A 111,779-nucleotide genomic window follows, 5' to 3' on the forward strand; every position below is an offset into this window, starting at 1 on the left:
CGAAGCCCGAATTCCCGGCGTGCCGGAGATACGGGGAGTGAGAGCGCGCGGGTCGGGTAGGGGCTCTGGGGCTCGGCCCGTGTAGGGCGCGGGGGGGGCGGGAGGTGGACACCTGCGCGGGGGGGGGGGGGGGGCCGCACCCCGCCCACCACGCTCCGCCACCGATGCCAACCGCCCTGGCGTACCTGGAGCGACCACAGGGCGAGTACGACCACGAACTGGCCGCCTTGGCCCGTGGCTTCGGCGTCGACATCGTCGGCTGACCTCTCACCCACCCTCCGCCGTGCAGTGCCCGGCGCGACGTGGTGCCCACCGTGCCCAGATCCTGCGGGATGACGGGGCCTGCGGCATCGACCCCCGCCCCGTCGTCCCGCGCACCCTGCCCACCACTGTGCGGCGAGCGCACAGGCGCCAGTGTCCTGTCGTTGGTGTCGGCGACCAGCCGCCAGGCCGGTGGTGTCGATTCGACCGAGCCGAGCGCTTCGGCCTGGTCCCGCAGCACCGCCAAATCTGTGATGGCCTCGCCGCCGTCGGCGAGCATCAGCGCCAGGTGGGTGGCGATCCGTCCCGGATCATGTCCGGTCCCGCGCGGCCGCAGCGGCCTGGGAGCGGTGGAGTACGCGGCCGTCAGCCCCGTGGCATCGGCAAGATTTGCCGCAACCGTGCCCCGGCATGAGCGATCGCCCCCGAACCATCGGCGCTGACCTGAACCTGGGGACGCAACCCGATGGCCTGCACGTAGAAAGTGCCCTCCACCTGGACCGACGGAATCCCTCAGCGAGGTTCGTCGTCCCAGGTGAGGAAGGCACTTTCGTATGTTCGCCCCAGGGCCTGCCATCCCCAAGTGAAACGGGGAGGTTATGAGGTGAGGAAGTCCAGGAGAGTCCGGTTGACCTCATCGGGGGCTTCCCACTGCGGCCAGTGGCCTGGTCCGTCGAGCCGTTCGTAGCGCCAGGGAGCGGCGATGAACTCGTGGGAGGCGGCCATTCGTTCGTCGCCCGCGTTGAAGTCGGCTGAACCCCATATCCCCATCGTGGGCACGGTGATCTTGGGCAACTCCGGCGGCGACTCGACGAGGACCCTGGGGTGGAAGTTGGCCCGGTACCAGTTGATGGCCGGGGTCAGGGACCCGCTGGCTTCCAGATCGGCGATCACGGCGTCGGCGTCGGGGTGTTGGAACAAGTTCCGGAAGTTCGTCCATTCGTTGTCGGACAGCCAGCGCTCAGCGATCTCCTCGAAATGGAAGAGCAGCATGTACCACGTCCTCTGCCGCTCCAGGATGTTGCCAGGCCGACGCACCGACGGGTGGCCGACCGAAAGCACTGCCAGCCGGTCAACCCGCTGCGGGGCGAACGTGGCCATGCTCCACGCCACGTTCGCGCCCCAGTCGTGCCCAACGACCGCCGCCTTCTCCAGGCCCAGCTGGTCGAGGATGGCAACCGGGTCGGCGGCGAGACTGGCAATCTTGTACGCCTCGATGTCGCTCGGCTTGCCCGAACGGCCGTAGCCTCGCTGGTCAGGGACGATCAGCCGGAGGCCTGCCTCTGTGAGTGGCGCTGTCTGCTTGGACCACACGCGGCCGGTGTCCGGGAAACCGTGCAACAGCAAGACCGGTTTCCCTTCTTCTGGCCCGTAAAGTTCGACGGTCAGCTTGATGCCACCGCTGTCGACCTGCATGGTTCTTCCCTCGTGGTGTGCGCTGACTGCGGAATTGGGGGTTCTACCGGCCTTCAAGGGACCAAGACGATCTTGCCCCGGACATGGCCGCCCTCAAGCTGATCGAAAGCCTTGCGGACCTCGTCCAGCGGGTAGGTCGCGGCGATCGGGATCTCCAGGTCGCCGACGGCGATCAGGCCGGCCAGCTCCGCGAGCACCGCGGCGCCGGAGCTGACGCCGGCCTCGTACCCCTCGAACTTGACGCCGTGCGTCTGCACCGCGTCGAACCGTACGATCGTGTTGAACCGCCCGGGTGCGACGCCCAGATCGTCGAGCGCGATCTCGACGTAGTCCGCGCCCTGAGTGTCGATGAACGCGTCGACCCTGCCGTACACCGCCGCTGCCCGGATCCGGTCGGCCACGCCCGGTCCGTAGGCCACCGGGGTCACGCCGTGCGCAGTCAGCCAGTCGTGGTGGTACTCGCTCGCCAGGCCGATCACAGTCGCCCCGGCCCGCACGGCGAGCTGGACCGCGATCGAGCCGACCCCGCCGGCCGCCCCCGCCACGACCACCGTGTCCCCTGCGGCCGGCTCCACGGCACGGACGGCCGCCCAAGCGGTGAACCCCGCGGACGCGAGCGCGCCTGCGGCCTCCCACGTCACGCCGGCGGGCTTCGGGATCAGGTGGTCCGCCTCCGCGACCACGTACTGCGCCTGGCTCGACAGCGGATCCACCCAGCCGATCACCTCATCGCCGGCGGCGACCTCGGTAACGCCCTCGCCCACCGACACCACCGTCCCGGCCAGGTCGTGGCCCTGCCCCGCCGGGAACGTCACGGAATACACCGCCTGCATGTGGCCTTCCCGGGTGTGAGCCTCGCCGGGGTTGAGGCCTGCCGTCTTGACTCGCACCAGCGCCTGGCCGGGGCCGGGTGATGGGGACGGGACGTCCTCCACCTGCAGGACGTCAACGCCGCCGTACTGGTTGTACCGCACTGCCTTCATATCCGTGGTCTCCTCACGTTTGCCTAGGTCAGACGCTAGAGACCAGCCGTGTGAGCGGGTGTCACCTGATTGGTGTGATTGATCGCCCGGCACGCGCCGAGAGGCAATCAGCCGGCCGCGCGGCGAAGCCACCGGCGCGATCCGCTTGACCCCGGGCTGCCCGCTGCGGGAATCACATCGCACGTGCGAAAGGGGCAAGCCGTCATTGGCCATCCGAACGGGTTCGCGCCCCACCGGGTCACGTCCCCCATCTGCATCCTCCTTGCCCGCCCCGCCGCCGAACCCGCTGGGCAGACCGGATCTGCCCGGAGTATCTCGTTGACGAGATACTCCGGAACCGGAGCTCGCCCGGGCGGTGGCGACAGTGGTGCGGCTCGCTGCTGACCGCGCCGGCGATGCTGAAGGCAGCGATCCGGACTGGTCGGTGCCGCTGCTGGGTGAGCAGGGACTGTCTGTCAGGTGTGAATGCGTCGCCAGCCTGACCAAGGCGCCGTGAAATGATTCCGGGTGTGGGAACTGGCGAGGGAGCAGACACCGGGCCGGTGCGGGCCGCTCGTCTTGGTGCGGGAGGGGTTGTGGCCCGTCCAGAGCTGTTGGGGCGGCTGAGCGGGCCGGCCCGGGTGACGCTGGTGTCGGCGCCGCCTGGCAGCGGCAAGACCGTGTTGCTGCGTTCCTGGATCAGCCAGACGGGCCTGGAAGAGTGCGCTGCGTGGGTGGCAGCGGGGCGGGATGAGCGGGATCCGCAGGGATTCTGGCTGTCAGTGCTCGGCGCGCTTCGCCGGACACGCCCAGGAGCGGCGCTGGTGCGGGCGTTGACGGCGGCGCCGGACCTGGAGGGGTGGGCGATCACGGAGCGGCTGCTGAAGGACCTGGCGTCGCTGGAGGAGCAGTTGTGGCTGGTGGTTGATGACGTGCATGAGCTGGGTCCGGACACGCTGCGGCAACTGGAGCTGCTGATGATGCGCGCCCCGCGGCGGCTGCGGTTCGTGCTCGCCGCGCGGCATGACGTGCGGCTGGGGCTGCACCGGCTGCGGCTGGAGGGGGAGTTGGCCGAGATCCGAGCGGGTGATCTGCGGTTCAGCCTGACCGAAACGGAGGAACTGCTCGCCGCGGCCGGGGTCGAGCTGCCCGAGTCGGCGGTGGCGGTGCTGCACGATCGGACCGAAGGGTGGGCGGCGGGGCTGCGGCTGGCCGCGTTGGCGGCGGCCGGGCACCCCGATCCGTCGCGGTTCGCCGCGGAGTTTTCCGGCACCGAGCGGACGGTGGCGGAGTACCTGATGGCCGAGGTGCTGGACCGGCAGCCCGATCCGGTGCGGTGGCTGCTGCTACGGACTTCCATCCTGGAGCGAGTCAACGGGGAGCTGGCCGACCTGCTGGCCGGGGGCGAGGGCGGGGAGCGGGTGCTGCAGGACCTGGAACAGGCGAACGTGTTCGTCGTGTCACTGGACGCTGCCCGTTCGGAGTTCCGCTATCACCAGATGTTCGCCGGGCTGTTGCGGATGGAGTTGCGGCGCGCAGCGCCGGGCGAGGTCCCCGATCTGCACCGGGCCGCCGCCGGATGGCTTGCCGGGCACGGATACCCGGCGGAGGCCGTCCGGCATGCCCAGGCGGCGCGGGACTGGTCCCTGGCCGCCCGGCTGCTTGCCGAGCACTGGTCCGGCCTCTACCTGGACGGGCGGGCCGGTGCCGTGCACGAGCTGCTCGCCGGGTTCCCGACCGGCCTGCTTACGGCGGATGCCGGGCTGGCGGCGGTGGCCGCAGGTGATGAGCTGGCCCGGGGGTCGCTGGAGGCGGCCGAGCGGTTTCTGCGCCTGGCCGAGCGGCGTACGGAGACGGTACCGGACCCCCAGCGCGGCCAGCTGGAGCTCTTGTCAGGGGTCGTCGGGCTGCTGGCAGCCCGCCAGCGCGGGAACCCGCCGGCTGAGGCCGAGGCGGCGCAGCGGCTGCAGGCCATGGCCGAGGTTTTGGGGGCGGCGCAGCCTTACTTGGGTGAGGACTTGCGCGCGCTGGCGCTCATCAGCCTTGGCTATGCCCAGGGTTGGACCGGCCACCACGACCAGGCCGAGTACCTGGCGGAGGGGATCGCTCTGGCGCGCCGGATCGGTCGGCCATATCTTGAGTTCACGGGCCTGGCCCACCAGGCGGCGATCGAGGCTTCACGGTCGTTGGCGCGGGCGGCCGAGTTCAGCAGGCAGGCGATCGAGCTGGCCGATCGGCACGGTTGGTCGGACGAGTCGGCGGCAGGTATCGCATGCATGATACTCAGCGCAGTGCTCGCCTGGCAGGGAAGGCCCGGGGAGGCTGAGCCCTGGGTCCAGCGCGCTGAACACATCGTCAGCGCGGAGGCCGACCCCGCGGCCGGGCTGGGGGTCCGTTATGCCCGGGGGTTCTTGGAGCTGGTGCGAGGTCAGGACGGCGACGCGCTGACCGCTTTGCGGGACGCCGAACGGCTGGCCGGGCTTCTGGCCGCGCCGCACCTGCTGGCTCCGCGGGCGCGGGCATTGCTGCTGCTCGCGCTGGTGCGCCTCGGCGAAACCCAGCGCGCCGAGGAGACCCTGGCCGACCTCGAAGAACGAGAGCGAGAGCACGGGGAGGTGCGCATCGCCACAGCCGAACTGCGGCTCGCCCAGGCCGACCCGCACGGGGCGACCGTCGCGCTCGCGCCGGTCCTGGACAGCTCCGCCCGCGTGAACCCGGCCCGGGCCTTCCTCACCCTGGCCTTCACGCTGGAGGCGGCTGCCCGGGACGCTCTCGGCGACCCGGATGCCGCCGACCGCGCACTGGAGCGAGCGCTCGACCTCGCCGAGCCCGACACTGCGCTCTCAGCCTTCGTGCTGCATCCGGTTCCCGCCCTCCTGGAGCGCCATGCCCGGAGCGGCACCACGCATGCGGCCCTCATCGGCGAGATCCGGGGCCTGCTCGCCGGGCACGCGCCCGCGCCGCCTGGAGGGAGCCCGTCGCCGCTCGAGCCGCTGAGCGACAGCGAACTGCGCGTGCTGCGCTATCTGCCGACCAACCTGACCGCGCCGGAAATCGCGGGCGAATTGCATGTCTCGGTTAACACTGTCAAGACTCACATGCGCAACCTGTACGCCAAGCTCGCCACCCACCGCCGGGGCGAGACCGTCGCCCGCGCTCGCGACCTGGGCCTGCTCGCACCTCACGCCTTCCGGTCCTGACCTCGGACGTCTCGGTTGGGGTGATCAGTGGTCGCTGAGGGGCAACGGCTGTAGGGGCCGACGCGATTTTCGGCGCTCGGGCATGGCGGTTGGTGTCGAGGCGACCGAGCCGGGCACTTCCTGCACGTACAAGTTGCCCTTCGCCTGGACCGACATAATCCCTCAGCGAGGTTCGTCGTCCCAGGTCAGGAAGGCACTTTCGTATGTTCGCCCCAGGGCCTGCCATCCCCAAGTGAAGCCTCCAGGGGACTCGTGCCGTACATGTGTGCGTCCAGGCGATTCGGTGGTACGTCCTGCGGGCATGATTGCCGTCTGCTCGGGGCAACTATCAAGGCGGGGGCACCAGATGGCGTTCGGAAGCAGCATCGTCATGGATCAGCCGAGAACGATGCTCGCCCACCTGCTGAGCGCGCGGGGGGTCGCGGTGGTGGTCACCAACCACCGGGTCCAGATCTACGTCTGTCCGACCTCTCCCGAGCATCCGCACACCGACCTGATCCAATGAGCCATCGGGTCTGTCACACACCCTCCGCAGTCGGTGGCAGAAGTGCCGCCGCGTCAGGGTGTGTGACAAGCCGTTTGCCTCACTGATGCCAGCCGGACTGCTTCGACCAGTCCCCATCACCACGTCATCCGGCTATGCCGGTGACCACTACCGAGCCTCCGCACAACGGCGGCGGGACCCGCAACGCACGAGGCTCCTGTGTCGTTGGGGGAGATGTTCGAAGTCCCAACCCGTGGGCACAGGAGCCTCGTTGGTTCCTCACTCTGCCGAACTCGCCCTGCCGCACTCGACCTGCCGCACGCGCTGGTTGAGTAGGTCACCATGCTCATCGTCACCCGTGAGGGTGACCGCCGCTGCAAGCTCCCACCGCACCAGCGCGCGCTGGTCGCCTTGGTATACCTGCGCAAGCATGACACCCTCGCACAGATCGCCGCCGGCTTCGGCATCTCGGTGGGCACCGCCCACGCCTACACCCACACCGTGGTCGACCTGCTCGCGGTACGGGCACCTGGCCTGCTCAAAGTCCTGCGTGAAGCCGACCCGGACTTCATCCTGCTCGACGGCACCCTCGCCGCATGCGACCGCCTCGGCGTCGGCCGGGCGGACTACTCCACCAAGCACCGCCGCCACGGCGTGAACGTCCAAGTGGTCACCGATCTGGCCGGACGCCTGCTGTGGATCTCGCCCGCCCTGCCGGGCCGGATCCATGACCTGACCGCGGCCCGCACCCACCGGATCATCCGGCTCTGCGAAGGCCAAGGCGTCCCGATCCTTGCCGACCGCGCCTACATCGGCGCCGGACCGTGGGTCACCACACCGGGCAGACGCCCACCCGGTCGCGACCTGTCACCAACCCAGCGCACCGTCAACCGCGCGCTCTCGGCAGTATGGGCACCGGTCGAGCGGGGCGTGGCCCGCCTGAAGTCCTGTCGGATCTTCCACCACGCGCGCTGTAGCCCGAATCGAATGTCGTCAATCGCGGCTGCGGTCCTCACGCTAGAGCGGCAACGTTGAAAGAGCTCACTGCGCGCGTACCTGTTCGATCAGCTCGTCCAGGTCTTGATCTGAGCGGCGACCTCCCGCACCGGGAGCCCGTCGCGGGCGGCGCGGGCCAGGGGGAGAACAGTCTCCAGACCGGGGCTGACCGGAAGGCCGCACGCCGACAGGTAGGCCGCGGTCACCGTGGCGGCGAACAGCAGGTTCCTCGCCTCCAGGCTTGGGTTCCTCGCCAGTTCACACAGCAAAGCCGCGGCCTTGTGATGGGGTTCGGGGTAGACCTCGTGGTCCAGGACCTCCGCCCGATGACGTGCTTCCGCTGCGACCGGCACGCCGTAATCGACGACCTGGGGATCTCCCGGGATCTGCTGTGCCACTGCCAGGATCCAGGCGAGATCGATGCGGAGATTCACGCGGCGTCCCTGGGTGCGGTCTTTGCGAGTCCTTCGGGGAGACCGGGGTACCGGTCTTCGCCGATCTCCGTCTCGAACGCCTCCGTGTACCCGGCCAGGAACGCTGCTGCGCCGGCCATGAAGGCGGCACGCGACTGGTTGACGTCAGCCTCGATCAAGTCGGCCACGTATCCCTGGAGGCTCAGACCGCGGCGCTTGGCCCGGTCCTCGGCGGCGGCCTTGACGGCGTCGTCCAGTCGGATATTCATCTGCTTTCCCATGCGCATCACCATAGCTAGGTCCTGGTACCGGGGGCTAGCAAACTGGCGAACGGACGCGCTGCGAGGCTTTGGCGACCGCCTTTGCGGCGGACGGCCCGCAACCCGCCACGGGTGAGAGCCAGCGGGGTGGGACGTCCCCTCGGGGACCGCCCAAGGGGGGATGAGCACGCAGGGAGGGAAGCATGATCGACCTTGGAGAGGACGTTCCCTGGACCGGGGGAGCCGTGCCGCTGTTGTTCCCGTTCTTCGAGTCGCACCGACCGGGTCCTCGCAGGCGATCAGGGGGACATGCTGAGCCGTCGGCAGGTCCTGGAACCGGACGGGCGGGGCGGTAGCCGCAGCAGCACCACCGAAGAACCAGTGATCAGGAGGAAGATGGCGGGCTGGTCGGTGTGGCCAGTCGGAGAATCTCGCGGACTCCCACAGGTACGTGCCGCCGGTCGTAGAGGAGCAGCGTACGGAGTGGGTCCTCGTGCGCCAACTGAACGAAGGCCACCTCGGCGGGTGCGTACCGGGACATGCTTGACGGCAGCACTCCCACGCTCAGGCCGGTCGCGATCATCGCGAGTTGCAGGGTGACGTCGTGGACCTCGGCGAACTTGAGTGCCTGGAATCCGGTGCGTTGGCACAGGCCGTGGATCCCGAAGGGTTGCCCTCGCACGGCGTCCCGAGTGATCACGCTGAAACGCTCGTCCGCGAGGTCCGCCAAGTGCAGTACCGCCCGCCCGGCGAGAGGGTGGTCGCGGTGCAGCGCGACGGCAAGGGCTTCTTCCGCAAGTTGTATCGCCTCGATCTGCGGGGGTCGCGATGGTGGGGCGAGTCCGCTCGCCAGCGCGAGTTGGATCGTCCCTTGCGCCAGTTGGGCGAGAGTGTCTTCGAGACGGGTCTCCCGGATCTGGAGTCGGATGCGGGGCCGGTCGGTGGCGAACCGTCGCAGCAGATCGGCCAGGTGCGCAGGTGGAACCGCGGGGGCCAGTCCGATCGTGAGCATGCCCCCCTGTCCCCGGGTTGCCGCTTTCCCCGCTTGGACGGCGAGTTGACCGGACTCCAGGGCGTCGCGTGCGTGCGAGAGGAAGGCCGCTCCGGCCTCGGTGAGCAGAACTGTGCGGCCGTCCCGGTGCACGAGCTTCATGTCCAGCGTCGCTTCGAGCCGCTGCAGTTGCTGGGTCACCGCGGGCTGGGCGATCCCCAGCCGTTCGGCGGCATGACCGAAATGCCTTTCCTCGGCGACCGCGACAAAGCAGCGTAGCCCTTTCATCGAGATGTCCATAACAAAATGTTATCACGGCAATATCAAAAGATAATTGGACAACAAGGAGGGTTCGCTCATAGTTTTCTTTCTGGGTCCGACGACGTCGGAAACCGATACGAAGCATGGAAATTAAAAGGAGAGGCCTGTGGGTCTGAATCAAAGCGTGGCGCTCGTCACGGCTTCTTCGCGGGGAATCGGCCGGGCCATTGCGTCGCGTCTGGGGCGGGACGGCGCAAATGTAGTGGTCAATTACCACTCGAATGAGGCCGCCGCGCGGGATGTCGTCAGGGAGATCGAGGAAGGGGGCAGCAAGGCCGTGGCTGTGCAGGCCGACCTCGCCGTGCCGGGCGATGTCACCCGCCTGTTCGAAGAATCGGCCGCCGCATTCGGCGGTCTCGATATCGTCGTGAACAACGCCGGCATGCGGGCCTTCGGGTCCATATCCACCTTCTCTGTCGAGGACCTCGACCGACTGCTGGCCGTCAATGTCAAGGGGAACTTCCTGGCGCTGCAGCAGGCGGCGAATCTCGTTCGCGACGGGGGTCGTATCGTCAACATCTCCACGGGGCACACCAAGGGACCCAGCCAACGCGTCGCCGCGTATGGCGGCAGCAAAGCCGCGATGGAGTATTTCGGGCACGTGCTGGCCAAGGAACTGGGGAACAGGAAGATCACGGTCAACGTCGTGCTTCCGGGCTTGACCGACACCGACGGCCTGTCACCGGAATTCCGGGCGAACGCCGACGCGTTCATCGCCCGGACCCCTCTCGGACGGCTCGGGCGCCCCGAGGACATCGCCGATGTCGTCGCCTTCCTCGCGAGTGACGACGCGCGCTGGGTCACCGGTCAGACGATCGCGGCCGCCGGCGGCCTCATCTGAGAGGGCGGGTCGTGAGGTCACCGCGCGGGTGACGGCCGTAGGCGGACGCCGTCTGCCTACGGCCGGCTGTGATGGCGGCCGAAGCGTCCGTGGTCGCAGCGAAGGGGGACGCCCTGTCGGACGGGGCGTCCTCCTTTACCGGCAACATTCGATATGAAACGGCCGTTGATGACCTGGCGGTCTGTCAGATGGCGGCGAGTTCCATGCCGACGTAGCCACCGCCCACGGGACAGGTCCGGCCTCGGCGCCACCCCGATGCGGCGAACAGCGAGTCGAACTCGCCGAGTTCGCGTTCCATTCCGTTGGTCATGGCGAGCATGCTCATGTCCGACAGGGTGGCGAAGTCGGGCCTGCCGATCTCGCCGACTACCGTCTCGACGACCAGCGCACGGCCCCCGATGTGCGTCGCGGAACGGCAGTTGCGCAGAATGGTCTCGCACTGGGAGTCGTCCCAGTCGTGCAGCACGGTTTTCAGGAGATAGAGATCCGCACCGGGAACCTCGACGAAGAAGTCGCCGGCCACCGCGGAGAACCGGTCCGACAGACCCAGCCGCTCGGCCTCTGCAGCAGCACGCGCGGTTGCGTGGGGCAGATCGAGCACCTGGCCGAGCAGTCCAGGGGCTTGAGCCAGCAGAGTCAGGACGAACTGGCCGTCCGCGCCACCGACGTCCACCACGGTCGACACGTCTGCGGTGTCGATCGCGGCCACCGCGGTCTGGACCACCAGACCGGACAGGTCGGCCATCGCCTCGGAGAAGAGCGCCGCCTCCTGAAGGTTCTCCGGCCGCGCGTAGTAGGCGAAGATGTCGGCGCCCAGTGCCTTCTTGGCCTGGCTGGCTCCCTCACGCACCGCATCCGGGAACAGCTCCCAGGACTTCCAGTGCGCATGCCCGGTCAGTGCCAGCGTGAGGGATCGCAGGGAGCCGGGGACGCCCGTGCGCAGCATGGTGCCGCGCCGGGTCAGGGCGAAGGAGTGTCCTCCCTCGTGGCTCAGCAGGCCCAGCGAGGCGGCCGCACGCATCAGCCGGTAGGTGGCTCGCGGATGACTGCCTTCGGTCGCGGCCACCTCCTCGGCGGTCAGCGGGCCGTCGGCGAGATGGTCGGCGATGTGCAAGGCGGCGATCGCGTGCAGGACCTGGGCGATCGCGCCGCCGCCGATCATGTTCATCAGGGCGGCGATGTCTGCTGACAGATCATCGGACGCCGTCGCGGCGCCGTGTGTCGTATCGGTCATGGAGTTCTGGAGCACCTTTGCTGCATGGGAACGGTGAGGTCTCTGATTCTTGTGACGGGTGACCCGCCCGCCTTGCACATCAGCGCCACACTCGGTGGAACACCCGTGCCAGGCAGGCCCGGACCCGGATCTGTCCGACCCGCCCCGCCCTGCGCGCGTGCGGTGCCACGTGACCAGGAGGCATGGATGAGAGCGAGATCTGCCGCCGACCGGCCAGGCCGGACGTTCGTCGCGGACGTCACGGCTCCGACCGTGCGACGGAACGGCTTCGACGCTTTTCGGCGGGCATGGGACGTGCAGATGCACGAGAGGTTTCCGCTGCCGCTGCTCGACGTCGAGGAGACCGGAGACTTCCGGATCAACGTTCAAGCGGTCACGGCCCACGACGTGGTGATCGCGGAGGTCGGCGTCAAGGCGTTCGCAGGCCGCACCACGGGCGCCGGGGACGGCGACGACCGCGTGCTCATCCACATGATGCGGCAGGGCGCCTGGCACTTCACCCGCCCGGACGGCAGGGACAGGCCGATCACCGCTTTCGCCGGGTCCTTCCTAGCTCGTCGCAACAACCCGTCGTCATCGTTCGATGTCGACGCGGGCGCGGTGGCCGACGTGCTGATCCTGCCCACCTCGTCTCTCGGTTCCCTGATCAGCGCCCGGCCGATCCTCGGCTCGGCCCGCTCAGCCGAGGTGCGGCTCCTCACCGCCCATGCGCGTATGGTCGTCGAGACGGTGCGCGATCTGACCCCGGCGGGTGTGCGCAGCGCCCGCGACGCCCTGCTCGAACTCGCGAGAGGGGCGCTCAGGGGCGAGTTCGACGATGTCGAGCCGCTCCTGGCTCCCACGCTGGCGCGTGCCGCCATGCTGCTGGTGGACGACCGTCTCACCGATCCCGGCCTCGGTCCTTCGGTACTGGCACGCGAGCTGCACGTCTCCGTGCGCACGATGCACCGGGCGTTCGCGGCGGCCGGGGAATCAGTCGCGGGCTACGTCCGCAGGCGGCGGCTGGAACGGGCCAGGCTCGACCTGGCCGTACCGCATGGGCGGCCGACGGTCTCGGACGTCGCCGCTCGCTGGCACTTCGCGGACAGCAGCCACTTCATTCGCGCGTTCAGGAAACGGTACGGGCAGACGCCCGGTCAGTTCGTCGCCGGTATCACCGACGCCGGCTCCTGCGTAACCCGAGGTCACATTTGCCGGTCGACTTGCGGTTCGGGGACGCCGGCGGAGGGCCCATGACGCCGGTGGACCCGCTCGGCCGGACCGCGAAGCGAGCGGCAGCCCCGATGAGGGCGGGTGTGACGGAGCGAGACAGATTGCGAGGGGAGCACGCCAACCTGCGAGTCGTACGGCCATCGCACTTCGCAGTACCGGTCGCTGGGCGGCCGCTGGAAACCCGCCATGGAAGGTCCGTGCGGAAGTTGGGCTCCGCTCATGTCCGAGTCCGTCCCCGATCCTCGTCTGCAGTCTCTGATCAACAAGCTCCGACCGGGTCCCGTGAGGAGCGTGACGGTCGCAGGGTTCGACGGAGCAGACGTCCTTGTCCTCCTTGGGGGGTCGGGCGAGGAGGGCAGCGAAGTCGGCCGCATTCCCCAACATGAGGTGTCGATCCGTCGCACCGACCACCCATCTGAGGTCTTCAAGGTGGGCCAGCAGATCGAAGCCGAGGAGATCGGACGCCGGCGAGGGCAGCTGAACCTCTCGGCCCGTGCCTGCGAGAACCCAGAGCTACGGGCCTTCCTGGTAGCCGTTCAGCCTGGACATATCGTCTCCGGGACCGTGTCGGGGGTTCACAACTTCGGGGTCTTCGTCCATCTCGACGGCGAGCCCGACGGGCTCTGCACGGGGTTCATCCGCGTGCCCGACCTGACGTGGTCCCGGAACAATCACTCCTCAGATGCGGTCGAGGCCGGCCAGCGGATCACCGTCCGATGCCGAGCTGCTTCATTCCGTCTCTCGTTCGAGGAGAGCTCGGAATGTGCGCGCGGGTCGACCCGTGAGGCGCTGGACGGTGTCGGTGATGCGGTCCTCCGCCCCCTCGGCGACGGCACGGTCCATGCCGGCCAGCATCGAGGCGAACTCCAGCGGCACTTGCGCCGTGAGGCGGTCGCGCATCTGTTCGTAGGACAGGCGGTGATGGTCCACGGGTCGGCCGGTGACCTGGGTGATGGTGGTGGCGATGTCGTCGTAGCTGAGCGCCTCCGGCCCGGTGAGGACGAGATCGGTGTTGGGGGCATGTTCGTCGGTCAGAGCATGGACAGCGACGGCCGCGATGTCCTCAACGTCGACGAAGCCGACCCGGCCACTCCCGGCCGCGGTCCAGATGGTGCCTTCTTCACGGATGCTCACGGCGTGCGCGTGTGTGCCGGTGAAGTTCTGCATGAACCACGAGGGCCGCAGCACCGCCCACTGTTCGAACAGATCGGGCAGGGCCTGGTGCACTGTTCCCACCGCCGGGCCGCCCTCGGGGATGGCCGAGGAACTGAGGAGCACCGCACGGTGCACGCCGGCGGTGTGGGCCTGCCGGAGAAATGGCAGCATGACCGCCGCCGGGTCGGCGTCGCCTACGGGCGGTATCAGGTAGACGCGGTCGGCTCCGTCGAGGGCGGCGGCGTGGCTGGCGGGTTCGTACCAGTCGAATGCGACCGGCTCCGCGCCCGGGACGTTGACGGCGCGACGGCTGGCGGCTTTGACGCAGTGGCCGACGGCTGACAGCTGCGCCGCGGTGCGGCTGCCGGTGGTGCCGGTGGCCCCGATGACCAAGGTGGTGCCGGTGGTTGTCATCGGCTGCTCCTGGTGAAATCGGTGCCGGGTTCGAGGACTGCGAGGGGGTTCCAGTAGTCGCGGTAGGAGGCGATGTGCCCGTCCCGGACTGTTACGACGGCGATGTAGGTCATGTCGAAGGGTCGGTCGGACTCCACCAGGCGGCCGACGCCACGCATCTCGACCACGATGGTCTCAGGATCGGTGGTCTGGTGGATCCGCAACTCGGGGAAGCCATGCAGATCGATGTGATCCGGGTAATGGCGCATGTACGCGGCGATGGCCTCCCTGCTCTCCAGGCACTTCGGCCAGCCGTCGGGGGCGAAGGGGAACTCCATGAAGCCGTCCTCGGCCCACAAGGCGACCCACGCGGGAATGTCCTTGTCCAGCAACAGCCGCAGGCTCTGGCGGTAGAGGTCCGCCGGAGAAGTCGGTGCAGGCATGGGTATCCTCCATCTCATAGAATATGGACCACGGGTCCGCTTTAACGATACGGACCCGTGGTCCGCTTTGCAAACGGAGGTGCAGCATGCCCGAGCGCAAACCCCGCAAGGATGCCGCCCGTAACCGGCAGGCCGTCCTCGCGGCCGCCGACGCTCTCTTCGCCCGCTGCGAGAGCCCGGAGGGCGTCACCTTGGCCGCCATCGCAGCGGCGGCCGGCGTCGGCAAAGGCACGCTCTTCCGGGCCTTTGGCGACCGCCCCGGACTGCTGCGCGCGCTGTACGAAGCGCGGCTGGAACCAGTCAGGGAGGCCGTTGAGGCCGGACCTCCACCCTTGGGCCCCGCGACTCCGCCGCAGCAGCGCGTACCTGCCCTGCTCGACACCCTCCTGTGCTTCAAGCTCGACAACCGCCGCCTCATGCTGGCCCTGGAGGAAAGCGGGAGCAGCAGCCCGTACCAGGCGGATCATTACGAGCGTTGGCACGGCCTGCTGGACACCATGCTGGGGCAGATCCCCGGCCTGACCGACAGCGACTTCACCGCTCACGCCCTGCTCGCAGCCACCCGAGCCGATCTTGTCGAGCATCTGGCCGGGCATGAGTGTGTGCCGCGCGCAAGGATGCGGGCGCAATTGGCGAACTTCGCTGCCAGAGTCCTGGACTCCGGCCCTGTGCGGGGCCTGGCGAACGAGGGCTGATCGAGGGCCGGGGAACCGAGAGCGGTGCGGGTGAGCACGAGCAGCGCCCGCAGCAGCGTGGTCGCGTAGCGGGGCGACAGCCGCAGCTTGGCGAGGATGCGCCAGTTCTTCAAGTGCGCGAAGGCGTGTTCGCAGACCGCGCGGACGGATGCGATCAGCTTGTTGACCTGCTTGTTCGCCGGCGGGAAGGGCTTGGTGCGGGCAGCCTTGTAACCGGTGATGACCACCGGGTTGTCCACGTCGTGGTCCAGGCCGGTGAAGCCGAGGTCGCCGATGAACCTGGAACGACCTCGGGCCCCGAAGCCATTGAAGATCGACCAACTTCGAATCCGCAGGTCACCAGGGCTGGTATGAGTCGCCGTTCTTGCACTCGCACTGGTCGTGGGTGGTTGTCTGCTCCCATGATCGTCTGTCAGGGGGCAACTGGCGGCGTTACGCGGTGGCGGCATCGAGCCGCTGGTGGGACGAGGAGGACGGGCGCTGGCTGCCCGGCGGCGAAGTGCACGCCTCACGCGCGGCCGGCCTGCACACCGCCGGAGGCCTGGGCGACTCCGTCCGACACCGGGCCGAACTCCAGCAGACTGCCCAACGGGCGGCAGCAGACCGCGCAGGACACGCGGGCCGGCGTGACGCCCCGGCAGTGACGTGACGCGCACCCGCGAGTCCGTGCCGAGGACGGTGTACTGCTCCCAGGTGCGCAGTCCCACGGCCCGATGGAAGCCGTGCAGGCCCTGGAGCCGGCGGGAGGCGTGCGGGGTGGTGATCACCGGCAGGGAGCGGGCGAGATGCCGTCGGGCGTGCCGGTCCCAGTGGTCTCCGTGCAGATGGGACAGGAATACGGCGTCGAGGTCCGGCAACTGGCCGGTGCTCAGGGCCTGTTCGGTCAGGCGGCGACTCACCAGCCCGTAGCCGAGGTAGGCGCGCTGACCGCGGTGGAGGAAGTTGGGGTCGGTGAGGAGGGTCAGCTCGCGGTCCGAAGCAGCACGGTCGCGTTGCCGATGAAGTGGATGCGGCGAACGTCGTCGTCGGAGTGGGCCATGCGGTCCTTCCTGTCCGGCGGTGGCCTCCACCCGTGACCCTTCCGCCTGTCGATCCGCACGAGTCCGGTCAAGCCGTCCGGGCTTCCGCCCGTCGGACGGAACCGGGCGGGCCGGGTGCCGGAACCGGTCACGGCGGTGTCGGATGCCGGCGGGCTCCGTGCCGTGCCGAGCCCGGCGATGAAGCGCCGGGTACCCATGGCGCGAACCGGCCAACGCCTCGGTGCCCGAGCGGGCCGGCCCGGACCGCGGTCGAAACCCGCCCGCACGGTCACCCGGGCAGCATGGACGACACCAGGCCTCTGGCCCTGATCACCGGCGCTTCCAGCGGTTCGGGTTCGAGCCGGCCAGGCAGTTCGCGGAGCACGGCTACGACCTGGTGATCAACGCGGAGGACGACCGCCTCGAACACTCCGCGCAGCGGCTGCGGACGACGGGCGCCGACGTACGGGCCGTACAGACCGGTCTGCCTGATCCCCGGGGCGGGGACCGGCTGTGCGCGGCCACCGCCGGGCTCACCGTCGACGTGGCCGTCCTGAACGCGGGAGTGGGACAGGGCGGTGCTTTCGTGGACACGGATCTCACCGACGACCAAGCCGTGATCGACCTCAACGTGACCTCCACCGTGCGGCTGGCCAAGCCGCTGCTGCGGGAGATGACGGCACGGGGCGAAGGACGCCTCGTGTTCACCTCCTCCGTCGCGTCGACGATGCCGAGGCCCTTCCATGGGCGCCATGTTCTTCGCCGTCCTCGCCGTCGCCGGACAGATCGAACGCAACCACATCCGGGAGAAGACCCTCGAAGGCCAGGTCATCGCCGCGTCTAAGGGCAACCACCGTGGGCGGCCGACGGTCATCGACGACGACATGCTCACCTTCGCCGTCGCGCTCAAGGACAAGAGAGTCCCCGTCCCCGAGATCGCCAAGAAGCTCACCATCAAGGCCGGGAAGAACGCGGGCACGTCCCCGTCGGTCGCCTCGCTGTACCGGGCACTCGCGGAAGCCGAGAGCGCCGCGGCGGACGACGGCCTGCCCATGAAGCACAAGCCCGTCCGCATCCGCCGACCCGACTACCCGCTCACCCCCGAGGAGATCAGCCTCCGCCAGCGCCTCCAGGCCCAAGTGGTCGAGGACGCTGAGACCGAGCAGCGCCAGCAAGATCATTCTCGCCGTTAACCGCTGTACCGCTGCTACTCAGCCCCGCGGTACTGCAGCAGGGCCCGGACCGCGCGTCGCGGTCCGGGCCCTGCCCCATGCGGTGCCTCCCTGCGGCGGCGGTGCGTCAGCTCTGTGCGGTGTCGTCGTTCGTCTGCCCGGCGCCCTCGGCTGCGCCTGCCTTCTCGCGCATCTTGCGCACCAGCTCCGCCTTCTGGTCGGCTGCGCCCTGGCGGTCGAGGTTGCGGTGCGGACCGTTGTTCTGCCGTTCGGCGCGGGACAGTTTCTTGCGCTGGCCGCCGCCCATGCCCACGGGGTTGTTGATGTTCTTGCTCACGGTCACGGGTTCTCCCGGTAATGATGTGAAGTGATCTACGGATTCATCGGTGGGGGACGGGCGGCGACGTCGAAGGACGTCAGCAGGGGCCCATCACGCTCTCACTCGTAAATCGGCGTCTGGAAGAACATGACAAAGACGTTACCTGGTTCCGTCGGCCCCGCACACCAACTTTTTCGCCGCCCCGGTGTCGGCCGGGCCTTCGGCGAGCGCCCGGGGCCAGCCGTTTCCTTCTGGGAATCTCAGCACCGCCAGCACCCGCCGGAGGCCGCCGCCCGCCCGGGGCCGTCGTCCGCGGCACTGTGCGCGGTCAGCCCACCCGAGTGCGACCTTCGACTCCGTGACACAGCTGGGAACTGATCACCGGGCTAACCTCGCGCTTTCATGAAGCGGGCTGTCCGGCGGGCGGTCAGGAAAGCAGAAAGTGCCCCTGACCAGCAAGAATGATGATTGTCGAGGTCCTTGTTCCTGCCACCTCCGGAGGCACTTCCCAGGTGAAGCACTCTATCGGGTCCTACCCTCGTGTCCGTGTCCAGGACGACGGCCGCCAGGTCGTCTCCCAGGCCGGGTCGGTCCTGCTCGTCGAAACGGTCCGCAAGACCGGTCTCGACCAGGCCATATCCCAGGCCCTGGCTCCGTGGCGCAAACCGCGGGCCGTTCACGATCCCGGCAAGGCCCTCCTGGACGTCGCCCTGGCGGTCGCACTGGGCGGGGACTGCCTCGCGGACGTGGCGATGCTGCGGTGCGAGCCAGCCGTCTTCGGCCCGGTCGCCTCCGACCCGACCATCTCCCGTCTGATCGACACCCTCGCCGCCTCCGGCGACAAAGCCCTGCATGCCATCCGGTCCGCACGGTCCGAAGTCCGCCATCGCGCCTGGTCCTTGGCTGGCAAGAACGCCCCGGACGCCGACGGCCAGGTCGTCATCGATCTCGACGGCGTCCTCGTGATCGCCCACTCCGACAAGGAGGACGCGGCCGCGACCTGGAAGAAGACCTACGGCCATCACCCGCTGACGGCCTTCGTCGACCACGGACCGGGCGGAACCGGTGAGCCCCTCGCCGCCCTCCTCAGGCCGGGAAACGCGGGCTCCAACACCGCAGCCGACCACATCACCACCGCCCAACTCGCCCTGGCTCAATCCAGGGCCAGTGGCGGGCCAGGCGGAGCCGTAGCGGCGGCGTGCGGTCGTGACGAGCTGGGCGGCGGCAGAGAACAGCCGCAGCCGCAGACGCTTGGGCTCCCAACGCGGGAACTCGCCCGTGAGGGCGAGCATCGGCATCCAGGCCAGCAGGTCGAGGGCGAGCTGGACGATCTCCAGCCAGATGCGGTTTGGGACACGGGACAAGGCAGGACGGGCACGACGGCGATCCTCGGGGCACTGTCGAGTAAACCTTGGGGCACTGACGCGTGGCCTTCCGGCCCACCCCACCACGCCGTGCCGCGGCAGTAACGCCTCCGCCGGCCCGTCCGTGAATCTCGCGCCGGGCGCCGGACCCGACGACGTAGCCATAGGCGTTCCAGGACTGCGGCGCGCCGCTTCCGCCGCACTTGACGGCGGCTTTCGGACCCGGCGCACTGACCGGTCGGTCGCCGCGATCTGTCCGTTCCGGCAGACTTTTCCGATGAGCGACAACGATGGGCGTGGCCGATGCGAATGCCTGTCCGAACGGAAGTATGCTCGCCCTCTTGACTTACCCGCTCCGTGCAACAGCCAGTAGCCAAGGGGCCGTTGGACGGCACCCCGGCCGGAGGGGTCCCGTGGCGCCGCCAACCGGATCGGCTCCGCAGCAGCCGAAAGGAAACCACGGTGTCCGACGAAGGACGGCTGATCGCCGGCCGGTACCGCCTCCTCGACAGGATCGGCCGGGGAGGCATGGGCACCGTCTGGCGCGCCCACGACGATGTTCTCGCCCGCGAGGTAGCCGTCAAGAAGCTCCATCCGCAGCCGCAGCTCGACGACGACGAACTGGCCACCCTCTTCGAGCGCACCCGGCGCGAGGCCCGAAGCGCCGCGCGGATCAGCCACCCCAATGTCATCGTCGTCCACGACGTCGTGGACGACGAGGGCCTGCCCGCCATCGTCATGGAGTACGTGCCTTCCACCACCCTCGGTGATCTGACCGAGGCGCACGGCCCGGTCCCGCCCGAAGAGGCCGCCAGGATCGGCCGCGGGGTGATCGCGGCGTTGCGGGCGGCGCACCGGGCCGGGATCCTGCACCGGGACGTGAAGCCGGCGAATGTGCTACTGGCCGACGACGGCCGGGTGATACTCACCGACTTCGGCATCGCCCAGGCCTCCGAGACCTCGGCTCTCACCCGTACCGGCCAGCTGGTGGGGTCGGTCGACTTCATCGCCCCCGAGCGCCTCGTCGGCGCCCCTCCGGGCCCCGAGGCCGATCTGTGGGGGCTGGGCGCCACGCTCTTCCAGGCGGTGGACGGCCGATCACCGTTCCTGCGGAACTCGGTGACGGAGACCATGTACGCCATCGCCATGGAACCCGTCCCTCAGCTCCGGTCCGCCGGCCCGCTCGCCCCACTGATCCAGGGCCTGCTCGCCAGTAAGCCATCGGAGCGACTGTCGGCCGAGGACGCCGAGCGCTTGCTGCGCATGCCGACCACCGGCCGTGCGGCGGCCGACGACGCCGCGACTCCGACTCCGATTCCGACGCCGGAATCGAAGCGAGAGCCGGACGCCTCTTCCTCACGTGGGTCCACGACCGCGGACGCACCCTCGCCCACGTGAGCGGAGAGGACCTCGACGCCTACCACCACAAGCTCGCCCAACAGCGGTTGTCCCTCACCTCCACCTACCGCTACCGCCGCGCGGTGCGGATGCTGTGGGTTTACCGCAGCCGGATCCCCGACGCCCTGGCGAGTGACCCGTTGCGGCGCCCGGCCTGGCAGGCATGGGCGCGCGCGAACCCTCGGCGGTTCGGCGAGAACCTCACCGAACGGATCCCCGAGCAGGCTATGTGCCCTCTGCTCACGTGGGCGCTGCGCTGGATCGACGACTTCGCTGAGGACGTCCTCGTAGCCCGTGACGAGCGTGCCGTCCTCGACGCCCGGATCCCGACCAGCTCCGACGCGGTGCCGGCCCTGGCTGTGCTGCTGGACGGATACCGCCGTCGGCGCCAGCCCCTGCCCGCTCTTCCCGCTGGCCGGTTGCGCCGCATGCGGCAGCCGGCGCCGTGCCTGAGCCACCTGGCCCGGCTGCTGGGCCATGACCGCGACCGGCTGGAGCGGCTCGATGCCGAACGGATGATCGCCGAAGCCACGCGCGACGTCGGCGTGGACTCCGACTGCCCTCTCACCCACCGCGTCCAAGGGCAGTTGGACGGCCGTCCGTGGCTCGCGGCGATCTCGTACTACGACGTGCCGCGGTACGAGCGGCTGCTCCAGGGGGCGTGCTGGATCGTGATCGCCTACCTCTCCGGGATGCGCGACTCCGAGGCCAAGCACCTCCAGCGGGGTTGCCTGAGCGTCCAGCGCGATCCCGCAGGCCGCGTCTACCGGCACCGCCTGCACAGCCTCGCCTTCAAGGGCGAGGACGCCCACGGCGCGCAGGCCACCTGGATCGTCACCGCTCCGGTCGCCCGGGCCGTCGCCGTCCTCGAACGCTTCCAACCGGCCGACCAGCCCTACCTGTTCGCCCCGCCTCTGACCTCCCGCAGCTACCGTCAACGCAGCAGCCCCTACGGCGTGCTGGACAGCAACGCCACCAATACGGACATCACCGACCTGATCAAGTGGATCAACGACTACTGCACCGCACACCAACGCCCGGACGGCATCCCACCGGAGCGCGGGCGAGTGCCGCACCTGACCACACGTCGCTTCAGACGGACCCTGGCCTGGTTCATCGCCCGCCGCCCCGGCGGCACCATCGCCGGGGCCCTGCCATACCGCCACCAGGGAATCCAGATGTTCGAGGGCTACGCCGGCACCAGCGACTCCGGGTTCCGCGACGAGGTCGAGGCCGAAGAGGCCCTCGCCCGGGGCCAGTTCCTCGCCGCGATGGGCGCCGACAGCGACCGCCCGTCGCTGGCCGGCCCGGCCGGTGACGAGGCCGAGGGCCGGCTCGCCGAGTTCGCCCGCCACACGGTCTTCGACGGCCAGGTCGTCACCGACGAAGCCCGCCTGCGGCGCATCGTGGCCCGCCACGACCCGCACATGTACCCGGGGACCTTCGTCACCTGTGTCTACAACCCCGACCGCGCCCTGTGCCGCACGTCCTCCGATCCCGGCGACCAGCCGGTCCTGGCCGACTGCCAGCCCCTGGCCTGCCGCAACAACGCCCTCACGCCCGCCAACCACCAGGCTCTCGCCGGTCACCTCACCCAGTTGGAAGAAGCCCTGAGCGACAGCGATCGCCTCGCCCCCTACGTGCGCCACCGCCTTCAGGAACAGCACCGTGCTACGGCCGCGTTCCTCACCCGCCACGCCCCGGAGCCCGCCGAGTGAAACGTGCCCTGCCCGACACCGACACCGTCAAGACCGCCATAGATACCGTCCTGGAAGAGGCGTTCGCCAGCGGACGGCGGCCGACCGTGACCGCCATCGAGCGACGCCTCGGCATTCCCCACGCCACTTTCCACCGCCACTACGCCGACCTGATCGACACCCACTTCCGGCCCCGGATCCCCGCGGCCCGCGCCGAGACGCACACGGACCGGCCGAAGGCCGACGAGACGAAGGAGGAGAACCTGCACCGACTGCGGAAGGAGAACACCGACCTGCGCCTGACCCTCGCCCTGTACGAGGAGGCCATCCGCCAGCTCACCCTCGAAAACCACGCCCTGCGCAGCGGCGCCACCGTCGTCCCCCTCCCCACCCGCAGCCGGACCTCCCCACCATCACCGACCTGACTGGGCCCATCCGGATCCGCCCAGCGCGCGAGGCGGGAGGACCCGCGTAGATGTGATGGTGTGGCCCTACTCGGCTCGCGAGTCTGTGTGCTCCCGGAACGGCGGGTCGCCTGGAGCCAGGCGAAGAACGACCCTCGCTGACTCCGGCGCTGGCGGCACGAGGCCGGACAGCAGTTCTCCGGTGCGCGGTTGGCGGGCGGTGAGGTCCATCGCGGCGAACGACCCGTCGTGGATGCGCAGGGCGAGACGGTCGCGGTGGAACCCTGGAGATGCCCTGCTTTCCTGCGCTGATTCGTGTCCTGAGCACAACAGTCAGCGCAGGTAGCAGGGCATCTCCAGGGTGGATCCAGGCTCAGTGGGCCATTACGGGCTCGCCCTCCGACGGCTCCAGAGCCCGATTCGGAATCAGGAACGCCGCGATCACCGCACCGACCAGGAAGAACCCGGAGCCCCACGCGAAGGTGGCTGTGTAGCTCTCAACCCCGGCCTGCGCCGCGGCCAGTGCGCTGGGCTTGTGCGAAGTCAGGTAGTCGGTCGCGGCCGATGAGGCGACGGTGGTCAGCAGCGCCGTACTGATCGAGCCGCCCACCTGCTGACCTGTGTTGATCAGCGCCGAGGCGACGCCCGAGTCCTCGTGATGCAGGCCTGAGGTCGCCCCCTGGAACGCGGTGGTCATCACCGTGCCGATGCCGAGACCCATCAGGATCATGCCGGGCATGATGTGGGTGGCGTAGGTGCTGTCCAGCTCGAGCCGGGTCAGCAGGGCCATACCGGCTGCGGCGACCAGGAAGCCGGCGCTGACGACGATCTTCGGGCCGACCTTGGGCAGCACCAGCGTAGGCATCATGGTCGACGAAGCGACGACGCCCGCGACCATCGGCAGGTACACCAGACCGGTCTTGATCGGCGAGTAGCCGAGGCTGGCCGCGAAGTAGTAGGTCAGGAACAGGAAGATCGAGAACATTCCCATGCCGATGACGAACACCGCCATGAACGAACCACCGCGGGTCCGGTCCAGCACGACTCGCAGCGGCAGCAGCGGATGCGCGACCCTGGACTCCAGCCAGACGAACACCGCGAGCAGCACCGCGCCGACGATCATGGAGCCGAGGGCGACCGGGTTGGTCCAGCCGGTGGACTCGACGTGCGCGAACCCGTAGACGATGGCGAACAGCGCGGCGCTCACCACGACAATGCCCGGAATGTCGAGTTTGGGCTTCTTGGTGATCACGGGCTTGGCCAGCAGCAGCAATGCACCGATCAGGGCGGGGACCGCGAAGACGACGTTCACGTACATCACCCAGCGCCAGGAGGCCCATTCGGTGAGCATGCCGCCGACCAGCAGCCCGATCGCGCCGCCCGCACCACCCAGCGCACTGAAGATACCGAAGGCCTTCGCCCTTTCGGACGGTTCGGTGAAGGTCACGCTGAGCAGTGAGAGTGCCGCGGGCGCGAGCAGTGCGGCGAAGAGGCCTTGGGCCACGCGTGCCGCGACGAGGATCTCGAAGCTGCCGGCCGCGCCGCCGACGACGGACGCGGCCCCGAAACCTGCCAAGCCGATCACGAAGAGGGTACGTCGGCCCAACAGGTCACCGAGTCGGCCGCCGAGCAGCAGCAGGCTGCCGAATGCCAGGGCGTAACCCGTGATGACCCACTGCCGGCTGCCGTCGCTGAAGCCGAGGTCTTGCTGCGCCTCGGGCAGCGCGATGTTCACGACGGTCGCATCGAGCATGACCATGAGCTGTGCCAGGCCTATGACGGCCAGCACCCACCAGCGCACGGCATGTGAGCCGCGAAGGCCCGACTCTTTCTTTCCGGAGGCGGGCGCCCCGCGGTCGATGCTGGTACTCATTTTTTCCCTTGCTTGCTGGGCATGGCTGAAAGCCGTCTGGAATCTGATGGGTTTCCTCACCGATGAAGGTGAGGTGAGTGGGTGACGGGCTGAGATCTCAGGGCTTCGAGATCATCGTGTGGCCGCTTCGGGGCTTGCTTCGGCGATCCCCTGGAGGGCCGCGTCGGTGTCCGCGGTGGCCAGCATCCTGTTGATGTCGGCGCCGGCCAGTGCGCCGGCCGCTGCGGAGGCCCCGACCTGGGCGACCAGATCGGTGGCGTTGCCGGCCACCCACACACCCGGCACCTCGGTGGCGCCGGCCGTGCCGGAGGCGAAGCCGCGGCCCATGTTCGGCAGGTCCCGCACCGGCAGGCCCAGACCTTCCAGGCCCTGGGTGCGGGCCTGCATCGGCGCGGCGACCGCGAGGACGCGGCGGGCCACGACCTGGCCGTCGGCCAGGCGCACCCCGGCGAGGGCACCGTCCTCGTCGTTGACGACCTCGGTGACCGGGGTGTCGATGACGCGGATGCCGCGGGCGGCGAAGCGGGCGCGGCTGTCCTCGTCCAGGTCGGTGCCGTGGGTGAAGTAGGTCAGGTCCTCGGTCAGCTGGCGGAACAAAAACGCGTGGCCGATGGAGGCCGGGCCGGTGGCGAGGATGCCGATGGGCTCATCGCGCACCTCCCAGCCGTGGCAGTACGGGCAGTGCACCACACTGTGTCCCCAGTGCTCGGCGAGCCCGGGCACCTCCGGCAGCACATCCGTGAGGCCGGTGGCCACCAGGATGCGGCGAGCGATGATGCGGCGGCCGTCGGCCAGGATGACCGTGAACCGCAGGTCCCCGTCCGCCGACGGGGCGGCGGACTCGGCCGAGACCACCTCGCCGAACACGACGCGTCCGCCGTACTGGCGCACCTGCTCCCGGCCCCGTCGAAGGATCTCGGGCGGCGGGGTGCCGTCCAAGACGATGAAGCCGTGCACGGCCTCCGCGGGCGCGTTGCGCGGGGAGCCGCTGTCGATCACGACGACCGAGCGGCGGGAGCGGGCGAGGATCAGTGCACCGTTCAGCCCCGCGGCGCCCCCGCCGATCACCACCGCGTCGACGGTCCCCTCGGCCAGTGCGTCGCTCGCGTACGGAGGAGCCGCCACAGCCATGGCCTCCTGCGTTTCCTTGTCAGTCATGGTTGGGTCAACCCTTCGAGTTCCGGTTGGTTGGAGGGGGGTCAGCTGTTCAGGAAGCCCACGATGTGGTCGGCGACCGTCTTGGGCTGTTCGAGGTGCAGGAAGTGCCCTGCGCCGGGTACGACGACGCGTTCGAGGCCGTTCGTGTACAGGTCGTCCATGCCGTCGCTCAACTGCACGGACATGCAGTTGTCGTCGGCCCCGTGCAGGTAGAGCGAGGGGACGGTGAGGGCGCCGAAGACCCTGGCTTGCAGGGCTTGGGTCGCCTCGTCCGCGGGGGGCGTGAACAACTGGCGGTAGTAGCCCAGGATCTCGGTCAGGACTCCTGGAGCACCCAGGGTTTCCTTGAGCGCGGCACGCTCCGCGTCCGGCAGCTCGTAGCCGGGCGACCATTCCCGCCAGAGCCGGTCGATGAAGGCGAAGTCGTCGAGTGCGACGGCCGCCTCGGCCATGGCTGTCTGGAAGAAGAACATGTACCAGCTGAGTCGCTGCTGGTCACCGTCGGTGACCAATGCGTTCATCAGTTGACGGCCAGGGGGGCCCGCCATGGTGACAAGCTTGCGGACGCGTCTCGGGTCGAGGCTCGTAGCCGCGTACGCCGCCGCGGCGCCGAAGTCGTGGCCGATGAGATCCGCCTGCTCGCGCCCGAGGGCTTCGATGAGGGCGAGGACGTCCTGGCCGGTCGTGGCAATGCGGTAGGAGCCGTCGGGGGCCGCGCCGCCGGGCCAGTATCCGCGCTGTGCGGGCGCGACCGCCCAGTACCCTTCCTGCGCAAGGCGGTCGAGGATCCCTGTCCAGCTGGCGGCATGGTCGGGAAACCCGTGGAGGCACACAACGAGCGGCCCGCTGCCGGCCTCAAGGATCGGGACCTCCAGTCCGCCCGCCTGAACCGTCCGATGACGGACGCGGTCGGTCGCCTGGGACCCCCTGGCCGGGGAGTCCTCGCCAAAGGGCGGTCGCTGGGTCATCTGTGTCATGAGTTTGACCTCCAAGCCGCCTTCGCGGCGTCGCGGTCCGGCAAGCCCGGACCAAGTAGCAAGTACGGCTGTCTGAAGCCGGGGTCAGTGCCGGTGAGCGGTCACGACGGTGGCTGTTCACCGAGTGGAGAGTCCGGCTCCGGGTTCGCTTGGGACGTTCGTGATGGACAGATCCAGTACGGCGATGAAGCACGCCGTCGCCGGGATCGTGAGGATCAGACCGGGCCTTGCCGGCCTGGAAGACGTCGCAACGCCGGGCGGCGCGGAGGAGTTCAAAGGCATGGGTTGCCCTCGATCGCGCCAGGCGTGCACGCAGCCTGTCCGGTGAGCTCAGAACCGTTGTGTACTGAACAGTCGGAAACCTAGATAGTTCTGTACTGAGTTGTCAAGCGCGGCGGGTCGGCTTTACCTTCGATGCATGGCGAGACCACGAAGCTTCGACCGCGACCACGTCCTGCATGCCGCCGAGCGGCAGTTCCGCGCCTCGGGCTACAACGGCACGAGCGTCGACGACATCAGCGCCGCCACCGGTCTGGGCCGCGGCAGCCTCTATGCCGCGTTCGACGGCAAGCACGGCGTGCTGCTTCAGGCGATGACCGGCTACTTCGCCCGGCTGGGGCAGGGTCCGCCGAAGGCGCTCGCCGGACCGGACGAGGGCGCCCTGGAACGACTGCACGCCTACTTGCTCCGCGCCGTCCACGGGGTGCCACTCGCCCCCGACGTACCCCCCGCTCCCGACCGGACGGCGGCGGCCTGCTTCGCCGCCAAGATGGCCCTGGAGATCGGAACCTCCGATCCCGAGGTGAAACGCCTGGCCAACGACTGCTTCTCCGTAGTCCGGACGGCGGTGGCCGAGTGTGTGCGAGCGGCGCAGCGCAACGGCGACATCGACCCCGACGCGGATCCCGACGACCTCGCGTACCTTCTGCTGACCATCATCCGCGGGAGCGATGTCGTAGGTGCGTACGGCCACAGCCCCGACCGCCTGACCGCGATCGCGGAGAGCGCGTTCGCCTTGCTGCCTCGCCCGCGCCACCGCTGAGAAGGGCACGGCCGGCCTCGTTGCACAGGCATCTGCTGCGGCCGGCCCGCTTCGACGCCGCGCAGACACGGCCCGCAGGTTCACCAGCCGCCGGGCGGTCGCCTGGGCGGTTGGTGAAGAACTGCGCCCGCATCCAGTCGAGTTGCTCCACCGCATGCGCGGTGTCGCCGGGCTTGAACTGTACGGTCAGTCGCCGAACGCCTCGCCGCAGCAGACGGTGGCACTTCGGCCGCCGCTCCGCTTCGTGCCAGTGCTCCGCCTCGATGCCCTCGTAGAGCTGGGTGCCGTCCCGCGGATGCGGGCAGCGGTACGGACTTCCCGCTGGGCGTCGACGAGTCGGCGACTGGCCCGATGGTCGCCATTCTGCGCGGCGGTCAGTCTGACGTCCTGCTCACCCACGTGGCGAACGACCCCGTACAACCGGGACCGCAACCAGGCACAGGTCTGCGAGGTTCACCCCCGACCTGCTGCTGGACATCACACCCGTGTTCGACGTCGAGACCAAGGCGATGGGCTGCATGACCGCGCAGGCCCACATGGTCCGTCCGAGCTGACGGCAATGGGCTTCCCTGTCGTGCCGGCGACCACGGCGGGCGCGTTCACCGGGCCACCGTCCGACGCGGTGACGTGATCGTGGCCGACGACGACGGAGTGCTGTGCGTTCCCCTGCTGCGCCGCTCGCACACACTCGGCCACCGTCGTCGCGACCACGGAGAAAGGTGAAGCCGACCACCGTACTTGACAACTCAGTACAGAACTAAGTAGGTTTCTGACTGTTCAGTACACAACCATCCTGAGCTTGCCGGACAGGTTTGGTCCGGGCTTGCAGGACTGGCGACCGCGCACAGCGCACGACGAAGTCATGCCCACAACCGAAGGAACCGCCATGCAGACAGCTCACCCAGTGGCCCTCGTGACGGGCGCCTCCTCCGGGATCGGGCGGGCGGCGGCGCTCGCCCTCGTGGGCGCCGGCTTCGCGGTGGTCGGCACGAGCCGCAATGCGGCGAACGCCGAGCCGCTCGCCGGGGTGACGTTCCTCGATCTCGACGTGGCCAGCGATGAGTCGGTCCGCTCCCTGGTCGAGGAGGTGATCGAGCGGTTCGGCCGGATCGACGTCCTGGTCAACAACGCAGGCGTGGGCGCGGTCGGCGCCGGCGAGGAGAGCTCGATCAACCAGGCCAAGGAGGTCTTCGACATCAACGTCTTCGGCCTGATGCGGATGACAAACGCAGTGCTGCCCCAGATGCGCGTCCAGGGCAGTGGCCGCGTGGTCAACGTCTCCTCGATGCTCGGTCGGATCCCAGCGCCCTTCATGGCCGTCTACGCCGCCACCAAGCATGCGGTCGAGGGCTACGCCGAGTCCGTCGACCACGAGCTTCGCGAGCACGGCGTCCGGATGCTACTGGTCGAGCCGACCTACACACGCACGAGTTTCGAGGCGAGCAGCATGGCACCCGACTCGCCCCTGCCGATCTACGCCGCACAGCGGGAGGTCTCCCGAGACGTGCTGGCCACGGCCTTGCGCAACGCCGACCACCCGGACGTTGTCGCGAAGGTGATCGTCGCGGCCTCCACCGATTCCCAGCCCAAGCTCCGGTACACCGCCGGCTCGATGGCCGCACGCGTCAGCGTCCTGCGCCGGATCGTGCCCTCGCGCGCCTTCGACAGACAAATCCGCAAGCTCAACCGACTGGCCGGCTGACCCCGCAGTACACCCGGCGCCTGAGGAGACGCACATGTCCGAACCAGAGACACCGAAGCCCCTCGCGGCGAGACCACCGGGATGGGCGGCGCGGGGCCGATCGGCAGGCCGAGGTCGACCGGCTGCCGGCCCTCGGGGCGCGGCACGCGGACATCGGCCAGGGAGAGCAGTCCTGGACCACACGGGTGGACCCGGAGGGCGACGAGTTCTGGGTGCTCGGCTCGCGGCGGAGCTGACCGGAGCGAAGCAGGGCGACGAACATACGATGGCTGAAAGGCGGCGCGGCACCGAGCCGGCGCCGACCGGTGATCCGATCACTCGGGGTGGGAGACGTATGGCACAGGCCGCGGACGCTGCGCGGACCGTCATCATGACGGTGGACGACGATCCCGGGGTGTCCCGGGCCGTCGCCCGTGACCTGCGACGGCGCTACGGCGAGTCGTACCGGATCGTGCGCGCGGAGTCCGGCGAGTCCGCGCTGGAGGCGCTGCGGGAGCTGAAGCTGCGCGGTGATCTGGTGGCGGTGATCCTGGCCGACTACCGCATGCCGCAGATGAACGGCATCGAGTTCCTCGAACACGCCATGGACGTCTATCCCGGCGCCCGCCGCGTACTGCTCACCGCCTACGCGGACACCGACGCGGCGATCGACGCGATCAACGTCGTCGACCTCGACCACTACCTCCTCAAGCCCTGGGATCCCCCGGAGGAGAAGCTCTACCCGGTCCTCGACGACCTCCTGGAGGTCTGGCGGTGCAGCGACTACCGCCCGGTGCCCGCCACCAAGGTCGTCGGTCACCGCTGGTCGGCGCGCTCGTCGGAGGTACGGGAGTTCCTGGCCCGCAACCATGTGCCGTACCGCTGGTACTCCGCCGAGGAACCCGAAGGGCAGCGGCTGCTGGCGGCGGCCGGGCTGGACGCACAGCGGCTGCCAGTGGTGATCACGGCGGACGGTACGGCGCTCGTCGAGCCGGAGGTGCCCGAACTGGCCGCGCACGTGGGCCTGGCGACGACTCCCACGGCCGACTTCTACGACCTGGTCGTCATCGGCGGCGGGCCGGCCGGGCTGGGCGCGGCCGTGTACGGGGCCTCGGAAGGCCTGCGCACGGTGCTGGTGGAGCGGTCGGCGACCGGTGGGCAGGCGGGGCAGAGTTCGCGGATCGAGAACTACCTGGGCTTCCCGGACGGGGTGTCCGGCGGCCAGCTCACCGACCCCAGGCCACGAAGTTCGGCGCCGAGATCCTCACCGCGCGGGAGGTGACCAGTCTGGAGAGCAGCGGGGCGGCCCGGCTCGTACGCTTCGCGGACGGGTCGACGATCGCGGCGCACAGCGTGATCCTCGCGACCGGTGTGTCCTACCGGCGGCTGGAGGCGCCGGGTGCCGACGAGCTGGCGGGCCGCGGGGTGTTCTACGGGTCGGCGCTCACCGAGGCCGCCGCCTGCCAGGGCCACGACGTGTACATCGTCGGCGGCGCCAACTCGGCCGGCCAGGCGGCGATGTACCTGTCCCGGGGCACCAAGTCGGTCACCCTGCTGGTGCGCGGAGCGGACCTCACCGCGTCGATGTCGCACTACCTGATCCAGCAGATCGCCGAGTCGCCGAACATCTTTGTACGGGCCCACACGGCCGTCGAGGCCGCGCACGGCGACAATCATCTGGAACAGCTGACGCTGCGCGACACAACGAGCGGACAGAGCGAACTCGTCGACGCGCAGTGGCTGTTCGTGTTCATCGGCGCGGCCCCGCTGACCGACTGGCTGGAGGGTACGGTGCTGCGCGACGAGCGCGGGTTCATCCTGGCCGGCCCCGATCTGACCGCGGATGGGCGGCCACCGGCGGACTGGGCGCTGGACCGGCCGCCGTACCACCTGGAGACCAACATCCCCGGCGTGTTCGTCGCCGGGGACGCGCGCGCGGAGTCCGCGAAGCGGGTCGCGTCCGCCGTCGGAGAGGGAGCCATGGCCGTGATGCTCGTACACCGGTATCTGGAGCAGTCGTGAGCGGGCAGGTGATGCCGTGCAGCGCGGCGGAGATCAGCCCGCTGTTCCTCTTCGAGAAGCTGAACCCCGAGCAGCTCGGAAGGCTGTGCAGCGAGGGACGGATCGAACTGTTCGACCCCGGGACGGTGTTCACCGAGGGTGACCCGGCGACCGACTTCTACGTGATGATCGAGGGCACGGTCGTCATGTCCCGCCGGGTCGGCGCCGACGACATCGAGGTGAGCCGCACGTCCCAGCCAGGGGTGTACGCGGGTGCCGTGATGGCGTACCTCTGGGACGGGAAACCGCAGCGGTACATGAACTCGTTGCGGGTGTCGGAGCCGACGCGGTTCTTCGTCCTGCCCGCCGAATCGTTCGCGAACTTCATCCACGAGTGGTTTCCGATGGCGGTCCATCTCCTGGAGGGGATCACCCTCGGTTCGCAGACCTTTCAGCGGGCCGTCGGGCAGCGCGAACGGCTGCTGGCGCTGGGCTCGTTGTCCGCGGGTCTCACCCATGAGCTCAACAACCCGGCCGCGGCGGCCGTACGGGCCACCTCGTCGCTCAGGGACCGGGTCGCGCACATGCGCAACACGCTCGGCGTCATCGCCTCGGGCCCCCACCACGGCGACGCCCTGAAGGCCCTGGTCGACCTCCAGGAGCGTACGGCCGAGCGGGTCTCCAAGGCTCCGGCACTGAGCCCGCTCGAAGCGTCCGACCGGGAGGACGAACTCGCCGACTGGCTCGACGACCACGGTGTCCAGAACGGCTGGCAGATCGCGCCGACCTTCGTGCAGGGCGGTCTCGACGTCGACTGGCTGGAGCAGATCGCGGCGGCCGTCGACGAGCCGGGAATCCTGCAGAGTGCCATCGAGTGCCTCAACTACACGGTCGAGGCCGAGCTGTTGATGTCCGAGATCGAGGACTCCACCACCCGTATCTCGCATCTCGTCGACGCTGCCAAGCAGTACTCGCAGCTGGACCGCGCGCCGTACCAGGTCGCCGATGTGCACAAACTCCTCGACAGCACGCTGCTGATGCTGTCGGGCAAGATCGGTCCCCAGGTCAAGGTTGTGAAGGAGTACGACCGTTCGGTGCCGAGGATTCCCGCCTACTCGGCCGAACTGAACCAGGTGTGGACCAACCTGATCGACAACGCGGTCTCCGCCATCAAGGGCGCGGGCGGCGAAGGGACGTTGACCGTACGCACCGCTCTGGTGCACGACCGGCTGCTGGTGGAGTTCCGCGACACGGGCCCGGGAGTGCCGGCCGAGATCCGCGGCCGGATCTTCGACCCGTTCTTCACCACCAAGCCGGTGGGCGAGGGGACGGGGCTGGGGCTCGACATCTCCTGGCGGATCGTCGTCAACAAGCACCACGGTGACCTGAAAGTCGAGTCCGTACCCGGCGACACCCGCTTCCAGGTGCTGCTCCCTCTCACCGCCACCGACCCTGACGCCGGGCCCGATGCCGTCCCCGACCCGGCCCGGGAGCCCTCATGACCAAGGACACCGGCATCGACCCGGGCGTCCCGCCCAGCGGTGCCGGCTGCGTGGAGTGCGACGCCGACGGCGGCTGGTGGTTCCATCTGCGGCGCTGCGCCCAGTGCGGTCACATCGGCTGCTGCGACGACTCACCCGCCAAGCACGCCACTGGCCACTTCCGGGCCACCGGCCATCCGGTGATCCGCAGTTACGGACTGTCCTCGTAGTGGCGTACATGGCCCCGATCAACGAGGCGCACGTGAGTGAGCCCGGCCTCCTGGTCGTCGACGTCGCGGCCGCTGACGACGCCACCGCGCTCGCCGTCCAGCAGCTGCTCGTCGGATGGGGGCAATGGCGAAAGCGGAACGGACGACGCTGGATGCGGGGGTCGGCCGCGCCAAGGACAGCGGGCAGCCGCGCGAGGACCTCACCAGCCGCGATCTCGTGCTGCTGCTGATGGCTAACGCCGGAGTCCTCGGCGCCACGGCCGATGCCGCCCGGACGCCTGGCGCCGGCTGGTCGCCTGGATGATCCAGTCCTTCCAGGCCCCGCCCCCGGCCTGCTGCCGAACCCGCCGGAAGATGCGGCGCTGTACGAGGCCATGCGCCGCGTCAGCCAGAGCGCCACCGCCCCCGAGCCCGGAAAGCGACGCTGAACCAGCGACCGGTGAGATAGGGCGACCGAGGTGAGGCCGCCGTCGTTTTCAGGACTATCAAGCAGGGCCTGAGTCTGGACATCGGACAGGCTGAAACCCTGTCCATAACTTCTGCTCGAACAGCAAGGTCCTTGCCCCGGGAGGCGGCAAAGCCGTCACGGAGCGGGCCAGCACATGGCCGGAGTTGGAGGGCCTCGCGGAGATTGCCACCGGCCTGAACCGGGCCCGAGTGTACGTACGTGACCTTGGCGGCACCGAGCCGGACCGGCGTCTCGTGCTGTGCCTGCGCGGCACTCCCGGAGCTGTACAGGTCCAGGGCCCGATGGCCCTCGTCGCCGAGGTGCTGGCCGCCCGGACCCGTGCTGCGACGCTGCGCGTCGCAGCAGTGCACCGTGAGGCTGGCCGGGGCCAAGAGGCGCAGGCGTGGCGCGCGCGGGCCCGCCGGATGCTCAAGGACGGCCGTACCGCCCGTCGCGGCCGGAGTGTGCGGGCCGTCTCGGCCGGGCTGCCCCCCTTGGTGGACGCGCCTGAACAGTTCCGGAGTTGCAGTGATGTCAGGCGGGTCGGTCGTGTCCGGACCGACCAGGCGCCGTTGAGTGACCGGCTCCATGATTTCGGCGGGGGCTGGACGGCGGCTCGCTCTCCGGCGGTTCCCGCCTGAGCGGTAGCGGCCTCGGGAACGGCGGGATGGGCTGGGGACCGGGGCCCAAAGGGCGGCGGGGGCGCTCACTGCCTCATCCAGCGAGGTCGGTGATCCCGCGGCCGGTGTATGCGCTGCATGGGCGGGTCGCGGGCGGACTTCACGGCCGTTCTTTCTGATCGGCGTCGTACCGCTCCGGCGCGCGAAGCCGAGCGACCGAGGCGACCGGCAGCGAGGCGGCCGTCTTGGCGGCGGGCACCGATCCGAAGCGGAGGTCGTGGCCGACGCGGTGTGCGACGCGGCTGCAGCCTTTCGACGCGGGGTGGAGCAGCTCGGTAGCTCGCTGGGCTCATAACCCGGAGGTCGCAGGTTCAAATCCTGTCCCCGATACCGACTCCGGCCCCCTTGACACGATGTCACGGGGGCCAGATGCGTTATGCGCTGTGAAGATGCCGCGCGCAGGGTCACTCGCGGCCGCCCTGCAGGAGTCGGTGCGCAAGGCGTAGACCTGCCACGGCGAGGCCGCCTTCGCAGTCCGGGCCGGGACGGCGGCCCGCCGCTCGAGCCGGCCGGCACTCCTCGGGGCCGGCGCGCGCAGCCGCGGCCCCGCTGCCCGTACGGTCAGCGCGGACACGGCCCTGCAGCTCCTCAGGGAGGCGCACGGTGAGCTGGACACCGGCCCCAGGCCGTCCGCGGCCTTCCTGGACGCCTCCGGCATGGTGGCCCCGACCGCGGCGTACACCGCCGCCGAGGCCCATATGCCCTCTGCCGCCGAGCAGTTCGCAGCCCTGGCCGAACAGACCGCAGCCCGCCTTGTCCGCGGCCGCGGGCGGGGCGCTGTCGCCGGCGCAGTGCGTGCTGTACGCGGGCGTTGCCGGGCCCTGCGCTAGAAGGTCAGGTTCCAGGAGTCGATCTTGCCGGTGTCGGAGGCGGCGTTGTCGTTGACGCGCAGCTTCCAGGTGCCGTTCGCGAGCTCCGAGGAGGCGTTCACGGTGTAGGTCTGGGCGATGTTGTCGGCGCTGCCGCCGGCGTGGTTGTGCAGCGTGTAGACGGTGCCGTCCGGCGCCACCAGGTCGACCTTCAGGTCACCGATGTAGGTGTGCTTGATGTCCACACCCACCTTGAGGGTGGCCGGGGCGTTGCCGGTCACGCCGGTCACGGCGATCGGGCTCTCCACGGTCGCGTTGTCGTTGATGGCGAAGTCCGCGAGGTTCTCGAAGTACTTGCCGGGCGGCGGGGTGGTCCCGACGGCCTTGAGGGCGTCGACCTGTCCTTCGCCGAAGAACGAGTTGTTGGCCGTCGTGCCCGTGCAGCGGCTGTCCGAGGGGCAGGCGATGTCGTTGGCCTGGGCGGCCAGCTTGGCGCGGATCTGCGCCGGGGTGATGCCCGGGTCGGCGCTGGCGATGAGTGCCGCCACGCCGACCACGTGCGGGGTGGCCATCGAGGTGCCGCTCTTGCTGCCGTAGCCGCCGCCGGGGACGGTGGAGTACACGTTGCTGCCCGGCGCCGCGACGTCGATGACGCCCTGCCCGTAGTTGGAGAACGAGGCCTTGGTGACGCCCGTGCCGTTGGCCGCGACCGTGACCACGCCCGGCAGCTCGGTCGGGATGTCGAGGCAGGCGTTGGTGATGGTGCGGGTGACCGGCGTCGAGTCGTTCGGGCTCGCGGAGTCGGTCGTCTTGTGGGCGAGGTCGTAGTTCTCGTTGCCCGCAGCGGCGATCTGGAGGGAGCCCTTGCCCTCGGCGTACTCCTGGGCGCGCTTGACGCCCTCGATGATGGCGGCCTGGTCGATGTTGTCCGGGCAGTTGAACTGCCACGGGTCCGTGTAATAGCTGTTATTGGTGACCTTGAAGCCGTGATCACCGGCCCAGACGAAGCCGCAGATGGTGTTCTCGGCGAAGAAGAAGGAGTTGCCCGGCTCGGCGACCCGGACCGCGGAGATCTTCACCCCGGGGGCCACGCCGACGACGCCCTTGCCGTTCTTGGCCGCGGCGATGGTGCCCGCTACGTGGGTGCCGTGCGTGTCGACGTCCCGCCAGGCACCGGCACGGGTGTCGGGCTTGCCGTAGGCGCAGGAGACCGAGTCGGCCGCGTTGAAGTTGGGCGCCAGGTCCTGGTGCTGGTCGTCCACACCGGTGTCCAGGATGCCGACCGTGACGGAGGCGGAGCCTGGGTTCACGGCCCAGGCCTGGTCGGCCTTGATCTGGCTCATGTCGGCCCGGACCGGTTCTCCGGCCGGGGTCGAGGCCTGGGCCGGATTTGTCGGGAGCGCCGGGCTGTAGGCGTCGGCCGGGACGTCCGAGGTGCGCGTGGCGCCGACCTGCTGCACGCCGGCGACGCCGCGCATGGTGGCGGCGAATCCGCTGGACGCCGAGTGGGCGACGATCACGCCGATGGCGTCGAAGTTCGAGAAGACGGTGCCGCCGTTGGCCGCGATCGCGGAGCGGACCGCCGAACTGTCACCGGGGGCGCTGATCACGAGGTAGGCACGCGTGCCGGCCACCCAGGTCGCAGTCTGGGAAGCCGGCACGGCGGCCGGAGCGTGGGCCTTGGCGGCCGGCGCGGTGGAGGAGGCGACGGGGAGCGTGCCCGCGAGGGCACCCGGGGCGCCGAACGCGAGGGCGGCGCCGAGCGTGGCCGCCAGCACCAGCGTGCGTCTAGGTCGGCTGGATATGTGGGGTATCAATGCGTCCTCCGGAGACGGCCCGGCCGTGCTGAGGGCACCGGCCGGGCCGTACGAAACGAGTGGTGGATGCAAGATGTCAGGTGCATGCTCCTGTACGGAAGTACCTTTCCGCGCAGGGACGTCATACGGGCATGGCTGAAAAGAGACGCACTCCGGGCATCGAGGGGTCGAGACCCCTCGGGAGCTCGGCGACGCCGACCGCGCCCTGGCATACGCCGCCGACCTGGCGCCGGCCGTGCTGCCCGCACCAGAGCCGGACCCGACCCGAGGCGCTCCCTGGCCATCGCCGCCTCGAGGCCGTTCTGTACGAAGGGCCTGCGGCCCGCATCCACATCACCTACGACGGTCCCACCACCATCACCGATCCCCTCATCCCGGCGCCCGAGAGCAGTACGCCACCGGCGTCCTCGCCTGGATCAACGCCGGCACCTGGCCCCAGCCCGCACCGAGCGGACCCGCCCCGAACTCCCATCACTGGGGAAGTCCGGTGGCGTGGAGGAAGCGCTGCTGGTTGCCGTGAATGTGCTGGGCAGCCTGTTCGGGCGTCAGCGCCCAGCGGGTGGCGAGGCGGGCGACCACGCCAGAGAGGTCTGCGGGTCGGGCGGGGCGCCTATTGTGACGGGCAAACGGGCCGTCGGTCTCGAGGAGGACACGGTCGGGCGGGAGGAGGTCGAGGAGGGCGCGGCCTTTCACCGAGGTGGTCATGATCGGGTTGACGGAGAACCACAGTCCCGCGGCCAAGGCCTCGTCGACCAGAGCCAGTGGGCCTGTGTACCAGTGCAGGATTGCGGCGGTGGCGCCGGACTGGGCGAGCCGGGAAATGGGCGATCCACGCGTGCTGGGCGAGGAGCCAGGCCAGGGCGATCTGTCCGGGGGTGGCATTCCTGGCGCGGGCGAGCGTGGTGACGTGGTCGACCAGGGCCTGGTTGGAGGCGAGGTTGTCCTCGTTGAACCGCGGGATGGTGGTACGGATGTCGCCTTCGGTGAACGCGGTCGTGGTGTCGACGGTGCCGGTGAGGAAGCCCTTGCCGAGCGGGCTGAACGGCACGAACCCGATGCCGAGTTCGGCGAGTGTGGGCAGTACCTCGGATTCGGGGTCGCGGGTCCACAGGGAGTACTCGCTCTGCACGGCGGTCACGGGGTGGACGGCGTGGGCCCTGCGGATCGTCGCCGCGGCGGCTTCGGACAAGCCGAAGTGGTGTACCTTGCCCGCCTGTACGAGTTCTGCGACCGCGCCCGCGACGTCCTCGACGGGGACGTCGGGGTCGACCCGGTGCTGATAGAAGAGGTCGATCGTGTCCGTGCGCAGCCGGCGCAGCGAGGCGTCGGCGACCTTCTTGATCTGTTCGGGCCGACTGTCGAGCCCCACCGACGTGCCGCCCTCGATGCGCCAGCCGAACTTGGTGGCGATGACGACCTGGTCGCGCACCGGGGCGAGCGCCTCGCCCACGAGTTCTTCGTTGGCGTAGGGGCCGTATACCTCGGCGGTGTCGAAGAAGGTGATGCCGCGGTCGACGGCGGCGCGGAGCACACCGATCATGTCCTGCGGGTCTCCGGGGTTTGGGCCATAGCTCTGGGACATGCCCATGCAGCCGAGTCCGATCGCCGAGACCTCGAGGCCCTGGCCGAGGGTGCGGGTGTGCATCGCGGTGCTCCTTGCGCGGCGGCGGGTGAGGGTGAACGAAAGCCCGGCTCAGGCGCGGGAAGCGCCCGTTCATGGCGCGAGAGTCAGAGCGGCTGAGGGGCACGGTGAACGCCCTCGGCCGTCTGTCGCCGGAGTCGTGGAAGCGGCCGACGGGGTCAGGTGAGTGGTGGCGACGCGGGCAGGTGCTGGTCGGCGGCCCAGGAGGCGAGGATGCGCAGTCGTTCGTGGGTGGGGGAGCCGGGGGCGGCGGTCCAGACAGTGAGGTTCTGGTCGGGGTCGGTGTTGGCGGTGAGGGTGTCCCAGTCCAGGACGAGTTCGCCGACGACGGGATGGTTGAGGGTCTTCGTGCCCACGGTGCGGGCGGCGACGTGGTGTTCGCCCCACCATCGGGCGAACTGCTTGTCGCACATGGACAGTTCGCCGACCAGCTCGATCAGGCGGGGGTCATCGGGATACTTCGCGGCCTCCATGCGCAGTTGGGCCACGGCGATGTGCGCGGAGGTCTTCCAGTCGGCGTACAGGGTGCGCATGGCGGGATCGGTGAAGATGATCCGGGGATAGTTGCGGTGCTTTTCCGGGAGGTGGGAGAAGTCGGTGACCAGGGCGGCGGCCAGTGCGTTCCAGGCGAGGATGTCGCCGCGTCGGCCCTGCACGATGGCGGGGGTGGCGGTGAGGTCGTCCAGGACCCGCTGCAGTTGGGGCTGGACCTTCTGCCGGCCGCGGCGCCGGGTGCGGGTGGTGGTCTTGCCGGCGAGCTGGAAGAGGTAGCCGCGCTCGTCGTCATCCAGGTGGAGGATGCGGGCGAGGATGTCCAGCACGGGTGCCGATGCCTGCATGCGTCCCTGTTCGAGGCGGGTGTAGTAGTCGGTGCTGATGCTGGCGAGCTGGGCGACCTCCTCGCGGCGCAGCCCGGCGACCCGGCGGGGCCTGTCGCTCTCGGGTAGTCCGACCGTGCGCGGGCTCAGCTCGGCGCGGCGCTTCCTGAGGAATTCTCCCAGCTCATTGAGGGGGACGTTGGCGGTCATGCTTCCCAGCATGACACCGATTCCACTCGGGAAAGGGGGGAGAGTTTGCTCCCAGGATGTTCCCCTCCCGGGATGGATTTCTCCGCTTTTCGCGTCAGCCCTCGCGTGTGAGGCTCGATGTCGAGCAGCCGATTTCGTGACCACCGGCTGCCCGCACACCGACCCTCGCACCGAAGGAAGACCCCATGCGCGGAGCAGTCATCTACGCCCCCGGCGACGTGCGCTTCGAGACCCTGGACGACCCGAAGATCCTCCGGCCGACCGACGCGGTGATCCGCACGGTCGCCACCTGCGTGTGTGGCTCGGACCTGTGGCCCTACCGCGGCGCGGAACCCATCGGCGACCCGCACCCGATGGGGCACGAGTACGTCGGCGTCGTCGAGGAGGTGGGCAGCGGGGTCAGCCACGTCAGGCCGGGCCAGTTCGTGGTCGGCTCCTTCGCCACCTCCGACAACACCTGCGCCAACTGCCGCAACGGCTGGCAGTCCAACTGCCTGCACCGCGAGTTCATGAGCACCTGCCAGGCCGACTACGTCCGCATCCCCAACGCCCACGGCACCCTCGTCGCCACCGACGAACACCCGGACGCCGAGTTCGTGCCCAGCCTGCTCGCCGTCTCCGATGTGATGGGCACCGGCTGGTACGCCGCCCTCGCCGCCGAGGTGAAGCCCGGCTCGACAGCCGTCGTCGTCGGTGACGGAGCGGTCGGCCTGTGCGGCGTCATCGCCGCGAAGGAACTCGGCGCCGAGCGGATCATCGCCATGAGCCGCCACACCTCCCGGCAGCAGCTCGCCCTCGAATTCGGCGCCACCGACATCGTCGGCGAACGCGGCGAGGAAGGCATCGCCCGCGTCAAGGAGCTCACCGGCGGCATCGGCGCCGACTCCGTGCTGGAGTGCGTCGGCACTCCCGAGTCCATGCGGCAGGCCCTGCACTCGGCCCGGGCCGGCGGCAACGTCGGCTTCGTCGGCGTCCCGCACGAGGTGGAGGTCGACGGCCAGGAGCTGTTCTTCTCCCACGTCGGTCTGCGCGGCGGTCCTGCCCCCGTGCGCCGTTACCTGCCCGATCTGATCGACCGGGTCCTGTCCGGCCGGATCAACCCGGGCAAGGTCTTCGACCTCACCCTGCCCCTGGAGCAGGTCGCCGAGGGCTACAAGGCGATGGACGAGCGTCGCGCCATCAAGGCCCTCCTCAAGCCCTGAGCGCAGACGCGTCCACACCTGGGGCCGCACCGACGCGGTGCGGCCCCAGGACCGGCAACCACCCCGCTCGCACAAGGACTGACCATGACGACCTTCGCCCTCATCGGTGCCGGACCCGGTCTCGGCCTTGCCACCGCCCGCCGCTTCGGCGCCGCCGGCCACACCGTCGCCCTCATCGCCCGCGACGCGGAGAAGCTGGACGGCCTGACGGCCACCCTCGCCCGTGACGACGTCCAGGCGCGCGGCTACACGGCCGATGTCCTCGACATCGAGTCCTTGACCTCGGCCCTGTACGCAGCCGCGGCCGACCTGGGCACCGTCGAGATTCTCCAGTACAGCCCGGTGCCCCGCGCCGACTTCATGAAGCCGGTCCTCGACACGAGCGCCGACGACCTCGACGCGCCCCTGGCCTTCTCCGTCAAGGGCCCGGTCACCGCGGTGAACGCCGTCCTGCCCGGCATGCGCGAACTCGGCCGCGGCACCGTGCTGTTCGTCAACGGCTCCAGCGCCGTACGTCCCAACCCGAAGGTCGCCGGAACCTCGATCGCGTTTGCCGCCGAGAGCGCCTACGCCCGCATGCTGCACGATGCGCTCGCCGCGGAGAACATCCACACCGCGCAGTTGATCGTCCCGCGAGCCATCCGGCTCGACGCCGAGCACAGCAGCCCCGACGTGCTGGCCCAGCGCCTGCTCGACATCCACCAGCTGCGGGACGGCTTCCGCCACTACGCCGAGCCCCTGCCCGACTGATCCCCTGGACGAACTCGTGAACCCGGCACCCCTGCGCACCCTCGCCCGCGTGGTCCCGGCCGCCGCCCTGCTGCTGGCTGTGACCGCCTGCACCCACGACTCCCCATCCTCCTCATCGAAGCCCCCGTTGCCGCAGGCTTCGACAGCCCAGGCCACCACCTCACCGTCCGCCAGGACTACCGCCATGAACATCCGGCTCACCATCAACGGCCACCGCATCGACGCCACCCTGAACGACAGCCCTACCGCCCGCGACTTCGCCGCCCAGCTCCCTCTCACCCTGTCTGTGCGCGACTTCAACCAGGCCGAGAAGACCGCCGATCTGCCCCGGAAGCTGTCCACCACCGGCGCCCCGGAAGGCGCCGACCCTCAGGTCGGTGATCTCGCCTACTACGCGCCCTGGAACCATCTCGCCACCTACTACCGCGACGCCCCGTACGCGACCGGCCTGGTCATCCTCGGGCACATGGCCGACGGCGGCGCCGAGCAGCTCGCCACCGCCGACGAGATCACCATTGAAGCCGCGCCCTGACCCGCCCCGCCTTCGTCCCTGCATGAGAGGGGGAGGAGATCCTCCCCTTTTCGTCCGGTGCGCTCCGTGGAACCGTGAAAGACGTGGCCGCGCCGTCCGCAGACCGCTGCGACGGCCCAAGCCGCCACCATGATCCGCCGAATTCGACTCAACGAGAGAGCACACGTATGCCTTCCGCATCCGGGACCACCCCCGGCAAGCTTCCCTTCGTCGTCTGGGTGCTCGCCGCCGGCACGTTTCTGATGGGGACCACCGAGTTCGTCGTCGCCGGCCTGCTGCCGGAGCTGGCCGGTGACCTCGGAGTCAGCGTCTCCCACGCCGGCCTGCTGATCACCGCCTTCGCCATCGGCATGATCGTCGGCGCGCCGACCATGGCCCTGGCCACCCTGCGCCTTCCCCAGCGACGGACACTGATCCTGGCCCTGTCCGTGTTCTGCCTCGGACATCTGGTCGCCGCCCTCAGCGCCTCCTTCACCGTCGTTCTCATGGCCCGCGTCGTCACGGCCCTGGCCACCGGAGCGTTCTGGTCCGTCGGTTTCGTCGTCGCCACCACCGCCGCCGGGCCGCACAACGCCACCCGCGCCACGGGCGTCATGATCGGCGGCCTGACCCTGGCCAACGTCGTCGGCGTGCCCGTCGGCTCCTTCGCCGGCCAGTTCACCGGATGGCGCGGACCCTTCTGGGCCCTGGCCGTCCTCTCCGGGCTTGCCGCCCTGTTCATCGGCCGCTTCATCCCGGCCCAGGAGCAGCGGGCCGAGGTGTCCCTGCGGGCCGAGGTCCGGGCGCTGCGTCAGGGCCGGCTGTGGCTGGCGCTCGCCGCCGCGATGCTGATCATGGGCGGTGTCCTGGCGACGTACACCTATGTCACGCCGCTGCTGACCGACCGCGCAGGGATCCCCGCAGGGGCCGTACCGCTCGTCCTGATCGCTTTCGGTTTCGGCGCGTTGGGCGGCACCACCACGGGAGGTCGCCTGGGCGACCGGCGTCCGATGGTCACCACCATCACGGCCGCCGCGGCCACCGCTCTGGTCCTGCTCCTGATGATCCCGCTGTCCGGCAACCCGGTGACGGCCACCGTCCTCGTCTTCCTCATGGGCCTGACCGGTTTCACGGTCAACCCGGTCGTCACGGCCCTCGCCATGCGCTTCGCGGGCGATGCACCCACGCTCACCTCGGCGCTGACCACCTCCGCCTTCAACACCGGCATCGCCGCCGGTTCGCTGATCGCGGGTACGGCCCTGGACTCCTCCCTCGGCCTGACGGGTCCGCCCCTGGTCGGCACCGTCATCGCCGCTCTGACCCTCCTCCCGCTGATCGCTCTCGCCGTCTCCGGCACTTCCCACAAGGGGCGGATCGTGGCCCAGAGCAGTGCTCACACCCACGCGCGACGCGACGAACCCGTGCAGGTGCCGTCGCAGCACTGACTCAAGCACCGATCCGCGTCCTGCCGGATGCGAACCCGACGACGTACCCGCAAGCGAGAGGACTCCGCCCATGACCGTGACCAACGCGGCCTTCACCGACAAGGCGGCCTTCGTGACGGGAGCCGGATCCGGCATCGGCCGCACCACCGCCGTCGCGGGCGCCCGCGTAGCCCTCGCCGACCTGTCCGTGGACGGCCTGCGGGAGACCGCTCGGCTCATCGAGGAAGCGGGCGGGCAGGCACTGGCTCTCACCTGTGACGTCACCAGTGAGGACGACGTCAAGTCGGCCCTGGGCGACACCGTCCAGGCGTTCGGACGGCTGGACGCGGCTTTCCACAACGCCGGCGTCGAGCAGCCGGTCAAGCCGGCCGCGGACATCGCGAACGACGAGTGGGACCGTGTCGTCGGCGTCAGCCTGACCGGGATGTTCCTGTGCATGAAGCACCAGATCCCCCTGATGCTCCAACAGGGAGGCGGCGCGATCGTCAACGCCTCGTCCGGCGCCGGCGTCAAGGGCTTCAAGGGACAAGCGGCCTACCCCGCCGCCAAACACGGCGTCATCGGCCTGACCCGCTCGACCGCCCTCGACTACGCGGCATCCAACATCCGCGTCAACGCCATCTGCCCCGGCATCATCGACACCGAGATGATCCAACGGTTCGCCGAAAGCACACCCGGAGGACGCGACGCCCTGATCGCGGACGAGCCCATCGGACGCCTCGGCCACCGGACGAGATCGCCACCGCCGTGCTCTGGCTCTGCTCGGATGCCGCCTCCTTCGCCACCGGCCACGCCCTGGTCATCGACGGCGGCCAAACCGTCTGACGGCGGCCCACGGCAAGGCGCAGCGCCACCGCAGCAAGGCGGAAGCCAAGCAGCCCGGCACCACACGCGCGCTCCCACAGCTCAACGCTCGAAGGGACAACCCGACATGAACCCCAGCTACGACTTCACCGGCCAGGTCGCCCTCGTCACCGGGGCCGGCGCCGGTATGGGCCTGGCGACCGCCCGCGCCTTCGCCGAGTCCGGAGCCGCGGTCGCCCTCACCGACATCGACGAAGCGGACCTGAACGCAGCCGCGAAGGAACTCACCGACGCAGGCCACCAAGCCCTCGCCCTCACCTGCGACGTCAGCGACGAGGACCAGGTCGCCGCCGCGGTCGACCGCACCGTGGAGACCTTCGGCCGCCTGGACATGGCCTACAACAACGCCGGCATCCAGATCCCGCCCAGCGACGCCGCCGACGAACCCGCCGAGAGGTTCGACCGCGTCAACGCCGTCAACCTCCGCGGCGTGTGGGCCTGCATGAAGCACGAACTGCGGCACATGCGCGCACAGGGCAGCGGCGCGATCGTCAACTGCTCCTCCCTGGGCGGCCTGGTCGGCCTCCCCGGCCGCGCCTCCTACCACGCCTCCAAACACGGCGTGATCGGCCTGACCACCAGCGCCGCCCTTGAATACGCCCCGCGCGGCATCCGCATCAACGCCGTCTGTCCCGGCACCATCGACACCCCCATGGTCAGCGACATGATCGCCAAGGGAGAACTCGACCGGGCCGAGGCCGAAGCCAACCAGCCCATCAACCGGCTCGGCACCGCTGAGGAGATCGCCCAGGCGGTCCTGTGGCTGTGCAGTCCCGGAGCGGGCTTCGTCGTAGGCGCCGCCCTTCCCGTGGACGGCGGCTACGTCGCCCGCTAGAGACGATCCGCGCACCAACAACTCTGGAGAGGCACCATGGAATTCATCAAGCAGCAGCCCAGCAGCAAGGCCCCGGCGGACTGGTTCACCGGCGATGTGTGGTGGGACGTCATCGTGGCCGGCCAGGAGCCGTCCAGGATGCGCGCCAACCTGGTCCGCTTCTCACCGGGCGCCCGCACCAACTGGCACTCCCACGCTGTCGGTCAGACCCTCCACGTCGTTTCCGGCATCGCCCTGATCGGCACCCGGGACGGCACCGTCTTCGAGTCCCACCCCGGCGAGACCGTCGCCTGCCCGCCGAACGAGGAACACTGGCACGGCGCCACGCCCGACCGGTTCATGGAGCACATCGCCATGTGGGAGACCACTGGCGACGGCACCCCTGAGACCACCTGGGCCGAGCCGGTCACCGACCAGCAGTACAACGGCCCCCGCACCCGCAACCAGTAGCCCCGGCCCCTCGATCACGCAGGCCGGGCCGACTCAGGACGTCACGGCCCCGGACGCGTCCACGAACGGGGCGACGCGGCTCCGCCCTGCCGTATCTATCCCGCGCGAAAGTGCCCCCGATGACGTCGGCCATTCGCTCCTGACGGAGCGTAAAGGGGGAGGAAAGTCTCCCTGCCACGAGCGTTGCTGGTGGTGCAACACTCCCGAGTGAGCGGTCTCCGCTGCCAAGGTGCGCGGTTGCCCGGTTCCCCCGCGGTGACGACGATCCAGTCTCCCGTTCCGCTGTCGAGTACGGCCGATCCGTCCGCGATACGAAGGCGTACGTATGTCCACTGAAGTCCCTGAGTCTGCCGTTCCACCCCCCACCGACGTCGACGAGTCCTCGTCGGCGCCCACTCGGCGCACCTTCATCGCCACCAGCACGGCGGTCGGTGGTGCGGTCGTCGCGGGCGGCGTGATCGGAGGATCATTCCTCGCGGCCCCGGAAGAGGCGGCCGCCGCCGAGGCGCCGCCCTCCAGCCGCGTGTCCCTGACGGTCAACGGCACCCGCCGGACCGTGACGGTCGACAACCGCACGTCGCTGCTGGACCTGCTGCGCGAGCACTTCGACCTGACCGGATCCAAGAAGGGCTGCAACGCCGGGGCCTGCGGCGCCTGCACCGTGCTGGTCGACGGGCGGCGGGTCAACTCCTGTCTGACGCTGGCCGTTCGCCTGGAGGACGCCGAGGTCACCACCATCGAGGGCCTGGCCGACGGCGACCGACTCCACCCGCTGCAGCAGGCGTTCATCGACGAGGACGCCTTCCAGTGCGGGTACTGCACCCCGGGCCAGATCGTCTCCGGTGTCGGCTGCATCCAGGAGGGCCACACGGGCTCGCCGGAGGAGATCCGGGAGTGGATGAGCGGCAACATCTGCCGCTGCGGCTGTTACGTGAAAATCGTCCGCGCGGTCGAGCAGACCGCCGCCCGGAAGTAAGGAGCGGCCGTCATGCATCCCTTCACCTACACGCGCGTGTCCGACACGCGGGAAGCCCTCAACGCCGGTCGTCACGGCGGTCGTTACATCGCCGGGGGCACCACGCTGGTCGACCTGATGCGGGAGACCGTCGAGCGCCCCGAGGCGTTGGTCGACATCAGCGGTCTGCCGCTGGACGAGGTCACCGTCACCGAGCGCGGCGGGCTGCGCATCGGTGCGCTGGTGACCATGTCCGAGGCCGCCGCCCATCGCAAGGTGCGCACCTTGTTCCCGGTCGTCTCCGAGGCGCTGGAGCTGAGCGCGTCGGCCCAGCTCCGCAACATGGCCACCATCGGCGGCAACATCATGCAGCGCACCCGGTGCACGTACTTCCGTGATGTGACCGCCGACTGCAACAGGCGCGAGCCCGGTTCTGGCTGTGCGGCGCTGGAGGGCGTCAACCGTACGCACGCCATCCTGGGCACCTCCGACGCCTGCGTGGCCACCCACCCCTCCGACGTCGCCGTGGCGTTCGCGGCGCTTGAGGCGCAGGTGCGCCTGCTGGGCCCGGACGGGGAACGCCAGGTTCCCTTCGCAGACTTCCTGTTGCGGCCGGGCAGCACCCCGAACCGTGAACAGGCGCTCAGAAAGGGAGAGTTGATCACCGCGGTGGAGATACCCGCGTTGCCGCGTCCCCTGAAGTCGGGCTACCTGAAGGTGCGTGACCGGCAGTCCTACGAGTTCGCCCTGACCTCGGCGGCCGTAGCGCTGCATGTGCGCGGCGGGGTGATCCGCGAGGCACGGGTGGCCGCCGGAGGGGTGGGCACGGTGCCGTGGAAGCTGCCGGCCGTCGAGCGGCACCTCGTCGGCGAGCGCCCCTCGGATTCGTTGTGGACGGCCGCTGCCGCCAAGGCGGCGGAAGGCGCCCGTCCCCTGCAACACAACCGGTTCAAGGTCGAGTTGCTCCAGCGGACCGTCGAACGCCAGCTGCGCATCGTAGGAGGTACCAAGTGAGCCCCCAGCCGCAGGCAGCCGTGGGTGCGCCGCTGTCCCGGGTGGACGGCCGGCTGAAGGTCACGGGCAAGGCGCGGTACGCCGCCGAGTTCGATGTCGACGGGGCGGTGCACGCCGTCATCGTGGACGCGAGCATCGGCCGCGGCCGCATCACATCGATCGACACCGGCGCCGCCGAAGCTCAGCCGGGCGTGCTGCGGGTGATCCACCACGGCAACGCGCCGAAGCTGCCGTACCGCGACAATGCCGGGTCGAACAACCCGCCGGGCCGGCGGCAGCGGGTCTTCCAGGACGACCGGGTGCTCTTCCATGGCCAGCCGGTCGCCGTCGTGGTCGCCACCACCCTGGAGGCCGCGCAGCACGGCGCGAGCCTGGTGAAGCTCGAATACGACGCCGAACAGTCCTCGACCGACCTGCACGAGGGGGAGCGGGACAAGCCGACGAACTACGCGCGTGGCGATGCGGAAGCGGGCCTGCGCAACGCTCCCGTACGGCTGGATCTGACGTACCAACTGGCGCGCAATCACCACAATCCGATGGAGCCGCACGCCACCATCGCCCGCTGGGACGGCGACAAGCTGACCGTGTGGGACAAGACGCAGTGGGTGATGGGCACGCATGACGAGCTCGCGGCCGTGTTCGGCCTGCCCGCGGAGTCGGTGCGCGTCATCAACCCGTTCGTCGGCGGCGGCTTCGGCAGCGGGCTGCGCTGCTGGCCGCACAGCGTCGTCGCCGCCCTGGCCGCGCGGGAGACGAAGCGTCCGGTCAAGCTGGTCCTGAGCCGCAAGCAGATGTACTTCGGCACCGGTTTCCGGCCGTCGTACGAGTACCGGCTGCGCCTCGGCAGCGATGGGCGCGGCAGGCTGACCGCCGCGATCCACGACATCGATGCCGAGACCTCCTCGTACGAGACGTTCACCGAAGCTGTCATGGGCGCGGGGCAGATGCTCTACAGCATGCCGAACGTCAGCCAGGCGTACCGGACGGTGCCCCTGGACGTGAACACCCCGATCTGGATGCGTGGCCCCGGCTTCGCCTCGGCGTCGTTCGTGATCGAGTCGGCCATGGACGAACTCGCGCACCGGCTGGGCGTCGACCCGATCGAGCTGCGCCGGCGCAACGAACCGAACGAGGACGAGTCGAGCAATCTGCCGTTCTCCACCCGTCGGCTGCGCGAGTGCTACACCGTCGGCGCCCGCGAGTTCGGCTGGCAGCGCCGCTCCGCCCGGCCACGTTCGAGGCGCGAGGGCGACTGGCTGATCGGCCTGGGCATGGCCGCCGGTGTCTACGACCCCGGGCGCTACCCCGCGCAGGCGCGGGCCCGCCTCGATGCCGACGGCACCGCCGTGGTCGAGGCGGCCACCAGTGACATGGGGCCGGGCACCTACACCTCCCAGACCCAGGTCGCCGCCGACGCCCTCGGGCTGACGATGCGCACGGTCACCTTCCGGCTCGGCGACTCCCTCTATCCGCCGACCTCGCCGCACGGCGGCTCGGCGACCATGGCCAGCGTCGGTACCGCCGTCCACGACGCGTGCAACCAGGTGCGGCGGCAGGCGATCGAGTTGGCCGTCGAGGACCGCGAGTCGCCGCTGTACGGGGTGACGGCGGACGACGTGGTCGTACGCGGCGGCCGGCTGCACGTGCAGGGCAACCCCACCCGCGGCGAGACGTACCGGACGCTACTGGCCCGCAACAACCGCACCCACCTCGAAGCGGACGGCTCCTACACCGGGCCGCCCAGTCCCGAGCGGCACTCCTACCACGCCTACAACGCCACCTTCGCCGAGGTCGCCGTCGACGCGACCCTGGGCCTCGTACGGGTCCGGCGCATGCTCGGCGTGTACGACGCCGGCCGCATCATCAGCCCCAAGCTCGCCGACAGCCAGGCGATCGGCGGCATCGTGGGCGGCATCGGCACGGCCCTGCTGGAACACACGGCCACCGACCACCGCGACGGCCGGATCGTCAACGCCAACCTCGCCGACTACCTCGTCCCCGTCAACGCCGACGTCCCCGACGTCAGGGCGATCTACCTGGACGGCGAGGACAACGACGGCAACGCGCTCGGCGTCAAGGGGCTCGGCGAGGTCGTCCAGGTGGGGGTGGCGGCCGCGATCGGCAACGCGGTCTTCAACGCCACCGGCCGCCGCGTCCGCGAACTGCCCATCACCGCCGAGGCGTTGCTCTGACCCGTGCGCTTCGGGCCGGCGCGGCGCACACCACTCGTCCGGCAGCCTGCCCCCCGTCCGGCTGCCGGACTTCCGAGGGCCGCCGCCGCGTGACGTTTTCCCCGGCGCCGTGGCGGCGGCCCGCTCACCTTCCGATCTGGTCCTGCCATGGAGAACTGCCATGCTGAACATCGCGGACACACTGCACCGCTGGTGCCGCGAGGCACGCCCCTTCGCCCTGGCCACCGTCGTCGACGTCACCGGCAGCGCGCCCCTGCCCATCGGTACGTCGGTCGCGGTGGACGAAGACGGCAGCGCCATCGGCAGCATCTCCGGCGGGTGCGTCGAGGGCGCGGTGCACGAATTGTGCGGTCGACCTTGATGGTGCACGGGGCGGGTTTGAGCATCCCGTCCGGTCCCTTGACCGAGCCGGGCACCACCGACACGGTGACGCCGACTTTCAGCTCGGCGCCCTCCAGTCGCATGGACTCCGTCCTGCTCCAGGGCAGCGTCACCTGCTCGAAGTGGTTGGTGTTCCCGTTCCACATGACCTGGGCCGCGCCCGTGCCGCCCACCTGGAAGACCACCTCATGCGGGGCGCCCTTCTTCCCCGACGACGACGAGCGTCCCGAGCCGCCGTTCGCCGAGGCGCTCGGTGAGGCCTCGCCGGCCTTGGCGGGGGCGTCGTCCTTCTTCTCGCCGTCGCACCCGCTCAGCAGCGCGGCGGCCGTGAGCAGGCCGATGGTGAGGGTTGCTGTCCTGCGCATGCGCGTACTTCCCCGTGTCGAACTGATCGTCACTGGTGCAGTAGGAGACCGCAGATCATGTCGCCGTGCGGAGGGGGCACCGCCCGACGGGCGTCGACGAACCGCTCTGCGCCGGTCAGATGCCCGACAACGGCTCGATCACCGCGCTGTGTTGGGACACGACGAAGGGCCCGGCTGCATGCCGGGCCCCTTCGATCAGTAGCGGGGACACAAGCGGGTCAAGTGTCAGTCGGACGATCCGCAAGGCAGGCACATCGTTACTCGCTACGGGAACGCGGAACTGGGCTGGTACCACTTCACCGGCCGCCACAACATAAAGAAGTGCTCCACCCTGGATGCGGCCCCACGAAACCATGTGGACCGGGACGACCACCACGGGCACCTGGAGAACGACGGGGTCGTAATCGAGACAGGCCCGAGGCCGCGGCAGGTGAAGTTCACGGTGGTCGTGCAGTACACGCGCACGACTACTGACGGCCGCTATGATGCCGGTCGCGGTCAGAAGATCGGCCTCATCACGGCGTACTGCCACAACCAACCGGGGAACAAGTGTCCGGCATGGGCAAAGATGTTAATTCCCCCGAACCAGACACCGAGCAGGCTGCCACGGATCGTCTCCTTGATCTCGCGCGTTCCTTCGTCACCACGCACGTGTCGTGGAAGCCGCTGTTCATCGGCGCGGTCATCACGGGCGACGACCGCATGCGCCTGTATTTCCGTTCACCTGAGCGAGACCGCACTTACGGCGTGGACGTACTGGTCAGCCATACAGGCCCTGGTCTGCTCGGCTCTCTGGTTTCCCCGGCGTTCCTGGCGAACGAGCACCTGCATCAGCCTTCCGACGATCCACACTGCGATGTGATCGTGGATCTCACCGACTACTGACGCAATGGGCAAAAGGGCCCGCAGTTGCCGGCTGGCGCGGCTGGACCTGGTCCTGCTGCGCACCCCGGAGCGCGCCTGTCCCAGCCAACGCCTGGCTCTGCACCGCGATGCGGGGGGCATTCGTAGTCCTGGAGGAAGCCCTGGTAGCCGGGAACTTCGCCGGGTACGGGCTCGCCGCGTGGGCGGGCCTGGAAGAGGAAGCGTTCACGGTGGGAGAGCTGCCCGCCCCTGGCCGCCGAAGCCGCGGGCGGCCAGGCGCCAAGCTCGCGGGCCTCGACGAAGTCCCCGTCCACGTCGATGACACGCTCGCTCACGATGCCGACACCCTGCTCGAGAGCGCCCTGGTTGCCCGCGGCATCCCGCACCGCCTCGCCCGCAAAGGCATTGAGTCATCCCAGCGAGTGGGCCGGCACCGCTGGGTCGTCGAGCGGACCGTGTCCTGGCTGGCCGGCTGCCGACGCCTCCATCGCCGTACGAGCGCAAGCCGGAACATTTCCTCGCCTTCACCGCCATCGCCGCGACCCTCACATGCCACCGCCGGCTCCAACTGAATGACGGTTTACAGATGTTCCCCCCTGCTGGCTGGTTCCGGAGGATGCGGCCCGCCACCGTCCTTGATGTCCTGCTCGCAGGTTCGTCCGTCGTAGGACTGGTCATTGGGGATCAATAGCACTCCGGCAACCTGCTTTGGGTGCTCGACTGCGAGCCAGTCGTCGCCCGTGAGGGCACCGTCGGGCCCGAACGCCTGGGACGAATAGACCGTCCGACAGCCCAACGCCACGCGCTCCTTATCGACCGCGCAGGCGTCCACTGCAGGGCCGGACATCTCGTCGGCGCCGCCGAAGCGGTAGTGGAAGTGGACCTGGTCACCTTCGGAGGGCACCTGCGGGTGAGGCTCAAGGCGCCAGTCAACGACCTCGGCGGAGACGCCGAAAGGCCGCCCAGACGTGTCCTCAACCTGCACCCTGACACCGGCCTCACCGCGCTCCGCAGTCGTGTCGGTGCAGCCCCAGTGGGAAGAGCAGCCGGATAGGGCGAGAATCACCAGGGCCAACGGAGCACCAGCAAGTACCCGTGCGAGGAACACTCAGGTGACCTCCAGTCAGGGCGAAGGGGAGCAGCGTATCCCGAGGCACGGCAGCTGCGGGGGATCGCGACGAGCGCCCTCCCCGCCCCGGCCGCGGCGCCGACCGCCGGGGCCTGGACTAGGCGGCGGGGTGGAGCCGCGTCTGGGACACGGCCGAGGTGTTGGGCAACGAGGTCCAGCGTCCGGGCGCGCCTACCACCGCCGGGCCCGGCGGATCACCGCGCGGCTGACAGGCCTGACGCTCGGCGCCGCCCAGGACAAGGCCCTCAGCACGTGGAGGGAGCCGTATGCGAGGGCGTCGGGGCACCCTCCACGGTGCCGACGCCGACCCGGGCCGGCCCTCCCGTCTCTACACCGGCCTCCTCGCCCGCCGCCTGGGACCTGCTGGTGCTGCCCGCCCGTGTTCTCAAGCTATCTGCCCATCAGCGGCCGGGCCGAGCCGAGGCGCTGGAGATCGCACACGGCTGCTTCCTTCCGCCCGCAATCGCCTGGACGGAATTTGTGGTGTGCTTCTCAGTCGGCCAGCATCACGCTCAGCAGCAGCAGGAGCGTCATCGGCAGAAGCGTGATCACCAGTGCCGCTCCGGCCGTCAGGATGCGGAACGTTCGGAAGGAGCGGCGGTGGGGCAGGGCCCAGGCCAAGGCGAACGGTGCGAGGGTCCAGTAGAGCACTGCTCCGTATTGGCCCATGCCCGCCTGCGCCCGGATCGCGCTGTACTCCAGGGCGAGGACCGGCAGGCCGAGCGCGGATGCCACGAGGGGGATCCTCCACCAGGTCGGGTGGTCTGCTCGGTGCTGAGGCGCGGTGTTCTGCGTCGTCATGAGAGCCACTTCATCAGGGCTGACCCACGCGAACATCGGGGCGCGTACTCAAGTGCGAGATCCATCCGTCTGAGTAGGTAGCCATGTCGAGGCCCGGGGGAGCGGCTCGCTGTGCGCGGACATGCGGGCTCAGCTCGTGTTGCCGTTGTCCCGATTGGGGGCGCCGAAGACGCAGGCAGTGAGGCAGTGGGTGGGCTGCGATGCCGGGCGCGGCTGGCTACCGCCTACGAAAGGGGGCACTGGACGCCTGCCATGTGAGCGGGGCCAGGGTCGTCTGCTGGAAAGTCGCCTCATGCTTGATCAACTTTCCTCCGTCTCGAGATGCTGCAGCCTTGCTGGCTCTACGACGCCCAATGCAGCCCGAGGTCGGCCAGTGCCTGGAGTTTCGCCAGCGGTGCCGACGGCGGGGAGATCTGCCGGGCCTGCTGCGGCATCGACATCCCCAACTCCTGCTGCCGGAAGTGCAAAGCACCGGACGACATCTACGACAATGGCCGCTGCCCCCGCCGCGTCCTGACCGACCGCGTCCACGACCTGCTCAGCCCCGAGGACAGCACCGTCCCAGCGCCGCTCAAGCCCGGGCGCAGCGCGGTGGAGTACCCGGCGTGCGCGCAGCACGAGGCGCTGGGGTCCTGGGGTTCGTGGTGCTTGTCGCGGGGGACGCCGTCGGTGACGCGGTGGCCGACTCCGCCGGGTGGACGGGGGCGGGCTGCGATAGTGGAGCGCGCTCGACATGCCCGTGGGGTTCGCGTCGGCCTGGGTGGCCTCCGCCGTGATCTTCCGGTGGTCGCCCCGCCGGGTCCAACCCGGCTACACCTGGCTGGCCTTCGGCTCCGCCGTCCACCTCCTGCTGTGAGTCGCGGCCACCTGGCTGCTCGCGCTCCATGTCGAGGAGAGCGGTGCCTTCGGCGCGGTGTACGGCCCGCTCACCGCCTTCATCGCCCTGCTGCTGTGGGCCAATCCGACCGCCGTCGCGCTCTTCCTGGGCATGGCCTTCGCCGCCCAACTCGAGGCGGCCCGCGCCGGTATCGCATCAGCCGTGCGGCCCGACCCCGGGCCGGCGCGTCACATGGGCGTCCACCGCGGTCGGCTCATCAAGCCAAGTCGCCGTCTCCAAGAACGACTTGCGCATTGGTATGGACCTGACAGTCACCTGGGATTAGGCTCTGCCAAACGCCAAGAGAGCGCTCTCAGACCGCGTTGTTCCGCCCCCACCTTGCTGGAACGACGAAAGGCAACTCCCATGAGACGCACCAGACTTCAGCACGTCGGCCTGGCCGTCCTCCTCATGCTCGGCAGCTGGACCGCGGCAGGATCCCTGCCCGCCGCGGCGAACGACTCCTCCACCGCCGCCGGCTCCTCCACCTCCACCGAAGCCGCGTCGGCCTCACCCGGCCTACTGCAGGCGATGCAGCGGGACTTCGGCCTGTCGAAAGCCGAGGCCGAGGCTCGACTGGCCGCCGAGCGCAAGGCCACCGCGCTCGCGCCCGCGGCACGTCGAGCCGCCGGAGCCTCCTTCGGCGGCTCGTGGTTCGACGCCGGGAACCGGAGGCTGACCGTGGCGGTCACCTCGGACGCCGCGTCCTCGACGGTCCGGGCCGTCCGGGCCACCGGCGCGCAGGTGCGGACCGTCGAGCACAGCGCGCGACAGCTCGACGCCACCAAGGCGCACCTCGACCGGCTGCGGGCACCGGCGGGCGTCAGCGGCTGGTCCGTCGACCCGGCCGCCAACACGGTGGTGGTGAACGTGGTCGAGGACGAGCGGACCGACAACGATGTCCAGCGGTTCATCGCACGGGCTCGTGAGGCCGGACCGGTCACGGTACGGACCGTACGCGGCGCGCCGCAGACCTTCGCGGCCGGGACCGTGGGCGGTGACCCCTACTACACGGGCAACGTCCGCTGCTCCATCGGCTTCTCGGTCCACGGTGGATTCGTCACCGCCGGCCACTGCGGCCAACCGGGGGCCGGGGTCAGCGGCTGGGACCGCACCTACATCGGCACCTTCCAGGGCTCCTCGTTCCCGGACAACGACTACGCGTGGGTCAGCGTGGGCAGCGGCTGGTGGACGGTTCCGGTCGTCCTGGGTTGGGGCACGGTCTCGGACCAGCTCGTGCGCGGCTCGGCCGAGGCGCCGGTCGGCGCCTCGATCTGCCGCTCCGGCTCCACCACGCACTGGCACTGCGGCACGGTGCTGGCCAAGAACGAGACGGTCAACTACAGCCAGGGCGCGGTGCATCAGATGACGAAGACCAGCGTCTGCGCCGAACCCGGCGACTCGGGCGGCTCGTTCATCAGCGGTGACCAGGCACAGGGCGTCACCTCCGGCGGCTGGGGCAACTGCTCCGGCGGCGGGGAGACCTGGTTCCAGCCGGTCAATGAGATCCTCAACCGCTACGGACTCACCCTGCACACAGCCTGAACCAGGAAGGCCGGAGGATCCGCCGAACACCGGACGGATCCTCCGGCCGCCGTCGTGTCGTCATCCGGTGCGGCGGCAGTGCGTGTCGGCGACCGGGCCCGCCGGCACACCGCCCGCGCCCCGTCGTCCCGTGCCACGCTCTCCGCTCCGCTCCGCGCACAGCGCCGGGCCAGCCCCGGTTGCCTCGGCGCCGACACGACTCTGCGTCGTGCGGTCCACCTCGTCCTGCACCAGCAGCGAGAGCAGCGAGGCCACGGTGAGGCCGGCCTCCGCCGGATGGCGCAGGACCTTGCCGGGCTCGATCCGATAGGCGTTGCCGACTGCCGGAAGCGGTTGTGGACGGTCGGCCAGGCGCCGAACTCCTGGAGCATCTCCCACCACTGCCCGCCGGTCTTGAACCGCCAGATCACGCCTTCGAACTGCTGCCGCAGCCGCTCGGGGTACGGGCCATACGCGCCGATCGGCAGGTACGGCCCGATGAACTCCCACTCCTTGTCCGTCAGTTGCACGCGTGTCACGCAAGAACATCTACCGGTCCGGGCCCCGCCGCGAGGGCGACTCCCGCAGATTGATCATGATGCGATCTGCGCCCTGGAGCCACCCCGAATGCTGCAACGACTTCGTGGGTTCCTCGTCACCCTAAATGGCAGCACGGCCGGTTTCAGGACCAGGCGATCTCGCCATGGCGGGAGACGAAGCGTCCGGTGCCGGCGCCGGGCTCCTCGGTGGCAAGGGCGACGATTGCGTCCGTGCCCTCGGCGACGGTTTGGGGGCCGCTGTGACCGTTGAGGTCGGTCGCGGTGTAGCCGGGGTCGGCGGCGTTGACGCGGATGCCCTTGAGCCCCTTGGCGTACTGCGTGGTCAACATCGTCAGGGCCGCCTTCGAGGAGGTGTACAGCGGCGTGATCACGCGCGACTCGGGCCGGCCGGGGTCATGGGTGAGGGCGAGGGAGCCCATGCCGCTGCTGACGTTGACGATCACAGGGTCGTCCGAGCGGCGCAGCAGCGGCAAGAACGCGGTGGTGGTGCGGACGACGCCGATGACGTTGACGTCGAGGACGGCGCGGGCGTCAGCGGCGGTGAGGTCGCTGGGATCGCCGACGGGGCCGTGCACACCGGCGTTGTTGATCAGGACGTCGATCCTGCCCTCGTGTTCGGCGACGTTCGCGGCCGCGGCGGCCACGGACGCGTCGTCGGTCACGTCGATGGGGACGTAGCGTGCGCCGAGCGCGGCGGCGGCCTCCTCGCCCTGCTCGCGGTTGCGAGCGCCGACGAGCACGGTGTGCCCATTCTCGATCAGGCGGCGGGCGGTCTCGCGGCCGAGACCCTTGTTGGCTCCGGTGATGAAGGTGATCGTCATGCGTTCGATACTGGCCCCGACGACGGAGGCGGGCCAGGGACGCTTCGACGGTAGGAAGACCAGTACCACCCTCGCGCCCGCACACACGATCGGGGATGCCGGAGGATGGAGATCATGTCGACGACACCCGGAACCGGACTGGGCGCGATGATCCGCACGTGGCGGGACCGGCTGCCCCCATCGGCCGCCGGGCTGCCGGCGGCCCGCGGGCGCCGGGCGGCCGGGCTGCGGCGCGAAGAACTGGCTGACCTGGCCGGGGTATCGGTCGACTACGTCGTGCGCCTGGAACAGGGGCGGGCCACGACACCCTCCGCGTCGGTGGTGGCGTCCCTGGCGCGCGCCCTGCAGCTGTCCACCGCCGAGCGGGACCACCTGTACCGGCTGGCCCAGCTCGTACCGCCGGTGGGCGGCGCGATCTCTGACCATCTTCCGCCTGGCGTGCAGCGGGTGCTCGCACGCCTCGGGGACGTGGCGGTTGCCGTGTTCGCGGCGGACTGGCAACTGGTGTGGTGGAACCGTGGGTGGGCCGCCCTGCTGGGCGACCCCTCCGCCTCGCCGCCGCGCCTGCGCAACTTCGCCCGCGACAGGTTCCCGGTGAACGCCGGCCCCGCCCACCTCGCGCGGTGGCCGGTGACCGAGGCGGACCGCGACGCCACCGACGCCGCCGTCGTTTCCGACCTGCGCCGCGCCACCGGCCGCTTCCCCCAGGACAATCGCTTGGCCGCGCTGATCCGCGACCTGAACGCGGGCAACAGGAGGTTCGCCGAGCTGTGGGCGACCGGAGAGGTGGCCGTACACCGCGAGGACCACAAGACGATCGACCACCCGTCAGTGGGCCCGGTCACGGTGGACTGCGACGTCCTGGCCGACGGGGACTCCGAGCTCAAAATCGTCATCATGACCGCCGTGCCCGGCAGCGAGGACGAGACCAAGCTCCGGCTCACCGCCATCGCCGGCCCACCGGCCACCACCCACAACTGATCCGACCTACGCATCGATCGACCGGCTGCATGTGCGCGGCGAGTGCCACACCACGATCCCGACCTCTCAAGGAGAGGAACACGGTCGAGCAACTGATCAACAAGCTTAAGGGCTCGCAGAGAATCAACGTGTTGCTTCGCGTGATCCGGCTCGTTGGTCTGCTATGGGTATTTCCGATGATGTTCGTGGTCAACTTGCTGTGAAGTTCGGGGTGTTGTTCCCACATCTGGACGAGCGGCAGCGACGGCCGATGATAGGGGCCGAGGCCCGAATCCTGGGGCACGGCGATATTCGGGCGGTCGCGTGGGCGGCCCACGTCAGCGAGACGACGGTCCGCAAGGGCGTGGATGCGTTGGAGGCCGGCGAGGGACCTTCGGGTCGGGTACGCAGGCCCGGTGGTGGTCGGAAGAAGGCCGTGGACCTTGATCCGGCTCTGCGGCCCGCGCTGCTGGCTCTGGTGGAACCTGACGAGCGGGGCGATCCGATGTCGCCGCCGCGCTGGACGGTGAAGTCGACCAGGAACCTTGCGGCCGAGCTCACTCGTCAGGGGCACAGGGTGAGCGCGGACACGGTCGGGGACCTGTTGCGTGAGGCGGGCTTCAGCCTGCAGGCCGGAGCCAAGACGCTCGAGGGCAAGCAGCACCCGGACCGTGACGCCCAGTTCCGCTACATCAACGAGCGGGCCAGGGAGCACATGGGCGCTGGCCAGCCGGTGATCAGCGTGGACGCGAAGAAGACATCTCACGGCGCTAGGAGTCAAGCCGCGACGGGTTCGAGGAGTGGTGCGAAGGCGCGTTGTTCGTTGTAGGGAACGCGGTTTTGCAGGCAGTGATAGAGCATCCCCAGCATGCGGTTGAACAGGTTGCGTTGCGCGGCGGCATGCCAGTCGCCCCGTTCGCGGCCGTGCCGGTAATGGGCGTTGGCGCCTGGCGAGACGGTGATGGCGGCGAAGGCCCACAGGTAGCCGGCGTGAGTGAGGCGGTTGTTCTTGACGAATCGGCGCCCGACGTAGCGTTTTTTTCCCTGACGCGCGGGTGATGGGGGCCGACCCGGCGTATGCCTTCAACGCTCGTGCGTGCGCGAACCGGTCACGGTCGTCTCCGATCTCGGCGAGTACTCGGGTGTCAATCCCCTGGTTCCGTAGAGACTTTGGTTATGCGGTCTGATCTGTCTGACCGTGTCGCTCGCGCGCTTCGGCGATGATTCTTTCGAACTCCTCGGGCGGTAGGCCGCCGGCCGCGCTGTGCCTTCGTCGCGGGTTGTAGAACCCAGTGATCCATGTGGCGATCTTCAGGCGGGCCTCGGTCCGGGTCGCGAATTGTCGGCGGTGGATGTACTCGACCTTGATCAGCGAGTTGAAACTCTCCGCGGCGGCATTGTCCAGCGCGGACCCCACCCGTCCCATGGACTGCACCACGCCCAGGCGGTCACAGAGCTCGTTGTACGCCTCGGACGTGTACTCGGCGAGTTCAACCGGTCGCTGTGGAAGATCGTCGCGGCCAAGCTCCACCAGGCACCCGCAACCGGATGGAGGCGATGCGGGAGGCGCGGCAGCAGGGGTGGTTGTGACCCTGCTGCCGCGGCGGGGGTTGTGACCCCTGCCGCCGCCCTACCCGCATCGCTCACCTCACCCCGTGGCCTCCGCCTTCTTGTAGTTCACTCCGTCCGGGCCCAGGCACACGAACCAGTCCTTCGGGGAGCCGTCCACCTCGCGGATCAGGTTCTTGAAGTCGCCGGCCCCCGCAGGGGCCCGTTCCACCCGGGTCTTCGTGCCGTCGTCCCAGGTGCAGGTGACTTCCTGGACGGTCCGGGCGACCTGGCCGATCACCAGGCGCTGCGGGGCGCCGACCCGGTCGGTGTCCAACGGCCTCGGGTACGCCTCGAGGTCCTTGCCCGCGACCACGTTGTCCTTCTTGAATGCTCTCAGGATCACCGTCGACGGCTTGCCCTCCACGGTCTGGTGCACGAAGTGCCAGCTCTCGCCCACCAGGTCCGAGGCCTTCTCCACATCGACCGGCTTCTCCCCGTACTGGGCCATCTCGGCGAGCTGGGCGCGTGCCTTCGCCGTGGTCTTCGGCGCGGTCCAGACGGCGGCGTCGACCTTCCACTTCCTGCCGTGGTCCGTGCCCCTGGCCAGAGTCGTCACCCGCCGTTCGGGACTCTGCTTCGCCGTCCCCGCCGAGGGCCGCGCGGCCACCTGCCCCGCCCCGTGCCCGCCGCCCGTGCCTCCCGCCAGCGCCAGCGTCGTCCCCGTGGACCCCGCGATCACTGCCGTGGCCGCGGCGGCCACCGCCCAGCGGCGCGTCTTGCGGCGCCTCCCTCCCCGTACCACCGCCTGATAGGGGGCCGCGCCGACCTCCACCTCGTCCGCCGCGTCCGCCAGCAGGAGGGTGATGTCCGTGTGCGCCTCGTCGTACGTCATGTCGTGGTTCGTCTCCCTGTCCGCGCTCATCACTTCCGCCCTCCGTTCGTGAGTGCCTCGGCCAGTCCCGGCAGGGCGCGGAGCTTCGCGATCCCCCTCGCCGTGTTGCTCTTCACCGTGCCGACGCTGCATTCCATGGCCTCCGCCGCCTGCGCCTCGCTCAGGTCCTCCCAGTACCGCAGGACCACCGCCTCCCGCTGGCGCACGGGCAGTGCGGCGAGCGCCGTCAGCAGCGCGCCGCGGTCGTCCGCCCGCGCGATGCGGTCGTCGACGTCGGGCAGCTCGTGGGTGAGGCCCGAGTAGTCCTTCGGCGCCAGGAACTCCTTGAGGCGTCTGCGGTGCCTGCGGGCGTGCGCGTTGATCATCACGCGCCGTACGTACGCGTCGGGGTCGTCGGCCGCGCCGACCCTGCGCCAGGCCACATAGGCCCGTTCGAGCGTCGACTGGACCAGGTCCTCCGCGGCATGCTGCTCCCCCGTGAGCAGGAAAGCCGTGCGCAGCAACCGTGGCCAGCGGCCGACGACGAAGCTCTGGAACTCCGCGTCCCGAGCCTCTTTCCGATCCAACATGGGCACCTCCTAGATGGTTGAAGGAGTCCATGAGGATCGGATTTCGTTGCACCGCCGCGCGGAGGATTTTTTTCGAGCCTCGGGCCCGGAGATTGTGCGGCAGGCCCGCGCGGCCGTGGCCTCACGCCTGCCGCACCGGCACCTTCCGCGGCAGCCACAGCAGATCTGTCAATCCCCTGGTTCCGTAGAGACTTTGGTTATGCGGTCTGATCTGTCTGGCCGTGTCGCTCGCGCGCTTCGGCGATGATTCTTTCGAACTCCTCGGGCGGTAGGCCGCCGGCCGCGCTGTGCCTTCGTCGCGGGTTGTAGAACCCAGTGATCCATGTGGCGATCTTCAGGCGGGCCTCGGTCCGGGTCGCGAATTGTCGGCGGTGGATGTACTCGACCTTGATCAGCGAGTTGAAACTCTCCGCGGCGGCATTGTCCAGCGCGGACCCCACCCGTCCCATGGACTGCACCACGCCCAGGCGGTCACAGAGCTTGTTGTACGCCTCGGACGTGTACTCCGCGCCGCGGTCGCTGTGGAAGATCGTCCCATCCAGGCTGCCGCCACGTGTCACGGCCGCCATCTTCAACGACGCCCCGACCAGGGCCGCGTCGTGATGCTCGCCCATCGCGTAGCCGAGACAGCGCCGCGAGAACGCGTCGATGACCGTCGCCAAGTAGATCTTGCCCTCGCCGGTCTCGATCTCGGTCATGTCGCCGTACCACAGCAGATCCGGAGCGACAGCGTCGAACCGACGACGCACCAGGTCAGGGGCGGCTTTCCGCTTGCCCTGCCGGGTCAGTGACTTCCGCCGACGCGGGGGCTTGCGCCCCTGTAGGCCGAGCTCGGCCATGATCTCGGCGACGGTGTTCACTGACACCTGCCAGCCCTCCTCCCACAAATCCAGCGTGATCCTCGGCGACCCGTACGTCTCGCCCGACGCGCGGAAGAAGTACCTGATCCTTTCCTCCAGCTTCACGCGCCTGACCTCACGTTCCGTCGGCTCCGCGGAACGTCGCCGCCATTTGTAGAACCACGCCTCGCTCACCCCGAGCAGGCGACAGGACATCCGATGGGGCACGTTGTGCTCGGCTCTCTGGCGACCGATGAAGGCGACCAGCGCCTCCGGTTCGTTCTCGGTCACTTCACCCAGAGAGCCATGTCACGCTTGAAGACATCACGCTCCATCTCAACTTCCTTGATCCGCTTGCGGTTCTCCACGCTCTCCCGGCGCAGCCGCACGAGCTCCTCGCGTTCCAGCTCGCCCAGCGTCCCGCCCCCGCCGGCCCTCCGGGCCCGCGCCACCCAGCTGCCCAGGGTGGTCTCCTTGATCCCGAGATCGGCCGCTACCTGCGCGATCGTCTTCCCCGTCTCAGTCACGATCCGCACAGCACCCTCACGGAACTCGGCATCGTACGACTGTCGCTTCTCCGCCATGACTCTCAACTTCCCCTGCAGTCACAGCCTCAACGCTACGAGGGGAAGGTCAGCAGGGCCGGCGCCTGCTCTCGTAGAGTTCCAAGATCGACCGGACCGAGCCTAGTTGTGCCGTCTCATGACATTGGTTCCTCGCTGTCAGGCTTGGCGGGCATAGGACGTGAAACGGTCGGCGAGCGCGATGACGAGGGCGCGGAGTTCATCGGGGCGCTCGATGACGAACGGCCGGTCGAGTGAGGCGAGTACCGGAGGCAACCAGTCGAGCCGCTCCGCCCGTAGCTCGACGCGCAGCCAGTGCTCGGCCGCCGGGTCCTGGCCGGCCGCGGGCTCGTGCTCCTCCAGGCTCGCGACGCTGGCGGGGAGGTGGGCGCGGATATGCTCAACTGTCCCGTGGATCCGCAAGGTGACCTGATGCCTGTACTCGGCCGTGGCGAATCCTGACAACACGCGCTGTGCCGGACCGGGACCCACGGGCGCTTCGAATGAGCCGGGCAGGGCCCTGGCGGCTGCGATGCGATCGAGCCGGAAGGTTCGGTCCTCGCCGACCTGGGCGTCCTTTCCCGTCACGTACCACCGGCCCGCATGGGCGACGATCCCGTACGCGTGCAGTGTGCGTTCGCTGCGTCGTCCGTCGCGGTCGGTGTAGCGGATCGAGACCGGTCGGCGGTGGCGCACCGCATCGGCGATGGTGAGCAGGAGCCCGGCGTCCGGGTGGTCCAACTCGCCGGGCTGATCCGTGAAGGCGAGAGCTTCCAGGAGTGTGTCGAGCCGGCGGGCGGTGTGCTTGGGCAGCACCCGCCGGATCTTCGCTGACGCCGTCTCGTTTGCCGTGCGCTCCGTCGTCGTCAGCTCTGCCCGGCGGCCGGCGGCCAGGCCGAGCAGCACGGCCAGCGCCTCGTCGTCGCTGAGCATGAGCGGAGGCAAGCGGTACCCGGGAGCCAGCCGGTACCCGCCGTAGCGGCCGCGCACCGACTCCACGGGCACGTCCAGGTCGATCAGCTGGTCCACATACCGCCGCACAGTGCGCCCTTCGACGCCGAGACGGTCGGCGAGCTCGGCCACAGTCCGGGTGCCGCCCGACTGCAGCAGCTCCAGGAGTCTCAGCACGCGGCCGGTGGGTCGTGACATGTTCGCAGCCTAACGCGATACAGGACCGATTCTGTCCACTATTTCTCCTAGCCTGCGACTGCACGCCTCCAGCACAGCCAAGGAGATTCCCATGGACTTCGTCTCGATCCGCATCATCACCAGCGACGTCGCACGCCTCGTCGAGTTCTACGAGCGAGCTACAGGGATGCAGGCGATACGGGCCACCGAGGACTTCGCCGAACTCAGGACCGCGGGCGCAACCCTCGCGATCGCCGGCACCCGCACCGTCCCGCTGTTCGCCCCGGGCTCTGCCCGCCCGGCGGACAACCACAGCGTGATCACCGAGTTCCTCGTCGACGACGTGGACCGCGTTCACCAGAACCTGACCGGCTTCGTCACCGACTTCGTCAACGAGCCCACCACGATGCCCTGGGGCAATCGGTCGCTGTTGTTCCGCGACCCAGACGGCAACCTCGTCAACTTCTTCACCCCCGTCACCCCGGAGGCCATCGAAAAGTTCGCACGCTGACGCCACGCACAGCCGCTCACGCGGGAGCCCCGAGATCTCAGGGGCTCCCGGTGAACGCGGCCGCCGAGGCCAGGAGCGGCACCAGCAGAGGACATCGGAACGCACCGCTGAACCCTGAAGGACGTCTGCGCTTGTGCCTGCGGGTCGATGACGGACATCCGATCGCACACGTCGCTGCGGAAGCAGGAATCTCCCGCCGCTGCCTGGCCAAGTGGTACGCCCGCTGGCTCGCCCACGGCGAGGACGTCCTGACGGATCGCTCCTCCCCACCCATCGCCAGCCCCAACCGCACGAGCGAGGACATCGCCGATCTGGTGGAGGCGCTGCGGCGCCAGACCAAGTACGGGCCCGCCCGGCTCGCCGCCGAACTGCAGCGCGGTCAGCGCCACGCTCACCGCCTGGTCCCGCTGACTGCGGTCGGCGCTGTACCCGCCCTGCCCGTCACCGGGCTTACGCCCTGCCGTGCGCAGCCGGCCCGTGCCGACCTCCTCCTGCCAGGCCGCCCAGAAGGACTCCACCGCCTGCTGATCGAAGTAGGGCGTCCGCCCCAGCGTGAGCACGACCTCGGGATGCCGACGCCCCTCCGGCCGCACACCCAAGGGCTCTTGGGGGGCGGTGCTGAAAGGCACTCTGAAGGAGTTCGAGAAGGATGAGCTGGCCGACCGGGCTGCGGCGCTGACGTACTACGGGATCCTGGCGCTGTTCCCGGCCCTGCTGGCGCTGATCTCGCTGCTGGGGATCGTCGGCCAGTCGGCGACGAAGCAGGTTCTGGACAACACCCAGAAGCTCGCCCCGGGTGCGGCGCGGGACGTTCTGAGCAACGCGGTGAAGCAGATGCAGGGCAATGCCGGGATCGGCTCGATCATGGCGATCGTCGGTCTGGCCCTCGCGATCTGGTCGGCTTCCGGCTATGTCGCGGCGTTCATCAGGAGCGCGAACGCGGTCTACGACGTCCCCGAGGGCCGACCGGTGTGGAAGGTGCTGCCAGTCCGGGTCGGTGTGACCTTGGTGCTGATGATCCTGGCGGTTGTCAGTGCGCTGATCGTGGTGTTCACCGGCGGGCTGCCCCGTCAGGTCGGCACCGCGCTGGGCATCGGGGATACGTTCTTGTCGGTGTGGTCGATCGCCAAGTGGCCGGTGCTGGTGGTTCTGGTCACCATCATGATCGCGATTCTGTACTGGGCGACGCCGAACGCGAAGGTCCGTGGCTTCCGCTGGATCACGCTGGGCAGTCCTGGCGCTGGTGATCTGGATGATCGCGTCGGCTGGGTTCGCGCTGTACGTGGCGAACTTCGCCTCCTACAACAAGACCTACGGCACGTTCGCCGGCGTGATCGTCTTCCTGGTGTGGCTGTGGATCACGAACCTGGCGATCCTGCTGGGCCTGGAGTTCGACGCCGAGATGCGCCGCCAGCGCGCGGTGGCGGGCGGTCATCCGGCCGGTGAGGAACCGTACGTCCAGCCGCGCGACACCCGCAAGTGGGACGATGAGGACCGCCGCCGCCTTGAGTCCTGAACGGCGAGACCACCGTCGCCGGGTCCGCTCTCGCGCCTTGGCCGACGCAGGCGTCGACTCGATCACGGGACCGGTGTGGGACGGCCCGGGACGGGAAGTCGCCGGTCATGAGAGTGATGGCAGATCTGCGCGCCGGGGATCGTCGACTGGCCAGGCGGTCGATCGCGTGTGGGCCGCCCTGGGTGCGGCGGGTCGCGCCCGCGGTGGAGGAGGCGGCCGAGCACACCAAGGTGTGGTGGGTGACGGCCGGGACGATGGCCGCCCTGGGCGGGTGGCGTGGCCGCACGGCCGCGGCTGCTGGGGTGACGTCCATGGTGGTGGCCCAGGTGCTGTCCAACGCGGTCGTCAAGAAGCTTTACAGCCGGCAGCGCCCGCCACGGGAGTGGGTGCCGGCGGAAGATCTTCAGGATCGCCCGGACAGCTCCTCCTTTCCCTCCGGGCACACGGCTGCCGCCTTCGCTTTCGCCGGTGCCGTCACGCCGGTGTGGCCGGCCGCCGGCGCCGCCTGTGCGGTGTCGGCGGTGTCCGTGGCCGCGGAGCGGGTGCACAGCGGTGCGCACTACCCCTCCGACGTGGCCGTCGGCGGCGCCCTCGGTCTGGCGGCGGCCGCCCTGGTACGGGCCGCGCCGCGGCTGCTGTGGCGACGTGTGCTCTGACGAGCGGTGATGTGTCGCGGCCGGGGTACGCGAACCCGCGATCAGACGGTGGAAGGAGATCGCCGAATTGGTACAGGGCCTGCCGAAAACGCGAGAAGGGAACAGGTGAGCACCCATGACAACAGAAGGCTCCCCCCCCCGCACCGGCGGCGGAGCGCTGGAACCGGTCGGCGACCTGGTCCAGCGTGCCTCGCAGCAGCTGTCGCAGCTGGTCCGCGATGAAATGCGCCTGGCGCAGGCGGAGATGACCCAGAAGGGCAAGCGGTTCGGCAAGGGAGGCGGACTGTTCGGCGGCGCCGGCCTGGTCGGTGTCCTCACCCTGCAGGCACTGGTGGCCACCGTGATCGCCGCGCTCTCGCTCGGCATGGATGTGTGGGTGGTGGCGCTGATCGTCACCGCCGTCCTAGCCGCCGTCACCGCCATGATGGCGGCCCTGGGCAAGCAACAGATCAACAAGGCATCCCCGCCGACGCCGGAGCACACCGTGGACAGCGTCAAGGCCGATGTAGCCGAGATCAAGGAGAAGGCACAGCGATGACCCAGGACAAGCCGAACACGGGCGATGAGGCCGCACCCTCCCCGGAACAACTGCGTGAGCAGGTCGAGGCGACTCGCGAGGATCTCGGCGAGACCGTCGAGGCACTCGCGGCCAAGACCGATGTCAAGACCCGCGCCCGCGAGAAGACGGCGGCCGTCAAGCAGCAGGCCGCCGAGAAGACCACCCACGTCCGGGCCCAACTGCGGGACAAGGCGACGCACGCCGCGCACGTGGTGCAGGACAAGACCCCGGAGCCGGTGCGTGCCAAGGCCGCCGCGGCCACCGAACAGGTCCGCGACAAGGCAGCCCATGCCGGGCAGCTCGCCCGGGAGAAGGCTCCCGAGCCGGTACGCGAGAAGGCCAGCCAGGGCATGCACGCGGCCCGGGACAACCGCACCCCGCTGTTCGCCGCGGCCGGCGCACTCATTGCGCTACTGCTCATCCGCCGCTCCAGGAGGCACCGATGAAAGCCTCGAAGATCGCCTACAAGCCGGTCGGCATGGCCATGGGCGCCATCAGCGGCGTGCTGGCCGGCGCGGTGTTCAAGCAGGTCTGGAAGAAGCTCGGGCACGACGAGGACGCCCCCGACGCCACCGACGAGCACCGGACCTGGCGCGAGGTCCTGTCAGCAGCCGTCCTGCAGGGAGCGATCTTCGCCGGCGTCAAAGCCGCCGTCGACCGCGGCGGCGCCAGCGCCACCCGCCAGCTGACCGGCACCTGGCCAGGCTGACCCGACCCGTCGACATGCGCCCCCCGGCCCAGGCAGACGTCGACGGCCGGTTGAGCCGTCCTGGAGGAAGGACACATGATGACCGCGCATCCCCCTCTTGCCACGACCGCGGCCGTCGTCACGGTCGTCGTTCTGGCGGCGCGCTGGTGGGCAACCCCCCGCGAGCGGTTCAGCCATCGCTTCCGCTCGCTGGTCCTGCCGTCGCATCGCCCCGGCCCCGACTCGTCTCAGCCCGCCGACCGGTTCAACGGCGCAACCGAACGGCGTCCCCAGACCCTGGATGCGAGTGTCGAGGTCCTGCGGGAAGCCGAGCAGCTCGTGAGCCGGCAATGGGACCGGCTCCAGCCCCTCTACCCCCACCACCCCGGCGACCCTCGATCTCACAAGCGCTAGATGTATTGAGCACGAGCGTTGTTGACGCTGGAGGGTCTTGAACATGGCGAAGACCTCCGATGTGGTGGAGAGGCAGCCGAGCGTGAGGCCCGCCGTCCCGTCTGCACCGGCTGCGGGGCGAGGTTCACCGACGAACGGTGGGCGGTGGCCCAGGTACTGACCTTTTCGGGTTGCCTTCGGGTGGTGACGTTGGGTGATCCCCGCGGTATGCCGGTGTTATGCGGTACGCGGATGGTGGGGGCCTGACTGCTGAGCGGCGGGCTGCGCGTGAAGGGATCCGGCTGGAGGCCGGGCGGAGGTTCGCACGAGGTGACAGGAATTCGGTCATCGCCAAGGACCTGCGGGTGAGCGAGCGTTCGGTGGAGCAATGGCGCCGCAACTGGCGTGAGGGCGGCGTGGAGGGGCTGAAGTCGAAGGGACCCGCGAAACTGCCGAAGCTGTCGGACGAGCGGTTCGCCCTGTTGGAAAAGGAACTGGCCAAAGGGCCGGCCGCGCATGGCTGGGAAGATCAGCGGAGGACGCTGGAACGCGTCAGAACGCTGATCGGCCGCCAACTCCAGATCAGCTGCTCCATCGCGGGAGTGTGGCGGCTGCTGCACCGCCATGGCTGGTCCTGGCCCCGGCCCGCCGTGCGCTGGAACGTGACGAACACGCGGACGAGCTCTGGAAGAAGGACGTGTGGCCGCAGTTGGAAGGACCGCGGCGGCGCTCGGGGCCTGGATCCTCTTCGAGGACGAGGCCGGATTCGCGATGACGCCGCCGCGCGCCCGCACGTGGGGCCGACGGGGACGGACTCCCGTGGTGAGAGCGCGGGGGCCGCAGAGTGAAGGACCAGATCCGGTCTGCTGCGTCGATGATCCCGGTACGCAGTTGCTCGCCGCGGTGCCGCGCGAGGATCTCAACGGTCTCGTCGAGGCCGATGATCTCCTGCAGGCCGCGGGCCCACGACCGTCTCAACCTCGCTGCGGCGATGCCGGCGACCATCCAATGGGGCACCTCCCTATCCAAAACCCTTACCTCGGCGCCGGCGGCGATGGCCTCGCGTGCTGGTTTGCACGCGCTCGTCGTCGGCATAAGGCGGAGGATTTTCCAGGTCTTCATACGGGCGAAGACGTGGTCGACGCGGGCGCGGAGCTGCTTGTGCGACTTGTTGTGTTCCTCTTCCAGTCCGGGAGTTCTGCCTGGCCACGCTCGCAGCGGTGCGCCATGACGAGTCCGGTGCCCGGGTAGCCGCCGTCGGCGATCGTGAGAGTCTTGCCGACAGCGGACTTGGCACCGGACTCCCCCCACGCCTTGCAGTCGTTGCGGTTGCCGGCGAGCGGCCGGCCGATCACGACGACCAGGCGGGTGTCGGCGTCGATGACGACCTGGTGGTTGGTGGAGTACCGATAGTCCTTCGACCGCTCGGCGATGGTGTGATCGCGGGTGGGGACCAGGGTGCCGTCCACGATGAGCACGGTGCCCTTGGCGAACCGCGTGCGGGGCCGCTGGACAAGTGCGGGACCGAGGTGGTCGATGATCCGGTCGGCCGCGGACTTCGAGGTACCGAAGAGCGGCGCGAGTTGGCGCATCGTCAGATTCGTGCGCCAGTAGGCCGACACGAGCAGCACCCGGTCCTCCAGCGGAAGGGACCACGGCCGGCCCTTGCGGACCGGATCCGCACCTTCGCGGCGCAGCGCGGTCACCAGCTTCCTGAAAGGACGCGGGCTCAGCCCGCTGAAAAGGGCTATCCAAGACGACTCCGACGCCCTGATCACACCAGCCACCCAAGATCGTTCCATGATGCCCGGCACAACATCGCGATCCTCTGTCTCCCCGCCCAGCAGCCCAGGCCACGCCGCAATCCTGTAGTAACGCCCACGTTCAGTCTCTACGTCACCGCATGGCCACCGAAGACGAGCCTCCAAGTCAGCCCGACATCGCCGCGATGCTCACCAACCAGTTGTGAGACTCCCGGGTCGGAGCTTTCACCCATTCGGGTGGCGGGGATCTGTAGGGCGTCTCGCCGTACGCGGCGGGCAACTGGCGGTCGAAGTGCGAGGGCGACATCAGGGCGGCCCGCACCGTCGCGGGTCCGTCGAGCGGTTCGGCGTACTCGCGGTCCATGAGGTCGCGTGCGCGGCGCGACCGAGCCAGCTCCTCCGGTGTCACCCGCGGAGCATATGGCCCGTGACTCCCGGACGGGCGCTCAGCGCCTCGTCTCGTACCTGGTCAGGATTACGCCGCGGGGAAGCGTCCGTGTCTCCACCAGGTTCAGGTTCACCCAGCTGTCCAGCGCGGTGAAGAACGGCGTGCCGCCGCCCACCAGGACCGGCGCGGTGGCCAGCACGTACTCGTCAATCAGCCCGGCCCGCATGGCCGCCCCGGCGAGCGTGGCGCCGCCGATGTCCATCGGGCCGCCGTCCTCGGACTTGAGCCGGGTGATCTCGGTGACCGCGTCGCCGGTGACCAGGCGGGTGTTCCAGTCGACCTTGTCGATCGTCGAGGAGAACACCACCTTCGACATGTCCCGCCAGCGGCGCGCGAACTCGGTCTCCGCCGGGGTGGCGTTGGGCTGCTGGTCGCCGGTCGGCCAGTAGGAGCTCATCGTCTGCCACAGCTTGCGCCCGTACAGCGACAGGTCGGTCGCCTGCAACTGGTCGGACCAAAACTGGAACAGCTCGTCGCTCGGCACGCTCCAGCCGATGTCGTCGCCGGGCGCGGCGATGTAGCCGTCCAGGGTCAGGTTCATGCCGTAGATCAGTTTCCGCATGGCGCCAGCCTTCCGTGAGTCGATCTCACGCGTACAGACCGGCGCGGCACGGGAAACTCATCGGTGCGCGATCTGAGCCCGCATGTAGTCCTCGTGCTCGGTGGCTTAGCCGCAGACTCATCGTTCCGCCGGGGAAATGGCATCGATCTGAGACTGATCTTGGGTGACATCGCGGTGAGACAACAGAGAACCAACAGGTCACAGAAGATCGACATGCCATCGGCGGCGAGACCCTACACCCGCCTCTTCAGCGCCCCGCACAGCGCTGATTACCCCCTATGGCGACCCCGGGGCACAGCGGAACGGAGATCAGCGGCCACAACGCCACACAGACGATCAATGAAGGAGGCTCATCGTGAGTCTCATCGGTGACGGCCTGGACCGGGCCGTACAGCAGGCGTTCACCTCGTCGACTGCGGGCTACTCAGGACGATCTGGGTACTCGCGCCCAAGCGGAGCACGGTACCTGCTGCCTAGCATCCGGAGCATGAGTTCCGTTGAGCAGACAGCCGGGTCGCGTGAACAGCTGACGGTGCGGCAGCAGCCGCGGGGTACGACGTCGCTTGCGCCGGGCGCTGCCGCCATCGCGATGCTGATTTGCCCGTTTCTGCCTGCCTGGGTCCCGAACTGGGTCCGCTTCTTTCCCGTGTACTTCATCGTGTCGGCGGGGATCGGTGCGGTCGTCTGCGGCCTCGTCGCGCTGCGCAGGGCGCGGGGCCAGGAGGCGGCCGATCCCTCCCGGGCGCGGGCGGGAGTCGCACTTGGCGCGACGGCCGTTGTGCTGTCGCTGGCCGTGACCGTCTGGGCGATCTGGGCGCTGAACGAGGCCTACCAGTAGAGGCCGAGTACGCAGGCCCGGGAATGGGTGGGGTCTACCTGCGGCAGGCCGCCGCAGGCGTTGTCCTGCAGTGTCCTGCCAACGGTCTGTGACGTTGCCCTGATTATGGACAGTTACGAACACGTTGACCTCGATGAGACGCCGTCTCGCACGGACCGGGAGGAACATCAAGAGCCCAGGGCGTCATCGTCAGCAACGCTTCGACAGCCTCGGCAGCCTTCGCGTGCCGCTCCTCGTACTTGATGGCTTTCTGCGCGGCTAAGACTGTCCTACATGGTCAGTTGGCAGTTGTACTGGTCATGGGGAGTGGACGGTGGGGGTGGATCGTTCCGGACGGACTGTGGGAGCTGGTGAGGCCGTTGCTGCCGCCAGCTCGGGTGCGGCCGCAAGGGGGCGGGGTCGCGAACATCGATGACGAGGCGGTCTTCGCTGCGATCGTCTATGTCCTGGTCAGCGGGTGCGCCTGGCGGGCGTTGCCGCCGTGCGGGGCGTCGAAGTCGACCGTGCACCGCCGCTTCGTCATCCGGTCGAGAGCCGGTGTGTGGGGCCGGCTGCATCGGAAGGTTCTCCAGCTCCTGGACGAACAGGACTTGATCGACCTGTCACGCGCAGTCCTGGACTCCGCGCACGTCCGCGCTAAAAAAAGGGCCGAACACACAGGTCCGAGCCCCGTGGACCGGGGTAAGCCCGGTTCCAAGATGCACGTCCTGTCCGACGCGGACGGACTGCCCCTACGCGTCGGGCCGCCGACGCGCTCATGTCCGCGGAGGCCGATGCCCTCTGCAACGCCGAATACGGCCGGGTCAGTGGCGAACGCGTCAACCACCGCAACGGCTACCGCCCGCGCGAGTGGGACACCCGGGCCGGGACCGTCGAACGCGCCGTTCCCAAGCTGCGGCAGGGCAGCTACTTCCCGCACTGGCTCCTCGAACGGCGACGGCGGGCCGAGCAGGCCCTCATCTCGGTGGTGGCCACCGCCTACCTGCTGGGCGTCAGCACGCGCAGGGTTGAGAAACTCGCCGAGTCCCTCGGGGCCACCCAGCTGTCGAAGTCCCAGGTCAGCGCGATGGCCAAACTGACGAGCAGTACACCGCGTTCCGTAACCGCCCTCTGGACGCCGGCCCCTACGCGTTCATATGGGTCGATGCCCTGACCCAGAAGGGCCGCGAGGGCGGACGCATCATCAACGTCCACGCGCGCTGATCGCCGTCGGCGTCAACGCCGACGGCCACCGCGAGATCCTCGGCATCGATGTCGCCACCTGCGAGGACGGCACGGGCTGGCTCGCCTTCCTGCGCTCGCTCACCGCCCGCGGTCTGTCCGGTGTCCAGCTGGTCGTCTCGGACGCTCACACCGGCCTGGTGAACGCGATCGGCGCGGTCCTGCCGGGTGCCTCATGGCAGCGATGCCGTACGCATTACGCCCGGACGGTGACAGCTTCTACGCCTGCGTCGGGCATGCATTGGAGGTGTCCCGCAGGCTCGATGGGTGCATGGTCTTCTACGACCCACCCTCTACTCCAATCTGACTCTGCCGTCCCGGCCAGCCGAGTAGCCCGCCTTCCTCCGACTAGAGACTGTGTCGAGTTGAGATCTTCATGTGAGGCTGCGGAGCCAGATGACCGCGCCGCGTAAGTGGAGTCCGGCGAGGTAGCTGACCGGGATCTTGTCGTGGCGGGTGGCGAGCCCGCGCCACTCCTTGATCTTGTTGGTGCAACGTTTCACCGTGTTGCGGTCGCGGTAGAGCTCGGTGTCGAATGCGCTACGTCTGAACCGTTCCGGGTTCGGTAGAGATCTCAGATGTTGGCTGTGACCTGGGAGTTCGTGGTTGCTCGGTAGAAGTTGGCTTCGTATTCGACGGGCGAGAAGCGCACTGTCTCACCGGGAGTCGGCGATGGTTGTACCAGTCGACCCACTCGGCAGTGGCGAACTCGACGTCCGACAGCGTCTCCCATGGCCGCTGCGGCTTGATGGCTTCGGTCTTGAACAGACCGATCGTCGACTCGATGAGCGCGTTGTCGTAAGCGTCGCCGACTGACCCGATCGAGGCCGCGATCTGGGCCGAGTCCAGGTGTTCGGCGAGGCGAAATGATGTGCCGGGGTGCCGGTGTGGGGGGTGCGGCCGGCGGATGTGGACGGCTGGCTGGCGGAGGGCCGGGAGCGTGGTGCGGGGACGCAGGCGCGCGGGGAGATGGCACAGGCGGGTACCGGTTCTTTCTTCGGCGAGGCCCGTCACGGGGGTTGGGCTGAGGAGGTGACGGGTGGGCCGGTGCCGGGGCCGGTCGATGAGTTCAACCGGCCCCGGCGTCTGGCCCGGCTGGGGGTGCGTATCCCGCTCCGGCGGGGGAGATGGAGGCTCCACTCCAGGCGTGGCGGGCCTGGCTGCCGCGCACGCCGGGTCGGGGTTTCCTGGTGGCGGCGCGGGATTGATGCTGGGCAGCGACGCGGCCGGGCTGCTCGTCCTGGACACGCCTGCCGAGCCGGCGCCGTCCTCCGGCCGGGCCCGGCCCGGCCGGAGGAGGGGCCCGTACGTGGGCCGGTGGCCGGGGGAGGGGCCCGTACGTGGGCCGGTGGCCGGGGGAGGGGCCCGTACGTGGGCCGGTGGCCGGGGGAGGGGCCGGTACGTGGGCCGGTGGCCGGGCCTGGGGAGTGGTCCTGGGGGAGGGGCCTGGCGGGGGCGGCGTGGTGCGGCCGTCACTGCCGCCCGTGTAGGCGGCCCGCGCCCGGAAACCAGGGAGGGCCCGGGAGCGGCCGGGTGGTGGTGTACCGCGCTGCGGTCTGCCTCCGGCCGGAACGCAGGGGTGTGCCCGCACGCCCGGGAGGGGCCGCTGATGCGGCACCAGCCCGCGCGGTGCTCGTAGGATGCCTGGATGCCGAAGCCGTTATGGATGAGTCGCCGCACGTGGGTCGCCGCGTGGGCGGTGCTGTGCGCCGCCGCTATAGCCGCCACCGCCGCACTCAACGCCTCCCCGGCGCCTGACCCGCAGCCCGAGAAGCCCGTCAGCGCCGAGTGCGCCGAGTACATCGCGGACATCGAGACGCAACTGGCCAAAGCCAAGCAGGAAGGCAATGACGACGGCATGTTGTCCTTCACGCGAACTCCGGTCGGCGCGTACGACTGCAGCGACGAAATCCTCGACCACTTCAGCGCCGACCGGTGAGCCGCGCTAAAGGACTCGCCGCGATAGCGGGGCTGGTCTGCGCCGGTGTCGTGACGGTCATCGCCCTGAGCGCTGGGCCGGAACCGGAGCCGCAGCCCATACCGCCGCGGGTATACTCCTCCTGCCTGGCAGCCGACACCAAGCCGATGCCTGCGGGCGCCGACCCGTGCGACGGTCGCTGAGGAGCCACTGAGCCAGCCGGTCGCCGACCGGCCCGCAAACCGCTGAAGAGGGCGCAGCAGGACGCTGGGGTTCCGGTCGGCAGATGGTGGGCCGGGGCCTCCCCGCCCTCGGTCTCACGCTTGGCCAGGAGGTGACCGAGGCGCAGCTGCGCTCCCTGTTCGGCAAGGCCGGCACGCGGACGCCGACCGGCTCGTGGCCGAGCAGCTCGCTGCGGCGAAGAAGCCCGCAGCCGCACGTCGGGCCGGCGCGCTCGGACGCAATGGATCGAGGACGACGTCGCCGTCATCCGGTGTGGCGCTGGCGGCCCTCACCGCACCCGGCCCGCGCATGGTCCGGTCGCCGCCCCGCTTCCGTCACTACCAGGCCAGGTCGGGTCGCCGCTGCCGCATGACCATCTCCTTCAGTTCCTGCGGGGCTTGCGCCCGGATGGCAAGTGGGGGGCGCCGCACTTCGCGGCGCTGCTGGAGTCGGCCGTCGCCGCGTCCGCGCTCTCCAACGAGGTCGTCATGGCTGAGGCGTGCGAGGCGCCGGCGCTGACCTCCGAGCCGCGCGCCGTCACCGCCGGGTGCCGCCCGGTCATGGAAGTCGCCGGCGTCCCGCAAAAGCTGAGGGTCAGGCGAGCGTCTCCCGGACGCGGTGGAGGTAGCTGAAGTCGTGCCCCTCCCGGGCCCGGGACAAGGGGCGGATCTCGCGGGTGGCCACGTTCAGCGCGTAGCCGCCCACCGCTCCCAGCACCCAGGTCAGACCGGGCTGCACCACACTGCCGGCGGCGGCCGCAAGGGCGACGGTCACCGTCACCGACCGTTCCACCCAGGCCATACGGCTGCTCCTGGCCGCCGCGCGGTAGTCCTCGACGGACCGCTCGACCTCGCTGCGCAGCTGGGCGAGGACGTCGGCGGGGTGCTCGTAGTCGCGGCGAAGGTCGCCGAGGAGGCGGTGCAGGGCCCGCATCAGGCGCTCGCGCTCGTCGGGGTACCGGTCGCGGAAGGCGAGGACCTCGGCGGTGGGGGTGCCGGGTGCGGGGACCGGAAGGAGGCCGCCGAGGTCCGCCTGGTAGGCGGGCAGCCGGCGCTCGGAGGCGGCGCGCAGGGACGCGGCGTACGCGTCCGGGCGGTCGGTGTAGGGCACGTACGAGACCGGATGCCCGGTGTACATGATCGGGTGGTCGGCGGCCAGCTCACGTGCCAGGACGCCGATGATCAGCTGCTGAACCTGCCGTGGCACGGCGAGGCTCCAGTACTCGGAGTCGCAGCGCTCGGCCAGGCCGAGGCTCAGCAGCAGCTCCTCCAGCCAGTGGCTCAGCTTCGAGCCGTAGAGGAAGGCGTCCGGCGGCCACGTCAGCTCCGGGCCCGGACTCCCCAGCAGGCGGAGCAGTTCCTGGCGCAGCGCCTGGGACGTGAGGGAACCGCTGTGAGTAGTGCCATGGTCCGGGTCGTGCAGCATCTCCACCGAACGCATGTCGAAGGGCAGCGGCGTGTAGAGAGACCGGTCCCGCAGTTCCCGCAACTCCGGGGAGACGGCGAACTCGTAAACCCTCCGTGCGCGTGGTACGACCGTGGCGATGCCGTCCCAGTACAACAGCGCCTGATGGAGCACTTCCGTCGGTGGCTTCACCAACGGGTAGTAGAGCAGAACCGGCATCTCGCCTCCCCGTGAACACCCCGTTGCGTGCGGGGTGTTCACGGTAGCGGAGGTCAGCCGCCCAGCTCCTCGCGGCGTGCCGCGAGGCGGTGCGCGCCCGCCTCCGTGAGGGAGCCGAACAGGCGCAGGCGGGAGATGCCGGGCCGACCGATCGAGTGGTGACCGAGTTGACCGTATGGACACCGCCGACTTCCCCCAGCAGCTTGCGCTGTCGGGCCGGATCGACCAGGGGTACGGATAGGCGGGCGGACTGGCTACCGTGCACCGCGCTCCCGCGACCTGCCACCGCACCCACGGAGTCAGGTACTTCCACGGCTGTTATTCGGTCGGCGACGACACCCTGCGCGGTGTCAACCGCCGCAAGAAGGGCGCCGCGAATACCCTGGCCGCGCTGAAGTCGATCCGCGCTGCCCGCCCTGACGGCGCCCCGATCTGCGTCATCTTGGACAACCTATCCGCCCACAAGGGCGACACGATCCGGCGCTGGGCGAGGAAGAACCGGGTCGAGCTGTGCTTCACCCCGGCTTACGCGTCCTGGGCCAACCCGATCGAGGCCCATTGCGGGCCACTGCGGCAGTTCACCGTCGCCAACTCCCACCACCGCAACCACACCGTCCAGACTCGCGCCTGCACGCCTACCTGCGCTGGCGCAACACCAACGCCCGCCATCCAGATGTCCTCGCGGCCCAGCGCCGCGAGCGAGCCCGCATCCGCAGCGAGAAGGGCCGCGCTGGGGCGGACGACCGGCGAAAATCGCGTGACCCTACCAATGGCACCGGCGACACTGACGCCATGACCGGTTCTGCACTGCCTCAGCTGCTTCGACCGCGTGCCCTGAGGCCCGGAGATCTCGTTGTCATCGCATCGCTGTCCGGTCCGCTGCCGGCCGCTTACGAGCCCAACGTCGAGCGGACGGTGGTTGTGCTCGAGCGGATGGGATTCCGCGTGCGTCGGGCTCCGCTACTCGAAGTAGGGCGGCGCCATTGGTGGAGCGCGGCTACGCCCGCGGAGATCGCCGGGGAGCTCAATGGTCTTCTGCGTGATCCTGAGGTGCGCGCGATCATCGCGAGTGACGGTGGCCAGACGGCGCTCGGCTACCTTGACCTGATCGACTTTGAGGCGATCAGGGCCGACCCCAAGCCGATCCTGGGCTACAGCGACATCTCACTGCTGCATCTGGTGCTCTATGCGCGCACGGGTCTGGTCGGGTTCCATGCCGACATGGCCGTCCCTGGCTTCGGCGGGCACTGGCAGTCTGCGCCCGTGGCGCGCCAAGCGGAACTCGAGAAGCTCTACTCCAGGTTGCTGACCGGTACCGCGGCGATCGGTGCGCTGCCTGCGAGCCCGTCGTGGGAGTGCTGGCGTCCTGGTCGTGTCGAAGGTCGGCTGATCGGCGGGGTGATCAATCGCATCGTGCTGGCGCAGGCGACGTGTTTCGCGCTGCCGCTCGAATGGTTCGATGGCGCGGTGCTGTTCTGGGAGGAGATGGGCGGCCTGGCATCGTACGTGTGGAGCTATCTGCAGGTGATGCGACACTGCGGCATCCTCGATCGGATCTCCGGCATGGTCGTTGGCGTTCCGCGCGAGGTCAGTGGACTCGAGCCCGGCGCGTCCCCGACCCTGCCCGAGATAGTCCTCGACGTCCTCGGCGACCGTGACATCCCGGTCCTGGGCAACGTCGAGTTCGGGCATGCTGGCCCGAATCTGCCGATGCCGGTCGGCATCCGCGTCGGTCTCGATGCGCAGCAGCGGACGTTGTCGCTGCTCGAACCGGCGGTAGGGCCGCACGCGATGACGGGACTGGTCGGCTGAGCGCCGCGGATCAGTGAACCGATGGCCCCCGACAGCACCCCCTGGGGCCTACTCACGCTTTGGTGACCGCCGCCTTGCGTCGCTTGTTCGGCCTGTAGGAAGGGCCATGAACACATGGTGGCTCGTGTTGATCTAGAAGCTCGGCTCCTGACGTCAGGGATCACCGACCCGGTGAACGTATGCGGTCACAGCATTAGCTTGATCTTTAACCTGTGCGGCGTGGTCGTGGGGTGGTTGACGTCTTCGTTCGCTGTTTCGCAGGTGGTTTCTTGCGGGGTGTGTGCACGTCGTGGCGGGGTGTGGGCCGGGTGTTCTTTCTGCCTGGTGGTCGTCCGGGGCCGGGGCGGGAGGGTTTCGGTGCTTGGGCCGGGCAGGTGGCCGTGGGGCGGATGTGCCGAAAGTCGCGGCGGACTCGGGCGGGGGTGAGCCTGTCCGGCGGGGTCGGTCTCTCCCAGGGCCGCCGCAGGTCGGCCGCCAGCGGTCGGGCGAGCCGCAGTTGGGTGTAGGCGGCGAGGATCAGCCAGGTCCATCGGTCGGCTGCCTCGGGGGTGCGGATCTTTGGGGAGGTCCAGCCGAGGGTTTGTTTGAACAGGCGGAAGGTGTGCTCGATGTCGAAGCGTCGCAGGTATGCCTGCCAGAGACGGTCGGCGTCTGCCGCAGTGGCGTCGGTGCCTGACCACCACAGCCAGACCGGCTTGGGTGTTGCTCCGCTGGGCAGGTGGTCGATGTCCAGGCGGATCACCGTCCCTTCGACGATCGGGAGGGTGCCGTTGGCGGCTGCCCAGGAGGAGCGGTGGGTCAGCTTGGGGTGCAGCCGGTCCCAGGAGCGGGCCCTGGCGGTGCCGTAGAGGCGGGTGTCGGTGACTGTCTCGGTGTCCGGGGTGCCCCAGGTGTCGGGCTGTCCGAAGACGAACTCGCCTCCGTGTCGGGGCGGTCGGCCCTGGGTGTGCGGCAGCCGGGGTGGGGCAGCCCGGCGCAGGACGCGGTCGGATCGCATCCTGGCCAGCACCTGCACCGGCAGGTCTTTGAGGAGGAAGCCGAGGCGGGGTGCGTCGTATCCGGCGTCCGCGACGATAAGGATGTCCGGGTCACCCGTCTGCCACTGCCCGGCCGTGATCAGTCGCTGAAGCAGATCGTGCAGCTGCCGGGCGGTGACGGTGGCGGTGTCGTCGCCGGGGACCAGGCGAAGCGCATCCAGGGGCGCGGTCCACGAACTGCGGCCCGGCTCGAGCGCGCAGATGATCGAGTAGGGCCAGCCGGGGACCGGGATGTGCTGGTCCCGCGTGTATCGAAAGTGCCTGGTGAGGATGGCGGGGAGCCCACTTTGTGATCCAGAATAATTGGATGGTCACGCTTGAGACTCCCCGTTTGATCCTGCGTCGCTGGCGCGAGGAAGACGTTGCGCCCATGGCTGCCATCAATGCCGACCCCGAGGTCATGCGGTGGATCCGTGACGGCAGCGTCCGTGACGAACAGCAGACTCGCAGCGGGATCCAGGCATGGGAGAGCGAGTGGGAGTCACAAGGCTTCGGCCTGTTCGCCGTGGAGATCCGGTCCACTGGCGAGCTGGCCGGGTTCACCGGCCTTTCGGTGCCCGACTTCTTGCCGGAGGTACTGCCGGCGGTTGAGGTCGGCTGGCGGCTGGGACGTTCCCACTGGGGGCAGGGCTTGGCCACCGAGGCCGCTGCAGCCGCTGTACGGTTCGGGTTCGAAGAGGGAGGGCTGGAGCGGATCGTCAGCATCACTCAAGTAGGCAACGACGCCTCCGAACGGATCATGACCAAACTGGGGATGCGTCCGGTCCGTGAGACCGTCAATCCCACCGGCGGTCGGCGAGTCCGGGTGTTCGAGGTGTCGTCGGACCAGTACGTCACAACCACTCGTTGATGGCGGCAATGAGGACGGTTGCCTCGTAGCGGACCGCGAGTTTGTCGTACCTGGTGGCCACGGCTCGATGTCTCTTGAGGCGATTGACGCCGCACTCGACCGCGTGCCGGGCCTTGTAGTCCTCTGGGTCGAACTTCGGTGGCCGGCCGCCGCTGGACCCGCGCTTCTTGCGGTTGCGGGCCTGGTCGGCCTTGTCCGGAATGGTGCAGCGGATTCCCCGGCGGCGCAGGTAGGCGCGGTTCTTCCGGCAGGCGTACGCCTTGTCAGCCCGCACGCGGTCGGGGCAGACGCGCGGCCGACCGGGCCCTATGCGGGGCACACGGACCTTCTCCAGCACCCGTTCGAACTGCGGCGAGTCCCCCCGCTGCCCTGCCGTCACCACGAACGACATGGGCTTCTGACCCTGCTCGACAGCCAAGTGCAGTTTGGTCGTGAACCCGCCGCGCGAACGCCCCAGCCCGTGATCACCGGGCTCGTCGAAGACACCGCCCGGTGGTTCCTTCTGCAGGCCCCCCTGCTTGCGGGCCCCGGCCGCATGCTGATGGGCACGACACACGGTGGAGTCGACGCTCAGGTCCCACACGATCGCGCCCTTCGCATCGGCCAGGGCCTGGAGCCGGCTGAGAACCTGGTGCCAGGTGCCGTCCCGCTGCCACCGGCGAAACAGGGCGTAGATCCGGCCCCACGGCCCGTACTCGACGGGCACGTCCCGCCCTGGCACCCCGGTGCGGACCCGGAACCGTATGCCGTCGATCAACTGCCGCCGGGACCAGACCGGCGGCCGCCCCACCTTCCTCCTCTTCGGCAACAACGGCTCCAGCACCGCCCACTGCTCATCCGTGAGATCTCCCCGCCCCATGAACCGAGATCATCCACGGCTCAAGATCCACTTTCGATACACGACCTAGCTCGCCGTCCATCGCGGTTGCGTCCGGCAGCTGCGCGGCCCCGGCCTCAATCTCGGGAAACGCCGGGAGCATCTGAGTGCCGCGCCTGGAGCGCAGCACCACCCGGCCCGCGTCCACGGAGAGCAGGGCCCTGAACCCGTCCCACTTCGGTTATGGGCTGTTGAGCAGTCCACGAGCTATCGGCCAGCGCCATGTTGATCTCGGGATGGCGGGTGCACTTCAATGCCGTGACCTGGCGGGGTCGTGGGAGTCCACCCTGTTGATTTGGGGGAGTTCAGCGCGCTGTTCGCTGGTCTCGATCGGCAAGCGGACGACGAGCCGTCGAACAGCAGGAACGCCGCCACGTCACGGCGTTACCCCCTTCTCTGCTGTGCGCACGGAAAGGATCACGGATTCAAGTCCTCCACTTTGCAACCCTGATATTAGAGATTCTCACTAGATGGCAGGTTTAGCCGGTATGGTGCCATGGGCAAGAAAGGTGCGGGTATGGAGGGGGTGCATGTGGACTTGATGGACTTTTCGAGGCCACCCGAGGGACTTTCCGCCGCACTGGAGCAGCTGACCTCCTGGTTGAGCCTCCAGCCCGGATATCGGCAGCAACTCCCGATGACGTACATGGCCGAGCCTGTCCGGTCACTCCTGTCACTGGACGCCCAGATATATCTACGCTGCCCATCCTGTGCATCGGTATCGCGGCTGAACCCGACGCTGGCAATGCTCGAATTCCAACTCGGTCTACCCTGCCTTTGGGACGGCTCCGAGTTGATCCCTGTGCGGCACCTGCATCGCGTCTTGAGCCTGTGCGCCGACTGCGACCAAACGTTCGAAAAGGTGATCGACGGATTCGGAAATCATCCGCGCTGCCCTCACTGCCAGTCGAAGCGGTCGTTTGCGCTTTCCGTCGAGATTGATGAGGATCTTCCGTCGACCTTCAGGGAGGCGACCTCCGGATCGCACACCTGGGGGGAAGACCCATATGCCGACGTGAGGCACCTCCACTATGAGGTCGGTCTGGTTGCCGGACGTCCCGAAGGCGTCCGCCACGCAGTGCCACTCTCACTGTTCGCCGCGCGGCTCGCCAACAGCGGCTCCTACGGCAGCGACGGAGCTGCGATGGAGAATATGGCTGCTCTCCTGCTCGACGCGTACCACAAAAGAACGCGCGAACCGTCCGCTGGCGTGGATGCATTGAAGATCTATCTCCGCCTCGCCAATTCGGAACCATCAGACCAGCGTGCTTGGCTTGACCATAATGTGGCGATGGCTGCGTTCAGCTTGATATCCCAACCTAATATGTGGGTTAATTCTGCTACTCAGAGTGGAGAACTCCTCCGGCGCCTCGGCCTCCATCACGCGATACTGGCATTGTCCGGATACGAGGTCGCTCCTGATACTCCAAGAAAAGCGTAAGCATGTTGCCAGGGTTCGCTTCCTTATGGGAGACCTTCTCGCCGCCGATCCGGCCCATAAGGAGTATCTCAAGGAGTCCCTCCAGCATTACGCCGCGGCGGTCAAGCAGATCGAGCGATTCGGCGTCCACTGGAGGTTGGTCAGTGACATCAGGGAGAAGCAGCAGCGCGCGAGAACCGTGCTTGCGACACTGAGCGGAGCGCCAGTCCCAGCAGGTGTACGAATCAGGCAGCCCGAACGTCTGCTGACCGGCCTGCCGGAAGAGAAAGCGTGGGAACGTCTCCTGGCTCACGGCATGGAGAATGAAGCCTGGGGACGTCCTGATGATGCGTTGCGTCTGTACGAGCTGGCGGCCGTAGCCATCAGTAGGAGGCTCGCCTTCGCACTGGACGAGACCACCATCAGGCAGATCGGCGATCAGTGTGCCACGGGCTACCACCTGCTCGCTCGCTCCTACATGCGCGCCGCGCGGCATGAGGACGCCCTCAATGCCTCCGAAACCCTGCGCGCCGCAACTGTTCGCGCAGCACGTCAGGGAATCGATCGGAAGGAATTAGCCGACTCAGTCCGTCGCACCGGCACGTACTATCCGCCGGTCGGCGGTCTCACAGGCATTCGCGACGTCATGGTCGACGTGCTTGGACAACTTCGCCTCTTGCCCTCCGGATCATTCGCTCCGGGCCTGGGGTTCCTTAGTGTGTCTGTCGGGAAAGGCACTGCCCTGGCATCCCTGGTGTGGCGCGAGGATGATGAGTGGCGCACCGCAGGGCTCGACTGGGAGTACGAGAAGGAACTGTTCGATGATCTAGGGCATCTGCACAGCAAGGCCGATTCCCTCACCTTTCGCATGCCCATGTTCCAGCGGGTCCTTCCCCGCCTTTCCCGGACGCTCCTGGCGCCGGTGCTGGGGCTGCTCTCGGACCACCACATCGACAAGTTGGCGATCAGTACGGGAGGACTTCTCAGCCGTATTCCGTTCGAGGCACTTCCTATCGACGGTAGTCAGTGTCTCGCGGAGAGGTTTAAGGTCTCGTACGTGCCATCGATACCACTGGCCGCAGAATTCCCCGTGCGCTCTGCGGACGTAAACCCTCGATTACTCGTCGTCTCATACCCGGACGCTGATCTACCCAATGTTGCCAGTGAGGTCCAATCCATTGAAGACATGTGGGCAGGCAACGTGCACGTTCTCAGGGCGGAGCGTGCCAGCAAGCGCGATGTGTTGGATTCCCTCACCGGCGTGTGGACGAATATCCACTTTGCCTGTCACGCCGACTTCAACCCGGTCGCGCCCCTTCAGTCCTCACTGCAGCTCCGTAGCCGTGCTGATCAGGACCGGTATCGCGTGACCGCTGAGGACCTACTGAGTACAAGCCTTACACCAGGGGTGACCGTTACTCTCTCTGCATGTTCCAGTGCACTCACCAGTTTCGGTATCACCAATGACTGCTCTGGCCTCACAGGCAGCCTTCTGCGCGCCGGTGCAGGCGCCGTCATTGGAAGCCGCTGGGCCGTCCGCGACGAGACTGGTGACGCCTTCATGACGTCGCTCTACATGAGGCTCCTTCATCAGGAGGAACCTGCTCTTGCAGTGCACGCCGTCCAACGTCAGCTCGCCGAGCGAGTTGAGTTGGATGACTGGGCCGCTTTCTCCTATCTAGGGAAGCCGCCTCCTGCTATCAGCGCCACCCCTGGGTACCCCGCTCGGAAGGAAGTCTTCCATGACTGATGATCAGGTGCTGCTGGAACTCGTTGTCCCGCACGGCACGGACATCGACGAGGACCTCAAGGCAGTCTCTGACGGTCTTGACGTAACCGAGGCAAAGCGCAGCCGCGCCGATCCCGTGACCGTGTTCGGTATCTGTGCCGGTGTGGTCGGGCTGGTTGATGCCCTGTTCTCCCTCGCCGACCGGCTTCGCCGGCGCCAGACACGGCCTCAAGTCGTAGTACGCAACGAGGACGGTGACACCCTGGTCCTTGCCGAAGTTTCACGGGCCGAATTGGAGCAGTTCCTCAGGCGAGACACTCCAGCTGACGAGTCATAGTCACACTCGCCGAGGCAAGGGCGAGGACTCTTTTGACCGTCTGTATCTGCCCGTCGGCGGGACGAGCGTTTACGAGGCACGGCCGATGGCTGCAGCAGCTGAATTCTTCATCGGCGCTCGTTCGGTAGTAACGATCGTCGAGGACGCCGCCACTGCCAACGTTCTCACGCCTTGGCTTGACCAACGCAAGTGGCCGGCCCCTGCGTGCACGAGTCGTCCCCCCCGACCATCACCTGAGCCGCCGCGCCGGCCGAGTAGAGCCAACGGGGGTTCGAAGGACCACCGCAGAGGAACCTGCGGTTGGACAACGGACAGCCGAAACCCTGTCCATATCTTCGGCTCGCCGGCCCAGCCCGGCTGCAGAGCAGGATCAGGCACGGGGGTGGCGAGCATCGGCTCCGGCAGCGTCCACGGCACGCACCATGCCTTCCACCCAGGCCATCGGCCGCCCGGGTGACCGATGACCGGACCGGTCTTGGTCGGGTCCGTGGACGGGCGCGAGGGGAATCCCCGACCATGCTGCCCCTTACGGCGTGCCGGGCAGGGTCGAGCAGGCCCGGCGAGCGTGCCGCTGGCCGCCTGAGCGCCGACCCCACCACCACACGGCGATGGCTGTGAGGGTTTCTTGGCCCAGCGGTGACGTTGACGATGCGATCCCGGGGCACATGAATCCGGCACGGTCCATGCGGGTGTTCGGCAGGAGGAGCCAGTGGCCGGTCATGAGGTCTATGCCGCCAGCGCATTGTCAGTGGTGGCCGCGATACTGCTCGCGCGATGGTGCCTGACGGGCCGAAGGAGCAGGCCGCGCACTGCTGCCGTATCCCGCCGGGCCTCGCGCTGGACGGTGTTGAGGGAGGTCCGGGGCAGGGGATCCACTGTGGTCCAAGCCGAGCAACGCCTGCCGACGGACGCGCGACGCGCTCAGCGGGCGGTGCAGGAGGCCGAAGACCTCGTGCACGGCTACTGGCGCCGGCTCAGTCCCCTCTACCTGTCCAAACGCGACCACCATCAGCACTGAGCCGATCGGTCAGCGCATGGCCGGTACGGTGATCGGTCAGTCGCTGAGTGCTTGGCGGAGGGTTTCACGGCAGTCGATGACGGCGTCGACGCCGACGATCTGCAGGAGGCGCATCACGGCTTCGGTGGGGGCGGCCAGACGTATCCAGCCGCCGGCCTCGGTGAGGCTGCGGTGGGCGGCGATGAAGATGTTGATGCCGGTGGAGTCCATGAAGGTGACCCGGCTCAGATCGAGCTGGCCGGGACAGCGACACCGAATGCGCTCTCAGCTTGGGAAGCTCCGGCCGCCTGTTGATCTTGATGAAGACCTCGTCCAGGTGTTACTTGTCACCGGGCCGGGGCTGCCGGCGGCGGAGCGCGCTGGCGTAGGTCTGCCCGAACTTGGCGCACCAGCGGCGGATCGTCTCGTAGGAGACGGCGATCCCGCGCCCGAGCATGAGCTCCTCGACCTCGCGGAACGACAGAGGGAAGCGGAAGTACAGCCACACACAGTGGGAGATGACCTCGACCGGGTACCGGTGCCCCTTGTACAACAGCGACACGGCCCCCACAGACAGCTCCCTCCAGCACGATCAACCAGAAGATCATCCCACCGGCCAGCCAACGTGACAGTGCCCGCTCAACTGCTACACCTGAGGCTGCCCGACGGCCGGTCTTCCGGCGGCCGGGCAGCCTCACCAGCGCCCTACTTCAGGGTGGCGCACACCTTCGTAGAGCTGCCCTTGAACTGGGTGCAGATCACCGTGTTCTTGGGGAACTTGGGCCCGGTGTGGCTGTCGTTCTTCCCCCAGCCGACGTGGGCGTCGTAGGTTCCGTCGTACACGCGGGTCAGTGTCGCTTTCTTCCAGGACTTGCCCACCTTGTAGGTGCCGCCGGGCTTCTTGTAGAGCCAACGGGCGTACAGCGTCGACTTCTTCTTGAGATCCGACTTGTGAGCCCCGACGGAGTTCAGGCCGCGCGTCGAGGACCCGCTGTTGTACCAGTACTCACCGCTGATGCCATACACACCCTTGACGTTGCGGATCGTCTTGTCAGCCGCAGCCGCAGGCGAAGCACTGACGGCCACCGCCAGTGTCGCCATGGTGCCCAGCGCGAGGATCTTCCCCGTTGTCTTTCGCACTCTTCCGTACCTGTCCGGCCACCCCTACGCCCCTGCGAGGCAGCCCTTCGTGTTTGATCTTGGGCGTCAGTGCAGCTTATCCAGCAGCCTGCGGCGTGTTAGGGCGTTCACAGGGTCCCCATAAATGTCCGCGGGGTGAAGGTTGCGCGGTCGGTCGCGCCGCCGAAGCACTGCCCCCGGGACGGGCCCTGTCCGGCAGACTGGAGGGACTTGCAAGTTTCACCGCGCACCGAGGTTAGTGGCGTCTAACGTGACTAGCGGGCACTGTCACGTTGGCTGGCCGGTGGGATGATCTTCTGGTTGATCGTGCTGGAGGGGGCTGCCTGTGGGGGCCGTGTCGCTGTTGTACAAGGGGCACCGGTACCCGGTCGAGGTCATCTCCCACTGTGTGTGGCTGTACTTCCGCTTCCCTCTGTCGTTCCGCGAGGTCGAGGAGCTGATGCTCGAGCGCGGCGTGACCGTCTCCTACGAGACGATCCGCCGCTGGTGCGCCAAGTTCGGGCAGACCTACGCCAGCGCGCTGCCGCCGGCAGCCCCGGCCCGGTGACAAGTGGCACCTGGACGAGGTCTTCACCAAGATCAACAGGCGGTTGCAATACCTGTGGCGGGCCGTCGACCAGGACGGCAACCTCCTGGACATCCTCGTGCAGAACCGCCGGGACAAGGCCGCGGCCAGGCGCTTCTTCCGCAGGCTGATGAAGAAGAGCCGAATGGTGCCGCGGGTGATCGTCACCGACAAGCTCCGCACCTACGGCGCCGCCCACCGCGAGGTCATGCCCTCCGTCGAGCACCGCTCGCACAAGGGCCTGAACAACCGCGCGGAGAACAGCCACCAGCCCACCAGGCAGCGCGAACGGGCGATGAAAGGCTTCCGTTCCGCAGGCGGAGCGCAGCGGTTCCTGTCCGCGTTCAGCGGTATCTCGCCCCACTTCCGGCCCCGCCGCCATCTGATGCCCGCCCATGACTACCGAGCCGAGATGACCGTCCGCTTCGCAATCTGGGAGCAGATCACCGGCGTCGCCGGCCTCGCCACCGCAGCCTGAGCACAGGCCCGGCTCCCAAGCACACCCTGCCCCGACGCACCGTCAGGCAGTCACACACCCAACAACGTGACAACGCCAGCGTTGGGCTTACTCCCGGGCTGCGGCACGCGTCGGAGCTAGTCCTTCGCCGCCAGAAGGAAGGCTTTGCGAGCTGCGTGCAGACGCGTCATCGTGTCCGGCCATTTGGAGCCCCACTCAACAGGTCCCGCTGGGGACGATGCCCGGGCCAGCCAAGCCTGGGCATCACCAAACGCGGCCTCCACCTCCTGCACGGCCGCGTCCACCGGCTCCGGACCCAGCAGAGCGACCCGCTCCAATGGTTTCGCAATCAGACCCCACGCCTCCTGGGACGCGGTCACGATCGTCTCTTCGAGTTCGTGGGCCACACCTTCAGAGTCCAGAGCGTGGACCAAATCGTCCCATCCGGCCACGATCCGGTCGAGGGCTTTGACGGCCTGGTCCCAGGGGTCCATGAGGGACACGTAAGCCTGTTGTCGCTGGTCACGTAGCCACTGGTCGTGTTGGACGTGAGTTTGGTCTGCGGTCTGTCGTCGAGCTCCCAAGAGGCACCGGCGAGGGCGAAGAGGCCAGCGGCTATGGCGGCGACGACGGCCGCCCATCCTTGGTCCATGCAGGCCATCCTGCCCGGGTGGATACGGGTAAGCGGTCCGTTTCATGGCTTCAGGAAGGTTTCCGTTCGCCGCCGTGGACGAGCGGCCGAGGCGTCTTACGGCGCCGTTGGGGTCCTTGGGGGTGCGGTGCGGGTGGCGATGGGGTCGCGCCCGCGCCGCGCGGTCTGCGTACCTCATCCGGCCGGCCAGCCGGGCACGGTCAGCCGGCGCCCGCCCACCGTGCGGCGAGACTCCCGGCCCGCCGAGGGCCGGGGCCAGACGCGTGCCTGCCGCTTCTCGTCTTGCCACGTACCTGTGGGTGCTCGTCGGGCGATGTCGCAGGAGATGGCTTGATCGCAGGGCTGGCGGACGACGGGGTTCGAGGTGTGTTGTTAGGGTTCGGAGCTGATCGGATCATGGCAATCACGAGGGCGGGGGGATCATGCGGGCGCGTGCGGCGGTGGCCGGGGCACTGGTGCTGACGGTGTTGACGGGCTGTTCGGACTCCGGGTCGGATGCCGGTTCGGCCAAGCACGGCGGTCCCGGTCCGCTAGACCGCGCGGAGCCTCTGGTGAAGCTGAGCGTGCCGGCCGCCTACGACGCGGCGAAGGGCTGGGACGAGAACCTGGCGTGGGTGCCGCAGTCGGTGACCACGCTGCCGGTGACGAACGTTCCGGGCACGCAGACGGTCGCGGTGATGCAGGTGGCCTCCAACGGCTACACCGTCACCGCGCGGTCGGGCAGCAGCGGCAAGGTCGCCTGGAGGTCCGCGCCGTGGAACCCTCCCACACCGGTCGAGGGCGCGCAGGGCGACAGCACGTCCGGTGAGGCCGCCGAGATCCCCGATGTGATGGGCTTCGAGCAGGACGGCCGGCGCTACGTGGTCGCGTACGCGCACGGCATGCGCGGCAAGGACGATCTCCACGAGGGCGTCGAGGTGGTACGCCTGGCCCTCTACCCGGCCGACGCCTCCGGCTCCTCGGTCAAGCCGGTAAAGGAAATCGACGTCCTCCTCTCGGCGGACCCGGGCGAGATCCGCGTGCAGGCATCGGGCGGCCGGCTGCTGGTGGCCTGGGGACAAGCTGGCGCGTTCCCCCGCTCGTCAGCCGCGGTGGACGTCGCCACGGGCAAGACGACCGTGTATGAGGACGCCAACAAGCTCCTGCCGCAGTGCGAGAAGGCGGCCGCCTGCAACAGCAGCCGTGTCATGGCCGCCACCCCCGACGGTCCGCTCGTCGGTATGGGCGGCGGAGGCTTCGGCATCCCCGGGAAGTGGTTCAGCGACTCCATCCGGCCCAAGCAGGTCAACGCCACCACCGGCATCCTCGACTCGTGGAACGGCACCCTCTACGCAGCCGCCCACGGGTATGTCCTGGCGGGCTGGAACACCGGCGGCAGGTACGGCCGGGACGACAACGCCGTGTGGTCCGTGCACGAACTGGCCACCGGCACGCTCACCGCCCAGGTCGTCTGCGACTACGACATCCCCGACGAGACCAGCGCCAGCCGCGACTTCCCCGTCATCACCTCGCCCGACGGCCGCTACCTGGCCGCAGGCCCCCTCGCGTTTGATCTGAAGACCAAGCGGGGCATCTGCCTGGAAGGCGACGGGAACCGCAAGACCATCGTCCTGGCCTCCCTCCGCGACGACGGCACCGCCTACGGCGCCGTCCGCGACGACTCGATCGGCAGCGATACCCAACCCGTCCCCGCCCAGCTCAACCTCCGCACGGTCACCGGGGACCCGAAGGTTCTCAGCGTCGGCACCGAAATCCCCTACCTGACCACAGCGGACGGCTCCGGACTGTTCATCACCCGCAACACGGACAAGGACATCGTCGTCTCCCTGCGCCCCGGCCACTGAACAGCGGCCTGTCGGCGGCAGCCCGCCACGTGCGCCGCGGCTGGCTCGCCCGATGGCGCGCCACTGAGCACCGTCACAGCTGCCCCAAGACCGGCCATCACACCCATGCAGGTGCGCACGCCACAGCCCAATGAGGGCACGTGCGGCCGATTTCCGGCCGCTCGTCCGAATCCGCTAGTACCGACTGTCAGTGGTCGCCGCGACACTCTGAGGTGATCAGCGACTGGGGAGGGCGGATGGCGTTCCGTGCTGTGCACGCAGAATGGGGAACCGTGTTTTCCCACCTGCCGGACCTCGGGTGCGGGCGGTCGTGGGAGGCGGTGTGGAGAGTCCGGCCGCCCGCACCGATCACCTGCGACGAGTGCCGGCACCCGATGCACGCCAAGCGGTCCCCCAGCGGCCTGCGGTTCTTCGCCCACGCCCCGGGGGCCCCGGAATGTGCACTCGCCGGGGAGACGTTGGCGCACCACCTGCTGAAGCTAGAGCTGGCAGCCGCCGCCCGAGATGCCGGAGCGCATGCGGAGTTAGAGGTCGGCGGTCCGGAGGGCACATGGCGGGCTGACGTGCTGGCGCGCGATCCGGCCGGAGCCTGGCGGATGGCCCTGGAAGCACAGCTCTCGCCCATCACGGCGGACGACATCGCCGCCCGTACCGAACGGATGCAGGCAGATGGCGTGCCCTCTGTGTGGTTCAGCGACCGGTACCGGCCGCCGTGGTTCGGACGGGTGCCCTCTGCACGAGTGAAGGCCGTCGACGGTGACGGCCTGGTCGTGGCGGAGGGCCTGGCGAAGTTCTCCGGTGGGCAGTGGGAAGCGGGCCCGCAGGTGCCGCTCGCGGAGTTCCTGCGGTGGGTGTTCACCGGCCGGGTGGTGCCGCACCGGCGCCGGGGTCCCGTACGCAGCCCCCTTCAGGCTCGGCTTTCGGTCTGGACGGCCCCGCAATACGCCCAGCAGGAGGCCGCCCATCTGGAGGAGGAGGAACGCCGGAAGCGCCAGGAACAGGAGGAAAAACGCCGCCTCCTGGACGAGGAGCGGGTCCGGTGGGAGCAGCTCCAGGAACACCGGCGTCGGGAGGCCGGCGAGAGGGCCACGGCGCAAGGTGATCACGCGGCGGCCATTCACGCGCTGCGCAAAAGGCAGGCCGCCCTGGAGAATCCGGCCTTTGCGTTCATCCGCCGGGAAACCGGCGTCCACCCGTTCGTAGAAGACGGTGGCGCCGCCGAGTTCGCCATGGGCGTGCCGGTGTACGTGGGCATGAACCCGTACGGCGTCATCTGCCCCGTCGCCAGTAGGGTCGCTGCCATCCAGGACCGCCTTGCAGCGCTGGTGGTGTTCGTTGCCTCCGAGAAGGAGCGGCGGCGCATCGCCGCGCACGCCCGCCCCGGACAGCGCATTGAGGTGCTGGATGGTGGCCCAACTGCCGTGCCGCCCCCACGGCAGCCGACGGTGCACGACCCCCTACCGCTCCCCGATGGCGAGGACGCATCTGGCCCGGAGGCTGATCGCTACTCCCGGCGCACCCGGATGAACCCGTGAGGGCCCGCGCGGCGCCGACCTGGCCGAACTGGTCTGGAGCGCGTGCAGTTCCCTCGCACACGGAGACAGCACCGGCGCCCTGGCCTTCCTAGACCGGGAGATCGTTGAATCGGATGGCACCGTTGCACTGGCGCGGATTACGGGGTCCATCTCTCTGTTGTTCTACGTCACGCACTTTGCGGTGCGGATGGTCGACCGCGGGTTGCGTCTGTACGAGCAGAGGGCCACAGCTCACGTGTAGCGAGACGCCGTTTGCGGCTGATGACACGCGACCACAAACCATGCCAGTCACAAAGACATGCGCGCCCAATGTCAGTGCACGTCACTAAAGTTGCTCAGCCGGCCGCACCCGTGCGGCCGGATCCGTTTTCGAAGGAGCTCCTGAGATGCGTTTACGAAGACGTGCGGCGGGTGTCGCGCTGGTGTTGGCAGCCGCGTCGTTCAATCTGCTCGGTGCCCCCGGCACAGCAGCCGCACAGTCCCAGGGCGGCATCGTCCTGCCCGTGCGGTCACACTGGCAGACCCTCGCCGACAGTCGCCATGTGTACATCAGCGCGCCCGGCGACGACGCCGTGCTGGCCACCGACCACGACGGGCAGGTCGTGAAGAAGGTGGAGGGTCTTGACGGGGCACGAGGCATGGCCGAGTCGGCCGACGAGTCCACCCTGTACGTGGCGCTCCCGGACGCTGACGCGATCTCCGTCGTCGATACGGCGACCCTGACCGAGACGCGGCGCATCTCGACCGGGGCCGACACTGAACCGGAGAGCCTCGCCCTCGCCGGAGGTCGGCTGTTCTTCGGCTACCAGGCCACCGTCTTCGACGCCGGCATCGGATCGGTCGCCATCAACGAGGCGACCCCGACCGTCAGCCTCGACGACAACCCCGTCTGGTACGGCAAGCCGCGACTCGCCTCGTCGCCAGGCGCGCCCGACCGGCTCGTCGCCGCGGAGAGCCAGGGCGCGCTGGGCATGCGCGTGTACGACGTGGGCTCCGGCACGCTTCAGGAGATCGCCTACAGCGAAGCCGTCGGCGATGTCGAGGACGTGGCGGTGACGCCGGACGGCAGCAGTGTGATCACCGCGAACGGCGGCAACTACTACCACCAGCGGTGGCGCCTGTCGGACCTTGCGGAAGAGACCCAGTACGACACCGGCCCCTACCCCAACTCCGTCGCTGTCGACTCCCACGGCACGGTCGCCGCGGGGATCGTGGCGGGAGGGGAGTGGGACGTCCACATCTACCGCCCGGGAGAGACCGCGGCGTACCGCACAGTCGCGTTGTCGCCGGGGTACGCGGATCTGCTCGACCGAGGCGTGGCCTGGGCGCCCGACGGCAACAGGCTGTTCACCACCCGCTTCCCCTACTCGGGCGAGGTCGTTCTCGACATCATCACCGACATCGCCAAGGCATCCAGCACGATCACACTGTCCGCTCCGCCGACGAACCCCGTCGGCACGCCGATCGCCGTGACAGGGAAACTGACCTCGCTGGCCCCCTTCCCCAGGCACAAGACGGTCACGGTGACCCGCAACGGCGTGGAGTTGCCGGATGTGAAGGTCAAACGGGACGGCACCTTCAGCTTCAGTGACACCCCGCCCGACTGGATGACGTATCCCCGGTACACAGTCACCTACCCGGGCGACGCCCGGCATGTGCCCGGCACGGCGACCGTCATGGTCGAGCTCGTCGGCTGACGAAGCCGGTCAGTTTGCCCGAGGCCGTCACAACGGTGTGGGGCCGGTGTCCTCCGGGACACCGGCCCCACACCGCGCTGGCGTAGCAGATGTCGCGGGCTAGTCCCACCCTTCCTCGGGGACCTGGTAGCGGCAGGTCTGCCCCGCCCGCACCGCCTGCCGTCGGCTGCATTGACGGGCGCTCCACGGCCGGGGAGCGCCACGGGCAGCCCGGGGTCAGCCGCCACCCGAGCCGGCCGAGGCCGAACCGCCGGAGGTCCAGCCGGAGTTGGGCTGCGGCCGATCGCGCGTGCTGCGCTCGGTGCGCAGTTCCACCACGACCCCAGCCGGGCCGAGCAGGGCCTCCAGCGCGTCGGCGAGCCGCTGCGGGTCGCCGCCGAACGGGAGCGCGAGCCGCTCCCGGACGCCCCGCAGGACGAGTTCCAGCGCGAGCGTGGAGACGGCCGGCTTGTAGTCCCCCTGGTACGGCTCCACCACCTTGTGCGTCAGCCGCACCTCGCGCAGGGTCTTGACGGGCAGCCAGTCGTCCGGCCCGGCGGCCCGGACCAACCGCAGGGACGCGGGCACCCCGGCCGGCGCGAACTCCACCCGCAGGATGTCCCGTGCCCGGGAAAAGGCCAGCGCCGGCCAGCCGATCAGGTACTCCAGCCCGGCGATCACCCCCACCACCACGAACACGGTCGACGCCCGCGCCCCGGCCAGCGCCATCCAGAAGGCGACGAGCAGGGTCGGCACGCCCAGGGCGAGCGGAGTGAACAGCGCCGGCCCCGCCGAGGTCAGCGCGTTCCACGCCGGCCCGGCCGGGCCGGCGCGTAGGACCAGATCCGTCGAGTCGGGGCCTTGTCTCAGCAAGGGATCGGTGGCCATGCCTCCAGCGTAGGACCGGTCCGCAAGAGCGCCTCGACCATATCCGGCCGATGGGGCACAACTCCTGACGGCCTGTAGCCCTCAGCCGGCGGGCGCGGCGGGCTCCCAGGGCTCGAACCACGGGTCGGGCCACTGCTCGGCGGCGGCCATCAGCGGGTAGAGAGTGGCGCCGTCCAGGCTCTCGCGGATGATGTCGGCGTGGCCGCCGTGGCGTGCGGTCTCCTCGATCAGGTGCAGCAGCACCCACCGCACCGACCACTCCTCGACGCTGGCGGGGAACCACGGCACACCCCGGGGGACGGGAACGCCCTGGCCGAGGTCGGGGATGCCGGCGACGGCCTCGTCGGTCTCCCCGGTCGCCAGCTTGTAGTCCAGCAGCCCGGCCAGGGTCTCGCCGGGCGCGGGCCGGAACTCGTCGTCGTCCGACTCGTCGGCCACCCGCTGCAGGACGCCGGAGCGCCGCAGGACGAGGGCCGTCCAGCCACGCTCGCAGCGCGCGGCGTGCTTGATCAGTTCGGCGATGCTCAGCGCAGCAACTGCCGCTACTGGTCGAGGAAGGCGAGCCACGCAGGACAGCCACACGAAGCAAGCTGCACCGGGACCGCTTCGGCGGCGTCGAGCCGATCTGCCGCGTACTGACCAAGCACAGCTGCAAGATCGCCCCCTCCACCTACTACGCCTGCAAGAAACGCCTGGAAAGCCCTTCTCCGCGAGCGGTGCGGGACGAGGAACTCAAGGAGCTGATCGAGGAGGTCTACCAGCCCAACTACCGCGTCTATGGCACCAGAAAGGTCTGGCGCGAGCTGAACCGGCGGGGCCATGCGGTGGCCCGCTGCACTATCGAACGCCTCATGCGCGAGCTCGGCATCGCCGGCGCGGTCCGCGGCAAGAAGGTCATCACCACCCGCCCTGACTCGGCTGCCGCCTGGGCCCCGGACCGCGTCGACCGTGACTTCGTCGCCCTGGCCCCGAACCGGACCTGGGTCGCCGACTTCACACACGTGGCCGCCTGGGCCGGCATCGTCTATGTCGCCTTCGTCGTGGACACCTTCTCCCGCCGCATCGTCGGCTGGTCGGCCTCGCTTTCGAAGGAGACCCAACTCGTCCTGGACGCCCAGTACATGGGCCGGTGGCAGCGCGACCGCGAGGGCCGCCCACCGGCGCCGGGCCAGCTGATTCATCACTCCGACGCGGGGTCGCAATACACGTCGTTCCGGCTGGCCGAACACCTGGACGCGGCCCAGATCGCGGCCTCCATCGGCTCGGTCGGCGACGCGTACGACAACGTGCTCATGGAGTCGACGATCGGTCTGTTCAAGACCGAGGTCATCAAGCCGCAGCGGCCGTGGAAGACGCTCTCGCACGTCGAACTCGCCACCGCTGAGTGGGTCGACTGGTACAACCACCGTCGGCTCCACGGTGAGATAGGGCACATACCGCCCGTCGAATACGAAGCCAACTACTACCGAGCAACCACGAAACCCCAGCTCACAGCCACCAACTGAGATCTCCACCGAACCCGGGGCGGTTCACCGACATGTCCGGCGACGGCCTGGCCGACATCGTGCGCATCCGCAACGGCGACGTCGCCTACTGGCCGAACCTCGGCTCCGGCCGCTTCGGAGCCAAGGTCACGATGGACGGCGGGCCGTGGTTCGACCATCCCGACCAGTTCGACGTCACCCGCATCCACATGGCCGACATCGACGCAAGCGGCACCGGCGATCTGATCTACGTCCACGACGAGGGCGTGCAGCTCTACTTCAACCAGTCGGGCAACGCCTGGAGCCAACCCCACGAACTCACCGGCTTCCCGCGGGCCGACGACCTTACCACCATCGTCCACGTCGACCTGCTGGCTGGGCAACGGCACCGCCTGTCTGGTGTGGTCGTCGCCGCTGCCAGCGGCTGCCGGGCGCCCGATGCGCTACATCGAGCTGATGGCCGGTTGCAAGCCGCACCTGACGGGCATCGCCAACAATCTCGGCCTCCAGACCCGGATCGAGTACGCCCCGTCGACTGCGTTCTACCTCCGCGACAAGGCGGCGGGCACCCCGTGGCTGTCCCGCCTGCCTTTCCCCGTGCACGTGGTGGAGCGGGTCACCACTTTCGACCAGGTGAGCCGGAACCAGTTCGTCTCCCGGCGAGGATGCGGTCTTGTCGCAGACCGCTCAGCGTTAGGCCTCTTGGGAGGGCTCCGCTCGGGAGGCTGATGCTGACGGCCGGTTGGTCGGGGTCGACCGCGGTCTTCTGGCTGACTACGTAAAAGGTGGGGGTTGTCCGAGGCGGGCCACCGCAGGTGGCGATAGGTCGTCCAGTTGGCGGCGAGTTGATGGGTGAACTCCTCCAGGTAGGGGTGTGCCGCAGCAACCCGCGCTGTGCTTCGAGGGTGCCGCGGGAGAGGTCGAGGCCCGTGGTGTGCAGGGTTCAGATCTCATGTCCGGGCAGTGCGTTGACGGGGGCCAAGGCGACGACGAGGCGGCCGAGCGGCGTTGTCGCCTGGTCGAGGAGCTCCAGTGCCGAGAGCTTCGCGCGCGGTGGGCGGCAGTGCCGCGATCTCGACGCTGAACCGGCGGGCGGGAATCCAGAGGGGTGCCGAAGGGGGCCGCCGCGCGAGGAGGGGGGTGACGACCCGGCCGCCGATGCTACGCCGCCATGCGAGGTCGGCCATGGCTCGGCGACCCGCCGACGCAAATCAGGACGGGCGGCTGCGCGCCCATGGCCGCACGAGCGCGCAGCTGTCACAATTCTCGGTTCCGGGTGAGTGCACTTTTCGGTGGGGGGTGTCGGGTGCAGTCGCTGACGGCTGAGGATCCGCGGCGGGTGGGCGCGTACCGGCTGCTGTGCCGCCTCGGTGAGGGCGGCATGGGACGGGTCTACCTCGGCCGGGCACCGGGTGGTCAGACGGTGGCCGTCAAGATGGTGCACGCGGGGATGGCCGGTGCGCCGGGTTTCCGGGAACGGTTCGCGCGGGAGGTGCGTGTGTCGCGGGAGGTCTCCGGGCAGGGCACGGTGCCGGTGCTGGCCGCAGATGCGAGAGCTCCCGTTCCGTGGCTGGTCTCCGCCTATGTGCCGGGTCCGTCCCTCGCCGATGCCGTCCGCGGCTACGGACCGCTGCCCGAGTCGTCTCTCTGGCGGCTGCTTGCTGGGCTGGCCCGGGCGCTGGGCACGGTGCATGGGTGCGGTGTGGTGCACCGCGATCTCAAGCCGACGAACGTTCTGTTGTCCTCGAGCGGGCCGTTGCTGATCGATTTCGGGATCGCCCGGGCGGCCGACGACACGGCCCTCACGGCGACAGGCTCGGTGGTGGGTTCCGCCGGGTACATGTCACCGGAACAGGCCTGCGGGGAGCAGGTGGGTCCCGCGAGTGACATCTTCTCGCTCGGGGCGGTGCTGACCTTCGCGGCCTTAGGACGCGGCCCGTTCGGGAACGGCTCGCCACCGGAGCTGCTGTACCGAGCCGTCCACGACGAGCCGGACCTGAACGGCCTACCGGAGGAATTCACCGCGCTGGTTGGCGGCTGCCTGGCCAAGGGGGCGGCGGACCGTCCCTGTCTCGAAGACCTTCTGGCCCGGGCGGAGGAGCACCGTACAGAGGAGCCCTGGCTGCCCGGGCCCGTGGTCCTGGCGATCGCCCGGAAAGCGGAGCAGCTCCTCAGCATCGAGGCCGACGACGCCGCGAGGGCGGGAGCAGGTGGCGGGCCGCCGCCTCGTACAGCAGTGATCACCGAGGCTCCCGGCTCCCGGCCCTGGACGCCGCCGTGGTCGGCGCAGGCCCCGCCCCGTCCCCCCGTCTCACCAAGCGCGTACCCGTCGGGCTCCCCGTCGCCGCCACCGTACGCGCCTGACGTCCATCGGCCACCCGCGTGGCCCCGCCCGCCGGACCCGGCGGCTGGGCCGGCTCGACCCGGGCCGGGGCAGCGAGTGTGGGTGAAGCCGTGGGTGCGGCGCGGACCGCTGAGCCATCCACTGCTGAGCCTGTTCGCCTTGGTGCCAGCGGCCGTTCTGCTGGCGACCGGGCCCAGCCTGAAGGCGATCGCTCGTGATCACCCGAGTGATTCGCTGGAACTGGGGGGATGGAAGGAAGCGGCGGAGTGGGCGATGACGAAAGACGGCTGGCGGCTGCCGTTGACACTGAGCCTCACCGTCATGCTGATTGCATTGCAGTACTTCCGCGCCCGGCTCGAGCAGTATCCGGTGGCCGTCATCCGCACCTGGACCGTGGCCGTCGGGGGTTTCTGGCTCCTGATGGCAGGGACGGTGGTCGCGCACTTCTTCTGGATCACCGGAGTGGCTGCAGGCACCGAGGAGGACGCGGGGGACCCCAGGCTCCTCATCCTCAGGGGGGTCGTCTTCGCGGTCCTGCTGCTGGAGGGTGTCACCGTGGTACCCGTCGCGGTGGCGGCCCTCGTCCGGGCGTTCCGCGGCGCACTCGGGGAGGTGGCGGATCCCGCGCGTCTCTGACGCGCCCTGCGCCCACGGCTCACCCACTAAGGGCTTGCAGATCATTAACACGTCGTCTTGATCATGCTGTTGAGGTTGTCGGTCTGGGCTCGAACCCGAGCCTGGAGGGCTGTGAGGGCGGTGGGCGGGGTGGACGTCGGCACGATGACGATGCTCTGCGCCTTGAGTAGTCCCCTGATCTTCAGCAGGGTGCGATGCATGGCAGTCCGGCTGCTGCCGGACAGCACGGCGAGGGGTTCCGCGGCCAGGGCGACCCGTAGGTGGAGCACGGTGGCCAGGACCTGGTCGGGGAAGGCGAGCCGGGGCGGGCGGCCGCGCTGGGTATCGCCGTCCGGTGTCAAAGTCTGCGTCAGGTCGGCCAGTTGCTGTGGGGACATTCCGGTCAGTGTGGGGTCGGACAGCAGGGCTTGGTCCCATTCTGGGGCCGGCGTCTGCGGGGCCCTGGCCGCTGGAATGGCCGGGCATGGCTGCGGGTGCAGGGCGTAGTTCCATTCGCGGTGGAAGGCGTGCCGGGTCAGTGGCAGGGCGGCCATGTCCGCGTCACCAATGTGGACTCCCGTCGCATAGGTGTTGGTGTCGAGCTCTGCCCTCACGCGCAGGCCGGTGCGGGTGGTGGTCGCCGCGATCGACTGGACGATGACTTCGTGGCTGGTCAGCGGACGGCTGCGCCAGTTCATGGTGATGTGGGAGAAGAGGCGGTGTTCGATCTTGTTCCACTTCGAAGTGCCCGGCGGTAGATGACACACGGTGATGGTCAGCCCCGTTTCCGCGGCGAGCGTGGCCAGTTCGAGTTTCCAGGCCCGGGTGCGGTAGCCGTTGGAGCCGCCGGCGTCCGCGGTGATCAGAAGTCGTGTTGCGCCTGGGTAGGTGTTCCGGCCCTGGTCGCGCCACCAGCGGCGGATCGATTCCACCGCGAACGCGGCGGTGTCGTGGTCGGTTCCGACGTTGACCCAGCCGGTGTTCGCCGCGAGATCGTAGATCCCGTAGGGGACGGCCTTGCCCAGTTGCGGGTCGGCGAAGTCGTGGACGTTCACCCGTACTGGATCGGCCGCGGGCCGCCACTGTCGTCCGCTGTTCTTGAACTCGCCGACGAGTTCCTTCTTCTTGGTGTCGACGCTGATGACGGGCTGGCCGGTGTCCCGGTGCTCTCGGGCCTGCTCGTTGAGATATCGGAACTGGGCATCCCGGTCCGGGTGCTGGCTGCCCTCGATGGTCTTGGCGTTGGCCTGCAGACTGAAGCCCTCCTCGCGCAGCAGGCCGGCGACGGTGTCGGCACTGACCCGGTGTCCGGCCCGGGTCAGCTCCCGCGCGAGCGTGCGGGTCGACTTCACCGTCCACCGCAGCGGCGACATCGGATCACCCCGCACATCCGGCTCCACCAGCGCCAACAGTGCCGGCCGCAGCCCCGGATCCAGATCCGCGACCCGCTTGCGGCCTCCACCCGGACGTCGCACCCGCCCCAGCGGCGCCTCACCGGCCTCCAGCTCGAGCACACCTTTGCGGACCGTGGTCTCGCTGACCGCAGCCGCCCACGCGACGGCCCGAACACCGCCATGACCCAGAACACGCGCCTCCGCGGCCATCAACAACCGCCGCTGCCGCTCGTCCAAGTGCGGCAGCAACACCGCGAGCTTCACGGTGTTGTTCCCGCATCTGGACGAGCGGCAGCGGCGACTGCTGATGGCCGCAGAGGCCCGAGGGCTGGGATATGGCGGCATTCGAGCCGTGGCTCGGGCGGCCGGGGTGAGCGGGACAACGGTTCGCAAGGGCATGTCCGATCTGGAGGCAGGCCCGTTTCTGGCCGGACGGGTGCGGCGGCCGGGCGGCGGACGCAAACGCGTCGCGGACCTCGACCCTGGACTGCGGAGTGCCCTGCTGAGTCTGGTCGAGCCGGAAGAACGTGGTGATCCGATGTCGCCGTTGCGGTGGACGACGAAGTCGACCCGCACGCTGGCGGCCGAGCTGACCCGTCAGGGCCACCGGGTCGGTGCGGACACCGTCGCCGGCCTTGCTGCGGCAGGAGGGGTTCCGGCTGCAGGCCAACGCCAAGACGCTCGAGGGCAGTCAGCATGCCGACCGGGATGTGGGTCAATGTCGGCACCGACCACGACACCGCCGCGTTTCGCCCCCTGACCAGCCACGAAGTCATCCTCGAATCGATCGCCGCGACCACCACCCGCACCGGACTGCGAGTGAAGGCCGAGCTGGACACCAGCACCTATCCCACCGGCATCGGTGTCGGCGACGCGGAAATGGCGGCCCTGCCACTGATGCCTGCTGCTCGCTTGCCGATGAGCGCCAGCGACGCGTCCAGACGGCCATAACCGCACAGCTGGGAGGTAAACCGGTGACGTCTCGGCAAGGGCGGCCCCCAGATACCCGAGAAAGAACACGCCACTGAGACATTGCCTCAGCGGCTTTGCTCAGCTGGTGCGGCGATCGATCTCGTTCTGCACCGTCCCAATGGCCGCGAGGGCTCCGGCAATCGCTGCTCCTTGCTGACGCGAAAGGTCCAGCAGGTCGTCCAGGGAGGTCTTCCCCGTGGGGTGCCTGCGGCCAGCGGTCCGCACCCCTGCGACGAGCCCGTTCTCGCGAGCCGACCGGAGCCGAATGCGGGCGGCAGATGCCGGGAGCCGCGCACACGTGGGAACCGTGCGCAGTGGGCAGAGCGCAGGGGCGGGCCCGATCAGTTGGCCGACGCGTTCCGTGTCATCTCGGCTGCCTCGGTGATGGCGCGTTGTCTGAGATCGCCGAACAGCTGCATCGTGACGGCGGCCAGGACGTCGTCCCCGCCAACAGTCCGCCCGTCCCCGCGGCGGGTGGACAGGGCGAGGAGGGGGTCCTTGAGCAGCGGGGCCGGGGCTGGCTCGCCCGGCACCACGAGACTGACCGTCCCGAACCGCTTGACCCCGCCCTCGCGGACGACGTTGGCCGCGTCCCGGGCCAGGGCCGTCAGGAACACGCTCCCGATTCCGTCCAGGTCGCGGACCATCGCCGGGACGGCCCTCACCCCCCGGCTTCCCAGCAGCCTTCTCACCCCGGCCTCGAACCGGTGGGCGCCAGCCACACCACTCGGTGTACGCGCCCCGCGGCGCTCACGAAGAGACACGAGCGCACCATCGGCGTTGCGCACCTCGCCCATCAGGCCGTGGAAGGTCGGGCTGTGCAGGTACCACGCCGATCCCACCTCCACCTCGATGTTCCGGTCGATCGCCGAGATGAGGTCCTTGGGAATCAGCCTCTTCCTGGCCTCCTCGGCCGCCGCGCTTCTCGCGCCGTTGATGATCTCCGTCAGCACGGTCTGCGTCACCGACGCGGCGGCCCACGCGGCCGGCCGGGAGACGTGCAACGAGGTCACGTCCCTGAACACCGCTTTGACGAGCTGCGGCTTGAACGGCAGGTCGGAAGCGGTCTGCGGACCGCTGCGCTCGGTGCGTAGGGGTTGTGTGGTCATCGAAGAATGTGCTTTCTGCTGTCGGGGCACTGTCACGTTGGCTGACCGGTGGGATGATCTTCTGGTTGATCATGCTGGAGGTGGCTGTCTGTGGGGGCCGTGTCGCCGTCGTACAAGGGTCACCGGTACCCGGCCGAGGTCATCTCCCACTGTGTGTGGCTGTACTTCCGCTTCCCGCTGTCATTCCGCGAGGTCGAAGAGCTGATGCTCGAGCGCGGGATCGTCGTCTCCTACGAGACGATCCGCCGCTGGTGCGCCAAGTTCGGTCAGCAGTATGCCAACGCGCTGCGCCGCCGACAGCCTCTGCCTGGGGACAAGTGGCACCTGGACGAGGTCTTCATCAAGATCAACGGGCGGTTGCAATACCTGTGGCGGGCCGTCGACCAGGACGGCAACGTCCTGGACATCCTCGTGCAGAACCAGCGGGACAAGGCCGCGGCCAGGCGTTTCTTCCGCAGGCTGATGAAGAACACTCACACGGTGCCGCGGGTGATTGTCACCGACAAGCTCCGCTCCTACGGCGCGGCCCACCGCAAGGTCATGCCCTGCGTCGAGCATCGCCAGTCGAAGTACCTGAACAACCGGGCGGAGAACAGACACCAGCCCACCAGGCAGCGCGAACGGGCGATGAAAGGCTTCCGCTCCGTGAGCGGGGCCCAACAGTTCCTCTCCGCGTTCAGCGGTATCTCGCCCCACTTCCGGCCCCGCCGCCACCTGATGCCCGCTGCCGCCCACCGAGCCGAGATGATCGTCCGCTTCGCCATCTGGGAGCAGATCACCGGCGTCGCAGGCCCCGCCGCCACGGCCTGACCACAGCCCGGAACCGGGCTCCATCACGCCACGACGCACCATCAGACACCTACCCACCCAACAACGTGACAGAGCCCGCCCGCGTCCGGCGGGGGTTCAGGAACCTGCGAGCGAAGACCGGCTCTCCAGCTGGTGCACCGAAACCGTCCCGCCCCGGGCCCGGCCGACCGCCCGGCTCGAAGAACCGTCGCACAGCCACCCGTCATGAAGTGGGCAGAGGCCTCGTGACCGGCGAGGCATACAGCCGACCCGAAAGCTTGTCGTTTAACCAAAGGCGTTCGGCGGGGACGCGGCAACGGTGACCTGGGCGGTCCAGGACGCGGGTTCCCGGGGCGGATCCCAGGTCACGTCGACGCGCGCTTCGTGGAAGTCGTGCGCGAGTCCCGCCACCATGGCCGCCGCGGCGGCCCGTGCCTCGGCTGGGCCGGCGTTGACCGGAACGTCGGTGAGGCGCCCGCAGTGCATCCCGCCGTCCACGGTGAGGACACTGTGGCGCCAGCCTTCCGGCGTCGCGAGCAGGACGATGCCCTTCGGCATGCCGAAGGGAGGTCGCCTCTTGTTCTCCCGCTTCCGTCTCACCATGCAGCCATCCAACCTGGTCGGCTTCCTGACGTTTCAGGCGGGCGGGACTTCAGGTGCCCCGCGGCGGGGCTTGGTGCCGACTTTGTGGTGGGCGGGACGGCTGAACGCCTCGCCGGTGGCGAGGACTCGCCCGACGTCGTGACGGGTGGCCGGTCGCTGGTTCTTCGAGCCTGGCGGCCTGCCTGGGCCGGGGAAGGATGGTTTCGGTGCACCAGCCGGGGAGCCGGTCTTCGCGTGCAGGTTCCTGAACACTCTGCGGACGCGGGCGGGCGTGAGCCTGTTCGGCTCGGTCGGTTTCTCCCAGGGCCTGCGGAGGTCGGTGGCCAGCGGTCGGGCGAGCCGGAGCTGGGCATAGGCGGCGATCACGAGCCAGGTCCACCGGTCGGCCGCTTCCGAGCTGCAGAGTTGGGGCTTGGTCCAGCCGAGGGTCTGCTTGAACAGGCGGAATGTGCGCTCGATGTCGAAGCGGCGAAGGAAGGACTGCCAGCAGCGGTCGACGTCCACTGTGGTGGCGCCGGTGCCCGACCACCACAGCCAGACCGGCTTGTTGACCCCGCCGCTGGGCAGCTTCCGAACGACCAGACGGATGACGGTCCCCTCGATGAGCGGTAGCTGTCCGTCGTGGTCGAGCCATGCGGCCCGGCGGGTCAGCCGCGGGTGCAGCCGGTCCCACGCCTGCGCGGTCGCCTTCCCGTAGAGCCGGGTGTCCGTGATCGTCACGGCCTCCTCGGTGCCCCAGGTCGCGGGGTCGCCGAAGACGAACTAGCCGCCGTGCTTGGGCGGCCGGCCACCCTTGGGGTTGGCCAGGTGGAACTCTTCACGGGAGGGTGTCGGACGCCGCATTACCCGGTCTGAACGGAGCCGGCCGAGGATCTCGACGGGCAGGCCATCCAGCAGGTGTGCGATGCGCGGGGCGTCGTATCCGGCGTCCAGCACGACCAGGACCTGCGGGTCGCCCTGCTTCCACTGGCCGGCGGCGACCAACCGCTCGATGACCTCACGGATCTGCACGGTGGTCACCGCGGCGACGTCGGCGCCGGGCTCCAGGCGGAGCGCGTCCAGCTCCGCCGTCCAGGACGTGCGGCCGGTTTCCAGCGCGGCCACCACCGAGTACGGCCAGCCGGGCACCATTTGATGCTTGCCTTCACCCCGCCCGAAGGTATGGCAAAAGGCCCGGTCAGCACACGTCTTGGCGTCCGGGCGCAGCCACGGCGAGACATCCACCGCCAGCACGAGCCGACCGTCCGCCGCCCGTGGCAATGGCATCCCAGCCAGGGCACGACGCAACCGGGCAACATCGATCCGGCCCTGGTTGAGTCCGCCGTACAGCGCTCCGTGCCCACGGCGGTGCTCGGGAGCGAGCGCGAGATCGACCAGCGTCCGCACCGGCCCGTCCGTGCACAGCAGCGCGTCGCACAACTCGAACAACGCGTCGCCCCGCGCGGTCAGAGACGCGTACAGCTCCGTCCGGAAGTGCGACACTTCCGCGAACGCATCCCGCAGGACGCCTTGATGCACCAACCTCACGACCACGGCCTTCGCGCTGATCCACTCTGTGACGGAGCACAGGATCAGACGGAGGCCGCCTATGGGTCCGCTGAAGTGCGAAAACGCTGATCAAGTTCGAACCACGTTCGACGCCGGTCGTTGAACGACAAGGTAAGTGCCTGTTTCTGAACCCTGTATCGGCAGGTCAAAGGGCTGAGCGGTGGAGACAGGGCGGCATCATGAATGGCGCTTCGGGGTTCGAGGGCGTTCCCTATTGGTGCACCGTGGAAAGTGAACGCTCAAACAGTTGCGGGCTGGCCGATGGAGGCCTGTACCGCACCAGCGCCCGTGCGTTCCTCCCCGAGCCGGAGTCAGAGCCGGACGGTGAGCCGGCCTGGATCCTCGGCGGCTCACCCTCCCCCCGATGGTGTTCTGACCCGTCCCGCGTCGACCGGCGCCTGCGCGAGAGGCCTGTAGAGGCCGTTCCCGAACCGCCCGCGGGCCCGGACCAGTTGGTCCGGGCCCGCGGGCGTATCCGCGCGATCGGATGTTCATGCATGCGACGTCGTGACCAACCGTGAGCAGGGCCTCACCGAGCAGCAGTTCCAGCGCGTCCCCCGCGGAGGACCTTGCGAAGAGCTGTACGGGCCCAGGGAACTCGGCGTGTCCTAGGCGGCGAACGCGTTGATGCCCGTGAGCTGCGCCGAGAACTCCCACAGGCGTGCTGCCTGTTCGGGGTCGATCGCCCAGTCCTTCACGCCGACCACCTCGCCGTCCGCCGGGGCGGGTTCGGCGATGTCGCAGTCCTCCAGGTACAGGCCGCCGAGGCCGTCCAGATGGGGGGAGGTCGCGGCCCACACCTGGGTGGCCGCGCCCTGCTCCGGGGTCTTGAAGCGCTCGGGGTTGAGGACGTTGCCGTTCTCGTCGATCCAGCCGAACGCGATCATCTCCTCCTTGGGGAGGTGGCGCTGCAGCGGGGTGATGATGTCACCGGGGTGGGGTGAGAAGGCCCGTACGCCGGCGTCCCGGCCGAGCTTGTCCAAGTGGACGGCGAACAGGACGTTCGCCGTCTTGGCCTGTCCGTACGCCTGCCACTTGTCGTAGTCGTGGCGCCATTGCACGTCGTCCCAGCGGATGCCGGACCAGTGGTGGCCGCGCGAGGAGGAGGAGATGACGCGGGCGCCACCGGGCTCGATCGCCGGCCACAGGCGGTTCACCAGGGCGAAGTGACCCAGGTGGTTCGTGGCGAACTGGGCCTCCCAGCCGGGTCCGACCCGCGTCTCGGGGAGAGCCATGACGCCGGCGTTGTCGATGACGAAGTCCAGGGTCCGCCCGGTGGCGAGGAACCGCTCGGCGAAGCCGCGCACGCTCTCCAGGTCGCCGAGGTCCAGTTCGTCCAGTTCGACGCCGTCGATCCCGGCGAGCGCCTCCCTGGCGGCGTCCGGGCGGCGGGCCGGGACGACCACGCGGGCGCCCGCCTTCGTCAGGGCGCGTGTCGTCTCCAGCCCGAGACCCGAGTAGCCGCCGGTGACGATGGCTAGCTTGCCGGTGAGGTCGATGCCCTGGAGGACGTCGTCGGCGGTGCTCTCGGCGCCGAAGCCCGAGCCGATCTTGTGCTGTGCAGTGCTCATGCCTGCTTCAGCAGGGTGAAACCGATCGGTGTTCCCCGTGCATGCCGTCCTTTGCTGTGTTCCGCGTCACCTTGCCGCACGGCAGCCAGGGGCTGTCGCTTAGGGCGGCCAGAAAGTGGGCGGGGTCGTCGTAGACCGCCTCCGCGCCCGCCGCCTCCAGATCGCCGCGCGGGATCCTGCCGCACAGGACGCCCGGACAGCACACCCCGGCCCGGCTGCCCGCCCGCATGTCCCACATGGTGTCGCCGACGCACACGGCCCGCTCGGCGGGGAACCCGGCGAGCTCCAGCGATTGTTCAACGGGCTTCAAGAACTCTGAGAAGTTTCAGTGCGGCGAGGAAGGTCTTGTTCGGCCCAGGCGCCCATGGTGGCCAGCACGACCTCGAGTCGTTTTCCTGCCGGGGTGAGTTCGTACACCACGCGGGGCGGGATCTCCGGATAGGCGGTGCGGGTGACCAACCCCAGGAGCACAAATCGTTGCAGCCGTGAGGACAGCGTCTTGGGGCTGATCCCCGCCAGCCCGGCGCGCAGCTCAGTGAAGCGTTTCGGGCCGGTCAGCAACTCCCTCACGATCAGCGTCGCCCAGGGCCCGTCCAGCACGGTCAGGAACCGGGCGATCGGGCATTCCGGCAAAGGGTGATCCAGCTCACTCACGCTCTCTCCATTAGTTCATTTGAGGGAACTGATTCCCTCAGGGAACTGTAGCCGGAGCAGCCCGCATCCCACACCATGGAGGACTTCATGACCGCGATCAGTACGGACAACACCGCGAGCGAGATGGTGCGCTCGGCCACGACCACCGCGTTGCGGGTCGCCGCGCGCGAGTTGGAGCTTTACGACACCGGCAACGTCGCCGGGGCGGACGAGGTGTTCGCCCCCGACGTGATCGACCACAACCCCGCTGACGGCGCCGCCTCGGGCCTCGACGGCATGCGAGCGTCGATCGCCGCGGTCCGCGACGGGTTCACCGACACGCAGCACCGGATCCTGTTCCAGCAGGAGCTTCCCGGCGGCTGGGTGGTCCTCCACTGGCGGATGACCGGCACGCACACCGCAGACGCCTTCGGGTTCGCCGCCAGTGGCAACGCGGTCGATATCAAAGGCCAGGACATCATGCGCGTTGTCGACGGCAAGATCACCGAGATCTACCACGTCGAAGAACTGCTCAAGCTGACCCAGCAGATCAGCGCCCCCGCTCAGCCGGCGTGACGACACAGATCGTCTCGGGCAACGGCTGGCGACGCTCGCCGACGTCGGGGGTCATGGCCGCGGTCTGCCCTCGCACGCCTTCGGGCGGATCGCAGGCCGACGCGACACCGCAAGAAACAGATCGACGCTCTCGCTATCCCGACGAGACAAGCCATGGCCGCCACCCCGACCGAGATCGCCAAGCCCCGCCGCAGTCTGTTCCGCTGGCGCATGCGCGGTGCTGGTGGCCAGTGCGCCGCACAGGGAAGCGTTACCGCGCAGGGTGGCCGGCCCGGCGGACGCCACCCCCGCATGTCACGTTCTTGCCCGAGGACGAGTCAAAGAGGCCGTAGCGGCAGTCTGCTCGCTCGTCTATGGCGCGGTGAAGAGCATCGGGAAGCGCAGGCCCAGCCACGGTTTGCGGCCCCAGACGACGACCTTGGCGCGGGCCATGGCGGTGGGGGCAGTCCAGCGGCCCAGGGCGAGGAGGAGGAAGGCGACGGGGGCGATGGCTATCGTGCAGTCGGGACGCCGCGGCGGGGTGTCGGTGACCGTGGGCACGCCGTCCGCGAAGGTGACGGCGAAGCGGTCGCGGCCGATCCGCAGCAGATAGCACGCATGGTGGCCGGCCGCGCCGGCGTTCACTGCACGCGGCATGGCCAGTCGCATGAAGGGCAGCGTGAACGCGACCACTTCCCGGTTGACCATGTGGGGCCCGCGCAGCGCGACCGCGATGTCGTATCCGTGCCCGAGCAGGTGCGTGAGCAGGTACGAGCCCAGGGTGGGCATGTCCATCGGCCCCATCGGCGTCAGCACCGCCTCCCGCGGACTGCGGCCGGCCGCGGCCGCGACGAAGGCCCGCGCCCCGTCCGCGATCTCCGCGCCGAGGACCGCAGGATCCCGCTGCGGGAAGACGGCCAGAGCCGCACGGTTGGCCGCCGCGAGACCGCTCGGCGTCCCATCGCCGTAGGGGCGGTCCTCGCCCGCCCCGATGTCCGCCATCAGCTTCCCCGCCAGCGCGAGGTGCGCTGCCGCCTCCCCTACCGTCCACTCTGCGCCCGGCAGTGGCGTGTGTGGGTCGGCCCCTGCCTGGAGCAACTCCGCGATCCGGTCGGCAGTGGCGACAATGGCGTCCTCGGGTGTCATGAACGCGATCGTGTCCGCGCTCGGACTTGCTGTCCAGTGCCCTGTCGGCCCTTCTCCCCACCTGTACCTGAAGGACCACTTCTGTGCTGGACGATCTGCCGGGGGCCGGGTGAGGGTGCACTTTTTTCGGCGCTGTCACCGGTTCCCGGCCCGCCTGCCGTCCAGCAGTCCGTGCAGGTGCGCGGCGGCGTTCCCGATGTCCGCGTATTTCTGCTGTCCGGCGCGTACCTCGGCAGAGAGCACACCGCAGCGGTGGACGCGCTCGAAATCGCCGTAGGGGAACTTGTACCGGCCCTTGGTCTCCTCTCCCATCTCGTCGTCGATGCCCAGGTACCACCCGGCGTACTCGTTGAATCCGTGCTCCTCGAGGTAGGCATTCTCGTCCGCTGCCGAAGGCCGGTGCTCGCTCCATTCGTCCCGGTCGTCCAGGACGATCCGGCCCTCTTCGGTCAGTTTCTTAGCGTGGTCGAACGCCATCGCGTTCAGTTTCACCGTCATGCCGTTCGCCGCCGTATCGACTGTCGTGTTCAGATGTCGGCTGCTGTCGCCCGGATATCCTGCCGAGCCTGCCCCATCAGCTCGTCCAAGTCGCCGACCTCAGGAGTGAGTTCACGCGCCCGCGGCGCGATCTGCTGCAGCCATGCCGCAGTGGCCAGGGCCAGTTCGACGGCCTCCCGGGTCCGCTCCTCGCCGAGCAGTTTCTCGACCTTGAAAGCAATGCTCGCGAGTGTGTCGTCATCGGTGGCAGGCGCCAAGTAGGGCTCCAAGCCCGGCGGATACGGTGTCCGCTCCCGGTACTCACGCATCGCGGTCACGACCGCGGGCACCGCGCTGTACCAGTCGAGGAGGCCCATGAAGACGTACAGGCGTGCCACCACCCGAGGCAGGCCGGGGTGCCGATCCAGCCAGGCCATCAGCTCACGCTGATCACCGAAGTGGTCCATGATCTGCGACATCGCCCCCGCGACCCGGTTGGGCCATGTCCAGTGGAAGGGCAGCAGCCGCGCCACCTGATGGGCGAGTGCCGCCTCGCCCTCCGCGTCCAGCGTGCCGGCGACGAATTCGGCGACCTGCCCGTGGTCCAGTCCCCAGTCGGCCGGCGCCGCCCGGTCCTGTGAGCTCTGTGACGAGTCGTGGCGCAGACGCAACAGCCGTGTGCCGATCTTGCTCAGTGTCCGGTTCCGCATTGTTCCTCCCGGCTCGCGATGTGTTCTTCATCGTCCGGAGCGGCCGAACGACCAGTTCCTGCTCGGATCCATGCGACCGCCCCACCACCCCCGCAGTTCGCCGGACCGCAGCGAACGCAGCAGACCTCCCAGCGTGGTCCGGTCGCGTTGCGCCGGGCTTCCGGGCGGTCCTCGGTGTGCGAGGCGCGCAGGCGTCCGTCGATGTCCAGTTCGTTCGGCGAAGGACCGGGACAGGGCGCGCAGGCCGACGGCGCAGTGCTCCGTGGCGTCCAGACCGCTGCGCAGGACCAGCCTGGCGCCGGGTGCGGGACGTCCCCGCGGAATGAGGCGTAGGCACTCCGCGGCCCTGGCCGCGGTCGCGACCGTGGCGAGGATGTAGATGCCGAGCGTCGGCATGAACAGCTTCTTGCGCCCGTAGCGGTCCGTGAGCCGGCCGAAGAGCAGGGCACCGACGCATGCGCCCGCCACGTGGATCGCGGCGGCCGTGCCGATGTCAGCGCTGGTGAGGTGGATGGCGCTGTTCGGTTCGGTCATGCGTGAGGCGACCGCGCCGACGATGGTCACTTCGAGCCCGTCGAGAATCCAGACGGTGCCGAGGCCGGCGACGATCCGCCAGTGGACCGGGACCACGGCAGCCGGTCGAGGCGGGCGGGGACCTTCGTGGTGATGACACGCAGTTCGGAGGTGGTGGTCATGCCGCCACCCCTTCCGCCTCGGGACACGGCCGATCCGCCGTACGGGCGAGGGACCGGGCTCGCGCCCCGTGTCCGGCGCAACGTCCCTCCTTGTGCTGCGCTGCCGTCTTGTCGGACACCGGTTCCGCTTCCAGAGCGAGGGCGCCACCATGCGCTGGCGCTGCGAGCGCGGTTGCGGGGCGCACGGCAGCAAGCGGTATCCGAGCGCCGAGGACGCGGAGCGCTATGCGCGGGCGTTCGACCACGAGGACGCCGAGGACCTCGGGCGACGGGCACCGCTGGTGGAGCTCTTCCCCTTGCGCCTGTTGCGTGCCGTGCGGCTGGCACGAGCCAGGCGAGCAGGTTCGGCACCCGATGACAGACCCCCGGCGCCTTGAGACGTTGTCCTGTGCAACGGCAGTCATGACGTCACCTCGATCTCTGGTCAAACGGTGCACGGGGTGACGGCATCTCCCATTTTATGGCATTTCGCGCGGCTCAGTGGACAGTCCGCTGCCGGTATCTCCTTTCGTCCGTCCAGTACAAGAGGCGAAGGCGCCATTTGATCCTGCAGGCGGAAGCGCCCGGACGAAATGCTCGACACCGTGAACACACGACACGACACGCGTCCGCTGCTTCCGCACGTCGTCGGCGCGGTGACGGCGAGCGGTCCGTGCCCTGACGCACGGACCAACCGCTGACGACCGAAAGAATGCGAGCGCGACGTCCCGTGGCCGAAGCAGTACCAGCGTGGCCGCCCACGTCATCGCTGAGGCCGTCGTCGCCCGAGCACCCGGGAATTCGGCACATGGCAAGGAGGTTTCCTCCGATATGAGCGATCCATTCAGCAATGCCGCCTTTC

93 protein-coding genes, 1 tRNA gene and 35 pseudogenes are annotated in these 111,779 nt (G+C 69.1%); 73 read left to right on the forward strand and 56 right to left on the reverse strand.

Going from position 1 to position 111,779, the window contains the following annotated elements; all coding sequences use genetic code 11:
• Positions 1-858 precede the first annotated feature (858 nt).
• Together ACIPFH_RS34825 and ACIPFH_RS34830 are read right to left on the reverse strand one after the other, a co-directional pair.
• On the reverse strand, positions 859-1,677 hold the full coding sequence (locus ACIPFH_RS34825; protein WP_401832957.1) for an alpha/beta fold hydrolase: 819 nt from the start codon (positions 1,675-1,677) through the stop codon (positions 859-861).
• 53 nt (positions 1,678-1,730) lie between these two features.
• Positions 1,731-2,660, reverse strand: a complete 930-nt coding sequence (locus ACIPFH_RS34830; RefSeq protein WP_401832959.1) for an NADP-dependent oxidoreductase — start codon at positions 2,658-2,660, stop codon at positions 1,731-1,733.
• Positions 2,661-3,015: 355 nt separating this feature from the next.
• Here ACIPFH_RS34830 and ACIPFH_RS34835 point away from each other — a divergent pair, with 355 nt between their 5' ends.
• The 4 genes from ACIPFH_RS34835 (at position 3,016) to ACIPFH_RS34850 (ending at position 7,358) form a co-directional block, all read left to right on the forward strand.
• Complete coding sequence (locus ACIPFH_RS34835; protein ID WP_401832961.1) at positions 3,016-3,156, forward strand: hypothetical protein; 141 nt, start codon at positions 3,016-3,018, stop codon at positions 3,154-3,156.
• A 79-nt stretch (positions 3,157-3,235) separates the two neighbouring features.
• Positions 3,236-5,839, forward strand: a complete 2,604-nt coding sequence (locus ACIPFH_RS34840; protein WP_401832963.1) for a LuxR C-terminal-related transcriptional regulator — start codon at positions 3,236-3,238, stop codon at positions 5,837-5,839.
• 370 nt (positions 5,840-6,209) lie between these two features.
• Positions 6,210-6,344: a hypothetical protein gene (locus ACIPFH_RS34845; protein ID WP_401832964.1), complete on the forward strand. Its 135-nt coding sequence runs from the start codon at positions 6,210-6,212 to the stop codon at positions 6,342-6,344.
• A gap of 321 nt (positions 6,345-6,665) precedes the next feature.
• Positions 6,666-7,358 (forward strand): transposase family protein, encoded by a 693-nt coding sequence (locus tag ACIPFH_RS34850; RefSeq protein ID WP_401832967.1) that lies wholly within the window; start codon positions 6,666-6,668, stop codon positions 7,356-7,358.
• 29 nt (positions 7,359-7,387) lie between these two features.
• On the opposite strand, the gene ACIPFH_RS34855 is transcribed toward ACIPFH_RS34850, so the two are convergent.
• The 3 genes from ACIPFH_RS34855 to ACIPFH_RS34865 all read right to left on the reverse strand — a co-directional run bounded on the left by ACIPFH_RS34855 (position 7,388) and on the right by ACIPFH_RS34865 (position 9,283).
• A complete protein-coding gene (locus tag ACIPFH_RS34855; protein WP_401832969.1) occupies positions 7,388-7,753 on the reverse strand; it encodes a hypothetical protein in 366 nt (121 codons plus the stop codon).
• Positions 7,750-8,013 (reverse strand): hypothetical protein, encoded by a 264-nt coding sequence (locus tag ACIPFH_RS34860; RefSeq protein ID WP_401832971.1) that lies wholly within the window; start codon positions 8,011-8,013, stop codon positions 7,750-7,752. The genes ACIPFH_RS34855 and ACIPFH_RS34860 overlap by 4 nt, the downstream gene beginning before the upstream one ends.
• Positions 8,014-8,377: 364 nt before the next feature.
• A complete protein-coding gene (locus ACIPFH_RS34865; protein WP_401832974.1) occupies positions 8,378-9,283 on the reverse strand; it encodes a LysR family transcriptional regulator in 906 nt (301 codons plus the stop codon).
• Between the two features lie 127 nt (positions 9,284-9,410).
• On the opposite strand from ACIPFH_RS34865, the gene ACIPFH_RS34870 reads away from it, so the two are divergent.
• A complete protein-coding gene (locus ACIPFH_RS34870; RefSeq protein ID WP_401832976.1) occupies positions 9,411-10,145 on the forward strand; it encodes an SDR family oxidoreductase in 735 nt (244 codons plus the stop codon).
• Between the two features lie 184 nt (positions 10,146-10,329).
• On the opposite strand, the gene ACIPFH_RS34875 is transcribed toward ACIPFH_RS34870, so the two are convergent.
• The gene (locus tag ACIPFH_RS34875; RefSeq protein WP_401832979.1) at positions 10,330-11,379 is read right to left on the reverse strand and encodes a methyltransferase; all 1,050 of its coding nucleotides are present in this window, start codon (positions 11,377-11,379) and stop codon (positions 10,330-10,332) included.
• Positions 11,380-11,565: 186 nt separating this feature from the next.
• Here ACIPFH_RS34875 and ACIPFH_RS34880 point away from each other — a divergent pair, with 186 nt between their 5' ends.
• Entirely contained in the window at positions 11,566-12,615 is a 1,050-nt protein-coding gene (locus tag ACIPFH_RS34880) for a helix-turn-helix domain-containing protein (RefSeq protein ID WP_401832981.1), read from the forward strand.
• 195 nt (positions 12,616-12,810) lie between these two features.
• Positions 12,811-13,293: pseudogene (locus ACIPFH_RS34885) on the forward strand (S1 RNA-binding domain-containing protein); the annotation flags it as partial.
• A 27-nt stretch (positions 13,294-13,320) separates the two neighbouring features.
• Here the strand turns inward: ACIPFH_RS34885 and ACIPFH_RS34890 are convergent.
• Both ACIPFH_RS34890 and ACIPFH_RS34895 read right to left on the reverse strand, forming a co-directional pair.
• A complete protein-coding gene (locus ACIPFH_RS34890; protein ID WP_401832983.1) occupies positions 13,321-14,160 on the reverse strand; it encodes an NmrA family NAD(P)-binding protein in 840 nt (279 codons plus the stop codon).
• Entirely contained in the window at positions 14,157-14,582 is a 426-nt protein-coding gene (locus ACIPFH_RS34895) for a nuclear transport factor 2 family protein (RefSeq protein ID WP_401832985.1), read from the reverse strand. Before ACIPFH_RS34895 ends, ACIPFH_RS34890 begins: the two co-directional genes overlap by 4 nt.
• 86 nt (positions 14,583-14,668) lie before the next feature.
• Here ACIPFH_RS34895 and ACIPFH_RS34900 point away from each other — a divergent pair, with 86 nt between their 5' ends.
• Complete coding sequence (locus ACIPFH_RS34900; RefSeq protein ID WP_401832988.1) at positions 14,669-15,277, forward strand: TetR/AcrR family transcriptional regulator; 609 nt, start codon at positions 14,669-14,671, stop codon at positions 15,275-15,277.
• 41 nt (positions 15,278-15,318) lie between these two features.
• On the opposite strand, the pseudogene ACIPFH_RS34905 reads toward ACIPFH_RS34900, so the two are convergent.
• Positions 15,319-15,726 (reverse strand): annotated as a pseudogene (locus tag ACIPFH_RS34905) (transposase family protein); the annotation flags it as partial.
• A 116-nt stretch (positions 15,727-15,842) separates the two neighbouring features.
• Positions 15,843-16,316, reverse strand: a pseudogene (locus ACIPFH_RS34910) (MBL fold metallo-hydrolase); the annotation flags it as partial.
• A gap of 282 nt (positions 16,317-16,598) precedes the next feature.
• Here ACIPFH_RS34910 and ACIPFH_RS34915 point away from each other — a divergent pair.
• Together ACIPFH_RS34915 and ACIPFH_RS34920 are read left to right on the forward strand one after the other, a co-directional pair.
• A pseudogene (locus ACIPFH_RS34915) lies at positions 16,599-17,038 on the forward strand (SDR family NAD(P)-dependent oxidoreductase); the annotation flags it as partial.
• A 10-nt stretch (positions 17,039-17,048) separates the two neighbouring features.
• Positions 17,049-17,489, forward strand: coding sequence for a hypothetical protein (locus ACIPFH_RS34920; RefSeq protein ID WP_401832991.1), 441 nt, complete (start codon positions 17,049-17,051; stop codon positions 17,487-17,489).
• A gap of 106 nt (positions 17,490-17,595) precedes the next feature.
• On the opposite strand, the gene ACIPFH_RS34925 is transcribed toward ACIPFH_RS34920, so the two are convergent.
• The gene (locus ACIPFH_RS34925; protein WP_401832994.1) at positions 17,596-17,811 is read right to left on the reverse strand and encodes a DUF6243 family protein; all 216 of its coding nucleotides are present in this window, start codon (positions 17,809-17,811) and stop codon (positions 17,596-17,598) included.
• A 488-nt stretch (positions 17,812-18,299) separates the two neighbouring features.
• On the opposite strand from ACIPFH_RS34925, the pseudogene ACIPFH_RS34930 reads away from it, so the two are divergent.
• Positions 18,300-18,944: pseudogene (locus ACIPFH_RS34930) on the forward strand (transposase); the annotation flags it as partial.
• Positions 18,945-19,037: 93 nt separating this feature from the next.
• Here the strand turns inward: ACIPFH_RS34930 and ACIPFH_RS34935 are convergent.
• Positions 19,038-19,316, reverse strand: a pseudogene (locus ACIPFH_RS34935) (IS1380 family transposase); the annotation flags it as partial.
• Between the two features lie 297 nt (positions 19,317-19,613).
• On the opposite strand from ACIPFH_RS34935, the gene ACIPFH_RS34940 reads away from it, so the two are divergent.
• The 3 genes from ACIPFH_RS34940 to ACIPFH_RS34950 are packed head-to-tail and all read left to right on the forward strand — an operon-like array spanning position 19,614 to position 22,671.
• Positions 19,614-20,549, forward strand: coding sequence for a serine/threonine-protein kinase (locus ACIPFH_RS34940; protein ID WP_401832996.1), 936 nt, complete (start codon positions 19,614-19,616; stop codon positions 20,547-20,549).
• A complete protein-coding gene (locus ACIPFH_RS34945; RefSeq protein ID WP_401832999.1) occupies positions 20,546-22,267 on the forward strand; it encodes a hypothetical protein in 1,722 nt (573 codons plus the stop codon). The genes ACIPFH_RS34940 and ACIPFH_RS34945 overlap by 4 nt, the downstream gene beginning before the upstream one ends.
• Positions 22,264-22,671 carry a hypothetical protein gene (locus tag ACIPFH_RS34950; RefSeq protein ID WP_401833002.1) on the forward strand — a complete coding sequence of 136 codons (408 nt, stop codon included), beginning with the start codon at positions 22,264-22,266 and terminating at the stop codon, positions 22,669-22,671. The genes ACIPFH_RS34945 and ACIPFH_RS34950 overlap by 4 nt, the downstream gene beginning before the upstream one ends.
• Before the next feature lie 352 nt (positions 22,672-23,023).
• On the opposite strand, the gene ACIPFH_RS34955 is transcribed toward ACIPFH_RS34950, so the two are convergent.
• The 3 genes from ACIPFH_RS34955 to ACIPFH_RS34965 form a co-directional block, all read right to left on the reverse strand.
• Entirely contained in the window at positions 23,024-24,523 is a 1,500-nt protein-coding gene (locus tag ACIPFH_RS34955) for an MFS transporter (protein WP_401833334.1), read from the reverse strand.
• A 111-nt stretch (positions 24,524-24,634) separates the two neighbouring features.
• Positions 24,635-25,654: an NAD(P)/FAD-dependent oxidoreductase gene (locus tag ACIPFH_RS34960; protein ID WP_401833336.1), complete on the reverse strand. Its 1,020-nt coding sequence runs from the start codon at positions 25,652-25,654 to the stop codon at positions 24,635-24,637.
• A 68-nt stretch (positions 25,655-25,722) separates the two neighbouring features.
• Positions 25,723-26,658 (reverse strand): alpha/beta fold hydrolase, encoded by a 936-nt coding sequence (locus tag ACIPFH_RS34965; RefSeq protein WP_401833005.1) that lies wholly within the window; start codon positions 26,656-26,658, stop codon positions 25,723-25,725.
• A 418-nt stretch (positions 26,659-27,076) separates the two neighbouring features.
• Between ACIPFH_RS34965 and ACIPFH_RS34970 the strand changes: the two genes are divergently transcribed.
• From ACIPFH_RS34970 to ACIPFH_RS35005, 8 genes and pseudogenes are all read left to right on the forward strand, one after another.
• Positions 27,077-27,700 carry a TetR/AcrR family transcriptional regulator gene (locus ACIPFH_RS34970; RefSeq protein ID WP_401833008.1) on the forward strand — a complete coding sequence of 208 codons (624 nt, stop codon included), beginning with the start codon at positions 27,077-27,079 and terminating at the stop codon, positions 27,698-27,700.
• Between the two features lie 886 nt (positions 27,701-28,586).
• Entirely contained in the window at positions 28,587-29,402 is an 816-nt protein-coding gene (locus ACIPFH_RS34975) for an oxidoreductase (RefSeq protein ID WP_401833011.1), read from the forward strand.
• A 334-nt stretch (positions 29,403-29,736) separates the two neighbouring features.
• Positions 29,737-31,403: pseudogene (locus ACIPFH_RS34980) on the forward strand (FAD-dependent oxidoreductase).
• Positions 31,400-32,884 (forward strand): ATP-binding protein, encoded by a 1,485-nt coding sequence (locus ACIPFH_RS34985; protein WP_401833014.1) that lies wholly within the window; start codon positions 31,400-31,402, stop codon positions 32,882-32,884. The pseudogene ACIPFH_RS34980 and the gene ACIPFH_RS34985 overlap by 4 nt, the downstream one beginning before the upstream one ends.
• A pseudogene (locus ACIPFH_RS34990) lies at positions 32,881-33,078 on the forward strand (UBP-type zinc finger domain-containing protein); the annotation flags it as partial. The gene ACIPFH_RS34985 and the pseudogene ACIPFH_RS34990, both read left to right, overlap by 4 nt.
• 23 nt (positions 33,079-33,101) lie before the next feature.
• Positions 33,102-33,158: pseudogene (locus ACIPFH_RS34995) on the forward strand (DUF6207 family protein); the annotation flags it as partial.
• Between the two features lie 59 nt (positions 33,159-33,217).
• Positions 33,218-33,397, forward strand: coding sequence for a hypothetical protein (locus ACIPFH_RS35000; RefSeq protein WP_401833361.1), 180 nt, complete (start codon positions 33,218-33,220; stop codon positions 33,395-33,397).
• A gap of 1,080 nt (positions 33,398-34,477) precedes the next feature.
• A tRNA-Met gene (locus tag ACIPFH_RS35005) sits at positions 34,478-34,551 on the forward strand.
• 496 nt (positions 34,552-35,047) lie between these two features.
• Here the strand turns inward: ACIPFH_RS35005 and ACIPFH_RS35010 are convergent.
• From ACIPFH_RS35010 to ACIPFH_RS35025, 4 genes and pseudogenes are all read right to left on the reverse strand, one after another.
• Positions 35,048-36,808 (reverse strand): S8 family peptidase, encoded by a 1,761-nt coding sequence (locus ACIPFH_RS35010; RefSeq protein WP_401833016.1) that lies wholly within the window; start codon positions 36,806-36,808, stop codon positions 35,048-35,050.
• Between the two features lie 510 nt (positions 36,809-37,318).
• A complete protein-coding gene (locus tag ACIPFH_RS35015; protein WP_401833338.1) occupies positions 37,319-37,729 on the reverse strand; it encodes a TatD family hydrolase in 411 nt (136 codons plus the stop codon).
• Positions 37,662-38,492, reverse strand: a pseudogene (locus ACIPFH_RS35020) (aldo/keto reductase); the annotation flags it as partial. The pseudogene ACIPFH_RS35020 and the gene ACIPFH_RS35015, both read right to left, overlap by 68 nt.
• Before the next feature lie 155 nt (positions 38,493-38,647).
• Positions 38,648-39,529 (reverse strand): helix-turn-helix transcriptional regulator, encoded by an 882-nt coding sequence (locus ACIPFH_RS35025; protein ID WP_401833019.1) that lies wholly within the window; start codon positions 39,527-39,529, stop codon positions 38,648-38,650.
• A gap of 173 nt (positions 39,530-39,702) precedes the next feature.
• Here ACIPFH_RS35025 and ACIPFH_RS35030 point away from each other — a divergent pair, with 173 nt between their 5' ends.
• The 14 genes and pseudogenes from ACIPFH_RS35030 to ACIPFH_RS35095 all read left to right on the forward strand — a co-directional run.
• Positions 39,703-40,719, forward strand: a complete 1,017-nt coding sequence (locus tag ACIPFH_RS35030; protein ID WP_401833021.1) for a zinc-dependent alcohol dehydrogenase family protein — start codon at positions 39,703-39,705, stop codon at positions 40,717-40,719.
• An 84-nt stretch (positions 40,720-40,803) separates the two neighbouring features.
• On the forward strand, positions 40,804-41,469 hold the full coding sequence (locus ACIPFH_RS35035) for an SDR family oxidoreductase (RefSeq protein ID WP_401833024.1): 666 nt from the start codon (positions 40,804-40,806) through the stop codon (positions 41,467-41,469).
• 16 nt (positions 41,470-41,485) lie between these two features.
• Complete coding sequence (locus tag ACIPFH_RS35040) at positions 41,486-42,001, forward strand: cyclophilin-like fold protein (RefSeq protein WP_401833027.1); 516 nt, start codon at positions 41,486-41,488, stop codon at positions 41,999-42,001.
• Between the two features lie 167 nt (positions 42,002-42,168).
• The gene (locus ACIPFH_RS35045) at positions 42,169-43,425 is read left to right on the forward strand and encodes an MFS transporter (RefSeq protein WP_401833030.1); all 1,257 of its coding nucleotides are present in this window, start codon (positions 42,169-42,171) and stop codon (positions 43,423-43,425) included.
• 70 nt (positions 43,426-43,495) lie between these two features.
• Positions 43,496-44,250, forward strand: a pseudogene (locus ACIPFH_RS35050) (glucose 1-dehydrogenase).
• 106 nt (positions 44,251-44,356) lie between these two features.
• Complete coding sequence (locus tag ACIPFH_RS35055) at positions 44,357-45,124, forward strand: SDR family NAD(P)-dependent oxidoreductase (protein ID WP_401833031.1); 768 nt, start codon at positions 44,357-44,359, stop codon at positions 45,122-45,124.
• A 36-nt stretch (positions 45,125-45,160) separates the two neighbouring features.
• Complete coding sequence (locus ACIPFH_RS35060; RefSeq protein WP_401833033.1) at positions 45,161-45,574, forward strand: cupin domain-containing protein; 414 nt, start codon at positions 45,161-45,163, stop codon at positions 45,572-45,574.
• Between the two features lie 325 nt (positions 45,575-45,899).
• Positions 45,900-46,550 carry a (2Fe-2S)-binding protein gene (locus ACIPFH_RS35065; protein ID WP_401833036.1) on the forward strand — a complete coding sequence of 217 codons (651 nt, stop codon included), beginning with the start codon at positions 45,900-45,902 and terminating at the stop codon, positions 46,548-46,550.
• Positions 46,551-46,562: 12 nt separating this feature from the next.
• The gene (locus ACIPFH_RS35070; protein ID WP_401833039.1) at positions 46,563-47,543 is read left to right on the forward strand and encodes an FAD binding domain-containing protein; all 981 of its coding nucleotides are present in this window, start codon (positions 46,563-46,565) and stop codon (positions 47,541-47,543) included.
• Positions 47,540-49,735 carry a xanthine dehydrogenase family protein molybdopterin-binding subunit gene (locus ACIPFH_RS35075; RefSeq protein WP_401833040.1) on the forward strand — a complete coding sequence of 732 codons (2,196 nt, stop codon included), beginning with the start codon at positions 47,540-47,542 and terminating at the stop codon, positions 49,733-49,735. The genes ACIPFH_RS35070 and ACIPFH_RS35075 overlap by 4 nt, the downstream gene beginning before the upstream one ends.
• Before the next feature lie 160 nt (positions 49,736-49,895).
• A pseudogene (locus ACIPFH_RS35080) lies at positions 49,896-50,084 on the forward strand (XdhC family protein); the annotation flags it as partial.
• 50 nt (positions 50,085-50,134) lie between these two features.
• Positions 50,135-50,683, forward strand: coding sequence for a hypothetical protein (locus ACIPFH_RS35085; protein WP_401833043.1), 549 nt, complete (start codon positions 50,135-50,137; stop codon positions 50,681-50,683).
• Positions 50,684-51,030: 347 nt separating this feature from the next.
• On the forward strand, positions 51,031-51,366 hold the full coding sequence (locus tag ACIPFH_RS35090) for a hypothetical protein (RefSeq protein ID WP_401833044.1): 336 nt from the start codon (positions 51,031-51,033) through the stop codon (positions 51,364-51,366).
• A 341-nt stretch (positions 51,367-51,707) separates the two neighbouring features.
• Positions 51,708-51,910, forward strand: a pseudogene (locus tag ACIPFH_RS35095) (transposase); the annotation flags it as partial.
• Positions 51,911-51,925: 15 nt separating this feature from the next.
• On the opposite strand, the gene ACIPFH_RS35100 reads toward ACIPFH_RS35095, so the two are convergent.
• Positions 51,926-52,453 (reverse strand): hypothetical protein, encoded by a 528-nt coding sequence (locus ACIPFH_RS35100; RefSeq protein ID WP_401833047.1) that lies wholly within the window; start codon positions 52,451-52,453, stop codon positions 51,926-51,928.
• A gap of 513 nt (positions 52,454-52,966) precedes the next feature.
• Entirely contained in the window at positions 52,967-53,209 is a 243-nt protein-coding gene (locus ACIPFH_RS35105) for a hypothetical protein (RefSeq protein WP_401833049.1), read from the reverse strand.
• Positions 53,210-53,904: 695 nt separating this feature from the next.
• Between ACIPFH_RS35105 and ACIPFH_RS35110 the strand changes: the two are divergent.
• Positions 53,905-54,335, forward strand: a pseudogene (locus ACIPFH_RS35110) (YhjD/YihY/BrkB family envelope integrity protein); the annotation flags it as partial.
• A gap of 183 nt (positions 54,336-54,518) precedes the next feature.
• Positions 54,519-55,697, forward strand: coding sequence for a S1 family peptidase (locus tag ACIPFH_RS35115; RefSeq protein ID WP_401833340.1), 1,179 nt, complete (start codon positions 54,519-54,521; stop codon positions 55,695-55,697).
• Between the two features lie 209 nt (positions 55,698-55,906).
• Here ACIPFH_RS35115 and ACIPFH_RS35120 read toward each other — a convergent pair.
• From ACIPFH_RS35120 to ACIPFH_RS35130, 3 genes and pseudogenes are all read right to left on the reverse strand, one after another.
• A pseudogene (locus ACIPFH_RS35120) lies at positions 55,907-56,012 on the reverse strand (ArsR family transcriptional regulator); the annotation flags it as partial.
• An 8-nt stretch (positions 56,013-56,020) separates the two neighbouring features.
• Positions 56,021-56,215, reverse strand: a pseudogene (locus tag ACIPFH_RS35125) (transposase); the annotation flags it as partial.
• 143 nt (positions 56,216-56,358) lie between these two features.
• Positions 56,359-57,057, reverse strand: coding sequence for an SDR family NAD(P)-dependent oxidoreductase (locus tag ACIPFH_RS35130; RefSeq protein WP_401833052.1), 699 nt, complete (start codon positions 57,055-57,057; stop codon positions 56,359-56,361).
• 105 nt (positions 57,058-57,162) lie between these two features.
• On the opposite strand from ACIPFH_RS35130, the gene ACIPFH_RS35135 reads away from it, so the two are divergent.
• Both ACIPFH_RS35135 and ACIPFH_RS35140 read left to right on the forward strand, forming a co-directional pair.
• Positions 57,163-58,038 carry a helix-turn-helix transcriptional regulator gene (locus ACIPFH_RS35135; protein ID WP_401833054.1) on the forward strand — a complete coding sequence of 292 codons (876 nt, stop codon included), beginning with the start codon at positions 57,163-57,165 and terminating at the stop codon, positions 58,036-58,038.
• Positions 58,039-58,201: 163 nt separating this feature from the next.
• Positions 58,202-58,774 (forward strand): annotated as a pseudogene (locus ACIPFH_RS35140) (ISAzo13 family transposase); the annotation flags it as partial.
• Positions 58,775-58,794: 20 nt separating this feature from the next.
• Here the strand turns inward: ACIPFH_RS35140 and ACIPFH_RS35145 are convergent.
• From ACIPFH_RS35145 to ACIPFH_RS35175, 7 genes and pseudogenes are all read right to left on the reverse strand, one after another.
• Positions 58,795-59,167, reverse strand: a pseudogene (locus tag ACIPFH_RS35145) (transposase); the annotation flags it as partial.
• Positions 59,168-59,191: 24 nt separating this feature from the next.
• Positions 59,192-59,548 carry an integrase core domain-containing protein gene (locus ACIPFH_RS35150; protein WP_401833057.1) on the reverse strand — a complete coding sequence of 119 codons (357 nt, stop codon included), beginning with the start codon at positions 59,546-59,548 and terminating at the stop codon, positions 59,192-59,194.
• Between the two features lie 117 nt (positions 59,549-59,665).
• Positions 59,666-60,490, reverse strand: a complete 825-nt coding sequence (locus tag ACIPFH_RS35155) for a hypothetical protein (protein WP_401833058.1) — start codon at positions 60,488-60,490, stop codon at positions 59,666-59,668.
• Positions 60,490-61,029: a SigE family RNA polymerase sigma factor gene (locus ACIPFH_RS35160; RefSeq protein ID WP_401833061.1), complete on the reverse strand. Its 540-nt coding sequence runs from the start codon at positions 61,027-61,029 to the stop codon at positions 60,490-60,492. Before ACIPFH_RS35160 ends, ACIPFH_RS35155 begins: the two co-directional genes overlap by 1 nt.
• Before the next feature lie 197 nt (positions 61,030-61,226).
• The gene (locus tag ACIPFH_RS35165; protein ID WP_401833063.1) at positions 61,227-62,159 is read right to left on the reverse strand and encodes an IS3 family transposase; all 933 of its coding nucleotides are present in this window, start codon (positions 62,157-62,159) and stop codon (positions 61,227-61,229) included.
• Positions 62,156-62,452, reverse strand: a complete 297-nt coding sequence (locus tag ACIPFH_RS35170; RefSeq protein WP_401833065.1) for a transposase — start codon at positions 62,450-62,452, stop codon at positions 62,156-62,158. The genes ACIPFH_RS35165 and ACIPFH_RS35170 overlap by 4 nt, the downstream gene beginning before the upstream one ends.
• Before the next feature lie 138 nt (positions 62,453-62,590).
• Positions 62,591-63,580: a helix-turn-helix transcriptional regulator gene (locus ACIPFH_RS35175; RefSeq protein ID WP_401833068.1), complete on the reverse strand. Its 990-nt coding sequence runs from the start codon at positions 63,578-63,580 to the stop codon at positions 62,591-62,593.
• Positions 63,581-63,671: 91 nt separating this feature from the next.
• Between ACIPFH_RS35175 and ACIPFH_RS35180 the strand changes: the two genes are divergently transcribed.
• From ACIPFH_RS35180 to ACIPFH_RS35220, 9 genes and pseudogenes are all read left to right on the forward strand, one after another.
• Complete coding sequence (locus tag ACIPFH_RS35180; protein ID WP_401833069.1) at positions 63,672-64,070, forward strand: VOC family protein; 399 nt, start codon at positions 63,672-63,674, stop codon at positions 64,068-64,070.
• 50 nt (positions 64,071-64,120) lie between these two features.
• Entirely contained in the window at positions 64,121-64,723 is a 603-nt protein-coding gene (locus tag ACIPFH_RS35185; RefSeq protein ID WP_401833071.1) for a helix-turn-helix domain-containing protein, read from the forward strand.
• Positions 64,623-65,586 (forward strand): annotated as a pseudogene (locus tag ACIPFH_RS35190) (YihY/virulence factor BrkB family protein). The gene ACIPFH_RS35185 and the pseudogene ACIPFH_RS35190 overlap by 101 nt, the downstream one beginning before the upstream one ends.
• Before the next feature lie 107 nt (positions 65,587-65,693).
• Positions 65,694-66,242, forward strand: coding sequence for a phosphatase PAP2 family protein (locus ACIPFH_RS35195; RefSeq protein WP_401833073.1), 549 nt, complete (start codon positions 65,694-65,696; stop codon positions 66,240-66,242).
• A gap of 115 nt (positions 66,243-66,357) precedes the next feature.
• Positions 66,358-66,780 carry a phage holin family protein gene (locus ACIPFH_RS35200; protein WP_401833076.1) on the forward strand — a complete coding sequence of 141 codons (423 nt, stop codon included), beginning with the start codon at positions 66,358-66,360 and terminating at the stop codon, positions 66,778-66,780.
• A complete protein-coding gene (locus ACIPFH_RS35205; protein ID WP_401833079.1) occupies positions 66,777-67,247 on the forward strand; it encodes a DUF3618 domain-containing protein in 471 nt (156 codons plus the stop codon). The genes ACIPFH_RS35200 and ACIPFH_RS35205 overlap by 4 nt, the downstream gene beginning before the upstream one ends.
• Positions 67,244-67,510, forward strand: coding sequence for a DUF4235 domain-containing protein (locus ACIPFH_RS35210; protein WP_401833081.1), 267 nt, complete (start codon positions 67,244-67,246; stop codon positions 67,508-67,510). Before ACIPFH_RS35205 ends, ACIPFH_RS35210 begins: the two co-directional genes overlap by 4 nt.
• Positions 67,511-67,585: 75 nt before the next feature.
• Complete coding sequence (locus ACIPFH_RS35215; protein ID WP_401833083.1) at positions 67,586-67,903, forward strand: hypothetical protein; 318 nt, start codon at positions 67,586-67,588, stop codon at positions 67,901-67,903.
• Positions 67,904-68,121: 218 nt separating this feature from the next.
• Positions 68,122-68,657 (forward strand): annotated as a pseudogene (locus tag ACIPFH_RS35220) (winged helix-turn-helix domain-containing protein).
• A 323-nt stretch (positions 68,658-68,980) separates the two neighbouring features.
• Here the strand turns inward: ACIPFH_RS35220 and ACIPFH_RS35225 are convergent.
• The 3 genes and pseudogenes from ACIPFH_RS35225 to ACIPFH_RS35235 all read right to left on the reverse strand — a co-directional run.
• Positions 68,981-69,669, reverse strand: a pseudogene (locus ACIPFH_RS35225) (transposase); the annotation flags it as partial.
• Positions 69,670-69,895: 226 nt separating this feature from the next.
• Positions 69,896-70,009 (reverse strand): annotated as a pseudogene (locus tag ACIPFH_RS35230) (AraC family transcriptional regulator); the annotation flags it as partial.
• Positions 70,010-70,091: 82 nt separating this feature from the next.
• The gene (locus tag ACIPFH_RS35235) at positions 70,092-70,655 is read right to left on the reverse strand and encodes a dihydrofolate reductase family protein (protein WP_401833085.1); all 564 of its coding nucleotides are present in this window, start codon (positions 70,653-70,655) and stop codon (positions 70,092-70,094) included.
• Positions 70,656-71,142: 487 nt separating this feature from the next.
• Between ACIPFH_RS35235 and ACIPFH_RS35240 the strand changes: the two genes are divergently transcribed.
• From ACIPFH_RS35240 to ACIPFH_RS35250, 3 genes and pseudogenes are all read left to right on the forward strand, one after another.
• Positions 71,143-71,493, forward strand: a complete 351-nt coding sequence (locus ACIPFH_RS35240; RefSeq protein ID WP_401833086.1) for a hypothetical protein — start codon at positions 71,143-71,145, stop codon at positions 71,491-71,493.
• Between the two features lie 299 nt (positions 71,494-71,792).
• Positions 71,793-72,236, forward strand: a pseudogene (locus tag ACIPFH_RS35245) (IS5 family transposase); the annotation flags it as partial.
• Between the two features lie 5 nt (positions 72,237-72,241).
• Positions 72,242-72,947, forward strand: a pseudogene (locus tag ACIPFH_RS35250) (IS256 family transposase); the annotation flags it as partial.
• 141 nt (positions 72,948-73,088) lie between these two features.
• On the opposite strand, the pseudogene ACIPFH_RS35255 reads toward ACIPFH_RS35250, so the two are convergent.
• Together ACIPFH_RS35255 and ACIPFH_RS35260 are read right to left on the reverse strand one after the other, a co-directional pair.
• Positions 73,089-73,247: pseudogene (locus ACIPFH_RS35255) on the reverse strand (IS5/IS1182 family transposase); the annotation flags it as partial.
• Positions 73,248-73,377: 130 nt separating this feature from the next.
• A pseudogene (locus ACIPFH_RS35260) lies at positions 73,378-73,587 on the reverse strand (integrase core domain-containing protein); the annotation flags it as partial.
• Between the two features lie 775 nt (positions 73,588-74,362).
• Here ACIPFH_RS35260 and ACIPFH_RS35265 point away from each other — a divergent pair.
• Positions 74,363-74,653: a hypothetical protein gene (locus tag ACIPFH_RS35265; RefSeq protein ID WP_401833089.1), complete on the forward strand. Its 291-nt coding sequence runs from the start codon at positions 74,363-74,365 to the stop codon at positions 74,651-74,653.
• 446 nt (positions 74,654-75,099) lie between these two features.
• Positions 75,100-75,486, forward strand: a complete 387-nt coding sequence (locus tag ACIPFH_RS35270) for a hypothetical protein (RefSeq protein WP_401833342.1) — start codon at positions 75,100-75,102, stop codon at positions 75,484-75,486.
• Here the strand turns inward: ACIPFH_RS35270 and ACIPFH_RS35275 are convergent.
• The gene (locus ACIPFH_RS35275) at positions 75,449-76,477 is read right to left on the reverse strand and encodes a hypothetical protein (RefSeq protein WP_401833092.1); all 1,029 of its coding nucleotides are present in this window, start codon (positions 76,475-76,477) and stop codon (positions 75,449-75,451) included. The genes ACIPFH_RS35270 and ACIPFH_RS35275 overlap by 38 nt on opposite strands.
• 265 nt (positions 76,478-76,742) lie before the next feature.
• Here ACIPFH_RS35275 and ACIPFH_RS35280 point away from each other — a divergent pair.
• Positions 76,743-77,238: pseudogene (locus tag ACIPFH_RS35280) on the forward strand (transposase); the annotation flags it as partial.
• 31 nt (positions 77,239-77,269) lie between these two features.
• A complete protein-coding gene (locus ACIPFH_RS35285) occupies positions 77,270-78,289 on the forward strand; it encodes an LD-carboxypeptidase (RefSeq protein ID WP_401833094.1) in 1,020 nt (339 codons plus the stop codon).
• Between the two features lie 205 nt (positions 78,290-78,494).
• On the opposite strand, the pseudogene ACIPFH_RS35290 reads toward ACIPFH_RS35285, so the two are convergent.
• Positions 78,495-79,571 (reverse strand): annotated as a pseudogene (locus ACIPFH_RS35290) (transposase); the annotation flags it as partial.
• A gap of 62 nt (positions 79,572-79,633) precedes the next feature.
• Between ACIPFH_RS35290 and ACIPFH_RS35295 the strand changes: the two are divergent.
• Complete coding sequence (locus ACIPFH_RS35295; RefSeq protein ID WP_401833095.1) at positions 79,634-80,176, forward strand: GNAT family N-acetyltransferase; 543 nt, start codon at positions 79,634-79,636, stop codon at positions 80,174-80,176.
• Here ACIPFH_RS35295 and ACIPFH_RS35300 read toward each other — a convergent pair.
• Entirely contained in the window at positions 80,160-81,035 is an 876-nt protein-coding gene (locus ACIPFH_RS35300) for an IS5 family transposase (RefSeq protein ID WP_401833097.1), read from the reverse strand. The genes ACIPFH_RS35295 and ACIPFH_RS35300 overlap by 17 nt on opposite strands.
• Before the next feature lie 514 nt (positions 81,036-81,549).
• On the opposite strand from ACIPFH_RS35300, the gene ACIPFH_RS35305 reads away from it, so the two are divergent.
• From ACIPFH_RS35305 to ACIPFH_RS35320, 4 genes are all read left to right on the forward strand, one after another.
• Positions 81,550-82,494 carry a hypothetical protein gene (locus ACIPFH_RS35305; protein ID WP_401833100.1) on the forward strand — a complete coding sequence of 315 codons (945 nt, stop codon included), beginning with the start codon at positions 81,550-81,552 and terminating at the stop codon, positions 82,492-82,494.
• A 25-nt stretch (positions 82,495-82,519) separates the two neighbouring features.
• Entirely contained in the window at positions 82,520-84,223 is a 1,704-nt protein-coding gene (locus ACIPFH_RS35310; RefSeq protein WP_401833102.1) for a CHAT domain-containing protein, read from the forward strand.
• Positions 84,216-84,539, forward strand: coding sequence for a hypothetical protein (locus tag ACIPFH_RS35315; protein WP_401833105.1), 324 nt, complete (start codon positions 84,216-84,218; stop codon positions 84,537-84,539). Before ACIPFH_RS35310 ends, ACIPFH_RS35315 begins: the two co-directional genes overlap by 8 nt.
• An 877-nt stretch (positions 84,540-85,416) precedes the next feature.
• Positions 85,417-85,557, forward strand: a complete 141-nt coding sequence (locus tag ACIPFH_RS35320; RefSeq protein WP_401833108.1) for a hypothetical protein — start codon at positions 85,417-85,419, stop codon at positions 85,555-85,557.
• 36 nt (positions 85,558-85,593) lie between these two features.
• Here the strand turns inward: ACIPFH_RS35320 and ACIPFH_RS35325 are convergent, their stop codons facing one another.
• The 3 genes and pseudogenes from ACIPFH_RS35325 to ACIPFH_RS35335 form a co-directional block, all read right to left on the reverse strand.
• Positions 85,594-85,815 (reverse strand): STAS domain-containing protein, encoded by a 222-nt coding sequence (locus ACIPFH_RS35325; protein ID WP_401833344.1) that lies wholly within the window; start codon positions 85,813-85,815, stop codon positions 85,594-85,596.
• Between the two features lie 64 nt (positions 85,816-85,879).
• A pseudogene (locus tag ACIPFH_RS35330) lies at positions 85,880-86,098 on the reverse strand (IS6 family transposase); the annotation flags it as partial.
• 143 nt (positions 86,099-86,241) lie between these two features.
• Positions 86,242-86,676, reverse strand: a complete 435-nt coding sequence (locus ACIPFH_RS35335) for a hypothetical protein (protein WP_401833110.1) — start codon at positions 86,674-86,676, stop codon at positions 86,242-86,244.
• A gap of 325 nt (positions 86,677-87,001) precedes the next feature.
• Between ACIPFH_RS35335 and ACIPFH_RS35340 the strand changes: the two are divergent.
• Positions 87,002-87,719, forward strand: a pseudogene (locus ACIPFH_RS35340) (IS6 family transposase).
• Positions 87,720-87,835: 116 nt separating this feature from the next.
• On the opposite strand, the gene ACIPFH_RS35345 reads toward ACIPFH_RS35340, so the two are convergent.
• Positions 87,836-88,192 carry a hypothetical protein gene (locus tag ACIPFH_RS35345; protein ID WP_401833111.1) on the reverse strand — a complete coding sequence of 119 codons (357 nt, stop codon included), beginning with the start codon at positions 88,190-88,192 and terminating at the stop codon, positions 87,836-87,838.
• A 709-nt stretch (positions 88,193-88,901) separates the two neighbouring features.
• Here ACIPFH_RS35345 and ACIPFH_RS35350 point away from each other — a divergent pair.
• The 3 genes from ACIPFH_RS35350 to ACIPFH_RS35360 all read left to right on the forward strand — a co-directional run bounded on the left by ACIPFH_RS35350 (position 88,902) and on the right by ACIPFH_RS35360 (position 93,426).
• Positions 88,902-90,194 carry a hypothetical protein gene (locus tag ACIPFH_RS35350; protein ID WP_401833112.1) on the forward strand — a complete coding sequence of 431 codons (1,293 nt, stop codon included), beginning with the start codon at positions 88,902-88,904 and terminating at the stop codon, positions 90,192-90,194.
• A gap of 458 nt (positions 90,195-90,652) precedes the next feature.
• The gene (locus ACIPFH_RS35355; RefSeq protein WP_401833115.1) at positions 90,653-91,729 is read left to right on the forward strand and encodes an RNA methyltransferase; all 1,077 of its coding nucleotides are present in this window, start codon (positions 90,653-90,655) and stop codon (positions 91,727-91,729) included.
• 386 nt (positions 91,730-92,115) lie between these two features.
• Positions 92,116-93,426 (forward strand): hypothetical protein, encoded by a 1,311-nt coding sequence (locus ACIPFH_RS35360; RefSeq protein WP_401833118.1) that lies wholly within the window; start codon positions 92,116-92,118, stop codon positions 93,424-93,426.
• A gap of 216 nt (positions 93,427-93,642) precedes the next feature.
• Here ACIPFH_RS35360 and ACIPFH_RS35365 read toward each other — a convergent pair whose 3' ends face one another.
• Positions 93,643-94,293, reverse strand: coding sequence for a hypothetical protein (locus ACIPFH_RS35365; RefSeq protein WP_401833120.1), 651 nt, complete (start codon positions 94,291-94,293; stop codon positions 93,643-93,645).
• An 81-nt stretch (positions 94,294-94,374) separates the two neighbouring features.
• Positions 94,375-94,860, reverse strand: a complete 486-nt coding sequence (locus ACIPFH_RS35370; RefSeq protein WP_401833122.1) for a DUF664 domain-containing protein — start codon at positions 94,858-94,860, stop codon at positions 94,375-94,377.
• Between the two features lie 23 nt (positions 94,861-94,883).
• Between ACIPFH_RS35370 and ACIPFH_RS35375 the strand changes: the two genes are divergently transcribed.
• The 3 genes from ACIPFH_RS35375 (at position 94,884) to ACIPFH_RS35385 (ending at position 98,757) form a co-directional block, all read left to right on the forward strand.
• Positions 94,884-95,798, forward strand: a complete 915-nt coding sequence (locus ACIPFH_RS35375) for an IS3 family transposase (RefSeq protein ID WP_401833346.1) — start codon at positions 94,884-94,886, stop codon at positions 95,796-95,798.
• Positions 95,799-96,176: 378 nt separating this feature from the next.
• Entirely contained in the window at positions 96,177-96,506 is a 330-nt protein-coding gene (locus tag ACIPFH_RS35380; protein ID WP_401833123.1) for a toxin TcdB middle/N-terminal domain-containing protein, read from the forward strand.
• A gap of 610 nt (positions 96,507-97,116) precedes the next feature.
• Positions 97,117-98,757 (forward strand): serine/threonine-protein kinase, encoded by a 1,641-nt coding sequence (locus ACIPFH_RS35385; protein ID WP_401833125.1) that lies wholly within the window; start codon positions 97,117-97,119, stop codon positions 98,755-98,757.
• A 44-nt stretch (positions 98,758-98,801) separates the two neighbouring features.
• Here ACIPFH_RS35385 and ACIPFH_RS35390 read toward each other — a convergent pair whose 3' ends face one another.
• Positions 98,802-100,340, reverse strand: a complete 1,539-nt coding sequence (locus ACIPFH_RS35390) for an ISAzo13 family transposase (RefSeq protein WP_401833348.1) — start codon at positions 100,338-100,340, stop codon at positions 98,802-98,804.
• A gap of 97 nt (positions 100,341-100,437) precedes the next feature.
• On the opposite strand from ACIPFH_RS35390, the pseudogene ACIPFH_RS35395 reads away from it, so the two are divergent.
• Positions 100,438-101,027 (forward strand): annotated as a pseudogene (locus ACIPFH_RS35395) (ISAzo13 family transposase); the annotation flags it as partial.
• 416 nt (positions 101,028-101,443) lie between these two features.
• Here ACIPFH_RS35395 and ACIPFH_RS35400 read toward each other — a convergent pair.
• Entirely contained in the window at positions 101,444-102,211 is a 768-nt protein-coding gene (locus tag ACIPFH_RS35400; RefSeq protein WP_401833126.1) for a hypothetical protein, read from the reverse strand.
• A 90-nt stretch (positions 102,212-102,301) separates the two neighbouring features.
• On the opposite strand from ACIPFH_RS35400, the gene ACIPFH_RS35405 reads away from it, so the two are divergent.
• Both ACIPFH_RS35405 and ACIPFH_RS35410 read left to right on the forward strand, forming a co-directional pair.
• Positions 102,302-103,021 (forward strand): IS6 family transposase, encoded by a 720-nt coding sequence (locus tag ACIPFH_RS35405; protein WP_401833128.1) that lies wholly within the window; start codon positions 102,302-102,304, stop codon positions 103,019-103,021.
• Between the two features lie 74 nt (positions 103,022-103,095).
• Positions 103,096-103,323, forward strand: a pseudogene (locus ACIPFH_RS35410) (transposase); the annotation flags it as partial.
• Here the strand turns inward: ACIPFH_RS35410 and ACIPFH_RS35415 are convergent.
• From ACIPFH_RS35415 to ACIPFH_RS35435, 5 genes and pseudogenes are all read right to left on the reverse strand, one after another.
• On the reverse strand, positions 103,286-103,603 hold the full coding sequence (locus ACIPFH_RS35415) for a hypothetical protein (RefSeq protein ID WP_401833131.1): 318 nt from the start codon (positions 103,601-103,603) through the stop codon (positions 103,286-103,288). The pseudogene ACIPFH_RS35410 and the gene ACIPFH_RS35415 sit on opposite strands and share 38 nt — an antisense overlap.
• Before the next feature lie 33 nt (positions 103,604-103,636).
• A pseudogene (locus ACIPFH_RS35420) lies at positions 103,637-105,130 on the reverse strand (NF041680 family putative transposase).
• Between the two features lie 629 nt (positions 105,131-105,759).
• A complete protein-coding gene (locus tag ACIPFH_RS35425) occupies positions 105,760-106,722 on the reverse strand; it encodes an SDR family NAD(P)-dependent oxidoreductase (RefSeq protein ID WP_401833134.1) in 963 nt (320 codons plus the stop codon).
• Between the two features lie 88 nt (positions 106,723-106,810).
• Positions 106,811-107,029 (reverse strand): annotated as a pseudogene (locus ACIPFH_RS35430) (HAD family hydrolase); the annotation flags it as partial.
• On the reverse strand, positions 107,029-107,376 hold the full coding sequence (locus ACIPFH_RS35435) for a winged helix-turn-helix transcriptional regulator (protein ID WP_401833136.1): 348 nt from the start codon (positions 107,374-107,376) through the stop codon (positions 107,029-107,031). The gene ACIPFH_RS35435 and the pseudogene ACIPFH_RS35430, both read right to left, overlap by 1 nt.
• Positions 107,377-107,463: 87 nt before the next feature.
• On the opposite strand from ACIPFH_RS35435, the gene ACIPFH_RS35440 reads away from it, so the two are divergent.
• Positions 107,464-107,931, forward strand: coding sequence for an ester cyclase (locus ACIPFH_RS35440; RefSeq protein WP_401833139.1), 468 nt, complete (start codon positions 107,464-107,466; stop codon positions 107,929-107,931).
• Between the two features lie 351 nt (positions 107,932-108,282).
• Here the strand turns inward: ACIPFH_RS35440 and ACIPFH_RS35445 are convergent, their stop codons facing one another.
• The 4 genes and pseudogenes from ACIPFH_RS35445 to ACIPFH_RS35460 form a co-directional block, all read right to left on the reverse strand.
• Complete coding sequence (locus tag ACIPFH_RS35445) at positions 108,283-109,056, reverse strand: maleylpyruvate isomerase family mycothiol-dependent enzyme (protein WP_401833141.1); 774 nt, start codon at positions 109,054-109,056, stop codon at positions 108,283-108,285.
• 135 nt (positions 109,057-109,191) lie between these two features.
• Complete coding sequence (locus ACIPFH_RS35450) at positions 109,192-109,554, reverse strand: hypothetical protein (protein WP_401833143.1); 363 nt, start codon at positions 109,552-109,554, stop codon at positions 109,192-109,194.
• Positions 109,555-109,583: 29 nt separating this feature from the next.
• Entirely contained in the window at positions 109,584-110,243 is a 660-nt protein-coding gene (locus tag ACIPFH_RS35455; RefSeq protein WP_401833144.1) for a hypothetical protein, read from the reverse strand.
• 351 nt (positions 110,244-110,594) lie between these two features.
• Positions 110,595-110,938: pseudogene (locus tag ACIPFH_RS35460) on the reverse strand (MFS transporter); the annotation flags it as partial.
• A gap of 68 nt (positions 110,939-111,006) precedes the next feature.
• On the opposite strand from ACIPFH_RS35460, the gene ACIPFH_RS35465 reads away from it, so the two are divergent.
• The gene (locus ACIPFH_RS35465) at positions 111,007-111,315 is read left to right on the forward strand and encodes a hypothetical protein (RefSeq protein WP_401833147.1); all 309 of its coding nucleotides are present in this window, start codon (positions 111,007-111,009) and stop codon (positions 111,313-111,315) included.
• Positions 111,316-111,779 lie beyond the last annotated feature (464 nt).

Origin of the sequence: Streptomyces sp. NPDC088157 (assembly GCF_044741545.1) — a bacterium.
In the GTDB taxonomy this organism is placed as follows: Bacteria; Actinomycetota; Actinomycetes; order Streptomycetales; family Streptomycetaceae; genus Streptomyces.

Coding starts and splice junctions, on each gene's coding strand:
- ACIPFH_RS34825 (WP_401832957.1), bottom strand. CDS start 1,677: ATGCAGGTCGACAGCGGTGGCATCAAGCTGACCGTCGAACTTTACGGG.
- ACIPFH_RS35400 (WP_401833126.1), bottom strand. CDS start 102,211: ATGACCACACAACCCCTACGCACCGAGCGCAGCGGTCCGCAGACCGCT.
- ACIPFH_RS34880 (WP_401832981.1), top strand. CDS start 11,566: ATGAGAGCGAGATCTGCCGCCGACCGGCCAGGCCGGACGTTCGTCGCG.
- ACIPFH_RS35070 (WP_401833039.1), top strand. CDS start 46,563: ATGCATCCCTTCACCTACACGCGCGTGTCCGACACGCGGGAAGCCCTC.
- ACIPFH_RS35300 (WP_401833097.1), bottom strand. CDS start 81,035: ATGGGGCGGGGAGATCTCACGGATGAGCAGTGGGCGGTGCTGGAGCCG.
- ACIPFH_RS35285 (WP_401833094.1), top strand. CDS start 77,270: ATGACCGGTTCTGCACTGCCTCAGCTGCTTCGACCGCGTGCCCTGAGG.
- ACIPFH_RS35215 (WP_401833083.1), top strand. CDS start 67,586: ATGATGACCGCGCATCCCCCTCTTGCCACGACCGCGGCCGTCGTCACG.
- ACIPFH_RS35345 (WP_401833111.1), bottom strand. CDS start 88,192: ATGGACCCCTGGGACCAGGCCGTCAAAGCCCTCGACCGGATCGTGGCC.
- ACIPFH_RS34860 (WP_401832971.1), bottom strand. CDS start 8,013: ATGGGAAAGCAGATGAATATCCGACTGGACGACGCCGTCAAGGCCGCC.
- ACIPFH_RS35205 (WP_401833079.1), top strand. CDS start 66,777: ATGACCCAGGACAAGCCGAACACGGGCGATGAGGCCGCACCCTCCCCG.
- ACIPFH_RS35210 (WP_401833081.1), top strand. CDS start 67,244: ATGAAAGCCTCGAAGATCGCCTACAAGCCGGTCGGCATGGCCATGGGC.
- ACIPFH_RS34895 (WP_401832985.1), bottom strand. CDS start 14,582: ATGCCTGCACCGACTTCTCCGGCGGACCTCTACCGCCAGAGCCTGCGG.
- ACIPFH_RS35415 (WP_401833131.1), bottom strand. CDS start 103,603: ATGGTGAGACGGAAGCGGGAGAACAAGAGGCGACCTCCCTTCGGCATG.
- ACIPFH_RS35440 (WP_401833139.1), top strand. CDS start 107,464: ATGACCGCGATCAGTACGGACAACACCGCGAGCGAGATGGTGCGCTCG.
- ACIPFH_RS35170 (WP_401833065.1), bottom strand. CDS start 62,452: ATGGCGGAGAAGCGACAGTCGTACGATGCCGAGTTCCGTGAGGGTGCT.
- ACIPFH_RS35135 (WP_401833054.1), top strand. CDS start 57,163: ATGGAGATCATGTCGACGACACCCGGAACCGGACTGGGCGCGATGATC.
- ACIPFH_RS35390 (WP_401833348.1), bottom strand. CDS start 100,340: ATGGCCGCGGAGGCGCGTGTTCTGGGTCATGGCGGTGTTCGGGCCGTC.
- ACIPFH_RS34970 (WP_401833008.1), top strand. CDS start 27,077: ATGGCGAGACCACGAAGCTTCGACCGCGACCACGTCCTGCATGCCGCC.
- ACIPFH_RS35310 (WP_401833102.1), top strand. CDS start 82,520: ATGGGAGACCTTCTCGCCGCCGATCCGGCCCATAAGGAGTATCTCAAG.
- ACIPFH_RS35200 (WP_401833076.1), top strand. CDS start 66,358: ATGACAACAGAAGGCTCCCCCCCCCGCACCGGCGGCGGAGCGCTGGAA.
- ACIPFH_RS35450 (WP_401833143.1), bottom strand. CDS start 109,554: ATGACGGTGAAACTGAACGCGATGGCGTTCGACCACGCTAAGAAACTG.
- ACIPFH_RS34900 (WP_401832988.1), top strand. CDS start 14,669: ATGCCCGAGCGCAAACCCCGCAAGGATGCCGCCCGTAACCGGCAGGCC.
- ACIPFH_RS35160 (WP_401833061.1), bottom strand. CDS start 61,029: ATGTTGGATCGGAAAGAGGCTCGGGACGCGGAGTTCCAGAGCTTCGTC.
- ACIPFH_RS35315 (WP_401833105.1), top strand. CDS start 84,216: ATGACTGATGATCAGGTGCTGCTGGAACTCGTTGTCCCGCACGGCACG.
- ACIPFH_RS35295 (WP_401833095.1), top strand. CDS start 79,634: ATGGTCACGCTTGAGACTCCCCGTTTGATCCTGCGTCGCTGGCGCGAG.
- ACIPFH_RS35455 (WP_401833144.1), bottom strand. CDS start 110,243: ATGCGGAACCGGACACTGAGCAAGATCGGCACACGGCTGTTGCGTCTG.
- ACIPFH_RS35275 (WP_401833092.1), bottom strand. CDS start 76,477: ATGCCGGTTCTGCTCTACTACCCGTTGGTGAAGCCACCGACGGAAGTG.
- ACIPFH_RS35000 (WP_401833361.1), top strand. CDS start 33,218: ATGGCGAAAGCGGAACGGACGACGCTGGATGCGGGGGTCGGCCGCGCC.
- ACIPFH_RS35045 (WP_401833030.1), top strand. CDS start 42,169: ATGCCTTCCGCATCCGGGACCACCCCCGGCAAGCTTCCCTTCGTCGTC.
- ACIPFH_RS35305 (WP_401833100.1), top strand. CDS start 81,550: ATGGGCAAGAAAGGTGCGGGTATGGAGGGGGTGCATGTGGACTTGATG.
- ACIPFH_RS35060 (WP_401833033.1), top strand. CDS start 45,161: ATGGAATTCATCAAGCAGCAGCCCAGCAGCAAGGCCCCGGCGGACTGG.
- ACIPFH_RS34975 (WP_401833011.1), top strand. CDS start 28,587: ATGCAGACAGCTCACCCAGTGGCCCTCGTGACGGGCGCCTCCTCCGGG.
- ACIPFH_RS35360 (WP_401833118.1), top strand. CDS start 92,116: ATGCGTTTACGAAGACGTGCGGCGGGTGTCGCGCTGGTGTTGGCAGCC.
- ACIPFH_RS34865 (WP_401832974.1), bottom strand. CDS start 9,283: ATGGACATCTCGATGAAAGGGCTACGCTGCTTTGTCGCGGTCGCCGAG.
- ACIPFH_RS34850 (WP_401832967.1), top strand. CDS start 6,666: ATGCTCATCGTCACCCGTGAGGGTGACCGCCGCTGCAAGCTCCCACCG.
- ACIPFH_RS35065 (WP_401833036.1), top strand. CDS start 45,900: ATGTCCACTGAAGTCCCTGAGTCTGCCGTTCCACCCCCCACCGACGTC.
- ACIPFH_RS35365 (WP_401833120.1), bottom strand. CDS start 94,293: ATGGCCACCGATCCCTTGCTGAGACAAGGCCCCGACTCGACGGATCTG.
- ACIPFH_RS34960 (WP_401833336.1), bottom strand. CDS start 25,654: ATGGCTGTGGCGGCTCCTCCGTACGCGAGCGACGCACTGGCCGAGGGG.
- ACIPFH_RS35035 (WP_401833024.1), top strand. CDS start 40,804: ATGACGACCTTCGCCCTCATCGGTGCCGGACCCGGTCTCGGCCTTGCC.
- ACIPFH_RS34920 (WP_401832991.1), top strand. CDS start 17,049: ATGTTCTTCGCCGTCCTCGCCGTCGCCGGACAGATCGAACGCAACCAC.
- ACIPFH_RS35130 (WP_401833052.1), bottom strand. CDS start 57,057: ATGACGATCACCTTCATCACCGGAGCCAACAAGGGTCTCGGCCGCGAG.
- ACIPFH_RS35015 (WP_401833338.1), bottom strand. CDS start 37,729: ATGCCACCCCCGGACAGATCGCCCTGGCCTGGCTCCTCGCCCAGCACG.
- ACIPFH_RS34890 (WP_401832983.1), bottom strand. CDS start 14,160: ATGACAACCACCGGCACCACCTTGGTCATCGGGGCCACCGGCACCACC.
- ACIPFH_RS35055 (WP_401833031.1), top strand. CDS start 44,357: ATGAACCCCAGCTACGACTTCACCGGCCAGGTCGCCCTCGTCACCGGG.
- ACIPFH_RS35235 (WP_401833085.1), bottom strand. CDS start 70,655: ATGCGGAAACTGATCTACGGCATGAACCTGACCCTGGACGGCTACATC.
- ACIPFH_RS35155 (WP_401833058.1), bottom strand. CDS start 60,490: ATGAGCGCGGACAGGGAGACGAACCACGACATGACGTACGACGAGGCG.
- ACIPFH_RS34955 (WP_401833334.1), bottom strand. CDS start 24,523: ATGAGTACCAGCATCGACCGCGGGGCGCCCGCCTCCGGAAAGAAAGAG.
- ACIPFH_RS35030 (WP_401833021.1), top strand. CDS start 39,703: ATGCGCGGAGCAGTCATCTACGCCCCCGGCGACGTGCGCTTCGAGACC.
- ACIPFH_RS35195 (WP_401833073.1), top strand. CDS start 65,694: ATGAGAGTGATGGCAGATCTGCGCGCCGGGGATCGTCGACTGGCCAGG.
- ACIPFH_RS34875 (WP_401832979.1), bottom strand. CDS start 11,379: ATGACCGATACGACACACGGCGCCGCGACGGCGTCCGATGATCTGTCA.
- ACIPFH_RS35240 (WP_401833086.1), top strand. CDS start 71,143: ATGAGTTCCGTTGAGCAGACAGCCGGGTCGCGTGAACAGCTGACGGTG.
- ACIPFH_RS34830 (WP_401832959.1), bottom strand. CDS start 2,660: ATGAAGGCAGTGCGGTACAACCAGTACGGCGGCGTTGACGTCCTGCAG.
- ACIPFH_RS35180 (WP_401833069.1), top strand. CDS start 63,672: ATGGACTTCGTCTCGATCCGCATCATCACCAGCGACGTCGCACGCCTC.
- ACIPFH_RS35175 (WP_401833068.1), bottom strand. CDS start 63,580: ATGTCACGACCCACCGGCCGCGTGCTGAGACTCCTGGAGCTGCTGCAG.
- ACIPFH_RS34965 (WP_401833005.1), bottom strand. CDS start 26,658: ATGACACAGATGACCCAGCGACCGCCCTTTGGCGAGGACTCCCCGGCC.
- ACIPFH_RS35425 (WP_401833134.1), bottom strand. CDS start 106,722: ATGAGCACTGCACAGCACAAGATCGGCTCGGGCTTCGGCGCCGAGAGC.
- ACIPFH_RS35115 (WP_401833340.1), top strand. CDS start 54,519: ATGAGACGCACCAGACTTCAGCACGTCGGCCTGGCCGTCCTCCTCATG.
- ACIPFH_RS34845 (WP_401832964.1), top strand. CDS start 6,210: ATGGATCAGCCGAGAACGATGCTCGCCCACCTGCTGAGCGCGCGGGGG.
- ACIPFH_RS35265 (WP_401833089.1), top strand. CDS start 74,363: ATGCCGAAGCCGTTATGGATGAGTCGCCGCACGTGGGTCGCCGCGTGG.
- ACIPFH_RS35445 (WP_401833141.1), bottom strand. CDS start 109,056: ATGACACCCGAGGACGCCATTGTCGCCACTGCCGACCGGATCGCGGAG.
- ACIPFH_RS35025 (WP_401833019.1), bottom strand. CDS start 39,529: ATGCTGGGAAGCATGACCGCCAACGTCCCCCTCAATGAGCTGGGAGAA.